This window comes from Mesoterricola sp. JemC181 (assembly GCF_055384585.1).
Genome location: NZ_AP045076.1, coordinates 2,323,074 through 2,435,137, shown reverse-complemented (window position 1 = coordinate 2,435,137; position 112,064 = coordinate 2,323,074). Strand labels below are relative to the sequence as shown.

General features: G+C 69.9%; 102 protein-coding genes and 1 pseudogene (2 of these 103 cut by a window edge). 51 read left to right on the top strand and 52 right to left on the bottom strand.

Annotated features, from left to right (window positions below):
* The 5 genes from cls to ACZ5MC_RS10680 form a co-directional block, all read right to left on the bottom strand.
* Positions 1-1,123, bottom strand: partial view of a cardiolipin synthase gene (gene cls / locus ACZ5MC_RS10700; protein WP_306600332.1) — the 5' portion only. It extends 266 nt beyond the left edge of the window; the window shows 1,123 of its 1,389 coding nt (coding positions 1-1,123); the start codon lies at positions 1,121-1,123; its stop codon lies beyond the left edge, outside the window.
* Positions 1,120-1,281 carry a hypothetical protein gene (locus ACZ5MC_RS10695; protein ID WP_306600331.1) on the bottom strand — a complete coding sequence of 54 codons (162 nt, stop codon included), beginning with the start codon at positions 1,279-1,281 and terminating at the stop codon, positions 1,120-1,122. Before ACZ5MC_RS10695 ends, cls begins: the two co-directional genes overlap by 4 nt.
* Positions 1,282-1,450: 169 nt before the next feature.
* A complete protein-coding gene (locus ACZ5MC_RS10690; RefSeq protein WP_464517707.1) occupies positions 1,451-3,097 on the bottom strand; it encodes a sigma 54-interacting transcriptional regulator in 1,647 nt (548 codons plus the stop codon).
* Between the two features lie 69 nt (positions 3,098-3,166).
* Positions 3,167-4,000, bottom strand: a complete 834-nt coding sequence (locus ACZ5MC_RS10685; protein ID WP_306600329.1) for a response regulator — start codon at positions 3,998-4,000, stop codon at positions 3,167-3,169.
* The gene (locus tag ACZ5MC_RS10680) at positions 3,997-6,111 is read right to left on the bottom strand and encodes a PAS domain-containing hybrid sensor histidine kinase/response regulator (protein ID WP_464517706.1); all 2,115 of its coding nucleotides are present in this window, start codon (positions 6,109-6,111) and stop codon (positions 3,997-3,999) included. Before ACZ5MC_RS10680 ends, ACZ5MC_RS10685 begins: the two co-directional genes overlap by 4 nt.
* A gap of 252 nt (positions 6,112-6,363) precedes the next feature.
* Between ACZ5MC_RS10680 and ACZ5MC_RS10675 the strand changes: the two genes are divergently transcribed.
* From ACZ5MC_RS10675 to ACZ5MC_RS10660, 4 genes are all read left to right on the top strand, one after another.
* Positions 6,364-6,999 (top strand): hypothetical protein, encoded by a 636-nt coding sequence (locus ACZ5MC_RS10675; RefSeq protein ID WP_306600327.1) that lies wholly within the window; start codon positions 6,364-6,366, stop codon positions 6,997-6,999.
* Positions 7,000-7,027: 28 nt separating this feature from the next.
* The gene (locus tag ACZ5MC_RS10670) at positions 7,028-7,885 is read left to right on the top strand and encodes a class I SAM-dependent methyltransferase (RefSeq protein ID WP_306600326.1); all 858 of its coding nucleotides are present in this window, start codon (positions 7,028-7,030) and stop codon (positions 7,883-7,885) included.
* An 89-nt stretch (positions 7,886-7,974) separates the two neighbouring features.
* The gene (locus ACZ5MC_RS10665) at positions 7,975-8,277 is read left to right on the top strand and encodes a hypothetical protein (RefSeq protein WP_306600325.1); all 303 of its coding nucleotides are present in this window, start codon (positions 7,975-7,977) and stop codon (positions 8,275-8,277) included.
* 97 nt (positions 8,278-8,374) lie between these two features.
* Positions 8,375-8,599: a hypothetical protein gene (locus tag ACZ5MC_RS10660; protein WP_306600324.1), complete on the top strand. Its 225-nt coding sequence runs from the start codon at positions 8,375-8,377 to the stop codon at positions 8,597-8,599.
* A gap of 5 nt (positions 8,600-8,604) precedes the next feature.
* Here the strand turns inward: ACZ5MC_RS10660 and ACZ5MC_RS10655 are convergent, their stop codons facing one another.
* The 8 genes from ACZ5MC_RS10655 to ACZ5MC_RS10620 all read right to left on the bottom strand — a co-directional run bounded on the left by ACZ5MC_RS10655 (position 8,605) and on the right by ACZ5MC_RS10620 (position 18,119).
* On the bottom strand, positions 8,605-10,908 hold the full coding sequence (locus ACZ5MC_RS10655) for a PAS domain S-box protein (protein ID WP_306600323.1): 2,304 nt from the start codon (positions 10,906-10,908) through the stop codon (positions 8,605-8,607).
* Positions 10,909-11,062: 154 nt separating this feature from the next.
* Positions 11,063-11,638, bottom strand: a complete 576-nt coding sequence (locus ACZ5MC_RS10650) for a hypothetical protein (protein WP_464517705.1) — start codon at positions 11,636-11,638, stop codon at positions 11,063-11,065.
* Between the two features lie 249 nt (positions 11,639-11,887).
* Positions 11,888-12,916: a DUF2911 domain-containing protein gene (locus ACZ5MC_RS10645; protein WP_306600321.1), complete on the bottom strand. Its 1,029-nt coding sequence runs from the start codon at positions 12,914-12,916 to the stop codon at positions 11,888-11,890.
* A gap of 341 nt (positions 12,917-13,257) precedes the next feature.
* Entirely contained in the window at positions 13,258-14,784 is a 1,527-nt protein-coding gene (locus tag ACZ5MC_RS10640; protein ID WP_306600320.1) for a diguanylate cyclase domain-containing protein, read from the bottom strand.
* A complete protein-coding gene (locus tag ACZ5MC_RS10635) occupies positions 14,781-15,209 on the bottom strand; it encodes a hypothetical protein (RefSeq protein WP_306600319.1) in 429 nt (142 codons plus the stop codon). The genes ACZ5MC_RS10640 and ACZ5MC_RS10635 overlap by 4 nt, the downstream gene beginning before the upstream one ends.
* The gene (locus ACZ5MC_RS10630; protein WP_464517704.1) at positions 15,206-16,480 is read right to left on the bottom strand and encodes a hypothetical protein; all 1,275 of its coding nucleotides are present in this window, start codon (positions 16,478-16,480) and stop codon (positions 15,206-15,208) included. The genes ACZ5MC_RS10635 and ACZ5MC_RS10630 overlap by 4 nt, the downstream gene beginning before the upstream one ends.
* Positions 16,477-16,911: a hypothetical protein gene (locus ACZ5MC_RS10625; protein WP_306600317.1), complete on the bottom strand. Its 435-nt coding sequence runs from the start codon at positions 16,909-16,911 to the stop codon at positions 16,477-16,479. Before ACZ5MC_RS10625 ends, ACZ5MC_RS10630 begins: the two co-directional genes overlap by 4 nt.
* Positions 16,908-18,119, bottom strand: a complete 1,212-nt coding sequence (locus tag ACZ5MC_RS10620; RefSeq protein WP_306600316.1) for a hypothetical protein — start codon at positions 18,117-18,119, stop codon at positions 16,908-16,910. Before ACZ5MC_RS10620 ends, ACZ5MC_RS10625 begins: the two co-directional genes overlap by 4 nt.
* A gap of 186 nt (positions 18,120-18,305) precedes the next feature.
* On the opposite strand from ACZ5MC_RS10620, the gene ACZ5MC_RS10615 reads away from it, so the two are divergent.
* The 3 genes from ACZ5MC_RS10615 to thpR are packed head-to-tail and all read left to right on the top strand — an operon-like array spanning position 18,306 to position 21,141.
* Entirely contained in the window at positions 18,306-18,944 is a 639-nt protein-coding gene (locus ACZ5MC_RS10615) for a purine nucleoside phosphorylase YfiH/LACC1 family protein (protein ID WP_306600315.1), read from the top strand.
* Positions 18,945-18,988: 44 nt separating this feature from the next.
* Positions 18,989-20,611, top strand: coding sequence for an MFS transporter (locus ACZ5MC_RS10610; protein ID WP_306600314.1), 1,623 nt, complete (start codon positions 18,989-18,991; stop codon positions 20,609-20,611).
* Entirely contained in the window at positions 20,608-21,141 is a 534-nt protein-coding gene (gene thpR / locus ACZ5MC_RS10605) for an RNA 2',3'-cyclic phosphodiesterase (protein WP_306600313.1), read from the top strand. Before ACZ5MC_RS10610 ends, thpR begins: the two co-directional genes overlap by 4 nt.
* Here thpR and ACZ5MC_RS10600 read toward each other — a convergent pair.
* Positions 21,119-21,778, bottom strand: a complete 660-nt coding sequence (locus ACZ5MC_RS10600) for a class I SAM-dependent methyltransferase (RefSeq protein ID WP_464517703.1) — start codon at positions 21,776-21,778, stop codon at positions 21,119-21,121. The two genes, thpR and ACZ5MC_RS10600, sit on opposite strands and share 23 nt — an antisense overlap.
* Positions 21,779-21,837: 59 nt before the next feature.
* Here ACZ5MC_RS10600 and ACZ5MC_RS10595 point away from each other — a divergent pair, with 59 nt between their 5' ends.
* Positions 21,838-22,725, top strand: a complete 888-nt coding sequence (locus ACZ5MC_RS10595) for a DMT family transporter (protein ID WP_306600311.1) — start codon at positions 21,838-21,840, stop codon at positions 22,723-22,725.
* Positions 22,726-22,801: 76 nt separating this feature from the next.
* Here the strand turns inward: ACZ5MC_RS10595 and ACZ5MC_RS10590 are convergent, their stop codons facing one another.
* The 10 genes from ACZ5MC_RS10590 to ACZ5MC_RS10545 form a co-directional block, all read right to left on the bottom strand.
* Positions 22,802-23,623 carry a flagellin gene (locus ACZ5MC_RS10590; RefSeq protein WP_306600310.1) on the bottom strand — a complete coding sequence of 274 codons (822 nt, stop codon included), beginning with the start codon at positions 23,621-23,623 and terminating at the stop codon, positions 22,802-22,804.
* Between the two features lie 311 nt (positions 23,624-23,934).
* On the bottom strand, positions 23,935-26,151 hold the full coding sequence (gene hypF / locus ACZ5MC_RS10585) for a carbamoyltransferase HypF (protein WP_464517702.1): 2,217 nt from the start codon (positions 26,149-26,151) through the stop codon (positions 23,935-23,937).
* Between the two features lie 3 nt (positions 26,152-26,154).
* Complete coding sequence (gene hypB / locus ACZ5MC_RS10580; RefSeq protein WP_306600308.1) at positions 26,155-26,904, bottom strand: hydrogenase nickel incorporation protein HypB; 750 nt, start codon at positions 26,902-26,904, stop codon at positions 26,155-26,157.
* 53 nt (positions 26,905-26,957) lie between these two features.
* On the bottom strand, positions 26,958-28,079 hold the full coding sequence (locus ACZ5MC_RS10575; RefSeq protein WP_464517701.1) for a sensor histidine kinase: 1,122 nt from the start codon (positions 28,077-28,079) through the stop codon (positions 26,958-26,960).
* Between the two features lie 7 nt (positions 28,080-28,086).
* A complete protein-coding gene (locus ACZ5MC_RS10570) occupies positions 28,087-30,084 on the bottom strand; it encodes a [Fe-Fe] hydrogenase large subunit C-terminal domain-containing protein (protein ID WP_306600306.1) in 1,998 nt (665 codons plus the stop codon).
* A gap of 73 nt (positions 30,085-30,157) precedes the next feature.
* Complete coding sequence (locus ACZ5MC_RS10565) at positions 30,158-30,550, bottom strand: response regulator (RefSeq protein ID WP_306600305.1); 393 nt, start codon at positions 30,548-30,550, stop codon at positions 30,158-30,160.
* A 12-nt stretch (positions 30,551-30,562) separates the two neighbouring features.
* Positions 30,563-32,284 carry an NADH-dependent [FeFe] hydrogenase, group A6 gene (locus tag ACZ5MC_RS10560; RefSeq protein WP_464517700.1) on the bottom strand — a complete coding sequence of 574 codons (1,722 nt, stop codon included), beginning with the start codon at positions 32,282-32,284 and terminating at the stop codon, positions 30,563-30,565.
* A gap of 12 nt (positions 32,285-32,296) precedes the next feature.
* Entirely contained in the window at positions 32,297-35,530 is a 3,234-nt protein-coding gene (locus ACZ5MC_RS10555; RefSeq protein WP_464517699.1) for an NADH-ubiquinone oxidoreductase-F iron-sulfur binding region domain-containing protein, read from the bottom strand.
* Positions 35,523-36,002, bottom strand: a complete 480-nt coding sequence (gene nuoE, locus ACZ5MC_RS10550; RefSeq protein ID WP_306600302.1) for an NADH-quinone oxidoreductase subunit NuoE — start codon at positions 36,000-36,002, stop codon at positions 35,523-35,525. The genes ACZ5MC_RS10555 and nuoE overlap by 8 nt, the downstream gene beginning before the upstream one ends.
* On the bottom strand, positions 35,980-36,636 hold the full coding sequence (locus ACZ5MC_RS10545) for a redox-sensing transcriptional repressor Rex (RefSeq protein WP_306600300.1): 657 nt from the start codon (positions 36,634-36,636) through the stop codon (positions 35,980-35,982). Before ACZ5MC_RS10545 ends, nuoE begins: the two co-directional genes overlap by 23 nt.
* A 324-nt stretch (positions 36,637-36,960) precedes the next feature.
* Here ACZ5MC_RS10545 and ACZ5MC_RS10540 point away from each other — a divergent pair, with 324 nt between their 5' ends.
* From ACZ5MC_RS10540 to ACZ5MC_RS10505, 8 genes are all read left to right on the top strand, one after another.
* Positions 36,961-37,230 (top strand): TM1266 family iron-only hydrogenase system putative regulator, encoded by a 270-nt coding sequence (locus tag ACZ5MC_RS10540; RefSeq protein ID WP_373432558.1) that lies wholly within the window; start codon positions 36,961-36,963, stop codon positions 37,228-37,230.
* On the top strand, positions 37,230-38,651 hold the full coding sequence (gene hydG / locus ACZ5MC_RS10535) for a [FeFe] hydrogenase H-cluster radical SAM maturase HydG (protein ID WP_464517698.1): 1,422 nt from the start codon (positions 37,230-37,232) through the stop codon (positions 38,649-38,651). Before ACZ5MC_RS10540 ends, hydG begins: the two co-directional genes overlap by 1 nt.
* 314 nt (positions 38,652-38,965) lie before the next feature.
* Complete coding sequence (locus ACZ5MC_RS10530; RefSeq protein WP_306600297.1) at positions 38,966-39,337, top strand: response regulator transcription factor; 372 nt, start codon at positions 38,966-38,968, stop codon at positions 39,335-39,337.
* A gap of 10 nt (positions 39,338-39,347) precedes the next feature.
* Positions 39,348-39,869, top strand: coding sequence for an NADH-quinone oxidoreductase subunit NuoE family protein (locus ACZ5MC_RS10525; protein ID WP_306600296.1), 522 nt, complete (start codon positions 39,348-39,350; stop codon positions 39,867-39,869).
* Positions 39,866-41,041, top strand: a complete 1,176-nt coding sequence (locus ACZ5MC_RS10520) for a complex I 51 kDa subunit family protein (RefSeq protein ID WP_306600295.1) — start codon at positions 39,866-39,868, stop codon at positions 41,039-41,041. Before ACZ5MC_RS10525 ends, ACZ5MC_RS10520 begins: the two co-directional genes overlap by 4 nt.
* 18 nt (positions 41,042-41,059) lie before the next feature.
* Positions 41,060-42,982 carry an NADH-dependent [FeFe] hydrogenase, group A6 gene (locus tag ACZ5MC_RS10515; RefSeq protein WP_306600294.1) on the top strand — a complete coding sequence of 641 codons (1,923 nt, stop codon included), beginning with the start codon at positions 41,060-41,062 and terminating at the stop codon, positions 42,980-42,982.
* A gap of 13 nt (positions 42,983-42,995) precedes the next feature.
* Positions 42,996-44,312 carry a GAF domain-containing sensor histidine kinase gene (locus ACZ5MC_RS10510; protein ID WP_464517697.1) on the top strand — a complete coding sequence of 439 codons (1,317 nt, stop codon included), beginning with the start codon at positions 42,996-42,998 and terminating at the stop codon, positions 44,310-44,312.
* Positions 44,313-44,644: 332 nt separating this feature from the next.
* Positions 44,645-45,034: a DUF2914 domain-containing protein gene (locus ACZ5MC_RS10505; protein ID WP_306600292.1), complete on the top strand. Its 390-nt coding sequence runs from the start codon at positions 44,645-44,647 to the stop codon at positions 45,032-45,034.
* Here ACZ5MC_RS10505 and ACZ5MC_RS10500 read toward each other — a convergent pair.
* A complete protein-coding gene (locus ACZ5MC_RS10500) occupies positions 45,027-45,452 on the bottom strand; it encodes a hypothetical protein (RefSeq protein WP_306600291.1) in 426 nt (141 codons plus the stop codon). The two genes, ACZ5MC_RS10505 and ACZ5MC_RS10500, sit on opposite strands and share 8 nt — an antisense overlap.
* Before the next feature lie 107 nt (positions 45,453-45,559).
* On the opposite strand from ACZ5MC_RS10500, the gene ACZ5MC_RS10495 reads away from it, so the two are divergent.
* On the top strand, positions 45,560-46,396 hold the full coding sequence (locus ACZ5MC_RS10495; protein ID WP_306600290.1) for a DMT family transporter: 837 nt from the start codon (positions 45,560-45,562) through the stop codon (positions 46,394-46,396).
* Here the strand turns inward: ACZ5MC_RS10495 and dusB are convergent, their stop codons facing one another.
* From dusB to ACZ5MC_RS10475, 4 genes are read right to left on the bottom strand one after another with little or no spacing between them, the layout of a single operon-like run.
* Complete coding sequence (gene dusB, locus ACZ5MC_RS10490) at positions 46,397-47,389, bottom strand: tRNA dihydrouridine synthase DusB (protein ID WP_306600289.1); 993 nt, start codon at positions 47,387-47,389, stop codon at positions 46,397-46,399.
* Positions 47,386-47,760: a 5-carboxymethyl-2-hydroxymuconate Delta-isomerase gene (locus tag ACZ5MC_RS10485; protein WP_306600288.1), complete on the bottom strand. Its 375-nt coding sequence runs from the start codon at positions 47,758-47,760 to the stop codon at positions 47,386-47,388. The genes dusB and ACZ5MC_RS10485 overlap by 4 nt, the downstream gene beginning before the upstream one ends.
* Before the next feature lie 3 nt (positions 47,761-47,763).
* Positions 47,764-48,702 carry a hypothetical protein gene (locus ACZ5MC_RS10480; RefSeq protein WP_306600287.1) on the bottom strand — a complete coding sequence of 313 codons (939 nt, stop codon included), beginning with the start codon at positions 48,700-48,702 and terminating at the stop codon, positions 47,764-47,766.
* A 22-nt stretch (positions 48,703-48,724) separates the two neighbouring features.
* Positions 48,725-50,635, bottom strand: coding sequence for a serine/threonine-protein kinase (locus ACZ5MC_RS10475; RefSeq protein WP_306600286.1), 1,911 nt, complete (start codon positions 50,633-50,635; stop codon positions 48,725-48,727).
* Positions 50,636-50,782: 147 nt separating this feature from the next.
* Between ACZ5MC_RS10475 and ACZ5MC_RS10470 the strand changes: the two genes are divergently transcribed.
* From ACZ5MC_RS10470 to ACZ5MC_RS10450, 5 genes are all read left to right on the top strand, one after another.
* Positions 50,783-52,312, top strand: a complete 1,530-nt coding sequence (locus ACZ5MC_RS10470) for a glycosyltransferase (protein WP_306600285.1) — start codon at positions 50,783-50,785, stop codon at positions 52,310-52,312.
* A 79-nt stretch (positions 52,313-52,391) separates the two neighbouring features.
* Entirely contained in the window at positions 52,392-52,676 is a 285-nt protein-coding gene (locus ACZ5MC_RS10465) for an EscU/YscU/HrcU family type III secretion system export apparatus switch protein (RefSeq protein WP_306600284.1), read from the top strand.
* A complete protein-coding gene (locus tag ACZ5MC_RS10460) occupies positions 52,673-53,521 on the top strand; it encodes a PHP domain-containing protein (protein ID WP_306600283.1) in 849 nt (282 codons plus the stop codon). The genes ACZ5MC_RS10465 and ACZ5MC_RS10460 overlap by 4 nt, the downstream gene beginning before the upstream one ends.
* A 19-nt stretch (positions 53,522-53,540) precedes the next feature.
* Positions 53,541-53,939 carry a response regulator gene (locus ACZ5MC_RS10455; protein ID WP_306600282.1) on the top strand — a complete coding sequence of 133 codons (399 nt, stop codon included), beginning with the start codon at positions 53,541-53,543 and terminating at the stop codon, positions 53,937-53,939.
* Positions 53,936-54,772, top strand: coding sequence for a tRNA pseudouridine synthase A (locus ACZ5MC_RS10450; RefSeq protein ID WP_306600281.1), 837 nt, complete (start codon positions 53,936-53,938; stop codon positions 54,770-54,772). The genes ACZ5MC_RS10455 and ACZ5MC_RS10450 overlap by 4 nt, the downstream gene beginning before the upstream one ends.
* 177 nt (positions 54,773-54,949) lie before the next feature.
* On the opposite strand, the gene ACZ5MC_RS10445 is transcribed toward ACZ5MC_RS10450, so the two are convergent.
* A complete protein-coding gene (locus ACZ5MC_RS10445) occupies positions 54,950-56,263 on the bottom strand; it encodes a hypothetical protein (RefSeq protein ID WP_306600280.1) in 1,314 nt (437 codons plus the stop codon).
* A gap of 199 nt (positions 56,264-56,462) precedes the next feature.
* Here ACZ5MC_RS10445 and sdaAB point away from each other — a divergent pair, with 199 nt between their 5' ends.
* Genes sdaAB through ACZ5MC_RS10425 form a run of 4 tightly spaced genes read left to right on the top strand, consistent with a single transcriptional unit; the run spans position 56,463 to position 60,079 of the window.
* Entirely contained in the window at positions 56,463-57,131 is a 669-nt protein-coding gene (gene sdaAB, locus ACZ5MC_RS10440) for an L-serine ammonia-lyase, iron-sulfur-dependent subunit beta (protein ID WP_306600279.1), read from the top strand.
* The gene (gene sdaAA / locus ACZ5MC_RS10435) at positions 57,132-58,019 is read left to right on the top strand and encodes an L-serine ammonia-lyase, iron-sulfur-dependent, subunit alpha (RefSeq protein ID WP_306600278.1); all 888 of its coding nucleotides are present in this window, start codon (positions 57,132-57,134) and stop codon (positions 58,017-58,019) included. It abuts the gene before it with no gap.
* A gap of 24 nt (positions 58,020-58,043) precedes the next feature.
* Positions 58,044-58,688 (top strand): GNAT family N-acetyltransferase, encoded by a 645-nt coding sequence (locus tag ACZ5MC_RS10430; RefSeq protein ID WP_306600277.1) that lies wholly within the window; start codon positions 58,044-58,046, stop codon positions 58,686-58,688.
* A 23-nt stretch (positions 58,689-58,711) separates the two neighbouring features.
* Complete coding sequence (locus ACZ5MC_RS10425) at positions 58,712-60,079, top strand: MATE family efflux transporter (RefSeq protein ID WP_464517696.1); 1,368 nt, start codon at positions 58,712-58,714, stop codon at positions 60,077-60,079.
* Positions 60,080-60,121: 42 nt separating this feature from the next.
* On the opposite strand, the gene ACZ5MC_RS10420 is transcribed toward ACZ5MC_RS10425, so the two are convergent.
* Positions 60,122-62,047, bottom strand: coding sequence for a transglycosylase domain-containing protein (locus tag ACZ5MC_RS10420; RefSeq protein ID WP_464517695.1), 1,926 nt, complete (start codon positions 62,045-62,047; stop codon positions 60,122-60,124).
* A gap of 107 nt (positions 62,048-62,154) precedes the next feature.
* On the opposite strand from ACZ5MC_RS10420, the gene ACZ5MC_RS10415 reads away from it, so the two are divergent.
* The gene (locus tag ACZ5MC_RS10415; RefSeq protein ID WP_464517694.1) at positions 62,155-63,093 is read left to right on the top strand and encodes an L-lactate dehydrogenase; all 939 of its coding nucleotides are present in this window, start codon (positions 62,155-62,157) and stop codon (positions 63,091-63,093) included.
* On the opposite strand, the gene ACZ5MC_RS10410 is transcribed toward ACZ5MC_RS10415, so the two are convergent.
* The 4 genes from ACZ5MC_RS10410 to ACZ5MC_RS10395 are packed head-to-tail and all read right to left on the bottom strand — an operon-like array spanning position 63,094 to position 65,968.
* A complete protein-coding gene (locus ACZ5MC_RS10410) occupies positions 63,094-63,696 on the bottom strand; it encodes a hypothetical protein (RefSeq protein ID WP_464517693.1) in 603 nt (200 codons plus the stop codon).
* A 45-nt stretch (positions 63,697-63,741) separates the two neighbouring features.
* Positions 63,742-65,043, bottom strand: a complete 1,302-nt coding sequence (locus ACZ5MC_RS10405; RefSeq protein WP_464517692.1) for a hypothetical protein — start codon at positions 65,041-65,043, stop codon at positions 63,742-63,744.
* On the bottom strand, positions 65,040-65,645 hold the full coding sequence (locus ACZ5MC_RS10400) for a hypothetical protein (protein WP_306600271.1): 606 nt from the start codon (positions 65,643-65,645) through the stop codon (positions 65,040-65,042). The genes ACZ5MC_RS10405 and ACZ5MC_RS10400 overlap by 4 nt, the downstream gene beginning before the upstream one ends.
* A complete protein-coding gene (locus ACZ5MC_RS10395) occupies positions 65,645-65,968 on the bottom strand; it encodes a hypothetical protein (protein WP_306600270.1) in 324 nt (107 codons plus the stop codon). Before ACZ5MC_RS10395 ends, ACZ5MC_RS10400 begins: the two co-directional genes overlap by 1 nt.
* A 61-nt stretch (positions 65,969-66,029) precedes the next feature.
* Between ACZ5MC_RS10395 and map the strand changes: the two genes are divergently transcribed.
* From map to ACZ5MC_RS10365, 6 genes are all read left to right on the top strand, one after another.
* Complete coding sequence (map, locus tag ACZ5MC_RS10390; RefSeq protein WP_306600269.1) at positions 66,030-66,824, top strand: type I methionyl aminopeptidase; 795 nt, start codon at positions 66,030-66,032, stop codon at positions 66,822-66,824.
* A 101-nt stretch (positions 66,825-66,925) separates the two neighbouring features.
* The gene (locus ACZ5MC_RS10385; RefSeq protein ID WP_306600268.1) at positions 66,926-67,648 is read left to right on the top strand and encodes a 4-(cytidine 5'-diphospho)-2-C-methyl-D-erythritol kinase; all 723 of its coding nucleotides are present in this window, start codon (positions 66,926-66,928) and stop codon (positions 67,646-67,648) included.
* A 10-nt stretch (positions 67,649-67,658) separates the two neighbouring features.
* Entirely contained in the window at positions 67,659-68,573 is a 915-nt protein-coding gene (locus tag ACZ5MC_RS10380) for an ABC transporter ATP-binding protein (protein WP_464517691.1), read from the top strand.
* Between the two features lie 2 nt (positions 68,574-68,575).
* Entirely contained in the window at positions 68,576-69,604 is a 1,029-nt protein-coding gene (locus ACZ5MC_RS10375; protein ID WP_306600266.1) for an ABC transporter permease, read from the top strand.
* Between the two features lie 162 nt (positions 69,605-69,766).
* Complete coding sequence (locus tag ACZ5MC_RS10370) at positions 69,767-70,153, top strand: hypothetical protein (protein ID WP_306600265.1); 387 nt, start codon at positions 69,767-69,769, stop codon at positions 70,151-70,153.
* A gap of 45 nt (positions 70,154-70,198) precedes the next feature.
* Positions 70,199-70,957 carry a C40 family peptidase gene (locus ACZ5MC_RS10365; RefSeq protein WP_306600264.1) on the top strand — a complete coding sequence of 253 codons (759 nt, stop codon included), beginning with the start codon at positions 70,199-70,201 and terminating at the stop codon, positions 70,955-70,957.
* A gap of 284 nt (positions 70,958-71,241) precedes the next feature.
* Here the strand turns inward: ACZ5MC_RS10365 and ACZ5MC_RS10360 are convergent, their stop codons facing one another.
* From ACZ5MC_RS10360 to ACZ5MC_RS10345, 4 genes are all read right to left on the bottom strand, one after another.
* Positions 71,242-71,991 carry a sulfite exporter TauE/SafE family protein gene (locus ACZ5MC_RS10360; RefSeq protein WP_464517690.1) on the bottom strand — a complete coding sequence of 250 codons (750 nt, stop codon included), beginning with the start codon at positions 71,989-71,991 and terminating at the stop codon, positions 71,242-71,244.
* A gap of 79 nt (positions 71,992-72,070) precedes the next feature.
* Positions 72,071-72,658 (bottom strand): peptidylprolyl isomerase, encoded by a 588-nt coding sequence (locus tag ACZ5MC_RS10355; RefSeq protein ID WP_306600262.1) that lies wholly within the window; start codon positions 72,656-72,658, stop codon positions 72,071-72,073.
* Positions 72,659-72,680: 22 nt separating this feature from the next.
* Positions 72,681-73,052, bottom strand: a complete 372-nt coding sequence (locus ACZ5MC_RS10350; protein ID WP_306600261.1) for a PIN domain-containing protein — start codon at positions 73,050-73,052, stop codon at positions 72,681-72,683.
* On the bottom strand, positions 73,039-73,302 hold the full coding sequence (locus tag ACZ5MC_RS10345) for an AbrB/MazE/SpoVT family DNA-binding domain-containing protein (protein WP_306600260.1): 264 nt from the start codon (positions 73,300-73,302) through the stop codon (positions 73,039-73,041). The genes ACZ5MC_RS10350 and ACZ5MC_RS10345 overlap by 14 nt, the downstream gene beginning before the upstream one ends.
* A 123-nt stretch (positions 73,303-73,425) precedes the next feature.
* Between ACZ5MC_RS10345 and ACZ5MC_RS10340 the strand changes: the two genes are divergently transcribed.
* Both ACZ5MC_RS10340 and ACZ5MC_RS10335 read left to right on the top strand, forming a co-directional pair.
* Positions 73,426-74,580 (top strand): 6-phosphofructokinase, encoded by a 1,155-nt coding sequence (locus ACZ5MC_RS10340; protein WP_306600258.1) that lies wholly within the window; start codon positions 73,426-73,428, stop codon positions 74,578-74,580.
* A 160-nt stretch (positions 74,581-74,740) separates the two neighbouring features.
* On the top strand, positions 74,741-75,370 hold the full coding sequence (locus ACZ5MC_RS10335) for an energy transducer TonB (RefSeq protein WP_464517689.1): 630 nt from the start codon (positions 74,741-74,743) through the stop codon (positions 75,368-75,370).
* Here ACZ5MC_RS10335 and ACZ5MC_RS10330 read toward each other — a convergent pair.
* Both ACZ5MC_RS10330 and ACZ5MC_RS10325 read right to left on the bottom strand, forming a co-directional pair.
* A complete protein-coding gene (locus ACZ5MC_RS10330; RefSeq protein ID WP_306600256.1) occupies positions 75,365-75,697 on the bottom strand; it encodes a hypothetical protein in 333 nt (110 codons plus the stop codon). The genes ACZ5MC_RS10335 and ACZ5MC_RS10330 overlap by 6 nt on opposite strands.
* 26 nt (positions 75,698-75,723) lie before the next feature.
* Positions 75,724-76,236, bottom strand: coding sequence for an NADPH-dependent FMN reductase (locus ACZ5MC_RS10325; RefSeq protein ID WP_464517688.1), 513 nt, complete (start codon positions 76,234-76,236; stop codon positions 75,724-75,726).
* Between the two features lie 276 nt (positions 76,237-76,512).
* On the opposite strand from ACZ5MC_RS10325, the gene ACZ5MC_RS10320 reads away from it, so the two are divergent.
* From ACZ5MC_RS10320 to ACZ5MC_RS10280, 9 genes and pseudogenes are all read left to right on the top strand, one after another.
* Positions 76,513-78,093: an acyl CoA:acetate/3-ketoacid CoA transferase gene (locus ACZ5MC_RS10320; RefSeq protein WP_464517687.1), complete on the top strand. Its 1,581-nt coding sequence runs from the start codon at positions 76,513-76,515 to the stop codon at positions 78,091-78,093.
* 18 nt (positions 78,094-78,111) lie between these two features.
* Positions 78,112-79,269 (top strand): acyl-CoA dehydrogenase family protein, encoded by a 1,158-nt coding sequence (locus ACZ5MC_RS10315; RefSeq protein ID WP_306600253.1) that lies wholly within the window; start codon positions 78,112-78,114, stop codon positions 79,267-79,269.
* Positions 79,269-80,405 (top strand): acyl-CoA dehydrogenase family protein, encoded by a 1,137-nt coding sequence (locus tag ACZ5MC_RS10310; protein WP_464517686.1) that lies wholly within the window; start codon positions 79,269-79,271, stop codon positions 80,403-80,405. The genes ACZ5MC_RS10315 and ACZ5MC_RS10310 overlap by 1 nt, the downstream gene beginning before the upstream one ends.
* Positions 80,406-80,415: 10 nt before the next feature.
* A complete protein-coding gene (locus ACZ5MC_RS10305; RefSeq protein WP_306600251.1) occupies positions 80,416-81,192 on the top strand; it encodes an electron transfer flavoprotein subunit beta/FixA family protein in 777 nt (258 codons plus the stop codon).
* A gap of 10 nt (positions 81,193-81,202) precedes the next feature.
* Complete coding sequence (locus ACZ5MC_RS10300) at positions 81,203-82,120, top strand: electron transfer flavoprotein subunit alpha/FixB family protein (RefSeq protein WP_464517685.1); 918 nt, start codon at positions 81,203-81,205, stop codon at positions 82,118-82,120.
* Between the two features lie 3 nt (positions 82,121-82,123).
* Entirely contained in the window at positions 82,124-83,398 is a 1,275-nt protein-coding gene (locus ACZ5MC_RS10295; protein ID WP_464517684.1) for an FAD-dependent oxidoreductase, read from the top strand.
* Positions 83,395-83,685 carry a ferredoxin family protein gene (locus tag ACZ5MC_RS10290; RefSeq protein WP_464517683.1) on the top strand — a complete coding sequence of 97 codons (291 nt, stop codon included), beginning with the start codon at positions 83,395-83,397 and terminating at the stop codon, positions 83,683-83,685. The genes ACZ5MC_RS10295 and ACZ5MC_RS10290 overlap by 4 nt, the downstream gene beginning before the upstream one ends.
* A 29-nt stretch (positions 83,686-83,714) precedes the next feature.
* Positions 83,715-84,158, top strand: coding sequence for a MaoC family dehydratase (locus tag ACZ5MC_RS10285; protein ID WP_306600247.1), 444 nt, complete (start codon positions 83,715-83,717; stop codon positions 84,156-84,158).
* A 4-nt stretch (positions 84,159-84,162) separates the two neighbouring features.
* Positions 84,163-85,047: pseudogene (locus tag ACZ5MC_RS10280) on the top strand (LysR substrate-binding domain-containing protein); the annotation flags it as partial.
* 28 nt (positions 85,048-85,075) lie between these two features.
* On the opposite strand, the gene ACZ5MC_RS10275 reads toward ACZ5MC_RS10280, so the two are convergent.
* Positions 85,076-85,735 carry a YkgJ family cysteine cluster protein gene (locus tag ACZ5MC_RS10275; protein WP_464517682.1) on the bottom strand — a complete coding sequence of 220 codons (660 nt, stop codon included), beginning with the start codon at positions 85,733-85,735 and terminating at the stop codon, positions 85,076-85,078.
* A gap of 66 nt (positions 85,736-85,801) precedes the next feature.
* On the opposite strand from ACZ5MC_RS10275, the gene ACZ5MC_RS10270 reads away from it, so the two are divergent.
* Positions 85,802-86,191 carry a response regulator gene (locus ACZ5MC_RS10270; RefSeq protein ID WP_306600245.1) on the top strand — a complete coding sequence of 130 codons (390 nt, stop codon included), beginning with the start codon at positions 85,802-85,804 and terminating at the stop codon, positions 86,189-86,191.
* Here the strand turns inward: ACZ5MC_RS10270 and ACZ5MC_RS10265 are convergent.
* The 3 genes from ACZ5MC_RS10265 to ACZ5MC_RS10255 all read right to left on the bottom strand — a co-directional run bounded on the left by ACZ5MC_RS10265 (position 86,136) and on the right by ACZ5MC_RS10255 (position 90,528).
* A complete protein-coding gene (locus ACZ5MC_RS10265; RefSeq protein WP_306600244.1) occupies positions 86,136-88,421 on the bottom strand; it encodes a nitric-oxide reductase large subunit in 2,286 nt (761 codons plus the stop codon). The two genes, ACZ5MC_RS10270 and ACZ5MC_RS10265, sit on opposite strands and share 56 nt — an antisense overlap.
* Positions 88,422-88,582: 161 nt before the next feature.
* Positions 88,583-88,990: a DUF4019 domain-containing protein gene (locus ACZ5MC_RS10260; protein WP_306600243.1), complete on the bottom strand. Its 408-nt coding sequence runs from the start codon at positions 88,988-88,990 to the stop codon at positions 88,583-88,585.
* A gap of 11 nt (positions 88,991-89,001) precedes the next feature.
* On the bottom strand, positions 89,002-90,528 hold the full coding sequence (locus tag ACZ5MC_RS10255; protein ID WP_306600242.1) for an RCC1 domain-containing protein: 1,527 nt from the start codon (positions 90,526-90,528) through the stop codon (positions 89,002-89,004).
* Between the two features lie 162 nt (positions 90,529-90,690).
* On the opposite strand from ACZ5MC_RS10255, the gene ACZ5MC_RS10250 reads away from it, so the two are divergent.
* The gene (locus ACZ5MC_RS10250) at positions 90,691-92,064 is read left to right on the top strand and encodes an energy transducer TonB (protein WP_464517681.1); all 1,374 of its coding nucleotides are present in this window, start codon (positions 90,691-90,693) and stop codon (positions 92,062-92,064) included.
* A gap of 34 nt (positions 92,065-92,098) precedes the next feature.
* Here ACZ5MC_RS10250 and xdhC read toward each other — a convergent pair whose 3' ends face one another.
* From xdhC to ACZ5MC_RS10225, 5 genes are all read right to left on the bottom strand, one after another.
* Positions 92,099-92,575 carry a xanthine dehydrogenase subunit XdhC gene (gene xdhC / locus ACZ5MC_RS10245; protein WP_373432557.1) on the bottom strand — a complete coding sequence of 159 codons (477 nt, stop codon included), beginning with the start codon at positions 92,573-92,575 and terminating at the stop codon, positions 92,099-92,101.
* Positions 92,576-92,588: 13 nt separating this feature from the next.
* Entirely contained in the window at positions 92,589-93,470 is an 882-nt protein-coding gene (gene xdhB / locus ACZ5MC_RS10240; protein WP_306600239.1) for a xanthine dehydrogenase FAD-binding subunit XdhB, read from the bottom strand.
* Complete coding sequence (gene xdhA / locus ACZ5MC_RS10235; protein ID WP_464517680.1) at positions 93,463-95,778, bottom strand: xanthine dehydrogenase molybdenum-binding subunit XdhA; 2,316 nt, start codon at positions 95,776-95,778, stop codon at positions 93,463-93,465. The genes xdhB and xdhA overlap by 8 nt, the downstream gene beginning before the upstream one ends.
* Positions 95,779-95,871: 93 nt before the next feature.
* Positions 95,872-99,051, bottom strand: coding sequence for a sensor histidine kinase (locus ACZ5MC_RS10230; protein ID WP_464517679.1), 3,180 nt, complete (start codon positions 99,049-99,051; stop codon positions 95,872-95,874).
* Between the two features lie 64 nt (positions 99,052-99,115).
* Entirely contained in the window at positions 99,116-100,561 is a 1,446-nt protein-coding gene (locus tag ACZ5MC_RS10225; RefSeq protein WP_306600236.1) for a helix-turn-helix domain-containing protein, read from the bottom strand.
* 143 nt (positions 100,562-100,704) lie between these two features.
* Here ACZ5MC_RS10225 and aceB point away from each other — a divergent pair, with 143 nt between their 5' ends.
* Both aceB and aceA read left to right on the top strand, forming a co-directional pair.
* Positions 100,705-102,321 carry a malate synthase A gene (gene aceB, locus ACZ5MC_RS10220; RefSeq protein WP_464517678.1) on the top strand — a complete coding sequence of 539 codons (1,617 nt, stop codon included), beginning with the start codon at positions 100,705-100,707 and terminating at the stop codon, positions 102,319-102,321.
* Positions 102,318-103,559: an isocitrate lyase gene (aceA, locus tag ACZ5MC_RS10215; RefSeq protein WP_464517677.1), complete on the top strand. Its 1,242-nt coding sequence runs from the start codon at positions 102,318-102,320 to the stop codon at positions 103,557-103,559. The genes aceB and aceA overlap by 4 nt, the downstream gene beginning before the upstream one ends.
* A 52-nt stretch (positions 103,560-103,611) precedes the next feature.
* On the opposite strand, the gene ACZ5MC_RS10210 is transcribed toward aceA, so the two are convergent.
* Positions 103,612-103,872, bottom strand: coding sequence for a hypothetical protein (locus tag ACZ5MC_RS10210; protein WP_306600233.1), 261 nt, complete (start codon positions 103,870-103,872; stop codon positions 103,612-103,614).
* A gap of 243 nt (positions 103,873-104,115) precedes the next feature.
* On the opposite strand from ACZ5MC_RS10210, the gene ACZ5MC_RS10205 reads away from it, so the two are divergent.
* The gene (locus ACZ5MC_RS10205) at positions 104,116-108,165 is read left to right on the top strand and encodes an SNF2-related protein (RefSeq protein WP_464517676.1); all 4,050 of its coding nucleotides are present in this window, start codon (positions 104,116-104,118) and stop codon (positions 108,163-108,165) included.
* Positions 108,166-108,187: 22 nt separating this feature from the next.
* Complete coding sequence (locus tag ACZ5MC_RS10200; RefSeq protein ID WP_306600231.1) at positions 108,188-109,423, top strand: DUF4032 domain-containing protein; 1,236 nt, start codon at positions 108,188-108,190, stop codon at positions 109,421-109,423.
* Here ACZ5MC_RS10200 and ACZ5MC_RS10195 read toward each other — a convergent pair.
* Entirely contained in the window at positions 109,420-110,901 is a 1,482-nt protein-coding gene (locus tag ACZ5MC_RS10195; protein WP_306600230.1) for an HAD-IG family 5'-nucleotidase, read from the bottom strand. The two genes, ACZ5MC_RS10200 and ACZ5MC_RS10195, sit on opposite strands and share 4 nt — an antisense overlap.
* A gap of 127 nt (positions 110,902-111,028) precedes the next feature.
* Between ACZ5MC_RS10195 and ACZ5MC_RS10190 the strand changes: the two genes are divergently transcribed.
* Positions 111,029-112,064, top strand: the 5' portion of a protein-coding gene (locus ACZ5MC_RS10190; protein ID WP_464517675.1) for an alkaline phosphatase family protein. The gene runs 572 nt beyond the window's last position; the window shows 1,036 of its 1,608 coding nt (coding positions 1-1,036); the start codon lies at positions 111,029-111,031; its stop codon lies beyond the right edge, outside the window.

The following is a 112,064-nucleotide window of genomic DNA, read 5'->3' as shown; positions in this document are numbered from 1 at the left end:
TCAGCTGGTAGAGGCGCACGCCGGCATCCAGGAACTCCTGGTAGTACGACTGGCTGGCGTGCTGGACGAAACCGCTGTCCGTGAGGGACGTGAGGATGATCTCCACCTCCACGCCCCGGCGGGCGGCCCGCACCAGGGCCTGGACGATCCGGGCGTCGGGCACGAAATAGGCGGCCGTGAGGTGGATGGTTCGGGCCGCCTGGTCAATGGCCAGGACGTAGGCCCGGTAGATCTCGAAATCGCCCCCGGGCTGGCTGCCCACGACGCGGACGAGGGTGTCGCCCGCCTCCCGCGGGGCCGGGAAATAATCCGGGGTGTGCAGGTCCTCCTTCATCTGGACCAGCCAGGTCTGGACGAAGAGTTCCTGGAGGGCCGCCGCGGCGGGTCCCTCGATCCGCAGGTGGGTGTCGCGCCAGCCCAGGTTCGTCCGGCCCCTGCCCTTCCTCCGGAACAGGGAGCCGTGCAGGTAGGTCCCGCTGATGTTGGCGCCCCCGGTGAAGGCCACGGCCCCGTCCACCACAAGGATCTTGCGGTGGTCCCGGTTGTTGACCTTCCACCGGCCCAGGCGCTTGAAGGGGTTGATGGGATGGTAGGGGCACAGGCGGATCCCGGCGTCGCGCATGCGGTCGAAGAAGGCCTCGGGGGTCCCGGCGGTCCCCACGCAGTCGTAGATGATGTTCACCTGCACGCCCTCCCGCTGTTTGGCGATCAGCAGGTCGGAGAAGGTCTGGCCGAGCTCGTCCGGGTCGAAGATGTACGTCTCCAGGTTGATCGACCGCTTGGCCGCGGAGATGCTCGCCAGCATGGCGCCCATGGTCTCGGGTCCGTCGAACAGGAGCTGGACCGCGTTGCCAGCCAGGAGGGGACGGCCCGTGGCCGCCTCCTCCAGGAGGGCCCGTTCCCGGGTCCCGGCCCGGGAGTCGCCCGGGTGGCGGCCGAGGAGCGCCTCCGCCCTGTCCTTCTCCACGGCGCCCCGCGCGTTCTCGATGGTCACCTTCGCGCCCGGGGCGGGGGGTTTGCGCTGGTAGTGGATCTCCGGAAGCCCCGTGCAGGACAGGGCCCCCACGAGGCCGAACCCGATGGCTGCGAGCCTGGCGGCCTGCACGGGGTGCGCGCGTCTCAAAGGGACGCTCCGCAACGGGCGCAGCGGATGGGTTCGGATCCCTCCTGGATGGCAGGGTCCAGTTCGCTCCAGCCCTCCCAGGCCTCCGGGGCCAGGGACCCGGCGCAGGTGTCGCAGACGGCTTGGCAGGGAGCCTCGGGTGTGGAATAGCAGCGCATGGTCGCCTCCTGCGGGAGGGGGACGGACCGCGTCTCCGGCCCGCCCCGCATCCCGTCGGCTCCCAGGAAGCAATTCCCGTGCTTGATGGACAGGTCCAATGCCCCAACCTAGTTGCGAAACCCCGGGAACGGCCGTACCCGGGTGGGATCGATCAAAGTGAAAGATCCGTCAGGCCGGAACGACCCCGCCGACTCCGTAGCTCTTCAACTTGCGGTACAGGGTCGCGGTCCCGATCTTGAGCTGCCGGGCGGCATGGGTCTGGTTGCCCTTGTTCAGCTCCAGGACGGAGAGGATGTAGTCCCGCTCCACGTCCTCCAGGGGCTGGACCTGGCCGGGGATGGCCACCGGCTTGCCGGGGGCCTGGCGCACTTCCTCGGGGAGGTCCTCGACCTCGACCCGCGTGCCCGGCGCGAGGGCCACCGCGCGCTCCATGGCATTCTCCAGCTCGCGCACGTTGCCGGGCCAGGCGTACCGCAGGAGCTGGTCGGCCGCGGCCGGCGAGAACCCGGAGATCTTCCGCTTCATCCACAGCGCCGAGCCCGCCAGCAGCACCCGCGCCAGGGGGAGGATGTTCTCCCGGCGGTCCCGGAGCGCGGGCACGTGCAGCTCCACGACCTTCAGCCGGTAGTAGAGATCCTGCCGGAAGGCCCCGTCGGTCACGCACTGGGCGAGGTTGCGGTTGGTGGCGGCGATGATGCGCACATCCACCTTCCGTACCTTGTTCTCGCCCACGCGCCGGATCTCCCGTTCCTGGATGGCACGGAGCAGCTTGACCTGCATGGCGGGCGTGACCTCCCCGATCTCGTCCAGAAGGAGGGTGCCCCGGTTGGCGGCCTCGAAGAGCCCGGGGCGGTCCTGGCTGGCGCCGGTGAAGGCGCCCCGCGCGTGGCCGAACAGCTCGCTCTCCAGCAGCGACTCGGTGATGGCGCCGCAGTTGACGGCGATGAAGGGGCCCGAGGCCCGCGTGGACTCCTCGTGCACCACCCGGGCGATGCGCTCCTTGCCCGAACCGCTTTCGCCCGTGATCAGCACGGTGGAGTCGACCTTGGCCACGCGCCGGGCCAGGTCCACGATCCGGCGCATGGCCTCGCTCTTGACGACGACGCCCAGCACGGGCTCGGCCAGCTCCGGCACCGCCAGGGTCAGGGCCCGGTTGTGCTCCCGCAGCTTTCGCTCGGCCGCCTTCAGCGTCTCCGTGACCCGGTGGAGGGACACGTCCAGGCAGTCCTTGAGGGTCTTGGCCTCGAAGAACCGCAGTTCCGAGGAGCGCTCGTCCCCCCATTCCTCCCGCGTGCGCCCGAACAGGTGGCAGTTCGCATGCCCGTCCCCCACGCAGCGGTCCTCCAGGACGAAGATCTCCTTGCCCGAGGTGCGGGTGAGGTAGCCGCTGATGAGGCCGCAGATGGTCCAGCACGTGGGGGCGTCGGCCCGGCCGAAATGCAGGAGGTGCTGCTCGGCCTCGTAGGAGGCCGTGAGCAGGGCGCCCTCGGTGGACAGCGCGTCCGCGCTGCCCGGCTCCAGCCGGAAGAGGCCGCCCAGGGTGTGGATGCGGGCGCCGGCCTGCCGCCACTGCTCGTCGTTGTCCCACGTGAACTCGGTCAGCATGGCTTCGGCCATGCGCCAGCCGTGGGCGAAGCCGAACTGGGTGAGAACCGTGCGGGCGGCCGTCACGCCGAAGTTCTCCACCAGGTACTTGCGCAGCAGGCCCATGGCCACGGCGTCCAGCAGGATGGCCCGCTGCCCCGCGAAGCGGATGACGCCGCCCTCCGCGTCCATTTCCAGCAGTTCCTTGTGGTCCAGATCATCGGCGCGCATGGGCGGTCCCTAGGTGGCAAGTCGGTTGTACAGGTCCATCAGGTGGTTCCAACGGAGCGGCCCTCCAGGTCAGAGTTGCGAAGCCCGGCCGCCGATGGTCAGGCCGACCTTCAGCTTGAAGGGATTCAGGGCATTGAACCGGTCCAGGGCCTCGGCGAGGTCCAGGGCCTTCTCCGTCGCGTCGATGGTGGTGCAGGCCTGGGCATTCGACAGGCCGCTGGTCACCAGATAGGCGTTGCCCACCGTCCGGTCCCGGTCGAAGGCCCGGTCCGGATCATGCCGGCCGGAGATCTCGTCCAGGACCCCGATCAGGGCCTGGGCCTCCGCCCGTTCCGACAGGGCCGTGAACTCGACGATATCCAGGAACAGCACGGCCACTTCCGCCCAGTTCTCCGAGGCGGCTCCTTCCGGGGCCACCGCGCGCGCCACCGGCAGCAGGTCGAGCAGGAGGCGCCGCGACACGCCCTTTTCCGCCACCACCCGCGCGACGAGTTCCAACGATTTCCGGTTCAGCAGCCGCACCTCGATGAGGTTGCGCACCCGCACCAGCACTTCGGCGAGCTCGAAGGGCTTGCTGATGAAATCGCGCGCGCCGGCCCGAAGGGCCCGCAGCTTGTGATCGGACTGGGCGGTGACGACGAGCACGGGGATGTAGCTCCCGGTCTCGATGGTCTTCAGGTTCTCCATGACGGCGAAGCCGTCCATGCCGGGCATGTTCAGGTCCAGGATGATCAGGTCGAAGGCGTGCTCCAGGTGCAGCTCGCAGACCCGCTCCGGTTCCATCGTCGACCGGATGGAGGTGTAGCCCGCCGCCTTCAGCATCTGCTCAAGGAGGATGACGTTGGCTTCCTGGTCGTCGACGACGAGGATCCGGGCGTTGAGGATTTCGGCGGGCTGGATCATCGGGGGGGCACCTCGTCGGCAGCCCCAGGGTTCCGGTCCGCGTGGTCCAGGGCCAGGTCCAGTGCTTCCATGAATTGTTGAACGTTGATGGGCTTGGTGAGGTAGCGGAAGAAGCCCAGGTCGAGGCCGGCCCTGACGTCGCTGACCATGGCGTTGGCGCTGATGGCCAGCACCGGGATGTGGGCGGTGGCCGGATCCTCCCGCAGGAGGGCCAGGGCCTCGACGCCGCTGATGCCGGGGAGGTTGATATCCATGAGGATCACTTCGGGAAGGTGTTCCCGCGCCAGGTCGACCCCGAGCTGGCCTTCGTCGGCCGTGAGCAAGTGGAGGTCCGGACGGCGGGCGACCAGTTCCTGGACCAGCTCCAGGTTGGCCGCGTTGTCCTCGACGTAGAGCACCGTGCGCAGGGCCGAGCCCCGTGGCGCCCGGGGCCGGGCCGCCGGGCGCGGGCGGGCCCCTTCCGCGGGCATCCGGGGCGCGGGCGTCCCCTTCAGCTCGAACCAGAAGGTGCTTCCGACCCCCTCCACGCTGTCCAGGCCGACCTCGCCGCCCATGAGCTCCACCAGCACCTTGCTCATGACCAGGCCGATGCCCGTGCCCTCCTCCGCGCCGTCCTCGTGGCCGAGCCGGTTGAAGGCCTGGAAGAGCTGCTCCACCATGGCGGGAGGGAGCCCCGCCCCGGTGTCCTGGATGCCGATCCGCACGCGTCCGGAGGGCAGGACGGAGCTGGCCACCGTGACCGTCCCGCCGGGGCGGTTGTACTTGATGGCGTTGGAAAGGAAATTCAGGACGACCTGCTTGAGCCGCACCCGGTCGGCCAGCACGAAGCGCGGCGTGTCCAGTTCCTCGAATACCAGCCGCAGGTCCCGCTTCCCGGCCTGGGGGGCGATCATGGCCTGGCACTCGGCCAGCACCTCGGTGAGGGACACCGGCTCCACCGAAATGGACAGCTTGCCGGACTCCACCACCGCCAGGTCCAGGATCTCGTTGATCAGGCGCAACAGGTACCAGCCCGCGTTCAGGATCTGCTTGAGGCTCGCCTTCTGCGAATCCGAGGGCGGCGGCTGGGCGGAATCCATCAGCTGGGCGAAGCCGAGGATGGCGTTGAGGGGCGAGCGCAGCTCGTGGCTCATGCCGGACAGGAACTCGGACTTGGCGAGGTTGGCCTTCTCCGCCACGACCTTGGCGTGCTCCAGCTCGGCGTTCTTGGCCTGGAGCACCGCCTCCATGCGCCGGGCCTCGGTGATGTCCCGGGCGGCCACGAACACGCCCTCCAGGCTGCGGTCCCGGTCATGGAAGGTGGTGGCGTTGCAGGAGACCTCCGTCTCGTGGCCGTCGAGGGCCAGGACGGTGAGCGGGCAGTTGGTGATCTTCCCCGCGGCCAGGACCTGGACGAGGGAGGCCTGGGCGCTGTCGGGGTCGGTGAAGAACTTCCGGAAGGGCGCGCCGATCAGCTCGTCCCGGTTGCATCCGGTCAGGGCCTCCATCTGCCGGTTCACATCCATGATGAAGCCGGAGGGGGCGACGGTGACCAGGGCGTCCACGTTGGATTCGAAGAGGGAGCGCGTGTAGAACTGGTTGTTCCGCAGGCGCTGGGCGAGCTTCTCCTGCTCGGCCTCGATCCGCTTGCGGGCCGAGTTGTCGGTGCCGATGAGCAGGTACCCGATGATGGCCTCCCGGGCGTCCCGCAGGGCGGTGACCGACAGCAGCGCCGGGAACCGGGAACCGTCCTTGCGGACGTAGGTCAGCTCGTAGATGTCCTCGATGCCCCGCGAGGCCTTGAACACCAGGGCCTCGAACCCGGGCGCGATGGGCGTCCCCAGTTCCAGGCTCAGGTCCCGGGCCCGCGCGAGCAGCTCCTCCGGATCCGAGATGTCGGCCGGCGTGCAGGTGTCGACCACCTCCCGGGCCTCGTAGCCCAGCATGCGCTCGGCCCCGACGTTGAAGATCTGGATCACGCCCCGCGCGTCCGTCGCGATGCTCGAGAAGTTCGCGCTGTTGAAGATGGCGTCCTGCAGCGCCCCGATCTTCATGCGCGCCCTGTGGCCGCGCGCCCCCGCCCTGGCCGCACCCGGGTCGGGTTTCGGAGGCGCTTGGGACGGGTGCTGCATGGGCCGGCCTTCCAGTGTTCGCGGGTGCGCTTGCGGATCGCGAGGCCGAGGGGCACGAAGCCCTACCTCTTTATAGGCTCAAATGCATAATTCGGCACGGATATCTTCGCCCTTCCGGAAATAAACCGCATCTCACCCGCACCGCCGTCCGGATTTTCAGACAGGGAGGCGCGCGTGCCGGCGCTGGAATCCATTGGTCCCCGCAGGCAGGTTGGTATATGGTTTAGGAACACTGATATCAAGGGGGTTGTTATGCGATTCGGGTTTCCGGGCCTCGCCGTGCTCCTGGCCGTTTCCGCCGGGCCCCTTGGGGCGGGTGACACCTCCTGGGCCTTCCAGCTGGGTGCGATGGCACCCCAGGGGTCGTTGAAATCCGACCCCCAGGCTGGAGCCCAGCAAAGCCTCGGAGGCCCGGTCCTCGGCCTGCTGTTCGAACGGAGCTTCCGGACCCCGGATGCCGTTCGGCTCCGTCTTTCCCTGGCCGGCCTCCGTCCGGGAGGGCGGAATCCGCTGGGGACCGGCGGCGCCTACACGGAATCCGACTGGTCGCTCCCGGAGGTCGGGCTGGACTGGCGGCACCAGTGGACCGGCAGCACGAGCGGCTGGTATTCCACGGTGGGCCTTGGCCTGGCCTCCCCGAGGCTGGACAGGACGGCCCACTGGCCGCTTTCGCCCGGTGGGCCGGTCGTCGGAGGCACGACCCGGTTCACCCAGCACCACAAACCGGCGGCCCGGATCGGAGGCGGGTGGCAGTTCAACCACCGTTTCAGCGCGGAGGGCGCCTACCATTTCGTGAACGTGGATTCGGCCCCGCAGGAGGGGTTCGGGGTGAGCCGGCTGGCGTGGTTCGAGCTGGCGGTGGGCATCCATTGGGGCCGCGGCAGGTAGGCCGCTATCCTCAGGGCGGGGGTATCGCATGAGCGAGGAAAAGGCAGTGGCGCCGGACAGCACCGCTGTGAGGGTCGCCCTGTGGCGGGCGCTGCACCTGGAGGTCGACGCTCCGCCCCACGTGCTTGAGGACGACCTCGGCCTGAAGCTGGCGGCGCCGGAGGCGGACTGGCGGAGCCGGCCGGACATGAGTCCCTTCACGCGGCCCTTCCGCGCCTCCATCGTGGCCCGGGCCCGCTTCATCGAGGACCTCGTCGCGGAGCATGCGGCCCGGGGCGTCGGGCAGTACGTCATCCTCGGGGCGGGTCTGGACACCTTCGCCCAGCGCCGGCGGGAGCTTGCCGGCGGCCTGGTCATTTTCGAGATCGACCGCCCCGGCCCCCAGTCCTGGAAGCGGCAGCGCCTGGTCGACCTCGGCTTCGGCGTGCCTCCGGACCTGCGCCTGGTGCCCGTGGATTTTGAGGCGGGTGACCCGTGGTGGGAGCGGCTGGCCGCGTCCGGGTTCGATCCCGGGCGGCCGGCGGTCGTGGCGTCCACGGGCGTGAGCATGTATCTCACGGAGGAGGCGGTGCTGGCCACGCTGCGCCAGGTCGCGGCGCTGGCTCCCGGCTCGACGCTCGCCATGTCGTTCCTGCTGCCGGTGGAGCTGGCGGACCCCGATGCGCGTCCCGGGATCGAGCGGGCGATCGCCGGGGCGAAGGCGAGCGGCACGCCCTTCATCAGCTTCTTCACCCCGGCGGACATGCTGGCCCTGGCCACCCGAGCCGGTTTCAGGGAGGTCCGGCACGTCCCGGCCTCCACCCTCGCCCAGCGCTACTTCGCAGGCCGGACCGACGGTCTCCGTCCGCCCGGCAACGCGGAGGAGCTGCTGGTGGCCTCCACCTGAAGGAATCGGGCCCGGCCCGCCCGCCGTCAAAGGGATTTCACATCCGATTCCGGGCGCCCCGATTTACAATTGGATCGTGGGAGCAGCGCATGACACAGGATCTCAAGGCGGAGGATCTGATCGCGACGGAGCAGGACGGCACCCGGCGCATCAACCATGATCTGCTGAGCGAGTACGGCCTGTTCAACCTGCCCCGGCCGGTGATGCGAAGCGCCCTGCTGGTGTACTACGAGAACGCCCGGCGCCAGGGCTACGCCAGCGGCCTGAAGGTCCAGACCCTGATCAACCTCACCAACGCCATCGCGCGGTTTCCGCGGGAGGTGGCCATCAATTTCACCCGGGGGCCGGCCTACCACCGGAACATGAAGCTCCTTGCCCGCTATTCCAAGTAGGGGTGCTATCCTCGCGCTGGACTCGGGGGCTTGACCGGGGAAGGGCGAAACCGGGAGATCCCGGGTTCCTTCCGGAAGTTCCGGAGCTGGAGCGCCCATGGCCGCCATCGAATCCGTCCCCCTTCCCGACCTGCGCACCCGGTTGGCGGCCCATCTGGCCAAATCGGACGGTTCCGACATCTCCTGGGCCGCGGAGGCCCTGAAGGAAGGCTACGTGGCCGTGGAGGACGAGCTGGACGCCATGGTGGAGGCCGGGGCGGCCTTCAAGGACGGGTCGTTCGATCCGCCGGTCTACCGCGTCAAGGGCGGGTCCGGGGACTGATCCGGCTACCCCCTGCCCTCCAGCACCCGGTCCAGCTCCCGCGCCAGGTCCCGGATGCGGTAGGGCTTCTGCACGAAACCCGCCAGGCCCTGGGCCAGCAGGTCCTCCGTGGCCTCCTTCTGGTCGTAGCCGCTCGTGAGGAGCACCGGCACTTCGGGGCGGATCCTGCGCATGGCCAGGAAGGCGGAGGTGCCGTCCATGCGGGGCATGCTGAGGTCCATGAGCACCAGGGCGAGTTCCGTGGACCGCTCCATGAACAGTTCCAGGGCCTGCACGCCGTCGCGGGCCTTGATCACGCGAAAGCCCAGGGACTCCAGGGCCGGGGACGTGCTCTCCAGGATCATCTCCTCGTCGTCCACCAGCAGGATCGTGCCGGCCCGGTGGCGCTCACGGCGGGCGGGGGCCTGGTCCTCCGGGGCCTCGTCCGCGCCCAGGGCGGGGAAGAACACCTGGAAGGTGGTGCCCTGGCCCACTTCGGTCTCGATGTGGATGCCGGCCTTGTGGCCCTTGAGGATGCCCAGCATGGCGGAAAGGCCGAGGCCGCGGCCGGTGGTCTTGGTGGTGAAGAAGGGATCGAAGATGCGGGAGAGGACCTGGGGTTCGATGCCGCAGCCGGTGTCGGCCACCGAGAGGACCAGATACCTGCCGGCCTCCATGGGCTGGCCGGGGAAGCCGGAGGTGAGGACCTCCCGGTCCAGGTCCGCGTTGTAGGTCGTGATCGAGATCCCGCCTTCCCGGTTGCCGATGGCCTCGGCGGCGTTGGTGATGAGGTTGAGCACCACCTGCTGGATCTGGGCGCCGTCGGCCTTGAACAGGGGCAGGTCGGGGGCGAGATGGAGGTCCAGGCGGATCAGCTTGGGCAGGGAGGCCGCCAGCAGGCCCGTCATCTCCTGGATGATCGCGTTGAGATCCCTCGGCTTGACGACGAAGTGGCCCTTGCCGGAGTAGGCCAGCATCTGCCGGCTGAGCTCGGCGGCCCGGAGGACCGTGTTCTCCACCTTCTCCAGGTAGGGGCGGGCCTGGGAATGCTCGCCCACCTTGGCCTGGGCGAGGTTCAGGTTGCCCATGATCGCGGTGAGCAGGTTGTTGAAGTCGTGGGCGATGCCCCCGGCCAGGACGCCCAGGCTCTCCAGCTTCTGGGCCTGGCGGATGGAGTCCTCCACCCGCCTGCGCTCGGTGATGTCGCGGTGGTAGTTGAGGATGATGCGCTTCCCGCCCGACTGGATCAGGCCGGCTGAAACCTCGAGGTGGATGAGGTGCCCGTTGCGGTGGCGGTGCTCCACTTCGAAGATGGGCTCCTCGCCGGCGTTGATGCGGCGCATCCGCTCGCCCACCTGCAGGTACGAATCCGGCGAGTCCAGGTCCTCCAGCTTCATCCCCAGGATCTCCTCCCGGGTGTAGCCGTGCATCCGCGCGAAGGCCTCGTTGACATCGACCAGCTCCCCCTCGGGCGTGAGGGCCATGATCCCTTCGGAGGCCATGTCGAACTGGGTCCGGTACCGTTCCTCCGACTCCCGCAGGCGCTCCTCCGCCTCCCGGCGCTTCCCCTCCATCTCCAGGTGGTCCAGGGCGAAGGACACGTCCCCCGCGGCCTCCTCCAGGAGCTTGAGTTCGTCCGGGCCGAAGAAGTTCCGGACCGAGGCGTACACCACCAGGGCCCCCACCACCCGTCCGCCCTTGCGGATGGGGAAGGAGGCCATGGCCGCAAAGCCGGCCGCCCGGGCCCGGTCGAACCAGGGCCTGAGCCGTTCCGAGGCGAAGAAGTCGTTGATCACGCAGGAGCGGCCCTCCCGGATGGTCCCGCCCACGCCGCCCCGTCCGAGCTCGCTGTCGTCGCTGCGCACCCGGAGGCCCTCCAGGGCGCCGGTGCGGTCCCCGTAGATGCTGGCGATGTGCACCTCGTGGGTTTCCGGGTCGTCCATGCCGATCCAGGCCAGGGTGAACCGGCCGTCCTCGACCATGACTTCGCAGATCTTGTCCAGGAGCCTTTCCCGGGTGGGAGACCAGACGATGGCCTGGTTCACCTGGCTCAGGGCTGCGTAGAGCGTGGTCATGCGGTCGAGGTGCCGGGCCTGGGCCAGGGAGGCGGTGACGTCCTGGAAGGACGCCAGCGCCCCGCCGCCGGGCAGGGGGATTTCGGTCCATTCGAGGCGGGGCGTGGCCTCCGGATCCCGGGACCGGAGGGCGGGAAGCCCGAGCGCGAGCAGGGACGCGCGGTCCAGCCCCAGGATGCGGGCCGCGGCGGGATTGGCCTCCAGGATCCGCCCCTCGGCGTCCGCGAGGAGGATGCCGCAGGGCAGAAGGTTCATCAGCCCCGACCAGGCGGCGGCCGGTCCCTCGGGTTGGCTCGGATCCCCCAACGGATTCATGGCAGGTGGCCCCTTCGCGACTGTCGCCTTTGTCCAGCATTCTCGACGCTTGGCGGCAAGAGTCAACGAGGAAACGCCCGGCCGGCCTCCCGGATCAGGGTTTCTCGGCCTGGTCGATGAGTTCCAGGAGGCGGCGAAGGTCCCGCTTGGCGCCCGGAACCGAGCGGTTGGCAAGGTCGTCCTGGAGCACGCCCAGGTAGTCGGTGATCCGCCGGGCCTCGGCGGAATGCCGGCCGCCCGCGCAGTGGTCGAGGAAAGGCTGGCAGGCCTCGGCCACGTTGGGGACCTGGTCCCAGGACCGCGCCTCCACCCGGCACCAGGCCAGCATGGTCGCCAGGTCAGCGGCGAGGCGGGCCCGGGTCCGCGAGGGCCGCATGCGGCCGAGGACCGTACCGGCCAGGCCCAGGGCGGACTCCGCCATGTGCCGCGGTTTCAGGATGGGCATGGTATCCAGGCCCCGGTCGATGGCCTGCGCCTCCGGGTCGGTGAGGACGGGAGGGTGGTTCCGCCTGGCGTTCTCCCAGGCCTTCCGGGACGCGACGACCAGGGCGGGAAGGTCGGCCTCCCGCCCGTTGATGTAGGCCTCCGCCACGTCCTCCAGGGCCTCCACCAGCGGTCCGAAGGACTTGGGCGCCACGACCGCGGGTTGCACGGTTGCAGGGGGGACCAAGGCCATCATCAGCATTAGGGTTTCCTTCGGACTCGGGTGCGGTCTGCCCCGCCACCGGTAGCGCCAGGGAGGATACCTAATATTCCAGTACTCTGGCTTTCCCGCGCAAGTCGTACGTCCGCCAAGGCTCCCTGGCGGCGCCGCCCGCGGCCCGAACGGCCGTTCCCTGGAATTAACAACCGGGCGGTTGCAGGGATTCGGTTTGACGGGAACCCGGGAATCTGGAGGATCTGAAGTAGAGCCTCTAGATCACTTCAGCTTCGCAAGTTCCCCCCGGATGCGCGTGCGCTGGTCCTCCGCCTTCACCATCTCCAGGGCCTTCTGGTAGTTCTGGATGGCGGCGGGCTTGTCGCCCTTGGCGGCCAGGCCCTCGGCGAGGCTGTCGTAGGCGTTCCAGGACTCCGGGTGGTCCTTCACGTTCCTGCGGAGCAGGTCCAGGGCCTCGTCCACCTTGCCCTGCCCCAGCAGGGCGTAGGCCAGGTTGTTCACGTCGGCCTCGGTGGCCACGGCCATGGCCTTGGCCCGGAAGCCCGCGGCGCCGGCGGCGTCGCCGCGCTTTTCCAGGAGGAGGGCCTTGGTGCGCAGGCCGTTGAAGGTCGCCTTCATCTCCAGGGAGCGGTCGATCCAGCCCATGGCCTCCTCCAGGTTGACGTCATGGCGGGCGCACCAGCCGGCCGCACCCGCCCAGCCCTCGGGGAAGAACCGCGGCAGACCCCGGAGCTGCTCCCGCAGGCTCGCGACCACCACCTGGTTCGTGTCCACCTCGATGCGGATGGGCAGGCGCAGCTTCTCCCAGCGGAGGGAAAGGGTCGCGGCGTTGTCGGAGACGTCGTCGAAGGTGTAGGCCAGGCGGTCCAGGTCCTCGGCGGGAACCGGGGTCACGGCAAACCGGGCGGCATCCTCCTTGGGGTCGTAGCTGAAGCTTCCCCAGGCCTGGCTCTGGGTGCTGAGGATGACCGTCCACGCCGAGGCGGCGGGCAGCATGTGGAGCCCGTAGCTTCCTGCGGGAAGCGCCACGCCGCCGGCCTTGACCGGGGTGGAGAAGGTGATGACGGTGTTCTCGTTGGCGCCCGCCCGCCACACCTGGCCGAAGGGCACCAGTTCCCCCCACACCTTGCGGCCATGGACGGAGGGGCGGGCGTAGACGACGCTGATCTCGGTGAGCCCCACGGTCTGGGCGACCTTCGCCCTGGGGCTGGCCTGGGGAAGTACGAGGGCGGGCGCCTGGGCGGCGAGGGCCGTGGCCACGAAGAGAAGGACGAGCGGGAAGGAATGCATGGGAACCTCCGGCACCAGCCTAGGCAGCCGGACGGCAAAAGCCACCGGCCAGGGGCCAACCGTGGGAATCCAGGGGCCGGGATCCGGTAAGCTGGAGGCAGGCCGCGCCCCCAGGTCCGCATCTACCCCAACGCCCGCTGCTCCAAGAGCCGCTCAGCCTGCGTCGCGAGGCACGTCACCTCGCAAGGCGCCTGAAGGACCTTGGATGCGACATCCCTGACCTGGCCAGTCTAAAGCTAGCAAAAGAAACTGGTTAGCTATTTATTTTAATGGGATGGACGGAAATGGAAGGGATGAGGTCGGGCAGGCAGACCCAGCCCCTTCGCAGGCGGTGCCTCGCCCTAGTCGAGGAGGCAGAGCCCTCCCCCGTTCCGCTGGGCCTCGGCCAGGGCCGTGCCGGCGCGTTCGAGCAGGGCCTGGCGGCTGGGCCCCTCCCCCGGCCTGCGCAGCGTCAACCCTGCGCTGGCGGTGATGCGGGCCTCGCCTCCCGCAGCCAGGGGAAAGGGGATGCCCAGCCTCTCGACCAGGGCCTGGGCCCGTTTCATCCCGGCCTCCGTATCCTCCAGGCGGTCCAGGATGACCAGGAAGGTGGCGTCGCCCAGATGCGCCAGCAGGTCCCAGCGGCGGGTGCCGGCGGCCAGACGTTGCGCGGCCTGCCTCAGGATCTCGTCCCGGCCGCCTGGGGCGCGCTCCAGGCCGTCCAGGGCCAGGAGGAGGAGACCGGGGCCCCGGGTGCCGGAGGCGAAGCGCTCCTCCAGGGCGTGCTCGGCCCCGAGGCGGTTCAGGGCCCCGGTGACCGGGTCCTTCACCTCCAGGCCTCCCCCGGCGGCGGGGGCGTCCAGGTAGGACGTGACGTCCGCCAGGAGGCCCTGGCACCACCCGGGACCGATGCGGTCCAGGGTGAGGTGCAGCCACCGGTGGCCCGGGCCCGCCGGGTCCGGCATGCGCAGGGTCGCAAGGGCGGAACCGGAGGCGCGGCACCGGTCCAGGGCCTCGCCCACGCGACCGGCCTGGGTTCCGAACAGGGTGGGCACCGGAGCGCCCGGCAGGGGCTCCTGGCCCAGAAGGCGCTGGACGCCTGGGGTCCAGGCCTCCAGGCCCCCGTCGCCGCGCACCACGATGAGGTTGGCCCCCACGTCCCCGCCCGGGGCCTGGACCAGACGTCCGTCCTGGAGCTGGCGCTGGCCCAGGGCCTGCTCCTTCCACATGGCCTCGACCATGCGCTCCAGCAGGGCGTTCACGTCGCCCACCAGCTGGCCCAGCTCATCCCGGTGGTGCCCCTTCGGGGTCGCCAGGCGCCCTCCGGCGCCGGCCTGCAGGGCGTGGAGTTCGCGGGTCAGGGCGGTGATGGGGGCGATGATCACCTGGTGCACCGTCAGGGCCAGGCCCCCGGCCAGGATGGCCAGGATGCCCAGGGACCACGTGCGGAACAGGCCCGCGGCGTGGGCGCCCTGGCGCCGGGCCTCTCCGGGGTCGGGGAAGAGCACCAGCTCGCCCAGGACGGACTCCGGGGCGAAGGGGCTCTGCAGGGACCGGGTAAGGGAGGCGGCACCGGGCGCGGGCACGGTGCGGCTGGCCTCGGCCAGCACCCGGTCCCCCGCGCGGATGCGTGCGCCCTGCACCGAGGGGGTGCCGATGAGGCCCCGCACCACCTGGTCGGCCAGGACCCCGTCGTCGGCGAAGCACGCGGCGCTGGCCGAGGGCGCCACCACGTCCAGCAGGGCCTCCAGCGCCTCCTGCTGCCGCGCCCGTTCCCAGCGCCGGGCCAGGGTGCCCCCCCCGAAGCCCAGGGACACGAAGCCGAGCACCAGCGCGATCCCCATCACCTGCAGGGTCGTTCTCACGACGAGGCTGTTCCGGAGCTTCACGGTCCCTCCTTCCCGTCCAGCACCAGCACGGGCTTCACGCGGCGGTCCACCTTGCTCTGCTCCACGAACCCCACCGCGCCGCGGTTGGCGGCCACCACCCGCAGGGTCTCCTCGGCGCTCCCGGTCTGCCGGGGGGGCTGGGCCTGGCCGGAGAAGTAGAGCCGGGCCCAATAGGCCCGCACCTGCGGCAGGGGCAGGTCGGCCAGGACCTCGTAGAACCGCTCCCGCGGCCCGCCGGGTTCGGCCTGCTCCACCGGCAGGGCCACAAGCCCCGAGGGCAGGCGCCGGGTGCGGCCCATGAAGATGTTCACGGCCTCGGTGCGGGTCAGGCGGGTTACGCCGCTTTCCGGGTTCACGATCACCACCAGGGGTTCCTGGCCCCGCAGGGCGCAGGCCAGGGCGAGGAGCAGGAGGAGGCGCGTCACCGGCCGCCTCCCAGGATGAAGTCCAGGGTGATGGAGACGACCGTCTCCCGGCCGTTCCAGGCGCTGGGCCTCATGGGGTCGGGGTTGTAGAGGAGGCCCGTGGCGTTGTGGGACCGCACCCGGTCCACCTGGAACTTCAGGTCGGCCTGGGGCGCGAAATCCCAGCGCAGGCCCGCCGTCAGGGTGCCCTGGTCCACCCCGCGGGCGCGGGTGATCGCGGTCAGGGTGTCCGCCAGGCTCCGGGCCGCGGGGCCCAGGGGGCCCGTCAGGGACGGCAGGGCCCCCAGGTAGGGGAGCGGGGCCCGCCTGGAGACGTTGCGGGCGAACATCCCGTAGGGCACCACCTTGCCCACGCGGTAGCCCAGGGAGGCGAACCCGCTCCAGGCGGGCTGGAACAGGAAGTTGTCCGAGGACGCGCGGCTGACGGCGCCCTGGGCCTGCCAGGGGCCGGCTTCCCACGCCAGGCTCACCTGGGCGGAGCGCAGGCTCCGCCCGCGGGTGCCGAAGGCGTCGGCGGAGGCGGCGAGGCCCGGGTCGCGCAGGAGGTCCGCGAAGGACCGCAGGTAGGCCTGCAGGGCCGGCACGGGCTCCGGGATGTCGTTGGGGAACCGGAAGAAATTGGCGCCGAGGCGGGCCCTGAAGCCGCCCGCGGTGAATTTCACCGCGCCGCCGTAGAGCCTTCCCCCGCGGAATTCCCATTCGCCGATGTGGTCGACGGTGACCTTGTCCACCGAGGAGCCGTGGAAGGCCTTCACCTCCAGCACCGCTCCGGAGTCCAGGAGGAAGGTCCGCTCCGCGTCGACGCCCCGCATGCGGCTGAGCGGCACCGGGCCGAAGACCTCCACCGGCGGCCGCACCCAGAGGTAGGTGTAGCCCACGTTGGCGAGGTCCCCCATGGGCAGGTTGTCGAAGCTGAGCAGGCCGGCCCGCAGCTGGAACCCGGGCGTGGGCGTCCAGGAGAGGGTGGCCCAGGTGGGGTCGGGCCGGAAGGTGTTGTCGTACCGCTGCCTGCTGACCACCTGGAGGGTCGCGAGGAGGCTCTCGCCCAGCCTGCCGCTGACCTGCACCCCGATGCGGGTGTCCAGGTCCCAGGCGGGCTTGTCGAAGATCCCCTTGTAGCCGGTGACGTCGCGGCGGTAGCCCACGAGCGCGGTGTCGGTCCGGGCCGCGCCCAGGGTGCCGAAGGCGCTGAACCGGAGGTTGCGCGCGGGTTCCTGGGCCCCGGCCGCCAGGGCCAGCGCCAGGCCCAGCGCCGGGAGCCGCGGAATCACCCCGGCCCCTTGCCGGTGAGCACCAGCACCACGCGCACCCGCCGGTCCAGCTTGTCCTTCTCCACGAAGCCCACGGCGCCGCGGTTGGCGGCCACGATGCCCAGGGTCTCCTCGGCGCTCGAGGTCTGGAGCGGAGGCTGCGCCTTGCCGGTGAAGTACAGCCGGGCCCAGTAGGCCCGCACCTGGGCCACGGGCATGCGCACCAGCCGCGCGTAGAACTGCTCCCGCGTCGCCTCCGGGACCACCTGTTCCACGGGCAGGGCCATGAGTTTGGCGTTCAGATACTTCTGGCGCCCCAGGAAGAGGTTGCGCGCCTCCTCGGGCGTGACGCTCACCACCCCGCTGTCGGTGTTGACGACCACGGCCAGGTCCCCAACCTGTCCCCACAGGCTGCAGGCCGCGAACAGGAGGAGGGCGGCGCGGCGGCTCATCGCCCGCCCCCGAACTGGAAGTCCAGGGTGACGCTGTACACCGTCAGGCGCCCGTTCCAGGGTGGCGGTTCCCCCTGGGTGGGGACATAGAGGTTGCCCGTGCCGCGGCCGGGGGCCCGCAGGCTGTCGACCTGGAACTTCAGGTCACCCCACCGGGCGAAGTCCCAGCGCAGGCCCGTGGTGAAGGTCCACTGGTTCGCGGCCCGGGCGCGGGCGATGGTGTCGACGGCATAGGCGAGGTACTCCGCCAGGGTGGCCAGGGGCCCCGTGACCGTGCGCAGCGTCCCCAGGTCCGGCACCCGGGGAGCGCTCACTTCGGCCCTGGCGGCCATGGCGTACGGCACCAGGTTCCCCAGCCGCCAGCCGAAGGAGGCGTAGCCCTGCCAGGTCGGCGGGGACGAGAAGGAATTGGTGATGGAGCGGCCCAGGTAGCCCTGGACCTCGAAGGGCCCCTCGGCCCACACCCCGCAGACGTAGGTGGTGGAGATCGTCCTGCCCCTGCCTTCCAGGGCGTCCGCGGCCTGGGCCGGCCGGGGATCGTTGAGATAGGCGCTGAAGCCCCGCAGGAGGGTCTGGATGGTCGGGACCGGCTCGGGCACGTTGGCGGAGAACTTCGCGGCCGCGGTGCCGGCGATGAGCTTCCAGCCCCCGGTGTAGAGGACCAGCCTGGCTCCGCCGGTGGGTGAGCCCGTCACGTCCCAGGGGCCCACATGGTCGACGGGATGCTTTCCCAGGAGGGTGCCGTACTCCGCCGAGGCCTCCAGGGTCGCGCCCGGCCAGGGCTGGAAGGTCTTGGCGACCCACACCCCCCGCACGGTGGTCATGCCGCCGCCCAGGACCTCCACGGGGGGCCGGGCCCAGAGGAAGGTGTGGCCCACCTCCAGGTTGTCCCCGGCGGGCGTCTCGTTGAAGTTGAAGACCCCCGCCCGCACCTGGAGCCCGGGGGCGGGGCTCCAGGTGAGGGTGGCCCAGGGCATGCCGGGTTTCCACGAGCCGTCGTAGCGCTCCCGGCTCAGCACCTGGACCGTGGCCAGGAGGTCCGGGGTCAGGCGGGAGCTGGCCTGGATCCCGATGCGGCTGTCCAGCTTGCCGGTGACCTTCGTGAAGATCCCGTCATACTGGGCCCCGTCCCTGCGGAACCCCACCAGGTCCGAGTCCGTGCGGGCCAGTCCCAGGGTGCCGAAGGTGCTGAGCTGAAGGTTGCGCACGGGTTCCTGGGCCCCGAGGGCTGCCACTGACCAAGCTGCCAGGCAATAGGCACCTGACCCGCGCATTAATCTCCCATTGAATTGAACCCGCTTGAATACGATATTGAGTCCGCCTGTCAGAATCAAACCCAAATTACCGCTTGGGTCCCGGCCCAGGTAAGTTCATAAATCGAGGTCCCCGCTCCCATGCTGCAGCCCGCCGTCGCTCCCCCCTTCCCCCTCGCCTGGGGTTTCTCCACCCGCCAGGACGATCCCTCCACCCTCCCCCCCGTGCGGCTCCGGCAGGTGCACGGCTGCGGGGTGGTGGCCGCCACCGGAGAGGTGCAGGCCGCCGACGGCATCTGGACCCGGGAGCCCGGGTGCGCCGTGGGCGTGCGGGTGGCGGACTGCGTCCCGGTGCTCCTGGCCGGCCTGACCCCCCAGGGGCCCTGGGCCGCCGCCCTCCATGCCGGCTGGCGCGGCGCCGTGGCGGGCATCCTGCGCAAGGGCGTCGCCGTCTTCCGGGACCAGGGGGGCCGCCCCGGGGACCTGGCCTGGGCCCTGGGCCCCGCCATCCTGAAGTGCCACTTCGAGGTGGGCGAGGAGGTCCTGGACGCCGCGTTCAAGGACCCCGCCTGGAACGACGCCCTGGCCGCCCCCGGCCCCCGGGGCAGGCCCCACCTGGACCTCCACGGCTTCCTGCGCGCCCAGGCCCTGGACCTGGGCCTGGACAGGGCCAAGGACGGATCGGTGGCCCGGTGCACGTACTGCGAGCCGGACCTCCTGTATTCCTATCGCCGCGGCGACCTCGAAGGCCGGCAGTGGGGCTGGGTGCGCATCGGCTAGCCGGACCGATGTGTTAACATCGCCCGATGACGGAAGCGGCGCCCGTGCGAACACGGCTCCTGGACCCCTTGGCGTCCCGGATCTTCATGATGGTCTGGATCGCCAACATGGCTTCCAACGTGGGCACCCAGATCCAAAGCGTGGGCGAGAAGTGGCAGATGGCCCACCTCACCGCCTCCCCCCTGCTCGTGGCCCTCATCGAGACGGGGACGACCCTCCCGGTGCTCCTGCTGGGGCTCACGGCGGGGGCCCTTGCGGACATCGTGGACCGCCGGCGGCTGCTCCTGGCCACGCAGGTCTTCATGCTGGGGTGCGCGGGGCTGCTCTCGGGCCTGACCTTCCTTCACCAGATCACGCCCCCGGTGCTGCTGGTCATGTCCTTCCTCATCGGCATCGGGTCGGCGCTGAGCATGCCGGCCTTCCAGGCCATCGTGCCCGAATTGCTGGACCGCAAGCACCTGGCCGGGGGCGTGGCCCTCAACAGCGCCGGCTTCAACGTGAGCCGGGCCCTGGGCCCGGCGGTGGGCGGGCTCATCGTCGGACTCCTGGGCGCGGGGTGGGCCTTCGCGCTCAACGCGGTCTCCTTCCTGGCGGTGGTGGCGGTGCTGGCCTCGTGGGAGCGGCGGCCTCCCATCTCCAGCCTCCCCGGGGAGCGCTTCCTGGGGGCCCTGAAGGTGGGCTTCCGGTACGCCCGGCACAGCCGGCCCTTCCAGATCATCCTGCTGCGCGCCCTGGGCTACTCCTGGTTCGCGGGGGTCATCTTCTCCCTGCTGCCCTCCCTGGCCATCCTGCACCTCCACCTGGGTTCGGAGGCCTTCGGCGCCCTCATGGGCTGCGTGGGCGCGGGGGCGGTGGCCGGGGTCTTCTTCCTGGGTCCGCTGCGGGACCGGTTCGACACCAGCCGCATCCTGGCCGGCTACACGCTGCTGGCCGCCGTGTGCCAGGGCGTCATGGCCTACGTGCCCCACACCCCCACGGTGGCCCTGTGCCTGTTCTTCTCGGGCATGAGCTGGCTGGGGATCCTCTCCACCATCAACACCGCCATCCAGCTTTCCGTGCCGCCCTGGGTGAAGGCACGGGCCTTCGGCACCTACCATACGGTCTGGGGCGGGGCCATGGCCCTGGGCGCGGCCTTCTGGGGCGTCGTGGCCCAGCACGCCGGGATCCGCGCGGCCATGGGCCTGTCGGCCCTGGGCATGCTCGCGGCCCTGGCGGCCCTGCACCGGCTGCGCATCACCGCCTTCGACGAGGTTCTGGACCTGGGTCCCCACCACGACGCGCCCCACGCCCCCACCTCCATCCCGCCTGAAGCCGGCCCCATCCTGGTGCAGATGGAGTACCACGTGTTCCCCGAACGCAGGACGGCGTTCCTGGGCGCCATGGAGGCCGTGCGGCGCCTGCGGCTGCGGGACGGGGCCATGCGCTGGGCCCTGTTCGAGGAGCCCGACCGGACCGGGCCGCCCCGGTTCCTGGAGACCTACCTGAGCTCCACCATGGGCGAGCACCTGCGCCAGCACCACCGCGCCACCGCCCAGGACCGCGCCGTCCTGGCCGCCGCCTACGAGCACGCCGAGGGCGGCCGGCCCGAGACCCGGCACCTGGTGGTGGTGGAGGACCACGACTCGAGCCTCCTGCAGCGGATCTGGCAAGGCTGGGCCGGGGAGTGACCGCGCTGCGCCTCTTCTTCGCCCTGCCGGCCCCCGAAGGCGTGAGGGACCTGGCCGCCGGGATCCAGCGCCAGCTCCAGGGCCGCCGCGCCGCCCTGCCCTCGCTGGACGGCCTCCACCTCACCCTGGCCTTCCTGGGCGACCAGGACCCGGCCAGGGTCCCCGACCTGCTGGGCGTCGCCCGGAGCGCCGCCGCAGGCCGGGCCCCCTTCCTCCTGGAGACCGCCGGCCTGGGCCTGTTCGCGAGGTCCAGGATCCTCCACCTGGCCTTCCGCCCCCAGCCCGCGCTGGACGCCCTGGCCTCGGACCTGCGGGCCGGCCTGAGGAGCCTGGGAATCGCCTTCGACGACAAGCCCCTGCGGCCCCACATCACCCTGGCGCGCATGAAGGAGCCCGTGGACCCGGCGGACCTGGTCCCGGGGCCGGATCTCGCGTTCGAGGCGGGGGAGGTGCTCCTCTACCGGAGCACCCCCACGGACCGGGGGTCGCGCTACGAGAGCCTGGGTTCTACCTCTTCCGGGCCAGCGTGAGGCCGTCCCCGATGGGGACCATGGACAGGTCCACCCGCTCGTCCCCGAGGAGCCTGGCGTTGAGCCGCTGGATCGCCGCGGTGTCGGCGTCGGCGGCCGGGTGGGCGACGCGGCCGTTCCAGAGGACGTTGTCGATGGCGATGAGGCCGCCCGGGCGCACCAGGGCCAGGCAGCGCTCGAAGTAGGCCTCGTAGGACGTCTTGTCGGCGTCGATGAAGGCGAAGTCGTACGTGCCGCCCTGCCCTGCCGTCAGGCAAGCGTCCAGCGTTTCCAGGGCCGGGGCCAGGACCAGCTCGATGCGCTCGGCCACCCCGGCCCGCTGCCAGTGGGGGAGCGCCACCGACGTGGTGTCCGCGTTCACGTCGCAGGCCAGGAGGTGGCCGTAGGGCGGCAGCGCCAGGGCCACCGACAGGGCGCTGTAGCCCGTGAACACCCCGATCTCCAGGGTCCGCCGGGCCCCCAGGAGCTTGACGAGGAGCTGCATGAACTGGCCCTGCTCCGGGGAGATCTGCATGTGGGCCCCGGGGAGCGCGCGGGTGGCCTTGCGCAGCGCCGTCTGCTCCGGGTGCTCCCGCAGGGAGGCGGCGAGCAGGTAGTGGTAGATGGCGTCGTCGAGGGGCAGGGTGCGATTGCTCATGGGAGCCTCGGGGAGGGAGAGGATACCAACGGCGCCCCGGCTTTTGGTAGTCTGAAGCCATGGAACGAATCATCGACCGCGTGCCGGAGCGGAGCAAGGGTCTGGCCTATCTGGTCGCGGCTTCGCTTCTCTGGAGCTCCAGCGGGATCTTCATCAAGGTCCTCACCCTCTCCGCCTTCCACATCGCCTGCTACCGGTCCCTGGTGTCGGCGCTGGCCATCGTGGCCATCCTGGCGCTGCGCGGACGGGCCTGGTCCCTGCCCCGGGACCCCCTGAGCCTCGCGGGCTCCTGCATCTACGCCCTGGTGCTGGTGCTGTTCGTGGTGGCCACCAAGCTCACCACCGCCGCCAACGCCATCTTCCTGCAGTACGCCGCGCCCATCTACCTGCTGTTCCTGGAACCCTGGATCTTCCGCAGACCCTTCGCGCGCCGGGACTTCTGGGCCGTGGCGGCCTGCCTCGGGGGCATGGCGCTGTTCTTCGCCGGCCACCTGGAGAAGGGCGGCCTCGCCGGCAACGTGCTGGCCCTGGCCTCGGGGTTCCTCCTGGCCCTCTTCTCGCTGCTGCTCAAGTGGAAGCGCGAGACCCGGCCCGGCCACGACCCCATCGGCATGGTGGTCCTGGGCAACCTGGTGGTGGCCCTCATCTGCCTTCCCAAGGTCCTGCCGGCTCCGCAGGTCACCCTGAACCAGGGCCTGATGCTGGCCTACCTGGGCATCTTCCAGCTGGGCATCGCCTACATGTTCTTCACGGCCGGCATGCGCTACCTGTCGGCCACCGCGGCGCTCATCACCTGCATGCTGGAGGCGGTGTTCAATCCGGTGTGGGTGTTCATCGGCGTGGGAGAACGGCCGTCGCCGTACGCGCTGGCGGGGGGCGTGGTCATCCTGTCGGTGATCCTCTGGTACAACCTCCGCAAGGCGCCCGTGCCGGAGCCCCTGGACTGAGGTTCGCCGGGAAAAGCGGTAGCCAGGCAAGGCCCACGCTCGCGGGCCCTGCCTGACCAGGCCTGTTCCTGTTCCTTTACTGCAGCAGCGCGAGCACCTGCTGGGCGTTCTGGTTCGACTTGCTCAGGGCGCTGGTCCCCGACTGCTGGAGGATCTGGAACTTGGTGAGGTTCACCACCTCGTCCGCGATGTTGGCGTCCTGGATCTGGCTCATGGCGGCGGTGAAGTTCTGCACCTGGATGCCCAGGATGTCCGACGTCGCGTTCAGCTGCTGCTCCGAGGCGCCGATGGAGGCGCGCATCGTGCTCACGGAGGCCAGGGCGGTGGTGAGGAGCCCGGCCACGACGGAGGCGCCGGTGATGGACGTGAGGCTGTTGGTGGTGCTGATGCCCAGGGCCGTGGTGGCGTCGGGCGAGAGCACCTGCATGTCGAGGGTGAGCACGCCGTAGTCCCCGGCGGCCACGGTGAGGGACTGGGGCACGCTGGTGAAGATGGCCTGCCCGTTGAAGTTCGTGTTGTGGCCGATGTTGATCATCGTCTTGACGATGTTCTGGAACTCGGCGTCCAGGTTGGCCCGGTTGGAGTCGCTGATGGTTCCGGTCTGGGCCTGCTGGGCGAGCTGGGCGGCCCGGGTGAGCAGCTGGGTCACCGAATCCAGGGTGCCGTCGGCAACCTGCATGTAGGAGACGCCGTCGTTGGTGTTGCGCTGGGCCTGCCCGGCGACCTTGATGTCGGCGCCGAGCTTGTTGGCGATGGCCAGGCCCGCGGCGTCGTCCGAGGCCTTGTTGATGCGCTTGCCGGTGGTGAGCCGCTCGATGACCTGTCCCAGCTGGTTGCCGGAAATCGACAACTGCCGGCTGGCTCCGATGGCGGAGAGGTTGTTCAGGATTGAGCTCATGGGGTTCTCCGTGAGATCGGGTGGATGGGATCGGGCTGTCTACGCAGAGCGGCGCGCCGGCCCTGGGGCGGCGACTCCTCTGACGGCGTGCCCGCGAACCTGATGCGGAGGCGCCGGCCTCCCGGGGGTGACTCCGGGCCCCCCGGGGGCCTCGGACCTGCTCGGGCATTCCTGGACAAAGGCGTGCCCGGGTGAGCCTGGTCGAATGCATACATGGGAGCCTCCAATCCGCAGAGGGCAAAACCTGCTGGGTCGGAGGGAGGGAATCAAGAACGATGCCAGAGCGGAGGGCCGCCTGGCGATCGGCGCCTTCAGGTGGCCGCGGCCACCGCGGCCTGGCCCAGGGAGATGGCGCCGTCATTGGGCGGGAAGGCTTCCGGGCTGAGCGGCCGGAAGCCGTCCCGGGCCAGGGTCTCCCGCACCAGGGAGGTCAGGAGGGCATTCTGGAAGCAGCCCCCGGTGAGAAGGACCTGCTCCTTCCCCGCCGCCCGGGCCATGGCCAGGGCCAGGTCGGCCAAGGCCCGGTGGAACCGCCTGGCGCAGCGCTCCGGGGCCACGCCCCGGGCCCGGTCGCCCAGGAGGGCCGCCACCAGGGGGGCCGGGTCGGCCACCAGGACCGGGCCCGTTCCCAGGCCCCAGGGGTAGGTGCCGGGGTCGTCCGACGCCAGGGCCGCGAACTCCAGCGCCGCCGCGGCCTGCCCCTCGAAGCCCCGCGCGGACCGGACGCCCGCGAGGGCCGCCACCGCGTCGAAGAGCCGCCCGACGCTGGAGGTGCGGGGGCTGTTCACGCCCCGCTCCAGCATGGACCGGACCACGGCCAGGTCGCCGAAGGCCTCCCCTCCGTCCAGGGTCCCCGTGGCCTCCCACAGGAGACCCAGGGCGCTGCGGCCCGGATCCCGCGCGGCCCGGTCGCCCCCGGGCAGGGGGAAGGGCTTGAGGTGGGCGGTGCGGGTGAAGGCGCCGCCATCCGCCAGCAGGCCCTCGCCTCCCCACAGGGCGCCGTCGGAGCCCAGGCCCGTGCCGTCCCAGGCCAGGCCGGACAGGGGCCCTTCCAGACCCAGCTCCGCCGCCAGGGCCGCCACGTGGGCATGGTGGTGCTGCACCCGCACCAGGGGCCGGCCCCAGGCACGGGCCAGGCGCTCCCCGAGCCGGGTGGAGGCGTAGTCGGGGTGGAGGTCGCAGGCCAGGACCGCGGGCTCCACCTTGAAGAAGCGCAGGAAGTCCTCCACGGTGCGCTCCAGGAGTTCGGCCCCGTCGGCGGTGTGGAGGTCCCCCAGGTGCTGGCTGACCACGGCCTGGCCCCGGTCCAGGAGGCAGAGGGTGCTCTTCTGGTGGGCCCCCAGGGCCAGCACCGGTGGCCCCCCCAGCGCCACCGGGTGGGCCAGGGGGGCGTAGCCCCGGGCCCGGCGCAGGAGGGTGGGACCGTGGGCGTCCACGCGCACCACGGAGTCGTCCACGGGGCGGAGGATGGGCCGGTCGTGGCCCAGGAAGAGGTCGGCGATGCCCCCCAGGCGCTCCAGGGCGTCGGCCTCCGTGTGGCACATGGGCTCGTCGGAGAGGTTGCCGCTGGTGCACACCAGGGGCCGCCCCACCCGCGCCAGGAGGAGCCGGTGGAGGGGCGTGTAGGGCAGGAAGGCTCCCAGCCTGGGGTTGCCCGGGGCCACCCCGGGGTCGATGGCCGCGGAGTCCCGCCGGGCCAGGAGGAGGATGGGGGCCTCCGGGGAGGCCAGGAGCGCCCGCTCCAGGGGGGACACGAGGCAGGCCGCCTCCAGGGAGGCCCCGTCCGGGAACATGACCGCGAAGGGCTTCTCCTCGCGCCGCTTGCGTTCCCGGAGGCGGGCCACGGCCGGTCCCGAGGTGGCGTCGGCCAGCAGCTGGTAGCCCCCCAGGCCCTTGAGGGCCAGGATCCGCCCGTCCAGGAGGGCCCGGGCGGCCCCCTCCAGCGGATCCCCCGCCCAGCCCGGAAGGTCGAGGCGGGGCCCGCAGGCGGGGCAGGCCACGGGCTGCGCATGGAAGCGCCTGTTCCCGGGGTCCCCGTACTCCGCCGCGCAGGCCGGGCACAGCGGAAAACCCTTCATGGCCGTGCGGGGCCGGTCGTAGGGGAGGCCTTCGATGATGGTGAAGCGGGGGCCGCAGTAGGTGCAGTTGGTGAAGGGGTAGCCGTGGCGGCGGTCGGCGGGGTCCTCCACCTCCCGGGCGCAGTCGGGGCAGAGGGCCAGGTCCGCGGGGACCGAGGGCCGCGTGTCGCCGCCCCCGTCGCTGGGGCGGATCGTGAAGGTCCCCTCCCCTTCCTCGGGCCGTTCCTCCACGGCGACGCTCCGGATCCGCGCGGGGGCCGGCGCCTCCTTCTCCAGCGCCGCCAGGAAGCCCTCCAGGGCCCCTCCGGGTCCCTCCACCTCCACCACCACCCCGTCGGGGCGGTTCAGCACCCAGCCCCCGAGCCCGCGGTCCCGGGCGATACGATAGATGAAGGGGCGGAAACCCACCCCCTGCACCACCCCCGCGACCCGCACCCGGATCCGGGGCATCCGTCAGGCCCGGGCCAGGGCGTGGCTTTCCACGATCCAGCGGGTCCAGTCCTCCAGGCCCTCCCCCGAGGTGGCCGAGACCCGGATCACCTTGAGCTTCGGGTTCACCTTCAGGGCGTTGGCGACGCACAGCTCCACGTCGAAGGCCAGGTAGGGCAGAAGGTCGATCTTGTTCACCACCAGGACGCCGGAATTGGCGAACATGTCCGGGTACTTGAGGGGCTTGTCCTCGCCTTCCGTGACCGAGAGGATGACCACCTTGTGGGCCTCGCCCAGGTCGAACTCCGCCGGGCACACCAGGTTGCCGACGTTCTCGATGAGCAGGAGGGCCCCCTCGGGCGCGCCCAGCTCGGCCGCGGCGTGGCCCACCATGTGCGCGTCCAGGTGGCAGCCCTTGCCGGTGTTGATCTGGATGGCCGGGGCCCCCGCGGCGCGGATGCGGTCGGCGTCGTTGCTCGTCTGCTGGTCCCCCTCGATGACGGCGATGGGCAGGGTGCCGTTGAGCCTCCGGATGGTCTCCACCAGGAGGGTCGTCTTGCCGGAACCCGGGCTGGACACGAGGTTCAGGGCGAAGATCCCCCGCTCCTCGAACCAGGCGCGGTTGTCGGCGGCCAGGGCGTTGTTCTTGGCCAGGAGGTCGCGCTCGACGACCACGCGCCGGCGCACCCCGGGGGCGGGATGGGCGTGGTCATGGGCGTGGGGCTTGCCGCCGATGGTGGTCCCGTCTCCGCCGCAGCCGCAGGTGGTGCACATGGTCCCTCCCTTACCTGGTTGGAAACTACCGCACCCGGGCCCGGATTGGAAGCCTACTTGCGGAGCGAAACCGTGAACGTGCTCCCGTGGTCGGGTTCGCTCTGGACCTCCACCCTGCCCCCGTAGAGGCTGGCGAGCCGCTTCAGGATGGACAGCCCCAGGCCCGAGCCCAGGATGTTCCGGGTCTTCTCGTTCTTGATCCGGCTGAACTCCCCGAACAGCCTGCCCAGATCCTCCTTGCCGATGCCGATGCCGGTGTCGTGCACCGCCACGCGCACCTCCTCGGGGCCGTCCTCGATCTCCACGGTGACCGAGCCGCCCTCGTGGTTGTATTTGATGGCGTTGGACACCAGGTTGTTGAACATCATCTCCAGCTCGCCGGGGTCGGCCTGGAGCAGCACCTTGCCGGGGGGGCAGAACAGGAGGTTCACGTGCCTCTCGGCGGCCAGGGACTGGAAGGTCTCCAGGCTCTGGGTGGCCGCTGCGCAGATGTCGGTCTCCGCGAGCGTCCGCAGTTTCTGGCCGGACTCGATGCGGGTGAGGTCCAGGAGGTCCATGATGAGCTTGCGCATGCCGTCCAGGCGAAGGATCGACCGGTCGAGGAGATGGTCGTAGCCGCCGATTTCGTCTCCCGCGGCGTGGTCCCGGAGGATCCGCAGGTTGCCCTCCACCGCGGCCAGGGGCGACTTCAGCTCGTGGGCCAGCACCGACAGGAACTCGAAGCGGATCTGCTTGCGCTCCCCGGCGAGCTTGCGGGCCTGGGCCTGGATCATGTAGTGCTTGGCGGTCTTGTGGATGGCGGCCTTCACCTCGATGGGGGTGAAGGGCTTGGCCAGGAAGTCGAAGGCCCCGATCTTGGTGGCCTGCACCGCGGTCTCCAGGCTGGCGTAGGCCGTGATCATCACGATCAGGGCCTCGGTCTTGGCCTCCATGAGCGCCTGGAGCACGTCCAGCCCGGACATGCCGGGCAGCTTGTAGTCCAGGAGGATGATCTGGGGCGGGTCCTTGGCCGCGGCCTCCAGGGCGGCCTCGCCGGAATCGGCCGTGGAGATGCGGAAGTCCACGTCCACCTCGATGTCCTCGAAGCTCGTGGCGTAGGCCTTCAGGGCGCGCTCGATGGAGAGCCGCATGCCCAGCTCGTCGTCCACCACCAGGAGGTGCAGGGTCTCGTGCATAGGTCCCTCAGTGGGCCAGCGCCCTGGCGGCGCGGGGAAGCTTGACGCGGAAGGTGGTGCCCAGGGGCCCGGCCTCGGGGTCGGGGTTGGACTCCACCGAGATGTCGCCCCGGTGGAGCTTGACGATGCCGTAGACCACCGGCAGCCCCAGCCCGGTGCCCTTGCCCATGAGCTTGGTGGTGAAGAAGGGCTCGAACATCTTGTTGAGGTTGTCCTTGGGGATGCCGATGCCGGTGTCCTTGACCTCGATGATCAGCCACTGGTCGTCGGCGCGGGTGGCGATCTGGAGCCGCCCCCCCTCGGGCATGGCGTCGAAGGCGTTGCCCACCAGGTTCACGAACACCTGGATCATCTGGTCCCGGTCCAGCTCCACCATGGGGCTGCCGTCGGTGTGGAGGGTCTCCACCGTCACGCCCGGAGGCACCGGCAGGTTGGCCAGGGAGGTCTGGATCACCTCCCGGATGTCGTTGAGGTTGTGGGCCACCTTGTTCTGCCGGGCGAAGTCCAGGAGGCCCGCGACGATGCGCTTGCAGCGGTTGGCCTGCTCCGCGATCATCTGCAGGTCGTCCCGCAGGGGGGAGGTCTTCTCGCACTCGTCCAGAAGGAGGTGGGTGTACATGAGCACCACGCCCAGCGGGTTGTTGATCTCGTGGGCCACGCCCGCGGCCAGCTGGCCCATGCTGGCCAGGCGCTCCGAGTGCATCAGGGTCTCCTGGGTGGAGGCCAGCTTCTCGTTGGCGTGGCTGAGCTTGCGGATGGTGTTGAGGTTGTCGTCGATGACGAACGGAAGGCACATCTCGCTCTCGGCGAAGCCCCTGCCGATGGCCAGGGCGTGCTCGCGGCAGGTGTGGTAGCCGCAGGCCCCGCAGTTCAGCTCGTGGGCCTCCGAGTACTTGCCCATGCGCTGCATGATGGCGTGGAGCTCGGTGGGGTTCATGGGCTCCAGGCGCTGGTCGTTGGCGGTGAACTTCCGGGTCAGGTCCAGGCTCTGGAAGCGGTCCACGTTGCGCTGCCAGAGTTCGGTGTCGAGCATGGTGGCCCGGAAGCGGCTGTAGTGGCTCACCCGGGCGCGGCGCTTGAAGAGCGTCTCCTGGGTGCTCAGGCCCGGTCCCGCGATGCAGCCGTTGCAGCTCAGCAGCTCCACGAGCCGGGCCTCCATGGTCCCGGTGGCGAACTCCTCCAGGACCGAGGTGAAGCCCTCGATGCCGTCGGTGGCCACCACCTCGTTGGCCACCAGGTCCTCGGGGATGCTGGCGGCCTGCAGGAAACCGCGGGTGACGGGGAACAGGCTGCCCAGGTTGGGGTGGGGCGGATCGAAGTCCCCGGGCACGCAGTCCTCGATCCTGAGGTCGTTGCGCTGGGCCAGCTTGCGCAGCTCCCGGAAGGTGATGGCGACGTCGGGGGCGCCCTCGATGTCCGGGTCGCAGGCCTCGGCCTTCTTGGCCACGCAGGGGCCGACGAAGACCACCTTGATGCCCGGATGCAGGACGCGAAGCACCCGGCTCATGGCCACCATGGGGCTGACGATGGGCGAGAGGTTGGGGATGAGCTCGGGGTGGTAGCGCTCCACGAACCCCACCACCGCGGGGCACGTGGTGGCGATGTACTGGGCCCTGGGGTTCAGGATCATCAGCTGGCGGTACTGCTCGGCCACCAGGTCCGCCCCGAAGGCCACCTCGGCCACCAGGGAGAACCCGAGCTTGCGGACCATCCCGACCAGCACCCTGAAGTCCATTTCCGCCTGGAACTCCACCGGGAAGGAGGGCGCCAGGATGGCGGCCACGGGCTGGCCCGACCCGAGCAGCTCCTCCACCTCCTTCACGGTCGAGACGATGCGCTTGGCCTTCTGGGTGCAGACCCGGATGCAGTTGCCGCACCCGATGCAGCGCTCGGCCACCACCTCGGCCTGGCTCTTGGTGATGCGGATGGCCTTGGCGGGGCAGGTGCGCACGCAGGTGTAGCAGATGCGGCAGCGGTTCTTGAGGGTCCTGACGAAACCGCGCACGGCGGAACCTTCGACCGGCTCTCCTGGGCGTCCAGGGTCCATCTCGGGTTCCGCCATGGCCGGTGCCTCCGCGTCAGAGTTTCATCAGTCTCCGGGCCTCGGCCCGGAGCTGCTCGGGCCTGACCGGCTTGTCCATCACCAGGTCCGCCTTGACCCAGGAGGCGGCCTCGTCGGACTGGGGGTGGAAGTCGAGGCCGGTGGCGGCCTTGACGGCGGTGAGCAGGATCACGGGAGTCTCGGGATAAAGGCGTTTCACATGGTGGCACAGCACGAACCCCGAATCCATGTTCTCCATCATCAGGTCCAGGACCGCCAGGTCGGGGATGGTGGCAAGGAGCGCCTCCTCCCCCTCCTTCTGGCCCTGGGCCTTGATGACGTGGTAGCCCTCCGATGCGAGCACGAAGGCCACCTGCTCGAGCAGGTCGATGTCGTCGTCGACTACAAGGACGTTCTTCTTCTCGGTCATGGACATCGCTCCCTATTGCAGGACTTCGCGTTTCTGGTACTTGGTGTGGAGCAGCTGGTGGCTCAGGTGGCCCAGGGGCTTGCCCAGGAACTCCGTGTAGAGCCGCTGCACCTGGCTGTTGCGGTGGCTGACCCGCAGGGTGTCGGTCTTGTCGATGGTGTAGAGCGCGGCCATGCGGGCCTTCACGGACTCCAGGTCGGCCTTGAGGGGCTGGCCGCCGCCGTTGATGCACCCGCCCGGGCAGGTCATGACCTCCACGAAGTGCAGGTCGCTGCGTCCGGTCTTGATCTCGTCCATGAGCCTTCTCGCCTGGCCCAGGCTGGAGACCACGGCGGCGCCCACTTCCAGGTCGCCCACCTTCACCCGCAGCTCCTTGCTGCCCTTCATGCCCCGCAGGTCCTGGATCCGGTACTCCTTCATCTCGTCGCCCGTGAGGAGGAAGAAGGCGCTGCGCACCGCCGCCTCCATGACGCCGCCCGAGGCCCCGAAGAGCTTGCCGGCGCTGGAGCGCTCCCCGAAGGGGGTGTCGGCGCCCTCGGGCTCCAGGGTGCCGGGATCGACGCCCTTGATGCGGAAGAGCTCGGCCAGTTCCCGGGTGGTGAGCACGTAGTCGACGTCGGGCACGTAGTCCCGGCCCATCTCGGTCCGGGCGCACTCGAACTTCTTGGCGGTGCACGGCATGATCGAGACGCTGACGATGTCCTTGGGATCCAGGTTCTCGCGCTTCGCGAAGAAGGTCTTGATCACCGCGCCCATCATCTGCTGCGGGCTCTTGCAGGTGGAGACGTTGGGCAGGAGCTCGGGGTAGAACTGCTCCACGAACTTGATCCAGCCCGGGGAGCAGCTGGTGAACATGGGCAGCGGGCCGCCCTCGGTGATGCGCTGGATGAGTTCGCTGCCCTCCTCCATGATGGTGAGGTCGGCGGTGAACGACGTGTCGAAAACGCGCTTGAAGCCCACCCGGCGCAGGGCGGCCACCATCTGGCCGTCGATGTCGGTGCCCGGCTTGAAGCCGAACTCCTCGGCGATGGACACCGAGACGGCCGGGGCGTGCTGCACCACCACGGTCTTGCCGGGGTCGGCCAGCACCCGCATGACCTCGTCCACGTAGCTGCGCTCGGTGAGCGCGGCGGTGGGGCACACCAGGATGCACTGGCCGCAGTTGATGCAGCAGCTCACGTTCATGCCTTCGTCGAAGGCGGTGCCCACGAAGGCCTTGGAGCCGCGGTTGATGAAGTCGATGGCCGAGACGCCCTGCACCTCCTCGCAGACCCGCACGCACTTGCCGCAGAGGATGCACTTCTCGGGGTCCCTCACGATGGAGGGGCTGGAGATGTCCTTCTCCTTGCGCTTGCGCAGGCCCCGGAACACCCGGTTGCGGATGCCGTGCTCCCGGGCCAGGTCGGACAGGTCGCACTTGCCGTTCCGGGCGCAGTAGAGGCAGTCGTCGGGGTGGTTCGAGAGCAGCAGCTCCACGATGGCCTTGCGGGTCTTCAGGACCGTGGGGGTGCTGGTGTGGATCCTCATCCCCTCGGCCGCGGGGAAGGAGCACGCCGGCACGAGGCCGGGGGCGCCCTCCACCTCCACGACGCACATGCGGCAGGTGCCCGAGGGCAGCAGGCCCTCCATGTGGCAGATGGTGGGGACGTGGATCCCGCCGCGCTTGAGCGCCTGCAGGATGGTGTCCCCCTTCTTGGCTTCCAGTTTCTGTCCGTTCGCTTCAATGGCTAGCATCGGTGACTCCGTCTAGACCGGTTGGGTGAATTCGATGTCGCAGCGCAGGCAGCGACGGGCTTCGCAAAGGGCGCGCTCCTCGGTGAGGCACAGGTCCACCTCCCGGAAGTTCCCGCAGCGCTCGGCCACGGGCAGGTGCTCCGGGTGGGCCCGTCCGGGTCCCTCGCCCTCCTCCTCGTCGGTGGAGAAGGGCGGCACGTAGACCGTCGGCAGCGCCACCCTGGGCAGGGCCCTGAGCTGGCGCCCCGTGAGCTGCCGGTCGATCATCACCGCGGCGTTCTTGCCCGCGGCCACGGCCTCGATGACGGTGCTGGGCCCGGTCACCACGTCGCCGCCCCCGAAGACCCGCTTCTGGGAGGTGATGTAGGACTCGGGGTTGATCACCAGCCCGCCCCAGGACTTCACCTTGAAGCCCTCCAGGGCGCCGGTCTCGGGCTCCTCGGAGATGGCCACCACCAGGGTGTCCAGCTCGGCCGTGAACTCGCTGCCCGGGATGGGCACGGGCCGGGCGCGCCCGCTCTCGTCCTTGTCGCCCAGTTCGTTGCGCAGGAACTCGATGCCCTTGAGGACGCCGTCCTCCGCCTTCACGGCCAGCGGCGTGACCAGGGTCTCCAGGCGGATGCCCTCCTCCAGCGCGGCCTCGATCTCCTCCTGGTAGGCGGGCATCTCGTTGCGGGTGCGGCGGTAGTAGACCGTCACGTCCGTCACGTCCTTCTGGCGGATGGCGACCCGGGCCGCGTCCAGGGCGCTGTTGCCGCCCCCGATGATGCCCACGCGGCCCCTGCCCAGGGACTCGCCGTGGAGGTTGAAGGCCTTGAGGAACCGGATGCCGGGGAGGATCCCCTTGGCGTCGTCGCCCGGAAGTCCCAGGCGCTTGCTCTGGTGGGCGCCCAGGGCCAGGTAGACGGCCTGGTACCCTTCCTCCTTCAGGCTCTGCACCGTGAAGTCCCTGCCCATGGCCTTGTTCAGCTCGAGGGTGACGTTCTCGTTGATGAGGCTGTCGATCTCGGCGTTGAGGACGTTGCGGGGCAGGCGGTAGCTGGGGATGCCCGCCACCAGCATGCCTCCGGGGCGGTGCTCGCGCTCGAAGACGGTGACCTTGTAGCCCTTCATGCCCAGGGCGTGGGCGGCCGTGAGGCCCGCGGGCCCCGCGCCCACCACCGCCACCCGGGGCGCGCCCGGCTTGGCGGGCCTGGCGGACATCTTGAAGACCTTGGGATCCACGCGGTCCACCACGAACCGCTTGAGGTCGCGGATGGCGATGGGATCGCCGCCGGTGGTGCCGCAGCGGCAGCCGGCCTCGCAGGGGTGGTTGCAGACGCGCGCGCACACCGAGGGGAAGGGATTGGCGCCGCGGATGGCCTGGTAGGCGTCGTCGTATTCCCCGAGGGCCACGTGGGCCACGTACTTCCACACTTCCGTGCCCACGGGGCACCCGGCCTGGCAGGGCGCGCCCACCAGCTCCCGGCAGGCCCCGGCGGGGCAGCGGCGCTCGTAGATGTGGGCCTCGTACTCGTCCCGGAACCACTTCAGGGTCGACAGCACCGGGTTGGGCGCCGTCTGGCCCAGCCCGCAGAGGCTGCTCTTCTGGATGGCCTCGCCCAGCTCCTTGAGCACCATGACCCCGCGCACCCGCAGGAGGGCGTCGAGGCCCTCCTCGGCCCGGCGGTTCTGGGTGATGGCCTGGAGGATGTCCAGCATCTGCTTGGTACCCTCCCGGCAGGGGATGCACTTGCCGCAGCTCTCGCTCTGGATGAACTCCATGAAGAACTTGGCCAGGTCCACCATGCAGGTGTTCTCGTCCATGACCACCAGGCCGCCGGAGCCCATGATGGCGCCGAAGGACTTCAGTTCCTCGTAGTCGCAGGCCACGTCCATCTGGGGCTCGGGGATGCAGCCCCCGGAGGGCCCGCCGATCTGCACGGCCTTGGCCTTCTTGCCGTTGGGGATGCCGCCGCCCACGGCGAAGACCACGTCGCGGATCTTCGTGCCCATGGGCACTTCCACCAGGCCCGTGCGCCGGACCATGCCCGACAGGGCGAAGACCTTGGTGCCCTTGCTGCCCGCCGTGCCCAGGGCCGCGAAGGCCTCGGGCCCGTTCTGCATGATGGTCGGCACGTTGGCGAAGGTCTCCACGTTGTTGATGACCGTGGGCTTGCCGAAGACGCCGGACTGGATGGGATAGGGGGGCCGGGGCCGCGGCATGCCGCGCTTGCCCTCGATGGAGTGGATGAGGGCGGTCTCCTCGCCGCACACGAAGGCGCCGGCGCCCATCTTGATGATGATGTCCAGGCTGAAGCCGCTGCCCAGGATGTTCTCGCCCAAAAGCCCGTAGGCCTTGGCCTGGGCCATGGCGATCTTCAGGTTCTCGATGGCCAGGGGGTACTCGGCCCGGATGTAGATGTAGGCCCTGGAGGCGCCGATGGCGTAGCAGCCCGTGACCATGCCCTCCAGGAGGCGGTGGGGATCGCTCTCGCACACCGCGCGGTCCATGAAGGCGCCGGGGTCGCCCTCGTCGGCGTTGCAGATCATGTACTTCTGGTCGCCCGGCGAGGCCAGGGCCATCTGCCACTTGCGGCCGGTGGGGAAGCCCGCCCCGCCCCTGCCCCGCAGCCCCGAGGCCAGCACGTCGTCCACCACCTCCTGGCGGGTCCGGGTCGTGAGGGTCTTGTGCAGGGCGGAGTAGCCGCCCCGGGCGATGTACTCGTCGATGGACCGGAAGTCGAGGAGGCCGGAGTTGGCCAGCACCCAGCGCTTCTGGAGGGCCAGGAAGGGATGCTCGGCCAGGGGCCTGACCTTGGGCCAGGACTCGAGCCCTTCGGCGGGGAAGTCGCCCAGGACCCAGTCCAAGGGCATGCGGCCCGCGAAGAACCCGTCCAGGAGCGCGTCCACCTTGTCGGCGGTGATGGAGGAGAAGCTCACCCGCGCCTTGCCCGGCACCTGGATGTCCACCAGGGGCTCCTCGGAGCACAGGCCGATGCAGCCCACTTCCTTGATGTCGGCGTCCATCCCCTTGGCCGCGCACCAGTCGCGGACCTTGGCGAGGGTCTTGCCGGCCCCGGCGCCCAGGCCGCAGGTGCCCGCGCCCACGAAGATCACGGGCCTTTCGACCCACTCCCGGCGCAGGCCGGCGATGAGGTTCTCGACGCCTTCGCCCTTGAAGGGGCCGTCCTTGAGGGCCGCGAGAAGCGCGGGGGCGGGACGGGCCGGGACGTCCCAGCAGGAGACCTTGGATCCGCTAGACATGGCTGAACTCCTCCGAGCGGCATTCTTCCAGGATGCGCTGCAGCTTCATGGGGGTGACCTTGGCGTGGAACTGGCCGTTGATGTTCACCACCGGCGCCAGGCCGCAGGCTCCCATGCAGGCCACGACCTCCAGGCTGAACAGGCCGTCCCGGCTGGTCTCGCCGGGGGCGATCTTGAGGACCTTCTCCACCATGTCCAGGACGCGCTTGCTGCCCTTGACGTGGCAGGCGGTGCCCCGGCAGACCATCACGTGGAACTTCCCGCGCGGCTGGAACCGGAACATGTTGTAGAAGGTGGCGACCCCGAAGATCTTGCTGGCGGGAAGATCCAGCGCGATGCCCACGCGGGTGATGGCGGCCTTGGACAGGTAGCCTTCCGCTGCCTGGACCTCCTGCAGGATGGGGATGAGATGGTCGCGCCCGGCGTCCGGGTGACCCTCGAGGATGGTCTCAACGCTCTTCATGTCGGCCATTCCGGCGCTCCTTTGAGGGATGAGTGGTGAAGTAGGCGAGCTTTTCCAGGTAGGTGGTGATGACGAGTTCTTCCAGCGCGACGTTCACCGGGACCCGCAGGGCCACCGGCGCGAAATTCAGGATCCCCTTCACGCCCGCGTGCACCAGCTGGTCCGCGGCCCCCTGGGCGCTTGCGGCGGGCACGCAGAGGATGGCCAGCGTGATGCCCTCCCGGGCGATGACGGCCTCCAGGGACTCCATGGGGTGGCACTTCACGCCCGCGTGGACCCGGTTGCACTTGGCGGGGTCGGTGTCGAAGGCCGCCTTGATGCACAGGGTGGAGCGGCTGGCCTCCAGGAAGGAGATGAGGGCCCGGCCCAGGTGCCCGGCGCCCACCACCGCCACCGCGTGGGTGCGGTCCAGGCACAGCGCCAGGTCCAGCTTCTCCATGAGGGCCTCGACCTCGTAGCCGTGGCGGGGGACGCCCTGGGTGCCGATGGCCATGAGGTCCCGGCGCACCTGGGAGTCCGCCGTGCGCATGGCCGCGGCGATCTCGTGCGAGAAGAGGTGGGTGCGGTGCCCCGGCGCCTGTTCCGTCAGGAACGTGCGGTAGCGCGCCAGGCGCTCGACGATCTTCCCCGAAATGAGCTTCATGAAGCCATCCGTGAAAAGTGCTACAACGTGACAGAGTGTTACGATATATTTTAGACTCATCTCAAAAGACCTGGAGATCTTCTGTGTGATCCCGGTCACAAAGAAGACCCAAAGGTCATCAAATAGGTCCCAATTCATTGACGCTTTTCCCGTGCGGGCCTATCTCTGGAGTGTCGGGCAGCGGGATCCGTTCCGTTGCCGGTCACACCCTCCACCCCACCCCCGACCGCAAGGCCAACCCCGAGCGGAAGGACACGCGGGACTCCGCACGTCCATCCCGTCGAGACGCCTGGGCCGGGCCCGCCAGAAAGGGCCGGCATGAGCATGACGAAGCGCCTCGGGGTCGTGGGAATCGTCGTCGAGGACCTCGCCTCGGCGCCGGAGGTCAACGCCATCCTCCATGATTCGGCCTCCCTCATCGTGGGGCGCATGGGGATCCCCTACCGGGAGCGCGGCGTGTCCATCGTCTCCCTCATCGTCGACGGCACGACCGACGAGCTCAGCGCCCTCACCGGGCGCCTGGGGCGCGTTCCCGGCATCGCCGTCAAGACCGCCCTGGCCCGGGAGGTCCCCGCTTCAAGCAAGGAGTCCTGATGTCCTACGATCCCCGTTCCTCCGATCCCAACGACTTCATCGACCATGGGGAGATCGAGTCCACCCTGGAAGGCGCCGTCCTGCAGGCCCGGGACCCCAAGGCCGTCCGCGCCATCCTGGACCGCGCCGCCACCTTCGGCGGCCTCACCCACCGGGAGGCCGCCGTCCTCCTGAACGTGGAGGACCCCGCCATCCTGGGCGAGGTCTTCACCCTGGCCCGGCACATCAAGGAGCACATCTACGGCCGGCGCATCGTGATGTTCGCGCCCCTCTACCTCTCCGACTTCTGCGTGAACCAGTGCAGCTACTGCGGCTACAACCACGACAACCCCATGCCGCGGCGCAGGCTGGACCAGGCGGAGCTGGCCGAGGAGATCCGGGTGCTGGAGGGCCTCGGCCACAAGCGCCTGGCCCTGGAGGTGGGCGAGGACCCGGTGAACTGCCCCCTGGACTACGTGCTGGAGTGCATCGCGACCATCTATTCCCTCAAGTTCAAGAACGGCGCCATCCGCCGGGTGAACGTGAACATCGCGGCCACCACGGAGGACGACTACCGCCGGCTCAAGGACGCGGGCATCGGCACCTACATCCTCTTCCAGGAGACCTACCACAAGCCCACCTACCTGGCCGTGCACAAGGGCCCCAAGCGGAACTACGAGTGGCACACCGGCGCCCACGACCGCGCCATGAGGGCCGGTATCGACGACGTGGGCCTCGGCGTCCTCTACGGGCTCTTCGACTGGAAGTACGAGACGGTGGGCATGCTCATGCACGCCGAGCACCTGGAGGCGGCCCTGGGCGTGGGTCCCCACACCCTCTCCGTGCCCCGCATCCGCGCGGCGTCCGGCGTGTCCGCCTGCGACTTCCCCCACCTGGTCTCGGACGAGGACTTCAAGAAGGTCGTGGCCGTGCTCCGCCTGGCCACCCCCTACGCCGGCATGATCCTCTCCACCCGCGAGCCCATGGGCTACCGGGAGGAAGTGATCGCCCTGGGCATCTCCCAGGTGAGCGCCGGGTCCTGCACCGGGGTGGGCGGCTACGCCCAGACCCCCAAGCTGGGCTTCGAGGACGCCGTCCCCCAGTTCGAGCCCGCCGACCATCGCAGCCCCACCGAGGTGCTGAAGGACCTCCTGCGCGACGGCTACGTCCCCAGCTACTGCACCGCCTGCTACCGGGAAGGCAGGACCGGGGACCGCTTCATGAAGCTGGCCAAGACCGGCCAGATCGCCAACGTCTGCCAGCCCAACGCCCTGCTGACGCTCATGGAATACATCGAGGACTACGGCGACCCGGAACTAAGGGAGCTCGGAGAGCACAGGATCAAGGAGGAGCTGGCCACGATCCCCAACCCGAAGGCCCGGGAGGCCGCCAGCAACTACCTGGAAAGGATCCGGGCCGGAGAAAGGGACCTGCGGTTCTGATATAGGTCGTTTTTTCTCAGCGGTCCTCCGCGAGCCCTCAGCGCCTCCGCGTTTGATTGTTTTCTTAAAGATTCTCAATGCTGGTGTAAATCCAAGCAAATAGAATACTTAAAGAAACAATCAAACGCGGAGGCGCTGCGGGCTCGCGGAGGATCGCGGAAAGGGGAAATGGGAATAAACTCGACTAATTTCATCTGATATTCGGTTTTTTTGTCCGGGATCCAGTTATTTCTCCCCTCATGGCTGAACCCGACCTAGACTTGGGTGCATCCGATCCCCATACAACTCAATCCGATTCCCACCGGAGAACAGCCATGGCCAAGATCCTCATCGTCGACGACGATCCAGACATCGTGGAAGCGAGCACGCTCTTCCTGGAAAGGGCCGGGCACACCCTTTCCAGCGCCTACAACCGCAGGGACGGCATGAAGGCGGTGGAGGTTTTCGGACCCGATCTCCTCATTCTCGACGTGATGATGGAGCAGCCCGACGACGGCTTCGCCATGGCGCAGGAGCTGCGGCGCCAGGGGTGGAAGCGGCCCATCCTCATGCTCACGTCCGTGGCTTCCGCCTCCGGGCTCGCCTTCGGGCGGGACGACGAGATGGTGCCGGTGGACGACTTCCAGGCCAAGCCCGTGGAACCCGCGGAGCTGGTCCGGAAGGTCGCCGCCCTTCTGGAAAGGTAGGAGGCAACCCATGCTGATGACCGAACGCGACCGTCTCGCTGAGGAGATCCGGTCCCTGGCCGCCAGGCTGGGGCAGGACCGCACCTCCCTCATTCCCATCCTCCTTGAAGTGAAGCGCAAGTACCACACCATCGACAGCTATGCGATGCAGGTCATCGCCGACCTCCTGGGCATCCACCCCGTGGAGGTCAACAGCGTGGTGTCCTTCTACGCCTTCCTGGGCGACCACCGCCAGGGCAAGTTCGTCATCCGCCTGTGCCGGACGATCTCCTGCGACATGCAGGGCAAGAGCCGGGTGAAGCGCCAGCTGGAGAACGACCTGGGCATCGGCTTCGGGGAGACCACCCCCGACGGCAAGTTCACCCTGGAATACGCCAACTGCATGGGCATGTGCGACCAGGGCCCGGCCATGCTCGTCAACGACCGGATCTACACCCGCGTCACGCCCGAAAAGGTCCACGAGATCCTGGAGGAGTGCCGCCGGGTCTTCGGCGTCCACGCCGCCGAAACGAAGGAGGTGGTGTTCAAATGAGCTCCCTGCCCACCTACACCGAACAGATCCCCGAGGCCGGCCTGAAGGCCGCCCTCGCCAAGGACCGCCCCCAGATCATCAGCGACATCAGCGCCTCCGGCCTCAAGGGCCGCGGGGGCGCGGGCTTCCCCACCGGCGTGAAGTGGAACTTCGCCGCGGCCGCCCAGTCCGACAAGAAGTTCGTCATCTGCAACGCCGACGAGGGAGAGCCCGGAACCTTCAAGGACCGCGTGATCCTGCAGGAGCACGCGGACCTGGTCTTCGAGGGCATGACCATCGCCGGCAAGGCCATCGGCGCCCACGAGGGCATCCTGTTCCTCAGGGGCGAGTACACCTACCTGAGGGGCCACCTGGAGGCGGTCCTGGCGGGCCGCCGGGACCGCAACCTCCTGGGCAAGGGCATCCTCGGGTCGAACCTCGACTTCGACATCCGCATCTTCATGGGTGCCGGAGCCTACATCTGCGGCGAGGAGACCGCCCTCATCGAGGCCCTGGAGGGCTTCCGGGGCGAGCCCCGCAACCGGCCCCCCTTCCCCGTCAACACCGGATTCCTGGGCCGGCCCTCCATCGTGAACAACGTGGAGACCCTGGCCTGGGCCGCGTGCATCCTGGGCCAGGGCCCCGAGTGGTTCCGCCGGCACGGCACGGAGAAGTCCACCGGGCGCAAGATCTTCAGCGTCTCGGGCGACTGCGAGCGGCCCGGTGTCTACGAGTTCCCCATGGGCCTCACCGTGGCCGAACTGCTGCGCGAGGTGGGCGGGGAGGACGCCAAGGCCGCCCAGATCGGCGGGGCCGCCGGGCAGTGCGTGCCCGCCAAGGACTTCGGGCGCTCCATCGCCTTCGAGGACATCCCCACCGGCGGCTCGATCATCGTCCTGGGTCCGCAGCGGGACATGCTGGACGTCCTCCACAACTTCCTGGAGTTCTTCGTGGACGAGTCGTGCGGCCAGTGCGCGCCGTGCCGCCTGGGCAACACCAAGCTCCTCGAGGGCCTGGAGATGCTCCGCAAAGGCACCTGCAGCATGGCCTATCTCAAGGAGCTGTGCTCCCTGGGGGAGACCATGCAGGTCGCCTCCAAGTGCGGCCTCGGCCAGAGCAGTCCCAACGCCTTCCTCTCCGTCGTGGCGAACTTCCGCGAGGAGCTGATGGGCCGAATCCCAACCCACGCCTGACCTGTTACGAGGTTGCCCATGTCCACCGAACTCCCAGAGACCCCCAAGCGGGCGCCCTCGAGCCAGCTGGGGCAGAACCTCGCCGTGGCCGAGAACACCTCGGCCATCGGCGGCACCGTCAGCATCTCCATCGACGGCCAGGCCCTGAAGGTGCCCCTGGGCACCACCATCCTCGACGCCGCCAAGCGCATCGGCATCAAGATCCCCACCCTCTGCAACCACCCGGACCTCTGCGTGGCGGGCGTCTGCCGCATCTGCTCCGTCGAGGTCGAAGGCCAGCGGACCCTCCAGGCCGCCTGCGCCTACCCCGTCACCTCGCCCATCAAGGTGTTCACCCACACCCGCAAGGTGCGCATGGCCCGGCGGCACATCGTCGACCTGATGCTCAGCGAGCACTACGGCCACTGCTACGCCTGCGGCCGGAACAACAACTGCGAGCTCCAGACGCTGGCCAAGGAGTACGGCGTCGACTACTTCCGCTTCGGCCACCCCGAGAAGCCGGTCCACGCCATCGACCATTCCAGCTACTCCGTGGTGCGCGACAACAACAAGTGCGTGCTGTGCCGGCGCTGCGTGCGCACCTGCATCGACGTGCAGGACGTGGGCACCATCGAGGTGCTGGGCCGGGGCCGCACCAGCCACGTCTCCACCTTCCTGGAAAAGCCCCTGGGCAGCGTGGTGTGCATCAACTGCGGCCAGTGCATCAACCGCTGCCCCACGGGCGCCCTGCGCGCCAACGATCCCACCGACGAGGTGTGGGAGGCCATCCACGACCCGAAAAAGCACGTGGTCATCCAGACGGCCCCCAGCCCCCGCGCCGCCATCGGCGAGTGCTTCGGCCAGCCCGCGGGCAAGGCGCTGACCTTCGAGCTGAACACCGCCCTGCGCATGTGCGGCTTCGACCAGGTGTTCGACACCAACTTCAGCGCCGACCTCACCATCATGGAGGAGGGCACCGAGCTCCTGCTCCGCCTCAAGAAGGCCCTGGTGGACGGCGAGCCCGCGGCCTTCCCCCAGTTCACCAGCTGCTCCCCGGGCTGGGTGAAGTACCTCGAGCACTTCTATCCGGAGTACATCCCCAACCTCAGCACCGCCAAGAGCCCCCAGCAGATGTTCGGCGCGGTCATCAAGACCTACTACGCCGAAAAGCAGGGCATCGACCCCAAGGACATCGTCACCGTGGCCCTCATGCCGTGCTCGGCCAAGAAGTTCGAATGCAACCGGCCCGAGATGGACGACTCCGGCTTCAAGGACGTGGACTACGGCCTGACCACCCGCGAGCTGGCCAAGATGATCAGCGAGACCGGCCTGGACCTGCCCCGCCTGCCCAAGTCGGACTTCGACGCGCCCTTCGGCACGGCCACGGGATCGGGGGTCATCTTCGGCGCCACGGGAGGCGTCATGGAGGCCGCGCTGCGCACCGTCATCGAGCTGGTGGTGGGCGTCAAGGTGGAGGACCTCTTCGAGCACGCGGACATCAAGCCCGTGCGCGGCTTCGAGGGCGTCAAGTACGTCGAGCTCGCCATCCCCAAGGTGGGTCCGGTGCCGGCCATGCTGGCCCCCCTCTTCCCAAGCTGGGACTTCCTCAAGGGCGCCACCCTCAAGGTGGCCGTGGCCCACGGCACCGCCAACGCCAAGGCGGTCATGGAGGACATCAAGCAAGGCGGCCAGTTCAGCCAATGCCACTTCATCGAGTTCATGGGGTGCCCCGGCGGGTGCCTCGGCGGGGGCGGCCAGCCCATCCCCACCTCCCCGGAGATCCGGAAGGCCCGGGCCCAGGCCATCTACGCCGAGGATGCCGCCTACGCGGTGCGAAAGTCCCACGAGAATCCCGATGTGCTGAAGATCTACGCCGAGTACCTCACCGAAGGCCCCTGCGGGCACAGGAGCCACAAGCTCCTCCATACCCACTACACTGAGCGTGGACGCTACATCGAGTAGTCCCAGGGGCAAAATGGCCGAGGTCCATCCCATCCTGCACTTCCTCGCCCCCACCGGGGCGGGGGCGGTGCGCGCCTTCGACGCGCAGGAGCAGGAGGTCCTGGACCACGTGAACCGCGAGATCGCCGGGGAGTCCTCCCTCGACGACATCCTGGACTTCCTCTTCCAGGGCATCCGGGAGCTGTACCCCTGCGACCGCATCGGCCTCGCCTTCATCGAGGACGAGGGCCGCCGCATCGTGGCCCACCGCAGCAGGGCGAACTACGAGCCCATCCTCCTCAAGGAGGGCTATGCCGAGGACCTGGCGGGGAGCTCCCTGCGCCGGGTGCTGGACTCCAACTGCGCCCGGGTCATCTACGACCTCCCGCGCTACCTGGCCGACCACCCCCGCAGCGGCTCCACCCGGATCCTCGTGAAGGAGGGGGTGCGCAGTTCCCTCACCTGCCCCCTCACGGTGAAGGACCGGGCCATCGGCGTCATCTTCCTGAGTTCCCGGGAGACGCGCGCCTATACGCCCTACCACGTCCAGCTGTGGATGGCCCTGGCCGAACGGCTCTCCCAGGCCGTGGAGAAGACCTGGCGCATCGAGCAGCTCACCGCCGCCAACCAGGCCTACACCGAGGTGCTCGCCTTCGTCAGCCACGAGCTGAAGAACCCCATCGCCAGCATGATCACCGACGCGCGGGTCCTGGCCGACGGCTACCTGGGGCCCCTCGAGGCGCGCCAGACCCAGAAGCTGGAGCGCCTCATCTCGAAGGGCAGCTACCTCCTCGACCTCATCGGCGAATACCTGGACCTGGCGCGCATGGAGGGCGGCAACCTGGCCCTCCACCCCATCGCCGCGGCCTTCGAGGCCGAGGTGGTGGAGCCCTCCATGGAGCTCGCCCTGGGCCAGGCCCAGGCCAAGGGCATGACCCTGGAGCGGCGCCTCCCCCCGGACCTGCCGCCCGTGCAGTGCGATCCCGGGCTCCTGCGCATCGTCCTGGCGAACCTGCTGGGCAATGCCGTGAAGTACGGCCGGGAGGGCGGCGCCGTCCGCCTCACGGTGGAGTCCGGACCGGCGGGCCTCAAGGTCGCCGTGTGGAACGAAGGCCCGGGGTTCAGGGCCGAGGACCGGCCCAAGCTCTTCCGGAAGTTCAGCCGCCTCCAGTCCCCGGAACTGAGGGCCCAGAAGGGCACCGGCGTCGGGCTCTACACGGCCTGGCGCATCGTACACCTGCATGGGGGCCGCATGGATGCGGTGAGCCAGGCCGGAGCCTGGGCGGAGTTCAGCTTCGAGGTGCCCCAGCCGCTGCCGGAGGTTGGCGATAAGGGGATGGGGAACCCCTGAGGCCTGGTGCAGCATCCGGCAAAGTCATTGGAATAGGATTCCGAGAAGGCCAGGGCGTTCGAAGTTCGGCAGCAGAAGCCGATGATCTGCTGTGAGAGCGGGTCCTGGATAGGCATGGCGTGCCTCCAAAACCCCCAGGAGTCGACACTCCGCCACCGGGTTCGAACGGGGAATTGGATGTTCGGGAAAAGGCAGGATGAAGACTGGCCACCTCCTTGTGGAACCTGGATACCGCTTTCGAACCCTGACCTGCCGGACCCTGCACCAGGACCCCGAGGTCTTCCCCAGCCTGCCGAAATGACTATAATCCAATACCGACAGGAGGAAAAAACATGCGCACAACCCTGCTCCGCACCCTTGGATGGGCGGCCTTCGCAGCCACCGCGGTCCTGGCCGCGGATCCCTCGGCCGAACTCAAGGTCGGCCTCGGAATCGACAAGATGGAGATCGCGGAAGCCTCGGACACGTTCAAGGTGGCCCCGGACACCAAGCTCTACGCCTGGACGAAGGTCACCGGCCTGGAGGGCGCGACCGTGACCCTCAGCTTCCAGAAGGACGGCAAGGCCGTGTTCCAGAAGGATCTGGAGGTGCCCCGCAGCCCCTACCGCACCCACGCCTTCCGCACCTTCCGCGCCGGCGACGGCGGGAGCTGGACCGTCAAGGCCCTGGACAAGGACGGCAAGGAGCTGGGGACCGCCGCCTTCACCGTCGAGGTCAAGTGACCGGCCGCAGCTCCAGGAGGACCCCCGGGGCCGGGGACTCGGGCTTGTAGTAGGCGAGGCGGCCCGGAACGCAGCACAGGATCGCGCCGTGCTCGCTCATGCACACCAGGTTCAGCGCGTCGCGCAACGGCATCGCCTTGCCGTCGGCCTTCAGTCCGTAGGCGATGACGTGGCAACCGTCCCCGGCGCCCAGGCCCCGCAGGAGCTTCTCCAGTTCGAGGGGAAAGTCCTGGGGCCCAGGCACCTCCCGGGCGAGTTCCGGGATCACGGGCAGGCCGTGGCCCAGCCGGTCCAGGACTTCCTGGCGCCGCCTGGGGTTGGCCAGGAACTGGATGAACCGGGCCCTCTTGGCAGGGAGGATGAAGGCCCGGGCGAAGGCTTCCTCGGGACCCACGGGGGGACGTTTGTGGCTTTCCATGACCCTGCCCTTCCGGAGTTCGCGGGGACCGCTTCAGACGAGCCTAGCACTTGGGGGCCGATCCCCGGTTTGGGATTCCCGGGCCGTGGTGGAACAATCCAGGTGAGATGCCCCCCCGCGCGCTCCCCCTCACCCTCCTGGCCATGGCCGCCTTCGCCGCGAATTCCCTGCTCTGCAGGGCCGCCCTGACGCACACCGCCACCGACCCGGCCACGTTCACCGCCCTGCGCCTTCTTTCCGGGGCCGCCGCCACCTGGGCCATCGCGCGCAGGGGCAAGGGAAAGGGCGGCAGCTGGCCTTCGGCCATCGCGCTCTTCGTCTACGCCGCCGGGTTCTCCTTCGCCTACGTGGCCCTGCAGGCGGGCCTGGGCGCCTTCCTCCTCTTCACCGCGGTCCAGGCCACGATGGTCCTGGCCGGCCTCCTGCGCGGGGAGCGGCTCGGCCCGCCCCAGTGGGCCGGGCTGGCCCTGGCCCTGGGCGGCCTCTTCGGCCTCCTCGCGCCCGGCAGGACCGCCCCGCCCCTTCCCGCGGCCCTGCTCATGCTGGCCGCGGGCGTGGCCTGGGGAGTCTACTCCCTTCGCGGCCGGGAGGCCGGCGATCCGGGCCGGGCCACCGCCGGCAACTTCCTGCGCGCCGTGCCGCTGGCCCTGGCGCTGAGCCTCATCCTGCTCCCCTGGTCAAGGGTCGACGCCGCCGGCGCAGGCTATGCCGTGGCCTCCGGCGCTCTCGGCTCCGGCCTGGGCTACGCCGTGTGGTACGCCGCCATGCGGGGCCTCCGCACCACCACCGCCTCGGCGGTGCAGCTCAGCGTGCCCGTCCTGGCGGCCCTGGCCGGGGTGGCGATCCTGGGCGAGCCGGTGACGGCGAGGCTCCTGGGCGGCAGCGCCGCCATCCTGGGCGGCCTCGCCTTGATCCTCCTGAAGGCCGGGAACCGCCGCCGTTGATCAGGCCTCCGGCGCGGCCCGGTAGTGCTTGAGCTTCTCCAGCTCCCCGATGATCGTCGTGTGGTCGTGGCACTCCTGGAGGCCCTGGCGGAAGTGGACGCCGCCGGGGAGGCCCTTGGTGAACCAGGACCCGATCTTCTTCATCTTGTGCAGGGCCTCCCGCGGCTCCAGGAGGTCCAGGAGCAGGCCGAAGAAGGAGATGCAGAGGTCGATGCGCTCGGCCTCGGTGACCTCCAGGCCGGGCTCCATCACCTGGCGGAAGATCCAGGGATTCGTGAGGGCCGCGCGGCCGATCATGACGCCGTGGCAGCCGGTCTCGGCGGCCATGCGCAGGGCGTCGGCGGGGGTGTTCACGTCGCCGTTGCCGATGATGGGGAAGCCGACGCCGGCCTCCACGGCCCGGGCGATGAGGGACCAGTCGGCGTGCCCTTCGTACTGCTGGGCCCGGGTGCGGGGATGGATGGCCAGGGCCTTCACGCCCACCGCGTCGAACATGCGGAGGAAGTCCAGGTACTCGGCCTTCTCCTTCTGGCTGTGGTCCCAGCCGGCGCGCATCTTCACGGTGACGGGCAGGTCCACGGCCTTGACCATGGCGGTCACGCAGGCCTCCGCGAGGCGGATGTCCCTGAGGAGCGCCGACCCGGCGCCGCCCTTGGTGACATTGCTGGCGGGGCAGCCCATGTTCAGGTCGATGATGTCCGCGCCGGCGTCCCGGGCCATGCGCGCCGCGTCGGCCAGATGCTCGGGGACGCTCCCGGCCAGCTGCATGGCGAAGGGATGCTCGCCCTCGGCGGCCATCATGCGCTCGGCCTTGCGGGCATGGCGGATCAGCGCCTCGCTGCTGATCATCTCGGAGACGGTGAGGCCCACGCCGCCCACGCCCCGGATCATGCGCCGGAAGGGCTGGTCCGTGATCTCGTGGAGGGGCGCCATCACCAGCGGGGGCTGGACCCGGATGGGGCCGATGCTGAAGGAGGAATCGGGGAACGTCACGGTGCCTTTACGCTCGAGGCCTTGAAGTAGCCGTCCCTGCGCATGTCCCGCACCTCGACGGTGAGATCGGCCTGCTGCGTCTCCAGGGTCCGGGCGAAGTGGACCTTGAGGAGATCGAGGGCGCCGTTGCCCACCTTGGCGAGGACGGCCGGGTCCCGGCCCTCCAGCACGAGGATGGTGAGGTGGACGAAGGCCAGGTCCCGGCCGCCGCCGGCCATGCGGAACTCCTCGCAACGGTAGGCGCGGCTCTTGATGTCCTTGAGGTTGAAGGGGCACTCCTCGGAGAGGAACTGGTGGAGCTGCTCCCAGAAGGCCTGGAAATCAGGCTGTTCGGCGATGGTTGAGGTGTATTCGAGGGTCGTGTGGGGCATGGCTCACTTTCCGGAAGCCTGGGCTTCCAGGTCCATGATGACAGCCTCGACGGCCGAGTCGTTCCTCCAGAACAGGGCCGTGAGCCTGAGGAACCACCCGATGAGCCAGGCGTTGGCCAGGACGGCCAGGGCCTGGAGGCCCAGGAGGGACACCACCCGCAGGGGCGTGCCCCCCCCCAGGCGCCAGCCCAGGAGGAGCACCAGGAACGGCAGGCCGGCCCGGACCACCACCCCGCCGGCCACCAGGGCCGTCCACTGGACGGGATGGCTCCAGAGCCGCAGGAAGCTCGCGCGGAGGTGGCGTCCCAGGGCCCGGGAGCCGCCCAGGTTCCAGCCGGGGGCGCCGGCCCGGCCCAGGCGGCAGAGCCAGGCCTGGAGGAATAACACCGAGACGAGCGAGAGCCGGAGCAGGACCCCGCCCACCCAGTTCAGCCAGCCGAGGCCCTGGATGCCCGTGCCCGCCAGGGACGAGAGGATCCAGAGAAGGGCGGTGCCCAGGACCGCCAGCGGCAGGGCCGCGAGCAGGAGGGCGTCGGCGAAGCCCCAGAGCCAGGCGCCGAGCCTCGCGGGAACGCCCGCGGCCCGGGCCTGGACCTTCCAGCCCGCCCAGAGGAACCACACCATGGCCCCCAGGGCCGCCAGCGGGGCCCAGGGCCCGGTCCAGTGGTCCTTGAGGCCGCCGTTGGCCCCCAGGTCCCAGAGATCCCGCACGGTGACCAGCTCGCCCCAGTAGGAAGGCAGGGCGCTCCACCCGGCGAGGGCCTTGAGGTGGACGGCCCAGAGGGTGCTGGTGAGCCCATGGAAGCAGAGCCAGCCCCCCAGGAGCTGGAGTCCCCAGCGGCCGCCGCCCCCGGCCAGGGCGGCGCGGAGGAAGGACCACGGACCCCGGGGGGCTGGAGTTTCCTGTTCGGGCGCTGTCAGGTGGGAGGCTTCGTCAAGCATGGGCATCCAAAGACGCTATCACTCAGAAGCGCATATTCAACTTGAAATCTCCGGCGAGGTCCACGGGCTGGGCGGCACCCGCGCGCCCGTGCACGTTCACGGCGTGGCGGCCCTTGACCATCTGGATGGGCGTGTTGCCGTCGCTCTCCACCTGGGTGGCGATCCCGTCCACCACCACCGTCCCGGAATTGGGGAAGGTGTTGACGGTGAGGCTGCAGAGGCCCGGCAGCGGCACCGCCGCCGCCTGGCCCGGGGCCACGGTCACCGTCAGGGTCTCCCGCAGGAAGACCCTGGGATTGGCCACCTCGAGCCGGTGGCTGCCGGGGGGGGCGCTCAGCGTGCCGCCCTCCCGCACTTCGCCGGCGTCCCTGCCGTCCAGCTTCACGCGGACGGAATAGGGCGCGGTGAACTTCAGGGTGCCGGGGGCGTGGACGTCCACGGCCCTGGGTTCGGCGCCCGCCCGGGTCTGGGAGGCGGTGACGAGGGTGAACACCTGGGTCCCGGGGGTCTCCCCCTCGTTGAACCGGGTGGCCACCAGCAGGTCTCCCCGGGTGCAGGTCAGGTCGTGCTTCACGGACTGGTCCCAGTCCTTGACCTCCAGGGGGGTGACGCCGTCGAGCTTGACGGAATCCAGCACCACCGTGGCCCCGTCGGGGAAGGTGCGGATGGTCTCCAGGGACTTCACGGCCTCCAGCGTCAGCCTGGGGGGCGCGGACCCGCCCTGGAAGCGGAAGTCCAGGGGCTTGAAGCCCTTCTTCTCGAACCGGAGCACCTCCCCGGCCTTCAGGGCCAGGGGCAGCGGGGTGGTGCCCACCTCCTGGCCGCCCTTGAGGGCCCGGGCCCCGGGGGGCACGGTGTCCAGCAGCACCGGGGCGGACCCGCCGCGGAAGAGGAGGACCCCGCCGGCGCCGGCGGCGATCACCAGCGCCGCCACGGTGCCGTACAGCGCGCCCCGGCCTCCCCCGCCCCGCGCGGGGCCGGACATGGACCGGATCTCCGGGGCGGGTTCCTCCACGTGGTGGCCGTGATGGGTGCCCCCCACGTGCTCGGACCTCAGGTTGCCCAGGAGCTGCATGCGATCCGTGCGGCCCAGGTCCTTGGCGCCGTCCAGGAGGTCCTTCACGAAGGCCGAGCACGTGGGGTGGCGGTCCGCGGGGTCCTTGGCGAGGGCCTTGGCGAAGATCCGCTGCCAGGCGTCGGGCAGGAGCCCCTCCACGGGGGGCTTGATCTCGACGGGGGGCTCGTTGACGATCCGGTACAGGATGGTGTTGATGGAAGTACCTGGGAAGGGGAGGCTTCCACTGAGAAGTTCAAAGGTGAGCACGGCAAGGCTGAACAGGTCGGAGGCGGCCAGGGCGATGCCCTCGCGGATCTGCTCCGGGCTGGCGTAGCTGGGCGTGCCCAGGAAGGTGCCGGTCTGGGTGAGGGAGGCGTCCTCGCGCTTGGCGATGCCGAAATCCATCAGCTTGGGCCTGCGGTCCTGCGTGATCATGACGTTGCCGGGCTTGACGTCCCGGTGGACGATCCCCTTGTCGTGGGCGTGGTCCAGCGCGGTGGCGATGCCGGCGGCTATGACCAGCTTCTCCTTGAGGGTGAGGTTGCCGCCCTCCTTGATCAGGTCGTCCAGGGGCCTGCCCGGGACGAACTCCATGGCCAGGTAGGGACCGATCTCGCTGTCGCCCACGTCGTAGATGGTGACGATGCCCGGGTCGTTCAGGACGCCGGAGACCTCGGCCTCGCGCTGGAACCGCGCCAGGAACTCCTTGCGCTCCTGCTCGCTGTTGATGGCGTTGAGCCGGACCACCTTCACCGCCAGCTTGCGCTTGATGCGGGGATCCTCGGCGAGATAGACGGACCCCATGGCTCCGGCCCCGAGGAGCCCCTTTATCTCGTATCGACCGATGTTCTTGGGGAAATTCCCGGCTTCTTCCATGCGGATATGCCCAGCCTTCTCGTTTAATGTTGCATGGTTGTGACGAAAAAAGGGTGAAAAACATGTGGAAAAACGAAGGATTCCTGACAAGCTTGGAGGATATAGTAACGCTCGCCTGAAGGGCAAGCACGCTTGGAGAGCAGAACGATGGACGTCCTCAAGACGGTGGTGCTCGTCACCTACTTCACGATCCTCAGCATCCTGAGCATCTATGGTGCTCATCGGCTCTGGATGCTCCTTCTGTACTTCCGGCACAAGAGCAATCCCCCGCAGCCCAAGGGCGGCCGGGACTTCGAGCCCATGGTCACCGTGCAGCTGGCCATCTTCAATGAAATCAATGTGGTAGAGCGCCTCATGGACCATGTCGTGAGAATGGACTGGCCCAAGGAGAAGCTCGAGATCCAGATGCTGGACGACTCCACGGACGACACCGTCAAGGTGGCCCAGGCCGTGTGCGAGAAGTACCGCAACCTCGGCTGGGACATCTCCTACATCCACCGCACCGACCGCACCGGGTACAAGGCCGGCGCCCTGGACAACGGCCTCAAGACCGCCAAGGGCGAGTTCGTGGCCATGTTCGACGCCGACTTCCTGCCCACCGTGGACTTCCTCCGCCAGGGCGTGCCCCACTTCGCCGACGACAACATCGCCTTCGTGCAGGGCTGCTGGGACCACCTGAACCGCGACTTCTCGCTGCTCACCCAGGTCCAGGCCATCCTGCTCGACGGGCATTTCGTCTTCGAGCACACCGCCCGCCACCGTTCCAAGGCCTTCTTCAACTTCTCCGGCACCGCCGGCATGTGGCGCGTGAGCGCCATCGCCGATGCCGGGGGCTGGGAGCACGACACCATCACCGAGGACGCCGACCTGTCCTACCGGGCCCAGCTCAAGGGCTGGCGCGGCGTCTACCTCAAGGACATGGTCGTCCCCGCCGAGCTGCCCGTGGAAGTGAACGCCTTCAAGAGCCAGCAGCACCGCTGGGCCAAGGGCAACGCCCAGGTCATCCGCAAGCTCATGAAGACCATCCTGTTCAGCAAGGAGAGCCTGCACACCAAGGCCGAGTGCTGGTTCCACCTCACCGCCAACTGCAACTACATGCTCATGGTCATCCTGGCCGTGATCATGGTGCCCAGCATGTATTTCCGCGCCGGCACGCCCCCCCTGACCCTGCTGCTCACCGACGGCCCCTTCTTCCTCCTCAACGCCGTGAGCGTGGGCCTCTACTTCGGCCTGTCCCAGCGGGAGGTCTACAACAACAGGAACTGGACCAGCCGCCTCAAATACGTCCCCGGCCTCATGAGCCTGGGCATCGGGCTCTGCCTCAACCAGTCCAAGGCCGTCCTGGAAGGCTTCTTCACCGACGACATCGAATTCAAGCGCACGCCCAAGCTCGGCGTGGACGAGAAGGGCAACGGCGCCACCGCCTCCACCGCCAGGGCCTACAAGGTGCCCAAGAGCCTCGTCACGTTCCTGGAGCTGGCCTTCGCCTTCTACTACTTCGGCGCTGTCGTCGTGGCCGTCTACATCCGGAAGTGGGCCTCGGTGCCCTTCCTCTGGCTCTTCTTCAGCGGGTTCGCCTACATCAGCTTCATGTCCCTGGCCGACGTCAAGATCTTCCGCCGGCTGGCCATGGAGGAACTCGAGGACGACGAGACGGAATCCAGCCTCATCCAGTAGGCCGCAAGATTCCACCCGGACCGGAACCTGGGCCTCCCAGGTTCCGGTCCTGTTTAGGGCCGGGATGTTAGGCTGGAACATGGCACGAACCCCGCCCCGCTCCAGCGCCGTCGCCCTGCGCTACGCCCCCGAGGCCCCCTTCAAGGACCTGGCCCCGCGCCTGGTGGCCAAGGGCGAGGGTCTCCTGGCCGACCGCATCGTGGCCCTGGCCCGGCAGCACGGCATCCCCGTGGAGCGGGACCCGGACCTGCTGGCCGCCCTCGAGCCCCTGCAGATGGACCAGGTCGTCCCCCCGGAGCTCTTCCAGGCGGTGGCCATCATGCTGGCCGCCATCTACCGCGCCAACGCAGGAGCCGCTCCGTGATCGACCTCCACAGCCATTCCATCTTCTCGGACGGCACGGACACCCCCGAGGTCCTGGCGGCCCTCGCGGACTGCGCGGGCCTGAAGGCCCTGGCGCTCACCGACCACGACACCCTGGAGGGCCTGGGGCGGTTCCTGGCCTGCCAGGACCGCACCGACGCCGAGCTGGTGCCGGGCATCGAGCTGAGCTGCCGGTACCTGGGGCGCGTGCTGCACGTGCTGGGCCTGTTCGTCGACCCCGGCAATGACCGGTTCCGGGCGCGCATCGAGGACATGCGGGAGCGGCGGGTGGACCGCAACCGGCGCATGGTGGCGCGGCTCCAGGACATGGGCGTGGCCATCACCTGGGAGGAGGTGGCGGCCCTGGCCCCCACCGACGCGATCTCCCGCACCCACTTCGCCCGGGCCCTGGTCAAGCATGGCGCCGCGGGCAGCCCCCAGGACGCCTTCCGCCGCTTCATCGGCGATGACGGCCCGGCCTTCGTGCCCCTGCGGGAGCTCACCCCGGAGGACGCCGCCACCTGGATCCGCCAGGCCGGAGGGGTGTCCGTGGTGGCCCACCCCGGCCGGTTCAGCCACCGGAGCTTCCGCTGGGAGGCGGCCATGGCGGAGCTGAAGGCCCAGGGCATCCAGGGCCTCGAGGCCCACTATCCCGACTACGGCCCCGCGGAGCACCAGTACTTCCTCGAGCTGGCGCGGCTCCTGGAAATGGTGCCCAGCGGCGGCAGCGACTACCACGGCGGCCACAAGCCGGGGCAGTACCTGGGCGTGGGCACCGGCTCCCTGAACGTGCCCGACGGCGTCCTGGATCTCCTCAAGGGACTCCGCCCCGCGGAAACGGTATAAACTGGCCCCTGAGGTTCCAATGAGCAAGAAGATCCTGATCGTCGAGGACGACCCCATCAACGTGAAGTTCATGAAGGTCGTGCTGGTCCGCAAGGGCGGCTTCGACGTGGTGGTCTCCGAGGACGTGGACGAGATCCTGGCCATCGTCGCCGCCGGGGACGTGTCGGCCGTCATCATGGACATCAGCCTCTCCCGCTCCATCCACCTGGGCCAGAAGGTCGACGGCATCTACATCACCCGCCTGCTGAAGGCCGACCCGGCCACCAAGGGGGTCCCCGTCATCCTGGCCACCGCCCACGCCATGACCGGCGACCGGGAGCGGTTCCTGGCGGAGACGGGCGCCGAGCACTACCTCTCCAAGCCCCTCCACGACCCCGACCACTTTCTGCGGGAAGTGAACAAGGTCTTCCCGGCATGAGGCCGCCCAAGGGCCTGGCGCCGAGGACGGGCGGCTACCGGCTGCTGGTGGAATACGACGGCTCCCGCTTCCAGGGCTGGCAGAAGCAGGGCCCCAAGCAGACCGCGCAGGGCGTGCGCACCGTGGCCGGAACCCTGGAGCGCGTGCTGCAGGAGGCCGGGCTCACCGTATCCAGCCTGGGCGGCTCGGGCCGCACCGACGCGGGCGTGCACGCCCTGGGGCAGGTGGCGCACCTGCACCTTTCGGGGACGAACCCCAAGTTCTGGGAACTCCAGCGCATCCTGGACGAGGGCCTGCCCGGGGACGTGGCCGTGCGCGCCGTGAACCCCTGCCCCGCCGGATTCCATGCCCGCCACGAAGCCACCGCCCGCACCTACCTGTACCAACTCAGCCTGCGCCGCACCGCCTTCGCCAAGCCCTACGTCTGGTGGGTGAAGGCCCCCCTGGACCCCCAGAGGCTCCAGGAGGCCTGGCTGGCCTTCCAGGGCAACCAGGACATGAGCGCCTTCGCCGACCTGGTGAAGGGCGAGGATCCCCGCTGCCAGATCCACGCGATGGACTTCGCCCAGGACGGCGCCCTGGTGCTGCTGCGGGTGACCGCGGGCCATTTCCTGCACAAGCAGGTGCGGCGCATGGTGGGGGCCTCGGTCCTCTGCGCCCTGGGCAAGGAGCGGGTGGAGCGCATCGTCCGCGACCTGGCGGCCCCGACCCCCGAGGCGAACCTGTTCTGGGGCGCCGCCGCGGCGCCTTCCGCCGGGCTCTTCCTGGAACACGTGCACTATCCCGGCGGCGCGGAACTGCCGCCGCTGCGGGCCGAGACGCGGGTGCTCTAGAGGCAGTTTGATTTTCAAGGGGATCCTCCTGGCGTCCGGGCCCCTTCCGGTCCCGTCACGACAGGATCTGTGGTTCGGAAGCGAAGGAGGTTCCCCCTCCCTGACCGGACGCCTCCGCCTCGACCCGGGCCGGGCGAGGCAGGGGGTGGCACGTGTCCGCGTTCGTCCGCCCCTTCCCTATTCGGGCGGCAGCGCGATCCCTTCCGCCACGTCCTCCGGGTCGGAGTTCGGGTAGGCGGCGGCCAGGATCGCCGCATAGCGGGGCGAGGCCAGGAAACCGGGGCGCCAGGTCTCCAGGAAGGCCGGCACCTCGGCCCTGCCGGTCGCGGGCGCGGCCAGGTAGCGGACCACGAATTCGCCCAGGGCCTGATGCATCCAGTGGTAGATCAACAGCTGAAACTCACCGGTGAGCTTGTCGCGCTTCATGGCGGCGGCGAGGGCCTCGTCCTTCCGGCCCTTGTCCATCCGGACCATGGCCGTGGCGAGCTTCTCCGTGACGATCTTCTGGCGCAGGTAGGCCGTTCCCAGGAAGACGAAGGCCCGGTTGCGCATGAGGGCCACCTGGGCGCTTTCGACGGCGTCCTTCCAGGCGATGAATTCCCGGAAGTCCCCTCCCGGTTTCGGGGGGGTCACCACCTTCACGCCGCCGGGCGTGCAGAGGCTCGCCACCCAGCCCTCCACCACCTTGTCGAAGTAGGGCCGCGCAAGGGCCGGACACTGGTCGTAGTTGACGCCGGGGTCGTATCCGGTGAAGGCCCGGAGATTGTAGACGAAGAGGGTATTGAAGAAGTAGTCCGCAAGCATTTCCGTGGGCATGAGGTTGCCCTTCAGGTGGAGGGCCCCGAAGGCCTCATGGCTGCTCGTGTGGTAGACCAGGTCCTTGCGGATCCGGGGAACCCGGTAGAAGTGGAAGGGGTTGGACACCCCGGCCTGCACGTCCTTTTCCGCGAGGGGCGCGAGGTCCCCGGCGGTCCCGGACGGGGCCTTCTCCTCCTTGGCCTCTTCCGCCAGGGGGCCCCCATCCAGGATGGAGATGGCATGCGGGGCCATGATCACCAGGTCGGCCCGGGGGGACCGGCTGAAGTCCTCCCGGAAGCCCCCGCTGAACCGGGCGAGCCGGGGAAGGCGGGCCACCTCCAGGTTGAAGATGACGCGCTCCCTGGATTTGGCGCCGTGCTCGAGGCTGAACGTCCCGCTCACGTCCCCGTGGCCGATCCGGGCGGAATCCACGTAGAGCCGCATCACCGAATGGGGCAGGAGCCGGATCTCCCCCCTGCCTTCGGCGACCGCGCCCTCGGCATGGTCCTGCGTGACGGCGGCCCCGAAGGGCGCCCCGGGCCCTGTGGGGGTGAACCGGACGATCCATTCGGACCCGGACCGGTTGGCGATCTCCTGGCCCAGGGGCTCCCAGGCCGCGTGGGCATACGATCCGGCCGCCAGGGCGAGGCCGGCCACCAGCCCAAGGTGTTGAAGTTTCATGGGGAAATGCATGGCGGGTCTCCTTGGGCCGCGTTCCGGGCGATTCGCGGCCTGGAAAGCGGACCATTAAATATTTATTACCGATGCGCCCGTGTCAAGGACCGTGGGTCCGGGCTGGCCCGGAGGGTCGCAACCCATTGCGATGCAGTCGCAGCGCCCATTCCCGGCGACGTACGGTACATTCGTAGGTTCACGCCTGGAGACCGGAACCTTGGGCATCTTCGACATCATCGGCCCCGTCATGGTGGGTCCCAGCAGTTCCCACACGGCAGGCGCCGTGCGCATCGGGGCCTTCGCCCGCAAGCTCCTGGGGGAGGAGCCGGCCTCGGCCGTCCTCGGGCTCCACGGCTCCTTCGCCGCCACCGGGGAGGGCCACGGCACGCCCCTGGCGCTGCTCGCGGGCCTCCTGGGCATGGATCCCGACGACGAGGGGATTCCCGCCGCCCGGGAGATCGCCCTGGAGCGGGGCCTGGACTTCAGGTTCGAGGACGTGGACCTGGGCGACGTGCACCCCAACTCGGTGCGCCTCCAGCTGGCCTCGGGCGGCACGGAACTGACCGTGTCGGCCAGCTCCGTGGGGGGCGGGCGCATCCGCGTGTTCGACATCGACGGGTTCCAGGTCGACCTGGACGGGGTGTACCCCACCGTCCTCCTGGCCTACCCGGACCGGGCCGGCGCCGTGGCGATGGTCACCACGATCCTCTCCAATGCCGGCATGAACATCGCGACCCTCAAGGCCCACCGGACCTCCCGCGGGGGCCAGGCGCTCATGGCGGTGGAACTGGACCACACCCCCACCGCCGGCGTCCTCAACGCGCTGCGGCACCTTCCCCACATGGACCAGGTGCGGTTCGTCCCCCGCCTTGGGTTCGGAGGCTGAATGACCCACGCCCAAGGCACCCTGGCATCCTACCGGGCCGAGGCCGAGGAACGGGGCGTCGCGCTGTCCCGGGTCTTCCTGGACGGGGAGGCCCGCCAGAGCGGGAAGCGCCCCGAGGTCCTGGAGGCCCTCATGCTGGACCGCATGAACGTCATGCGCCAGGCCGTGGCCCGGGGCCTGGCGAAGCCCCAGCATTCCCGGAGCGGACTCATCCGCGGCGATGCGGCCCGCATGGACCGGTGGATCGAGGGCGGGGGGTCCCTTCTGGGCCCGGCCTTCTCCCGCCTCGTGGCGGCCGCCCTCTCCGTGGCCGAGGTGAACGCCTGCATGGGCCGGATCGTGGCCTCCCCCACGGCGGGGGCCTGCGGCGTGCTCCCGGCGGCGCTGTTCCGGGTGGCGGAGGAGAAGGGCTGCGGGGACGAGGCGCTGGTCAGGGCCTTCTTCACGGCCGGCGGGATCGGCCTGGTCATCGAGAAGCTGGCCTCCCTGAGCGGGGCCGAGGGGGGCTGCCAGGCCGAGGTGGGCTCGGCCTCGGCCATGGCCGCCGGCGCCCTGGTGGAGCTGATGGGGGGCACCCCGGTCCAGGTGGACCACGCGGTGGCCTTCGCCCTGGCCAACGTCATGGGCCTCATCTGCGACCCCGTGAAGGGCCTGGTGGAGGTGCCCTGCGTCAAGCGCAACGCCATGGGGGCGGTGAACGCCGCCGCCTGCGCGGAGATGGCCCTGGCCGGCATGGAGAGCGTGTTCGCCGCCGACGCCGTCATCGAGACCATGGGCAAGGTGGGACGCCGGATTCCCGAGGAATACCGGGAAACCGCCCGGGGGGGTCTGGCGGTGCTGCCGCTTTCCGGATGCGAATCTTGTGGACAAGGGAACTTCTGCTCTTAATATGACATATTCAATTCATACATCATGGGAGAAGCCGGATATGGGCAACGAACAGCTAAGCATCGGCTGGGGGGCCTGACCGTGGGCCCCGAGTCCTTTCCCCAGAACGTCGCCCTGCGGGACGGCGCGGTCGTAGAAGTCCAACCCTTGAAACCAGGTGATATGGACGATCTCCACATCTTCTACCGGGGCCTCCCGGCCGAGGACCGCCTGGTGCTCAAGGATGACGTCACCACCCTGGAGTGGTCCCGGCGCTTCCGCCACCGCCTGGAGACCGGGGAGGTGATCTCCCTCGTCGCCCGGAGCGGCGCGGCCATCGTCGGCGAGGGGACCCTCTACCGCACCTTCCACGGCTGGACCCGCCACGTGGGGGAGATCCGCATCGCCTGCCACGCCGACTACCGGCGCAAGGGGCTGGGCACCACCCTGGTCTCCACCCTGGTCAAGCTCGCCACCGACCTGGGCATCGAGAAGATCATCGTGCAGGTGGTCGCGGACCAGCTGGGCGCCCGCAGGACCTTCGAGAAGCTGGGCTTCCACAAGGACGCGGTCCTGCCCCACCACGTCATGGACCTCGGCGGCGCCAAGCACGACCTGATCCTGATGGCCAACGACATCCCGCTCATCTGGGCTGCAATGGAGAGCATGAACCTGGAGATGCCGGTCTAGGACCGGACCCAGGGACCTCGCCATTGACGACCACCCCTGAACCTGGCCTGGAGCCCGCCCAGGCCCACGTCGATCTCGGCCAGGGCCCCGTCCTCGCCCTGCTGGTGCGGTACGCCGTCCCGGCCATCGTCGCCACCGCGGCGGCCTCGCTGTACACCATCATCGACCGCGTCTTCATCGGCCACGGCGTGGGCCCCATGGCCATCTCCGGCCTGGCCCTCACGTTCCCCCTCATGAACCTGGCGGCGGCCTTCGGCGCCATGGTGGGCGTGGGCGCGGCGGCGCTGGTGTCCATCCGCCTGGGCGAAGGACGCCGCCTCGAAGCGGACGCCGTCCTGGGCAACGCCATCTTCCTGAACCTGCTGCTTGGACTCTGCTTCACCGTGCTCGGCCTGGTCTTCCTGGACCGCGTCCTGGCCACCATGGGCGCCAGCCCGGAGACCCTGCCCTTCGCCCGGCAATTCATGCGGATCATCCTCCTGGGCAACGTGTTCCAGCACCTCTACCTGGGGCTGAACGGCATCATGCGGGCCTCCGGGCACCCCCGCCGGGCCATGGCCACCACGCTGCTGACCGTGGGCGTGAACCTGGTCCTGGCGCCCCTGTTCATCTTCGGATTCGGCTGGGGGATCCGGGGCGCCGCCCTGGCCACGGTGGCCGCGCAGATCGCCGGCACAGGGGTCTCCTTCAGCCACTTCACCTCCGGCCCGAGCCCCCTGCGCTTCGCCCTGGCCCGCCTCCGGCCCCGGCCGGCGGTCATCCGCGACATCTTCGCCATCGGCATGTCCAGTTTCGTGATGCTCTTCTGCTCGAGCATCGTCATCCTCCTGGTCAACATCCGGCTGGAGCGCTACGGCGGCGACTACGCCATCGGGGCCTTCGGCATCATCAACGCCATGACGAGCCTCTTCGTCATGATCGTCATCGGCGTGAACATGGGCATGCAGCCCATCGCGGGATTCAATTTCGGAGCCCGCCGCTTCGGTCGGGTGCGCGAGGTTTTCCGTTGGGCCGTGGTCCTGGCCACCGGGGTCACGACCCTGGGCTTCCTGCTGTGCGAGCTCGCGCCCCAGGCCGTGGCCGGCACCTTCACCCGGGATCCCCGCCTGACCGCGATGGCCGTCCGTGGCCTGCGCCTGACCTTCATCGTCTTCCCCTTCGTGGGCTTCCAGATGGTGACCTCCAGCTTCTTCCAGTCCATCGGCCGGGCCCGCATCTCCCTGTTCCTCGCCTTCTCCCGGCAGGTGATCTTCCTGATCCCGTTCCTCATGATCCTCCCGGCGCATTTCGGCCTGGACGGGGTCTGGATCGCCGAGCCGGTGGCGGACCTCATCGCCTTCCTCATCGCCGTGGCGCTCATGCGCACCCAGGGCGTTCGCCTGGAAGCCTGAGAGGCCCAGGAAACCGAAGGATTGTTTACTCTCGCCAAGGATTCAAGGTTGTTCAGGGACCTGGCTCGGGCTTTCCGGAGCAGGCGCATGGAGGGGACAGGGCCGGTCGGGCTCCGTGCCCGGGAGGTAGACCTCGTCCACCTTCTTCGGGCAGGCCTCCGTCGCCAGGTACCCGGTGGCGGGGTCGACGGTGGCGGTGACGATGTCGTCGGGCCTCGGGAAGTCCACGACGGGCCTGGGCTCCAGGGCCCTGGCCATGAACTTCGCCCAGATGGGGGCCGCGACGGCCCCGCCCGTGAACCCGCGGCCCAGGGTTCGCGGCCGGTCGTAGCCCACCCAGACGCCGGTGATCACGCCGGGGGTGTAGCCCACGAACCACGCGTCCTGGTAGTTGTCGGTGGTGCCGGTCTTGCCCGCGGACGGGTGCTCCCGGCTGAAGGCCGCGAGCGACTTGGCGGTGCCGTAGGTCAGCACGTCGCGCAGCATGCTGGTGGTGACGAAGGCGGCCTCGGGGGAGAGCACCGGGGTCAGCGCCGGGGGGAACTCGGTCCAGGCGTCGCGCCTGCGGTCATGGATGCGGGTGATCACGCGGGCCTCGGCCCGGACCCCGGCCGCCGCCAGGGGCGTGTAGGCCTGCACCAGGTCCTTGAGGGTCACCTCGTCCGTGCCCAGGGCCAGGCTCAGCCCGTTCTGGGCCCTGAGGGGCAGCCCCATGCGCCCGGCGAAGTCCACGAAATCGGGGACCCCAACCTGCTCGAGCACCTTCACCGTGACGACGTTGCTGGAGTGGGCCAGGGCCTCGCGCAGGGAGATGTCCCCCAGGCGCTCCCGGCCGTAGTTCAGGGGCTTCCACGTGGCGCCCCCGCCCCGGTCGTAGGCCACGGGCTCGTCGCTCCAGATGCTGGACGCCGTGAGACCCTCCTCCAGGGCCGCGGCGTAGATCAGGGGCTTGATGGCCGACCCGGGCTGGCGCATGGAATTGAAGGCGCGGTTGAGGGAGTTCTGGCCGCCGTCCAGGCCCCCCACGGCCGCGAGCACGTCGCCCGTGGCCGGATCCAGGCACACCAGGGCCCCCTGCAGGTCCGGCGACACGCGCCGGACCCCTGCCTTCAGCGCGTCCTCCGCGGCCTTCTGGAGGTCCAGGTCCAGTGGCGCCGTGATGTCCAGCCCGCCCAGCTCCACCGCGTCCGCCCCGTACAGCCGCACCAGCGCGGCGCGGATCTGGGCCAGGTAGTGGGGGGCCTTGCCGGGCCCCTGCACCGCGCCCCACTGGGAGCGCAGGGCCGCCCTCTGCTGGGCCGAGATCACCTTCAGCTCCTCCATGCGCTTGAGGACCACCTCCCGCCGCATCGCGATGTCCTCGACCTTGCCGAGGGGGTTGTACTTGCCGGGGTTCTTGGGCACGCCGGCGAGGGTGACGCACTCGCCCTCGCTGAGCTCCTCGGGGCTCTTGCCGAAGTAGAGGCGGGAGGCCTGGGCGAGGCCCTGGGCGCCGTTGCCGTAGTAGATCTCGTTGAAGTACATCTCCAGGATCTGGTTCTTGGTGTACTTCGTCTCGAAGTCCATGGCCATGCGGGCCTCCTTGACCTTGCGGTCCAGGGTCGGCTCGGCGGTGAGGAACTTGTTCTTGATGAGCTGCTGGGTGATGGTGGAACCCCCTTCGGCGGCCCTCCCCTTGGCCACGTCCTTCACGAAGGCCCGCGCGATGCTGCGCACGTCGATGCCGCCGTGCTCGTAGAACCGCGCGTCCTCCACCGCCAGCAGCGCCTTCTGCAGGAACCAGGGGATCCGGTCGAGGGTGACCCAGTAGCGCTTCTGGGGCAGGATCCGGCCCACGTAGCGGCCCTGGCTGTCCACGACGCTGATGGGGCCGACGCCCCGGGGGAGCGGGGGGAAGGCGGCGAAGGGCTCCTGGGCGGCCGCCGTGGTCAGGCACGCCGAAAGGGCAAGGAGATGGAAGCATTTCAATTCGGCCATTCCCAAGGGTAGCAGTCCGCCGCGCGGAGGGTGCCGGCGCCGTCGCGCCACGTTTGAAAGCGCGGGGCCCCGCTGCCATGATGGACCTGGGGGTCACCATGAAAATTGCGATCATCGGCGCAGGGAACGTCGGCGCCACCATCGCCTACACCCTGGCCACCCAGGGCATCGCCTCCGATGTGAGCCTCATTGACCTGAACACCGACAAGGCGTACGGCGAGGTTCTCGACATCGCCCACGGGGGCGCCGTCTCCGAGCAGGTGAACCTGCGGGCCGAGGGCTACGAGGGCCTCGCGGACGCGGACCTCATCGTCCACGCGGCGGGCCGGGGCCGCAAGCCCGGGGAATCCCGGCTGGACCTGGCCAAGGGCAACATCCGGATCACCGAGGCCATCATCGGCGGGGTGATGAAGCACTACAACGGCCGGTCCCTGCTGCTGGTCGTGACGAACCCGATGGATATCCTCACGTACGTCTGCTACAAGCGCATGGGCATCGACCGGGCGCGGATCTTCGGGTCGGGGACCGTGCTGGATTCCTCGCGGTTCAAGTTCCTGCTGAGCAGCCACTTCAAGGTCAGTCCCCGGAACCTGCACGCCATGGTCATCGGGGAGCACGGGGACTCGGCCGTGCCGTTCTGGAGCGCGGCCAGCATCGGGCCCCTTCCCCTCTCCGCCTATCCCTCCCCCGAGCACCCGCGGCTTTCGGCGGAGGACCGCGCGCGCATCAGCGCGGACGTGGTGCAGGCCGGGCAGGAGGTCATCAAGCGCAAGGGCGCCACCTTCTACGCCATCTCCATGAGCGTGGCCCGGATCATCCGGGCCGTGGCCGACGACGAGAACCGCCTGCTGTGCGTGTCCTCCTTCATCGAGGACATGCACGGCGTGGAGGACGTCTGCCTCAGCCTGCCGGCCATCGTCGGCCGGGACGGCATCCGGGAGATCCTGCCCCTGCCCCTCGAGCCGGAGGAGAAGGCCGGGCTTCAGGCGTCCGCGGCGGCGCTCAAGGCCATGCTGCGGGACGTGGGGTACCAGTGATCAGTCCACCCAGTCCACCCCCGCGCGGGGCCGCACGGGCATCCTCGCCAGCGCGGCGGCGTTGTGGGGATCGATGTCCCTGCGGGCCTTGAACCGGACGAGGATGCCCCGGTTGTTGATGAGATACAGGTAGCGGAAGCTGCCGTCGGGACGCCGGTACCGGGATGCCGTGGCCACGTCCACCCGGGAGGGTCCCTCGCTGCCGCCCAGCCCGGTGGGATGGGTGTGGATGAAGGTGTAGACCCGCACGCTGCCGTTTTCCGCATAGGGCCGCCCGACCCGGTGGCGCATGCTGCCGGCCTCGGTCTTCTCGTACATGGCCTGCCACCACTGGGAGTGGAAAAAGAGCCGCCGGCCGCCCCCCGGAGGCTGGAAGGTGTAGACGTACGAGAAGAACTCGTCCCGGGAAGGATCGATCCGCCGCTGGCGCACGGCGGCGTGGAACTCGGCCACCGCGTGCCCCACGGCCCGGGACACCTTCGGGAAGCCCCGTTTCCCCAGGAGGTAGGGGTCCCGGCCCGCGGCCTCCCAGATGGGGCCCGGATCCGCGGGTTCCGGCTCGAATCCCAGGAGGAGGGCCAGGGCCAGGATGGGCATGGTCATGAAGACTCCGGGCCGGACCTGCCGTCCGGTCCCGGATAATATTAATTAATTATTAATCAAGTCAAGGGCCTTGTCCGCGAGGCGTCCCAGATCCGTGCTTCCCTGGCCGTTCGCCAAGGATTTGGCCAGGGCCGTCAGCATGGCCCACCGCACCCGGCCGGGCAGATGGCCGGCAAGGTCCGCCGCGGCGGCCACGGCCAGCACCTGGTGGCTGTGGTTGAACGCGGGGTCGTTGGTGGAGGCCGCCTCGGCCAGGATGCCCAGCACGGCGCCCTCGTTCCCCTGGGCCAGCAGCTCGGCCGCGTGGTACATGGCCTGCTGGGGCTCGGCGTCCAGGATGGCCTCCAGGAGGCCCGAGGCGGGGTCCGGGGCCGGGACGCGGGGCGGGACGGCCCGGGGGCGGTCCTCCTCCTCGTCGGTGGGGAACAGGTTGACGAGGGCCGCGCCCTGCACCCAGGTCTCGGGGGCCAGGGGACCGGCGCCGAGGCTGCGCTTGGCCAGATGGGCGAGGTACACGAAGTTCCAGGAGGTCTTGCCCTCCAGGTCCCGCCGGGCGTCCAGCTGCTTTTCCGAGGCGGCCAGCACCAGGGGGGCCAGGAGGTCCCCGCTGCCGGCCCCGGCCCGCACCCGCAGGGAGAAGGAATCCAGCAGATCCACCAGGCCCGAATCGCAGATCTCCCGGGCGGCGGCGGTGTGGGCGGCCGGTTCGGCCTCCGGCGCCCGGTGGGGCACGGGCGGAACCCCTTCCAGGCGCCGGGCGGCGCGCTGGTGCCAGAAGGTGTCGAACGGCTCGGACGCGCAAAGGAAGGCCGCCAGGGCCAGCAGCACGCGTCCCCCGGCCCGGGGCGACTCCAGGGCCAGGAAGAGCTCCCCCAGGTCCCGGGCCATGACCGCCTTGTGGCCCACGTTGGCCATGTCCCGCTCCACCCGGCTCTCCAGGCGCTGGAAGTCCGCGGGGCCCACCTCCTCGATGCCCATGGCCTCGCCCCAGGCGATGGAGGGCCGGTGGGTGGAAATGGCCATGTCCAGGTTCGCCCAGGAACCCGACCCCAGGGCCTCCAGGCCCCTGCCCCGGGCCTCCACCGCGAAGGCGTGGAGCTGGGTGGAGAGGATCCGCAGGAAGCTCGCCTCGGCCAGCAGCGGCTTCAGGCGGAAGGCCGCCCCCAGCCCCAGCAGGCCGTGGGGGATGTGGGGGAGGTAGGCCGCCCAGTCCACGAGCGGCGTGAGGTTCTGGACGGCGTCCCGGGTGGCGTTGCGGGGGCCCTGGGCCCCCGCGGCGCGCTGGGCGAAGGCCTCGAAGAAGGCCGTGGTGGGTTTCTCAAGTTCCCGAAGCCAGTCGGCGCTCACTCCATCCCCCAGGCGTCGCATACCGCGCGGCCCCAATGATGATCCCAGGCGCGCTTCCACACCAGGGTCCCCTCCTGCAGTTTCGACTCCGCCAAGCGGGCCATGAGCGCTTCCTTGAGCGGTTCCGCCCGGCCCCCCAGGGCCGCCTCGGCCAGGGCCAGCAGCTCCTTGTGGAGCCTGCGGGCCTGGTCGTAGTGGTCCAGGAACCCGGGGGAATCCGGGGGCGGGGCCGCGGCCTGGAACCGCTTCCAGGCCTCGAAGGCGGCCCGGGCCCGGGGATCCGACCGCAGGGGCTCCTTGACGGCCTCCCAGCCGGTCAGGTCCTCGGCCTCCACCTTGCCCAGGGCGGCCCGCAGCTTGACGGCCCGGGCCACGTCCTTGGCCAGGTGGGACAGGGCCACCCAGGTGCGGGGCTTGGCCCGCCGGGCCCGGCGCTCGAAGTACGCCTCCATGGCCCCCACCACGGCGTCGGCGGCGATGCCCTCCCCATCCCACGCCTGCAGCTGAAGGAAATCCTCCCGGCTCATGAACGCCTGCCGCCCGTGGAGATGAAAGGCCCATTCGGCTTCCATCCAGTCCAGCTCCTCGCGGGTGTACGGCATCAGGGCTTCTTGGGTTCCAGGACGCCGCCGTCCGTGAGGTGCACGGCCCGGCCGTCCCAGCCGGCGAAGTCCTCCTGGTGGAAGGCCGGCCGCGCGGCGCCGCGCCGGATGACGAAGAGGCCCTGGGCCAGCACGGCACCCGTCTGCGGGTCGTGGATCTTCACCTGCCAGCCCTCGTGGTCCGGCACGCCGATGGCCACGAAGGCCCCGCCCTTGTCGTCCCCGGCCCAGAAGGCCTCCGCCGGGACGCCCGCGGGCTTCTTGGGGATGTTCGGTCCGCAGGCCGTGAGGACCAGTGCGCAAACAATGATTGGTATTCTCATATCCAGCTCCCTGTTCCATGGATTCTAGCGCCTTCGGATAGACTGTGGACTGGAGGCGAAGGTGCCCATCCGCGAGCAGATTCGATACAAAAGCAAAAAAGAGATGGAAAAGCTAAGGGAGGCCGGGCGATTGGCGGCCAATGCCCTGCGCGTGGCCGCCCGGGCCGCCAAGCCCGGCGTGTCCCTCCTGGAACTGGACAAGCTGGCCGAGACCTACATCCGCAAGAACGGCGGGGTCCCCAACTTCAAGGGCTACCACGGCTTCCCCGCCACCCTGTGCACGTCCGTGAACGACCGGGTGGTCCACGGGATCCCCACCAGCTACGTCCTGAGGGACGGGGACATCATCGCCATCGACTGCGGCGCCAAGCTGGACGGGTTCCACGGCGACACGTGCCTGTCGGTGGGGGTGGGCGGGATCAGCGAGCAGGCCCGGCTTCTGCTCCAGTCCAACCAGCTGGCCATGTTCAAGGGCATCGAGTTCTGCCGCGCCGGGTACCGCCTGGGCGACATGGCCACCGCCGTGCAGACCTTCGGCGAAGGCCTGGGCTACAGCATCGTGCGCGAGTACATCGGCCACGGCATCGGCCGGGACCTGCATGAGGACCCCCAGGTGGTGTACGCCGACGTGCGCCCCGGGACGGGCTTCCGCATGGAGCCCGGCATGACCATCACCATCGAGCCCATCTTCAACATCGGCAGCCACCGCTGCCTCGTCGAGCCCGACGGCTGGACGGTGCGCACCGCCGACGGCAGCCTCTCCGCGCAGTTCGAGCACGCCGTGGCCATCACCAAGGACGGGCCCTGGATCCTCAGCATGCCCGACCCCGAATTCGAACTGGAGGACGGCTTCTGATCATCCCGGCCCCCGCCAAGCTCAACCGCTTCCTGGCCGTCCTGGGGCGGTTCCCGGACGGCTTCCACGAGCTGGAGCTGGTCACCACCGTCCTGGAGGGGGTGGAGGGCCTCACCGACACGCTGGAGGGGGAACCCGCCGGCGCCTTCTCCCTGGAGCTCGAGGGGCCCACGGCCGCGGGCCTCAGGGCCGACGAAGGCAACCTCGTGGTGCGTGCGTGGAGGCTGCTTGAGCGGGAGGCGCGCCGGGAGCTCCCCGCGCGGCTCAGGCTCTTCAAGCGCATCCCCGCCGGAGCGGGCCTGGGGGGCGGCTCCAGCGACGCCGCCGCCGCGCTGCGCCTGGGCGACGCCCTTTTCGGCCTGCGCCTTCCCGGCGCCCTCCTGCTGCGCCTGGGCGCGGAACTGGGCAGCGACGTGCCCCTCTTCCTCCTGGGCGGCACCGTGCTGGGCCTGGGGCGCGGGGAGCGGGTCTTTCCCGTGCGGCCCGTGCCCCTGGAGCCCATCCTCATCGCGCACCCCGGCCTCCACGTGGCCACGCCCAGCGTCTACAAGTCCCTGCCCCAGGTGGGCTACCCCTTCCCGCAGGCCTGTCCGAGCCTGGGCGGGGGCGAGGCGCCGCCCTGGCGCAACGACCTCACGGGCGCGGCCATCTATGCCTGCCCCGCACTCAGCGACGTGCGCTCGGCCCTGCTGGACACCGGCGGCGAGCCGCTCCTGTGCGGCTCCGGAAGCTGCTGGGCGGCGCGGTATCCATGCATCCCGGAACGGGACGCCGCCTTGCGCAAACTGGCGGACCAGCCCGGCTGGACCGTGTGGGCCGTGTGAGGAGGCAGGCATGAGCGACATGGCGCTGCGCGTGCGCGGCATCCGGAAGCAGTATCCCAAGGTCCTGGCCGTGGACGGCCTCGACCTGGAGGTGGCCCGGGGCGAGGTCTTCGGCCTCCTGGGGCCCAACGGCGCCGGCAAGACCACCACCCTTGAGATGATCGAGGGCCTCACCCCGGCCGACTCCGGCGACATCGAGATCCTCGGCCTGGACTGGAGGCGCGACGGCCGCGCCATCCGCAGCCGCATCGGCGTGCAGCTCCAGAGCACCAGCCTCTTCAACAAGATCACCCCCAGGGAGGCCCTCGACCTCTACGGCAGCTACTACCCCCGCAGCCGGAGCGCCGCCGATCTCCTGGAGCTGGTGCAGCTCACCGACAAGGCCGACGCCTACCACGTGACCCTCTCGGGCGGCCAGATGCAGCGCCTGGCCCTGGCGCTGGCCCTGGTGAACGACCCGGAGCTGGTCTTCCTGGACGAGCCCACCACCGGCCTCGACCCCCAGGCCCGGCGCTCCCTGTGGGACGTGGTGCGGCGCATCAAGGCCGAGGGCCGCACCGTCATCCTCACCACCCACTACATGGACGAGGCCGAGGCGCTCTGCGACCGGCTGGCCATCATGGACCACGGCCGCGTGCTCACCGCGGGCACCCCCATGGGCCTCATCCAGCAGCTTGAGATCCCCAGCGTGGTCGAGCTCACCTTCCAGGGCGGGGCCCCCGACCCTTCCGCCTTCGCCGCGGCGCTGGGCCAGCCCGTCACCGGCCGCGCCGACCTCTGGGAGATCCCCACCCAGGATCCCAAGGCCCTGCTGCCGTCCCTGCTCGAGGCCGCCGAGGGCGTCCCCTACCAGCAGATCCACGTGCGCAGGGCGACCCTCGAAGACGTCTTCCTGCATCTCACCGGCCGCAGCCTGAGGGACTGACCATGCTGCTCATCCGACAATTCCTCATGGAATGGAAGCTCTACGGCCGCGACCGCGTGGCCCTGTTCTGGACCTTCGCCTTCCCGATCCTCATGCTGGTGGGCTTCGGCACCATCTTCCGCTCCGGTTCGGGGCCCAGCCTGACCCTCGTGGTGGCCGGTCCCGCCTCCCCGGACCTGATGCAGGCCCTGGCGAGGACGCCCGTCAAGCCCCTGCAGCTCACCGCGGCCGAGGCCCAGGCCCGCTGGAAGAAGGGCGACACCGCCGCCCAGCTGGAGGAGGGCCGGCTGCGGGTGAACACCTACCTCGCCGCCCAGGGCCAGATGACGGCCCAGATCGTCCAGCAGGCCAACCTCTCCGTGCAGATCGGCCAGGCCGGCCTCGCCCCCCGGTTCCTCCCGGTCGCCATGGAGAGCCCCGGCAGCGGCCACGCCTCCAACTACGCGGCCTTCCTGCTGCCCGGGCTCCTGGGCATGAACCTTCTGAGCATGGGCCTGTTCAGCGTGGGCATGGTGAACGTGTCGTACCGGGAGAAGGGCAAGTTCCGCAGGCTCGCCGTGACGCCCCTTCCCAAGTGGGTCTTCCTGGCCGGCCAGATCCTGCACCGCCTGACGGTCACGTTCCTGCAGGCCGGGGCCATGCTCCTGGTGGGCCATTTCGGTTTCGGCATCACGAACCAGGGCAGCTACCTCCTGCTGGCCCTGATCATGGCCCTGGGCGCCGCGTGCTTCATGGCCATGGGCTTCGCCCTCTCCGGCTTCGCGAAGACCTCGGAGGGCTACGCCGCCATCTCCAACGTCTTCTTCTTCCCCATGATGTTCCTGTCCGGCGTCTACTTCACTCTCGACAGCGCGCCGCGCTGGATGCAGCAGTCCGTCGTCGCCCTGCCCCTCTCACCCTACCTCAAGGCCCTGCGCGCCGTTTTCAACGACGGCGCCGGCCTCGACGGCCACGGCGCGGGCCTGGCCATCGTGGCGGCCTGGACCGCGGGGTGCTTCCTCGTCGCCGTGAAGAAGTTCAACTGGGCCTGATCCGCCTCGCGAAGGGACTGGGCCTGGCCACAGCGCCCACCCGCAGGTGCCCGGGAACGCGGCATGCCGGCCGACGGCTCCTGGAGGAATCGGTTTGCAATTTCGCTGAAATCGCTACAATTGTGACCGACCAATCATCCGTTTTTCTTCTGAGGAGCACCCATGCTGAAGTCCTTCCGGCTTCCCATCCTTGCCATGTGCGTTTTCGCGGCCCCCCTGGCGGCCCAGGACGCGGAGGCCGCCCTCGCAGCCAAGCTCGTCGGCTCCTGGGAAGGCCGCTGGACCTACGCCGATGCCGGCGGCAAGGCTACCCTGAAGATCACAGCGGCCACCGGGGCCGCCCTCAAGGGCGTGACCAAGTGGTTCGACACCGCAGTGGGCGACTTCGAGGACACCATCAAGAAGACGAAGTTCAAGGGCGCCAAGCTGCAGGTGACCGAGTCGACCATGGACTTCGAGGTCCAGGTCGCGGAGGACGGGAAGACCCTCACCGGCACCTGGGCCTCGCCGGTGGCCTCGGGCCCCTTGACCCTGAAGAAGGTGGACTGAAGGTCCCCCGGGGCAGTCTAGAATCGTTCCATCCCCGGGGAGCGCATGAGTCGCGTCTACGCCATTCTGCTGGCCGGCCTGCTCCTGGCCGGCTGTGCCGCGCCGCGCCCCGTGCCGCCGCGCCCCGCGCCGCCACGACCCGCGCCCGTCAAGCCGGCCCGCCTTGCCCGGGTCGGCTTCACCATCCAGGCCGGAGCCTTCGCGCAGGTGGAGAACGCCTCGCGGCTGGCGGAATCCCTCCAGGCCAAGGGACTGGACGCGGTGTACTACGCGGCGGAGAAGGGACTCTACCGGGTGCGCTTCGGCGACTTCCCCACCCGGGAGGCCGCGCGGCTGCGGGCCGAGGCCCTCAAGGCCGCCGGCGTGATCCAGGCCTTCTACCTCGTGGCGCCGGAGGAGCCCTCCCTGCCGCGGCCCGCGCCCCGGGGAGAGCCGGGCCTGCGCACGAACCTCGTGGACACGGCGGAAACCTACCTGGGCGTGCCCTACCTTTGGGGCGGCACCACGGGCAGAGGCTTCGACTGCAGCGGTCTGGCCATGGCCGTGTACCGCCTCAACGGCCTTCAGCTGCCCCGGAACTCCAGGGACCAGTTCGAGGCCGGGGCCAAGGTGGACAAGCCGTCCCGCGGCGACCTGGTGTTCTTCGCCACGGGCGGCGGAAGCGAGGTGTCCCACGTGGGGATCTACGTGGGCGACGGCGTCTTCATCCACGCCCCCGGCCGCGGGCGGCGCATCGCCCGGGAGCGGCTGGGGGATCCGTACTTCAGGGACAGGTACCTTGGAGCCCGGACTTACCTGGACTGAAGGCTGCCGGCAAACCCCGGGCTTCCTGGACCCAGGATGAAGGGGGCGTTCAAGGCAAGAAGATCCCCATCCATCCCATAAATCCGATTCATCCCGGTTCAGCAGGGCGAGTGCAGGAATGGGTCGGCGAAAGCAGGTACCTTGCGCGCCATCTCATGACTGGCTAGCCCTGCTGAAACCGGGATGAACAGGATTGAGAGGAAAGGGCAGGATAAGGCTTGGCCGGTCCTTTCCTTGGGTTTGCCGCCAGGGCCCGGAATGTGTCAGCAGGAGGGCAGGCCCTCTCAGCGGTACGCCCGGAAAAAGAACGCCGCCGTGATGCCCGCCGTCACCAGGAGCGTGACGGCCCGGATGATGCCCGCCGGCGTCCGGCGGCCCAGCTGCGCGCCCCCGTAGCCTCCCGCGGCCGCGCCGGCGAGCACCACCAGGGCCTCGGGCCAGCGCACCGCATGGGCGAAGGCGAAGATCGCCACGGCCATGAGGTTGGCCGTGCTCACCAGCAGGGTGCGGGGGGCGTTCAGGCTCTTGAAGTCCCGGCCGTCCAGAAGGCCCCAGACGGCCATCATCATGATCCCCACGGCCCCTCCGAAATACCCGCCGTAGATCCCCAGCGCGAACTGGACGGGCAGCACCAGGGCGGGCCGGATCCGCCAACGCCGGCGCAGCCGCTCACCCAGGGAGCGCCCGAAGGCCAGGGCCAGGAAGGCCACCAGGAGAAGCCACGGCAGGACCCGGTCGAAGGTCACGGCAGGCGTCACGAGGAGCAGGCCCGCGCCGGCCATGCCCCCCAGGAGCGTCACCACCATCAGGGGGCGCAGGGAAACCGGTCCCACCGGGCCCAGTCCGTCCCGGTAGGCCCAGGCGCTCGTCAGCCCCCCCGGGAACAGGGCCACGGTGCTGGTGACGTTCGCCTGGACGGAAGGCACGCCCGCCGCGATCAGGGCGGGCAGGCTCACGAAGGAGCCGCCTCCCGCCAGGGCGTTCATCGCCCCGGCCGCCAGTCCCGCACCTGCCAGCCCGAGGAATCCGTCCATGCCGCCATGTTACCAAGCGGAGGCGCTCCCTGGGCCGGAAGTCCGTCCCAGGGACCCTCGTTCGCCCGCCTCCGGCCGGCTACTTCTTTTTCGAAGCCTTCTTCTTCACGGGGGCCGGGGCGCCTTCCAGCACCGCGCCCGTGATGACCACGGGGGTCTGGGGACGGTCGCCGGGGAGGGTCTTCACCTCCCGGATCCTGTCCACGGTCTCCATCCCCTCCACCACCTTGCCGAACACGCAGTAGCCCCAGCCGTCCTGGCCGGGGTAGTCCAGGAAGGCGTTGTCCACCGTGTTCACGAAGAACTGCGAGGTGGCGCTGTGGGGGGCGCCGGTGCGGGCCATGGCCACGGTGCCGCGCACGTTGCGCCAGCCCTTCTCCTGGGCCAGCTTGGCCTCGTTCTGGATGGGGGCCTTGGTGGGCTTCTCGGCGCCTTCGGCGGTCATGCCGCCGCCCTGGATCATGAACTTGGCGATGACGCGATGGAAGGTGGTGCCCTTGTAGTGGCCGCTCTTCACGTAGCCCAGGAAGTTGTCCACGGTCTTCGGGGCGGCCTCGGGATCCAGCTCCAGGGTGAAGCTGCCGAGGGTCGTGGTGAACTTGACCTTGGGGTTTGCTGCCAGGGCCGCGACGGCGGCGAGGGCGAAGGCTAGGGTGCGGATGCGCATGGGGGATCTCCGATGGGGCTCATTATGCACCAGGGAATACCGTCCCCGGAATACCGCGCAGTTCCTCCCGCAGCGTGCCCAGGGGCAGATGCCCGGCCTTGCGCGCGGTCTCCAGGGCCATGGCGTCCTCGAAGTCCAGGCCGCCCCGGTAGCCTTCCAGGGCCGCGCGCGGCACGGCGGGATCCTCCATCACCAGGTCCTTGTTGTCCAGGATCATCTCCAGGGCCTCGACCATCCGGGGCCGGGGACGGCCGTGGACGCCCTCCAGGGCGCGCACCGTCTCGGCCAGCACCAGGTGGGAGACCCACACCGGCCCCTCCTCCCGGATGAAGGCCTGGGCGGCCCCGCTCCCGGCGAGGCTGCCCACCAGCAGCGAAGCGTCAGCGGACCGCATGGCGCCTCCTCATGCGTTCCTTGACGCCCTCGAGGAGCTCGGGCCCCGTCTTGTGCAGCACGCCCTCCTGGAGGTCCAGGGCCGTGGCCACGTCGCCCAGCGTGTACTTGCCCACCCGGCGCACCTGGAGGTTCCCGTCCTTGAGCTCCCAGTCGATGTAGTCGCCCGGACCGATGCCGAACTTCTTCATGACGGCCGCAGGGACGGACACCTGGCCCTGGGCCGTGATCCTGGATCGTGCGAGACTCATGCGAACCTCCGAGCGGGTCCAGTGTATCCATTACCGGATTAATGGCCGCCTTTTTGTTCGCATCGGAGACCGTTGGGGTACCATTCAGAAAAACACGGCGCGTCACCTTTCCTGGAGGCACACATGCGAATCGGCGTCCTTACCGGCGGAGGCGACGTTCCTGGCCTCAACCCCTGCATCAAGATGCTGGTGGCCCGGGCCATCGAGGAGGGCTTCGAGGTGGTGGGCATCCGCCGGGGCTGGGCGGGCCTGCTGGAGTACAACCTCGACGACCCCGAGACCCATTCCAGGTGCATCCTGCCCCTGGACAAGTTCAACACGCGCACCGTGGACCGCACCGGCGGCACCTTCCTCCACACCAGCCGCACCAACCCCGGCAAGGTGAGCCTGGGCCGCGTCCCGGACTTCCTCAGGCCCACGCTGACCCCCGACCAGGAGGGCCCCTTCGACTTCACCCCCCACGTGCTCAAGGTCATCGAGAAGCTGGGAATCGACATCCTCATCCCCATCGGCGGGGACGACACGCTGAGCTACGGCGAGCGCATGCACCAGGAGGGCGTGCCCTGCGTGGCCATCCCCAAGACCATGGACAACGACATCTACGGGACCGACTACTGCATCGGCTTCTCCACCGCCGTCACGCGGAGCGTGGAGTTCATCCACCAGCTGCGCACCTCCGCGGGGTCCCACGAGCGCATCGCCATCGTCGAGCTCTTCGGGCGGAATTCGGGCGAGACCTCGCTCCTGGCCTCCTACCTGGCCGGCGTGGACCGCGCCCTCATCAGCGAAGTGCCCTTCGACCCCGTCCGGGTGGCCGAGAAGATCATGTCCGACAAGCGGAGCAACCCAAGCAACTACGCCATGATCACCGTGAGCGAGGGGGCCCACATGATCGGCGGCATCCCGGTGGAGTTCGGCGAGGCCGACGCCTACGGCCACAAGAAGCTCGGCGGCATCGGCAACATCCTGGGCGACGCCCTCAAGAAGCTCACCGGCGAGGACGTGCTGAACCAGCAGGTCTCCTACCTCATGCGCAGCGGCGCCCCGGACAGCCTCGACCTCATGGTGGCCGTGAACTTCGCCAACGTCGCCATCAACATCATCAGGAGCGGGGAGCGCAACCGCCTGGTGGCCCTGCGCAACGGCACCTACACCAGCGTGCCCATGTCCACCCTGACCCAGGGCCTCAAGCGCGTGGACGTGGCGGAACTGTACGACAAGGACAACTACCGTCCCAAGGTGCGCCACGTGGAAGGCAAGCCGATGTTCCTTTATTGAAGGCGCCGCCGGGTTTGTCATCGCAAGGTTAATTTCCGCCCCGCGGCCTTGCCAGCGGCCCCGGGCGGGCTATCGTTCGTCGTGTCTCAAACCCCAGGGAACCGGGGCCGGCATTCCCAAGGTGGATGCGCACCTGTTCCCTCCATTCCTGGAGGTCGCCATGACGAACCTTCCCAGCGAGACCCCCGACCGATCCAAGGCAGGCAACCCTTCCCCGACGCCGGATTCCAGGCAGCCCCATGCCTGGAGCCTCACGACCGCCGTGTTCTGCGGCTTCCTCGGAGGCATCGGCGTGGGCATCCTGGGGATGCTGCCGGTGAGGCAGGCCATCCCCCATGACGATCGCCCGGACGCCGTGGCTCCCACCGGGACGCCTGCGGCCATGGAACCCGTTCCCACCTTCAGGGCGGTGCCCCCCGGGCCGCGGGCCGGCGCCGGCCCCATGCGGATCGAAGGGGTCGCCACCCCGCCGCCCGAACCCGCAGCCAAGGCGGTCCCGAAGGCCACGCCCCTCCAGGCCCTGCTGCTGCCCAAGCCCGACTACCCGGCCCTCGCCAGGAAGGCCGGACTGCAGGGCCCCGTGGACGTGACGCTGACGGTGGGCCCGGAAGGCGTCCCCACCGTGCTTACCACGTCCGGGGCCAACCGGATCCTGGAGAAGGCCGCCCTCGAGGCCGCCTCGGAATGCCGCTTCGCCCCCGCCACCCGCGCGGGCAGGCCCGTGCCGGCCACGTTCCTCGTCCATTACGAATTCAGGCTCCATCCGGAACCGGAATCCCGGACCCTATGACCGGACGGTTCCCGCCTTGCACAGGCCCATGCGGTTGAACTGGAGGGTGCGCCGGAGGCCCGTATCCCAGAGGGAGACCTCCCGCACCATCAGCAGCTCCTTCACCAGGTGCGCGGCCTGCGCCCGGGGCACCTCGGCATAGTCGCGCCCGCCGAAGACCAGGTACAGCTTCTCGTCCGTGAAGAACCCGTCCACCTGGCGCTGCACCGCGGCCTCCTCGAATTCGAGGGAAAGGCCCACGAAGGACCACTCCTGGCCGTCCCTGCGGATCCAGTCGACCGATTTCGCAAGTTTCCGCGTGGCGTTCTGGATCGACAGGGTGCCCATGGGTGGCCTCGGGTTGGAGAAGGAGTCTACCGCAGCGCCTCAGCCAGGGAGGACAGGATTCGGCGCAGCGCCGCCGCAAGCTCGGGGTCCGCGGCGATGCCCTCGGCGTCCAGGTTCCGGCCCGTCAGGGGAACCGCGGCCTGGATCACGTTGGCGCCCATGATCCGCAGGGTCTCCGCCAGGGCGGCGTGGGCCAGGGTGGCCTCGGGGCGGGCGTTCACCGCGGCCACGGGCTTGCCGGTCAGTTCGATCCCGCCCACGAGCCAGTCCAGGGCGTTCTTCATCATCCCCGAGACGCCGTGGGCATATTCGGGGCTGCAGATGACGACCGCGTCGCATGCGCCGACACGGTCGCGCCAGGCCTGGACGGCGGGGGGGAGGCCGGCCTCCTCCACGTCCGGGTTGAAGTAGGGGAGCCCGTCCAGGGGCGGGCAAAAGGCCAGCGATACGCCCGGCGGCGCCAGGAGGGCCAGGGCCCGCAGCAGGCGCGTGTTGCTCGATTGGTCCCGGAGACTTCCGGAAACGGCCAGCAGGTTCATGGAAGGATTCTGCCCGATCTTTCCCTGGTCGGGGTGGTTCTCCCGGCACTGAAATAAGACGTTGCACGTCTTAGACGTTTTGTGTCTGGTTTCATGGAAACAAAGTATTTGAGGACCTATTGGTCAGGATATAACTTCAACATGCAGTCCGTGAGAACCGATTCACTTCTCCGCTTCTCACCGCCCCACCCTTCAGGGCCTACGGCGACCGGGATTCCCGGCGGTGAAGGGCCCGCCGGGGGCCTGTCCCGAAACCCGACCCGAGGAACCCATCCCATGACCAAGGTCATCCAGGCAGATCAAGTGGCGGCGCTCATCCGCGATGGCGCGACCCTGGGCGCCAGCGCGATCACCCTGTCGGGGTGGCCCGAAGCGGTGGCCCTGGGCATCGAGGCGAGCTTCCTGGCCTCCGGCCACCCCGCGGACCTCACCCTGGTCCACTCGACGGGCATCGGGAACTGGAAGGACAAGGGCACGAACCACTTCGCCCACAAGGGCCTCATCGGGCGCTGGATCGGGGGCCACACGGGCCTCTCCCCGGACATGGCCCGCATGATCATCGACGGCGAGATGGAGGGCCACTGCCTGCCCCAGGGCGTGCTCTGCCAGCTGTGGCGGGAGGTCGCCGCCCACCACCCGGGGGTCGTGTCGAAGATCGGCCTGGGCACGTTCGTGGATCCCCGCCTGGAGGGCGGGAAGATGAACAAGGCCACCACCCGGGACCGGGTGAAGGTCATCCGGTTCGAGGGGGAGGAGTGGCTGCTCTACCCCTCCATCCCCGTGGACGTGGCGATCATCCGCGCGTCCACCGCCGACGAGGACGGCAACCTCACCATGGAGGACGAGGGCGTCCTCATGGAGGCCCTGCCCCTGGCCCAGGCCGCCCGCAACAGCGGCGGCATCGTGATCGCCCAGGTGGAGCGGGTGGTGCCCCGGGGCACCCTGCACCCCAAGAGCGTGCGCGTGCCGGGGGTGCTGGTGGACCACCTCGTGGTGGCCCAACCCGAGCACCACTGGCAGTCCGCGGGCACCTACAGGAACCCCGCCTTCTCCGGCGACCAGCGGATCCCCCTGGACGCCATCCCCGAGCTGCCCCCGGACGAGCGGCTCGTCATCGCCCGCCGCGCGGCCATGGAGCTGACTCCCGGCTCCGTCGTGAACCTGGGCATCGGCGTTCCCGACGGCGTGGCCATCGTCGCCGCCCAGGAGGGCGCCTCCGACCTGCTCACCCTCACCACGGAGCTCGGCGCCATCGGCGGGGTTCCCGCCGGCGGCCGGAACTTCGCCATGTCCTTCAACGCCGACGTCTTCATCGAGCACCAGGCGATGTTCGACTGGTACGACGGCGGCGGCCTGGACCAGGCCTTCCTGGGCGCAGGCGAAGTGGACCGCCACGGCAACGTGAACGTCAGCAAGTTCAGCGGGCGCTGCGTGGGCTGCGGCGGGTTCATCAACATCTCCCAGGCGACCCGGAAGGTGGTCTTCTGCAGCAGCTTCACCGCCGGGGGCCTGGAGGTGGGCGTCGACGCGGGCCGCCTCGTGATCCACCGGGAGGGCCGCAGCCGGAAGTTCGTGCGCGACGTGGAGCAGGTGACGTTCAGCGGCGCCTACGCGGCCGCGACCGGCCAGTCCGTGCTCTACGTCTCCGAGCGCGCCGTCTTCGAACTGGTGGGCGGTGTGCTCACCCTCACGGAGATCGCCCCGGGCGCGGACCTGGAGCGGGACATCCTCGGCCAGATGGACTTCACTCCCGACGTATCACCCAATCTCAAGCTGATGCCAGCCGAGCTCTTCCACGCAACGTGGGGCGGACTGCGCGCGCACCTCGAAACCCGGCCGGAACCGGCCTTCGCATAAAGGAAAGGTGGATCCAGAATGAGCATCCTCACCCCTGAGAAACGCCAGATCCTCGAGGAGACGAAAGCCTTCGTCGCCAGGGAGATCATCCCCAACGCCGCCAGGTACGACAAGACCGGCGAGTTCCACCCGTACCTCCTGGAGTCGGCCCGCGACAGCAAGATCTTCGCAATGGCCGTGCCGAAGGCGTTCGGCGGCCTGGACTACGACGCCCATACCCAGGCCCTGATCCTGGAAGCCTGGGGCTACGGCTGCGCTGGCATGGGCACCACGCTCGCCGCCAGCGTCCTGGCCATGGACTCGGTCCTGGTGGCCGGCAACGAGGAGCAGAAGAAGCGGTTCTTCGACCCCATGGTGCGCGGCGAGATCGGCTCCTTCGGCCTCACCGAGCCCAATGCCGGCTCCGACGCCGGCAACGGCAAGACCACCGCCATCAAGGACGGCGACAGCTACGTCCTCAACGGCAGCAAGTGCTGGATCACCAACGGCGGCTACGCCACCGTGTTCGTGATCTACGCCCTCACCGACCCCGCCAAGGGCATGAAGGGCCTCTCCGCCTTCATCGTGGAGAAGGGCCTGCCGGGCTTCACCATCGGCACCGTGGACCACAAGCTGGGCATCCGCTCCTCCAACACGGTCGAGCTCCTCTTCAAGGACGTGCGCATCCCCGCCGCCAACCTCCTGGGCGCGGAAGGCGAAGGCATGAAGGTGGCCATGAAGACCCTGGACCTGGCCCGTCCCGCCATCGCCGCCCTGGCCCTGGGCATCGCCCAGCGCACCCTGGACGAGTGCGTCAAGCACCTGCAGGCGAAGTTCCCCGACCCCAAGGTCCAGCCCGGCCAGACCCTGCAGTTCAAGCTGGCCGACATGCGCATCGAGATCGAGGAGGCCCGCGAGCTGCTTCACCACACCATGAACCTGCGCGACGCCGGCCTTCCCTTCTCCGTGGAGTCCGCCATGACCAAGACCTCCTGCGCGGACAAGGCCATGCGCATCTCGGCCCAGGCCGTGCAGCTCATGGGCGCCTACGGCTACACCTCCGGGATCGCCAAGCTCATGCGCGACGCCAAGATCATGCAGATCTACGAAGGGACGAACCAGATCCAGCGCCTCGTGATCTCCCGCGCCGTCCTGACGCCCCCCAAACCCGCCGCGGCCCAGAAAGGTGGCAACTGATGAGCATCCAACTGACCGAAGAACAGCAGCTGATCGGGCAGAGCGCCCGCGAGTTCGCCAAGGAGTACCTCGAGCCCATCGTCGTCGACATGGACCACACCGGCGCCTTCCCCGCGGACGCGGTGAAGCAGCTGGCCGCCCATGACTTCCTGGGCCTCTTCCTCCCGGGGGAGCACGGCGGCGCCGAAGCCGGCTTCGTGAGCTTCGTGGAGGTGGTGGAGACCCTGTCGCGCACCAGCGCGGCCACGGCCTCCATCCTCGTGAACCACGCGGTGGCCGCCTACGCCATCAACCGCTGGGGCGACGCCGCGCAGAAGCGCGCCTACCTCCCCGCCCTGGCCTCGGGCGAGACCCTGGGCGCCTTCGCCGTCTACGAGCACGGCCCCACCCCCGGCGTGGGCCCCGACGCCCTCATGGCCACGCGCCAGCCCGAGGGATGGGTGCTCAAGGGCACCAAGGCCTTCGTGCGCAACGCGGGCGTGGCCAAGGTCCACGTGGTCGTGGCCTGCGTCGATCCCGCCGCGGGAGCCAAGGGCCTGGCCGCGTTCATCGTCCCCGCCGGCGTCTCCGGCCTGGCCGTGGGCGTCCCGGCCGAGACCATGGGCCTGAAGGGCTGCCCCGTGGCCGACCTGATCTTCGACAACGTCATCCTCCAGGACGCCGACCTGCTGGGCAAGCTCAGCGACGGCAAGGTCCTGGTCGAAGAGACGCTGGCCGTGGCCTCCGTGGCCGAGGCCGCCCAGACCGTGGGCATCGGCCAGGCCGCCGTCGAGCACGCCGCCGCCTACGCCAAGACCCGCGTCCAGTTCGGCCGGCCCATCGCGGCCCTCCAGGCCATCCAGACCCTCCTGGCCGAGACCGCCACCGATTGCCACCTGGCCCGCCTGGGCCTGCGGGTCGCCGCCGGGCTCATCGAGTCCGGCGAGCCCTTCCTGGTCGAGGCCGCCATGGTCAAGGCCTTCCTGGCGCGCTTCGGCAACAGGTTCCTGATCGACACCGTCCAGGTGGAAGGCGGCTTCGGGTACTCCGAGTTCATGCCCCTGCCCCGCCTCTTCCGCGACATCGCCGGCACCACCCTGCTGGAAGCCCCCGCCCAGTTCCCCGACGGGACCATCGCCGCAGCCCTGCTGGCCTGAGGACAACGCCATGCCGAACATTCTCGTCTGCTACAAGTGGGTCCTCGACGAGCAGGACATCAAGGTCCGGCCCGACGACCTCAGCCTCGACACCTCCCGCGCCAAGGGCAAGATCAGCGACTTCGACCGCAACGCCATCGAGGCCGCCAGCCTCCTGGTGGAGGCCCAGGGGGGCAACGTGGACGCCCTGTCCTACGGCACCCAGGCCCTCAAGCTGTCCGTGAAGGACGTCCTCTCCCGCGGGCCCAACAAGCTCAACTGGATCGGGGACGCCTCGGCCGAAGGCGCCGACGCCTTCGTGGTCGCCAACGTCCTGGCCGCCGCCATCCGCAGGACCGGGCCCTACGACCTGATCCTCTGCGGCGAGGGCAGCTCCGACATGTTCTTCCAGCAGACCCCGGCCCGCCTCGCGGCCCTGCTCGGCCTGCCCTGCGTCACCTTCGTCCAGAAGATGACCTGGGCGGACGGGGTGCTCACGGCCACCCGCAAGCTCCCCGACTGCACCGAGGAGGTCCGGGTCGCCGGCCCCGCGGTGGTGAGCGTGCTGGGCGAGATGAACAAGCCGCGCATCCCCTCCCTCAAACAGGTGCTGGGAGCCTCGAAGAAGCCCAGCGAGGAGCTGCCCATGTCCAGCCTCGGCCTCGCCCCCGAGGACCTGGCGCCCCGGGCCGTGCGCAGGACCCCCAAGGGCTTCCTGATGAACCGCCGGAACATCGTCTACAAAGAGAGCGACGCGGCGGCCAACGTCGCCCAGCTCGTCGCCAGCCTCAAAGCCGAAGGCCTGTAAGGAGCCCCCCATGGCAGGAATTTTCGTTTTCTCGGAAGATCCCGCGCTGGCGCGGCAGCTGCTGACGCCCGGCCTGGAGCTGAAGGCGGCCCTGGGGCAGCCCCTCGTGGCCCTCACCCAGTCCCCGGCCGAGGCGCAGGCGCTCGCCGGGCTCGGCGCCGACCGCGTCATCGTCCTCAAGGGCGCCGGCACCCCCGAGGCCCTGGCTCCGGCCGTGGCCTCCCTGGTGGCCCAGGCCGGCGTCGTCCTGGTGGGCGGCACCCTGCGCGGCAAGCACCTCGCCGCGCACGTGGCCGCGGCCCTCAAGGCCGGCCTCACCACCGACGCCAAGACGCTGCGCGCCGAAGGCGGCCGGCTGGAGACCACCCGCATCCTCTACGGGGGCCTGGCGGTGTGCGAGGAATCCCTGGCGCTTCCCGCCGTCGCCACCGTCCCCCAGCGCACCTTCCTGCCCCCGGCGCCAGCCGGGGCCGCGGCCGCGGTGGAGACGATCGACGTCGCCGCCGATGCCCGGGTCGAAGTGCTCTCCTCGACCCCCGTGGCCGGCGAGGGCGTGGACATCGGCGCCGCCACGCGCCTGGTGGCGGTGGGCCGGGGCTTCGGCGCCCGGGCCGACCTGGACCTGGCCGTGGACCTGGCCGCGGCGCTCAAGGCCGAGCTGGCCTGCACCCGCGGCATCGCCGAGGACGAGCACTGGCTCCCCGTGGAGCGCTACATCGGCATCAGCGGCCAGACCGTGAAGCCCGAGCTCTACGTGGCCGCCGGCCTCTCGGGGCAGGTGCAGCACATGGTCGGCTGCCGGGAGTCCAAGGTCATCGTCGCCATCAACAAGGATGAGCGGGCGCCCATCTTCGAGGCCGCGGACTACGGCATCGTGGGCGACCTCTACACCGTGCTGCCGCTGCTGACAGCGGCCCTCAAGGCCTGAGCCATGTCCGACGACTCCTTTGACGTGATCGTGGCGGGCGCCGGCCCCGCGGGTTCGGCCTGCGCCTACGCCCTGGCCCGGGAGGGGAAGAACGTCCTCCTCCTCGAGCGGGGCGACTCCGCAGGCGCCAAGAACGTGAGCGGAGGGCGGCTCTACACCTACGCCCTGGAGCTCCTGGAGCCCGGCATGTACCTGCGGGCGCCCCTGCAGCGCCGGATCGTGCGCGAGCAGGTGATGCTGGTGGAGGGCCGGCGCGCCACCACCCTCGACGCCGCCGACCCCGCCTGGGGCGAGGGCGTGCCCCAGTCCCATTCCGTGGTGCGCGCGTCCCTGGACGAGTGGTTCGCCTCCGAGGCCGAAGGCGCCGGCGCCGTGTTCGCCAGCGGCATGCGCGTGGACGGCCTCATCGAGGAGAACGGCCGCATCGTGGGCATCCGCGTCGGCGAGGACGAGATGCGCGCGGGCGTGGTGGTCGCCGCCGACGGCGTCAATTCCCTCCTGGCCCAGCAGGCCGGGCTCTTCCCGGACGTGGAGGCCCGCGCCGTGGGCGTGGGCGTCAAGGAGACCATCGAGCTCCCCGACTCCGTCATCAACGCCCGGTTCGGCGTCTCGGACGGGGAAGGGGTGGCCCGGGTGGCCATCGGCTGCACCGAGGGCATCTCCGGAGGCGGGTTCCTCTACACCAACAAGGGCAGCCTCTCGCTGGGCATCGTCTTCAACCCGGAGCAGGCCGCCGCCAACGGCCGCCAGATCCAGGAGATCTTCCAGGACTTCAAGGAACAGCCCGGAATCGCCGCTCTCATCGACGGCGGCGCCAGCGTCGAGTACGGCGCGCACCTGGTGCCGGAGATCGGCTACCACGGCATCCCCAAGCGGCTCCACCGCGAGGGGATGCTGGTCATCGGCGACGCGGCCCAGTTCGGCATCAACACGGGCCTCGTGATCCGGGGCATGGACCTGGCCATCGTCAGCGGCCTCGCCGCGGCCCGGGCCATCCTCAAGGAAGGGACCCCCACGGGCCCGGCCTACATGGCGGAACTGGAGGAGCTCGCGCTCCTGCCCACCATGCGGGCCTACGCGGAATTCCACGGCATCTTCGGCATCTCCCGGATCTTCAGGGAGTATCCCGCCCTGGCCAACCAGGCCCTGGGCTTCATGTTCAACGTGGACGGCAAGGTGCCGCCGCCGATGCTGAAGAAGCTCCTTTCCGTGGTTAAGGAGAACGTCACGTTCAGGCAGCTGGCGGCCGACGCCTGGAAGGGGTATCGCAGCGTATGAGCATCAAGCGACTCAGTCCCGAAGAGCTTCTCGGCCTCGACCGCTTCAACGTGGACGAGGGCAATCCCCACATCATCGTGGACAAGGCCCGGTGCGCCGTGTGCGCACCGCGGCCCTGCGTCACCGTCTGTCCCGCGCGCTGCTACCGGCTCAAGGACGGGCAGGTGGCCTTCGACTACGCGGGCTGCCTGGAATGCGGCACCTGTCGCGTAGTATGCAAGGACAAGGGCGTCACCAGCTGGACCTACCCGCGGGCATCGTTCGGAATCACCTTCCGCTGCAGTTGAACCCCCCGCACTTCCCAAGGAGAGACATCATGGAAACCACCACCGCCGCCCCCGTGTTCGAAGTGGGCCAGGCCTGCACCTACTCCCAGGTCATCGACGACAGGCTCGTGCGCGCCTTCGCCGACCTCAGCGGCGACCACAACGCCATCCACGTGGACGACGCCGTCGCCGCCACCAGCCGCTTCGGCCAGCGCATCGCCCACGGCGCGATCCTCTTCGGGATCGTCTCCAAGGTCCTGGGCATGGACATGCCCGGCGTGGGCACGGTGTACCTCAACCAGACCTGCAACTTCAAGCTGCCCGTCTTCATCGGCGACACCGTCACCCTGAACGCCTCCATCATCGAGATCCTCCCCAAGAGCATCGCCCGCATCTCGACCGTCATCACCAAGCAGACCGGTGAGGTGGTCATGGACGGCGTGGCCGAAGTGAAGCTCCCGGGCTGGCTCTTCAAGGCGCCCCGGATCTCATAATTGGATGTCCGGCACGCTGGTTGAGGTAGAATTGCCCGGTTACCTTCCGAAAACGCACCACCCGGAACAGACCATGGAATTCCGCCTTCTCCGCTACTTCGTCGCCGTCGCAGAGGAGCTGAACGTGACCCGGGCCGCCGAGCGGTTGCACACGTCGCAGCCCTCGCTCAGCCAGCAGATCCGTCAGCTCGAAGGGATCGTCGGAGCCCCGCTTTTCCTGCGCGAGAAGCACCGGCTCACCCTGACGGCTACGGGACGCACCTTCCTTCCGGCGGCCCGGGACATCCTGGCCGCCGTGGAGGAGGCCCTGGCCGAGGCCCGCGCCTCCGCCCGGGACGAGGTGGGCACCCTGGCCCTGGGCATGATCATGGGGCCCGAGGGGCTCGTGCTCTCGAACCTCCTGCCCCGGCTCATGCGCAAGGCCCCGGAAGTCCACCTCAAGCTGCGCACCATGACCGCCCCGGAGCAGGTCCTGGCGCTCCAGAGGCGCGAGATCATGGCGGGCTTCACCCGCGGGCCCATCGAGGGCGACGACATCGTCGCCGAAATCTACATCCAGGAGCGGGTGGTCGTGGTGATCCCCGAGACCTGTGAGCTGGCCAGGCTGGAGCGGGTGCCCCTGGAGGCGCTGACCCGCATGCCCCTGGTGTCCATCTCGGACAAGATCGCCCCCGCGGTGGCCGCGCTCACGGGGCGGCTGGAGCGGCTGGGCGGCGTCACCTTCGCCAAGGGCCTGGTCACCGAGAGCCTGATGACCTCCATGAACGCCGTGGCCTCGGGGATGGGGTTCTGCTTCTTCTCGGAGTACGTGGGCGAAGTGGCGCCCAAGGGCGTGGTCACGCGGCCCATCGACCTGGACCCCTCGCCAACGCTGGACCTGCTCTTCGCCTACCGCAGGGACGCCCAGTCCGAGGCCCTCAGGAGCCTGGTGGCGGTGGTGCAGGAGAGCTCCCCCTACCGCGTTCAAGGGCGTGGGCCAGATGCCGGCCCGCCGGCGGCGGCGGGTCTCCCTCCGCGTCCAGGGTCAGCGCCGCCGACACCACCACCTCCGCGTAGGGGTTGATCACCGCCGTGATGCGGGTGGCGAGGTCGCCGCCGCGGCAGAACTCCGGATCGCTGGCCACGAGGACGGCCCGGCAGATGGCGGGCCGGTCCGGGTAGACGCCGCAGGCGCCGTCCGGCCCCAGGAAGACGCAGGAGGCCTCCTCCCGAGGCCTTCCGATGAAGTCCGACGGGGAGGTCCAGTGCCGCTGGGCTTCCAGCCGGAAGGGATCGGGCCCGGCGCCGGTGGCGGCCAGAAGCTCCGCCTCGTCCCGGGTGACGCCCACCCACAGCCGGCAGCAGTGGGCGCAGCCCCGGCCGCAGCGCACCTGGGCGACGACCTCCGGCTTCAGGGCCGCGAAGCGGGCCTGGGCCGCGTCCACGCGCCGGTGGACCTCCCGGGCCCGCCCGGCGCCCGGGGGCAGACTCCGCAGGTCCTCGACCTCCCTGGCCAGGGCGCGCAGGGCTTCGGCCCGCGCCTCCTGCCCGAGGCCGGACAGGAAATGGTCGAAGGCTTTGGTCGTGCGGTAGTCCATGGTCCCCTGATGCTCCCAGGCCTTTGCGGAATCGTCCATTGGATGAAAGTAATATAGAATTCGCTCATGACCAAAGTGCTGCTGATCGACGACAGCTCCTTCTTCCGGAAGGTGGTGCGCGGCTTCCTCGAGGAGGACGGCTTCGAGGTCGAGGACTTCCTGCCCCTCTCGGCGCTGGAGGTCCTGGAGAAGGCCAGGGCCTTCCTCCCCGACCTGGTGGTCACGGACTACAACATGCCCCATGTGGACGGCATGGAGGTGCTCCGCATGATCCGCCGCCACGCGGCCTCCCTTCCCGTGGTCGTGCTCACCGCAAGCCGGGATCCGGAGCGGGAGGCCCGGCTCAAGGCGCTCGACCCGGTCTGGGTGCTGCACAAGCCCATGAAGGGCGAGGATATCGTCATGGCCGTGAAGGCGATCGCGGCGAGGCCGGCTCCCGGTCCAGGACCAGCCTGAGCGTGGCCCAGGCCAGGGGCAGCGCGCCCGCCAGCAGGAAGGTCATGTCCGCGACGATGCGGACCCATTCCAGGGTGTGGAAGGTGCCGGACATGAGGTAGGTGAGCCTGCGCGCGTGCCAGTAGCCGTTGGCCAGGGAGTCCCACAGCTGCAGCACGCCTGCGGGGAACAGGTCCAGGAGGATCATGAGGGCCAGGCCCACGTTCAGCCCCCAGAAGCCCACCCGGATCAGCCCCTCGACGCGGGCCCAGGCGCGGTCCGAGCGCAGGGAGCGCAGGCAGAAGAACACCACCGCCAGGGCCAGCATGCCGAAGACCCCGAACATGGCCGCGTGGCCGTGGTTGGGCGTGAGGGTGGTGCCCACCTCGAAGTAGGAGACGATGGGAAGGTTGATGAGGAACCCGAAGACTCCGGCCCCCACGAAGTTCCAAACGCCCACGGCGATGAGGAAGCGGATGGGCCACACGTGCTTCGAGCCCAGGGGCAGGTCGCAGTCGTCGCAGACCGTGTCCTGGAGCCGGATGAAGTCCCAGGCGTCCAGGGTGAGCAGGGTGAGGGGCACCACCTCCAGGGCGGAAAAGCATGCCGCGAGGCCCATGTTCAGGGTGCCCTGGCCGGTGAAGTACCAGTGGTGCCCGGTGCCCACGATGCCCCCGACCAGGTACAGGATGCCGTCGAGGTACACCAGCCGCGTGGCGGCCAGCTCCTTGATGAGGCCCATCTGGACGAACATCACCGCGACCATGACGGTGGCGAACAGTTCGAAGAAGCCCTCCACCCAGAGATGGATGATCCAGAAGCGCCAGTTGTCGATCACGGCGAAGTTGGTGTGGGGCCCGTAGAAGAGCGCCGGCACGTAGAAGAGGGGGATGGCCACCGCCGCCACCAGGAAGAGGCTGGGCAGCTCCCCCTTCCCCCGGCCCATGGCGGGCCGCAGGGCCCGGAACATGAGCCACAGCCAGAAGATGAGTCCCGCCGCCAGCAGCACCTGCCAGAAGCGCCCCAGGTCCAGGTACTCGCTGCCCTGGTGGCCGAACCAGAACCAGAGGCTTCCCAGCCGGTCGTTGATGCCCAGGTACTCCCCGCCCAGGCTGCCGAAGACCACCAGGGCCAGGGCCGCCAGCAGGACCAGGACGCCCGTCTTCTGCCCGCGGGGCTCCGCGCCGCCCACCAGGGGCGCCAGGAAGAGGCCTCCGGCCACCCACGAGGTGGCGATCCAGAAGATGGCCAGCTGCAGGTGCCAGGTGCGCGCCAGGGTGTAGGGCAGGTACTTGGCCAGGTCGAAGCCGTAGAAGGCGCCGGGCTCCACCCGGTAGTGGGCGATGGCGCCGCCCAGGGCGGCCTGCCCCAGGAAGAGCAGCATCACCACCAGGAAGTAGAGCCCCAGGGCCCTCTGGCTGGACGTGGGGACCCAGCCCTGGAGCGCCCCGGCCGACCCGCGGTGGCTGCCCGCGCCGCCGCCCCAGCCCAGGTAGTCGAACTTCCCGAAGACGAAGAGGATGAGCCCGAGCCCGCCCAGGAGCGTCACGAGGCTCATGGCGCTCCACAGGTAGGCCGAGCTGGTGGGGAGGTTGCCCACCAGGGGTTCGTAGGGCCAGTTGTTGGTGTAGGAGTAGTCCGTGCCGGGCCGGGTGGCCACGGTGGCCCAGGCGGCCCAGGCGAAGAAGTCGTTGAGCCGGCGCAGCTCCGCGTCGTTCCGGATGTAGCCCGCTGGCAGGCCCGGGGCGGGGTCCAGGCCCGAGAAGTAGTCGCGCCATTCCCCGGCCTGGACCTCGTGGGCCCGCGCCTCCGGAGCCGTGAAGACGAGGGTTCCCCCGTCGTAGCGGTTCTGGCGCAGCATGAGCTTCAGGCGCTCCCCCAGGCCGGGGGCGGCGTCCGGCGGCACCTCGGCGAAGTTCTTCCCGAAACGCTCCTGGGCCAGGGTGTCCCGGCCGATCTCGGCAAGGCGGTGGAGGTACTCCGCCGAGTAGTCCGGCCCCAGGTAGGCCCCGTGGCCCCACAGCGTCCCGTGCTCCATGAGGCCGTACTTGAAGAACACCCCCTGCCCCGCCCGGATGTCGTCGCCCGTGAAGAGCACGCGTCCCGTGGCGTCCACCACCCGGTCCGGAATGGGCGGAGCCCCCGCGTAGGTCTTGACGGTGACGAGGCTCAGCAGGCTGAAGCCCGCGATCATCACCAGCAGGACGGCGATCCTCCACCACGGGGAGAGGGTCTTGGCTTCCTGGGACACAGGCACCTCCGGAGGCTGGGCAGATTCCCTTGGGATCCCAGGCGATCGACGATACCCCTTCTGCGATTGAGACACAACCGCCAATATTCAATGAATTACGAATTACGTGCAAGGCGGAGGTGCCGTCACGGCCACCGGCCGGGAGGGGCCGTTCCGGAGCGCTACCTTATGAAGTAGCCGGACACCCTCCAGGCGCCGTCCTTCTCCTTCATGGGGGTGATGGTCTCCACGGCGGCCGCCTTGTTCTCGAAGCTGGTCTCGAACTGGATCACCACGTAGTCGCCGTCGGGGGCGCCGGGCAGGGTCTTCGTGGCGGTGGCGGATTTCAGCTTGCGCGAGAGGGTCCGGCCCAGGGGGGCCCGCACCGGGCGGAGGGCGGCTTCCCAGGAGGCCCTGGGGATGGCGAGGCGCAAGGAGGCCGCGCCCTCGTCCCAGCTCTCGGCGTACCGGCCGCCGTCGGTGAGGGCGAGCCAGGCCCTGGCCGCGTCCTGCGCCGGGACCGTGGCCGTGTCCTGGGGGCCGCATGCCGCGGGGAGTGCGAGAGCCAGAGCCAGGATGCCGAATTTCATGGGGTCCTCCTTCAATCGATGTTCAGTCCAGTATCCACCAGTCCGGCCTGCCTCAGCTCGCCTCTGCCCTGGAGGGCGACGCCGCCGCTGTTCCGGCCGCAGCCCCACAGCGACCCGTCCGCCTTGAGCACGTAGGTCTCCCCGCTGGTGACGGCCACGTCCACGGCGCCCTCGGCGAGCTTGCGGGGGCGGGTCACGGCCCCCTCAGCCTTCGGGAAGCCGGTCTGGGAGGACAGGTTCCAGCCCCAGGTCCAGACGCTTCCGTCCTTGCGCAGGAGCGCGGCGTGGTGGCCGTCCATGGCCAGGCGCTCCACGTCCGGGGCGATGCGCTGGGGCCGGGCGGCCTGGCCCTTGGTGCCGTGGCCGCACTGGCCCATGTTGTTGGCGCCCCAGGTCCAGAGGCTGCCGTCGGCCTTGACGACGGCCACCGGACCGATGTCGGCGGTGAAGACGGCGCGCACCCCGTCCATGATGAAGTAGGGGACCTTGCGCCGGCGCAGCACCCCGCCGTCGAGGAAGCCGTCCTCGCAGGCCTCGCCCCATCCCCACAGGCTCCCGTCGGTCTTCACGGCGTAGGCCGCGTCCCGGGCCAGGGCCACGGACACCACGTTCTCCATCACCTTCACCGGGGACCGCGCGAACGTGTCCGGGTGGCCGGGAACCTGGCCCGACAGGTTGGAGCCCCACACGTACAGCTCGTTCCGGTCCGTGATGGCCGCGGTGTTGGCGCGCTCGGCGACCACGTGCCGGACGTTGCGCAGGATGGGCGCCGGGTCGAACCAGCGGAAGGTGGCGTCGCCGATCCCCTGGCCCAGGCGGCCGCCGCTGTCGGCGCCGAAGCTGGAGAGGATGCCGGCCGCGTCGATGACGAAGAAGGCCCCCAGGGGCGCGCCCGGGGCCGCAACCGCGAAGCGCGCGCCGTCCCGGAGGTGCACGGGCCCCTTGGGGGGCGTGTCGTTGTCGCAGTATCGCTTGCCGTTGGCGTCAAGGGCGGGCCGGGGGTGGACCAGGGCCAGGCCGAGGCCCTGGAGGGTGCCGTCCCGGCGCCTCATGACCAGCGCGCCCGGGTAGTGGTCGCCCGGGAAGAGCGCGCCGGAAAGGCGCCAGCGGGAGGTGTCCGGGGGCCGCGCGTCGATGGGCGCCGAGGTCCCGCGCGCCGCGGCCTCCCGCTCGTGGAAGGCCGTGAAGGTTTTGCCCTCCGGCTCCACGACGACGTTGACGGTCCGGGAGTCCCCGATGACCGAGACGATGCACTGGTAGCCGCCCAGCTGCCCCGAGCAGAGGGGGACGCCCGAGGCCCCCAGGTCCACCAGGACCTTCCCCTTCTCGCGGAAGAAGCCCCGGTAGAGGTCCAGGACGGCGGGCGTGGCCAGCGACGTGGTGAACTGGAGGAGGATGGACTGGCTCCCGGCCCGGGCCCGGGAATGGTCCTGGGCCAGGACCACGCGCGCGTCGGCGGGGAGCGGGATCTCCCGGGGGAAGAGGTCCGGCACGGAAGCCGGGGCCAGGAGGAGGCAGCCAGCGATGAGGGGGAGCATCCCTGCAGGATACTCCCGGCGATGCCGGGGTGGGTGGCGACAATCCCCGACATGGTGGAGACTGGGGTCATTCCCCAGCTGGTCGTCCCGGAGTTCACCCCCATGCTGTTTCTGCCGCCTGTCCTGGAACAACCTGCCCCTTTGGCCTCCACCGGGCCTTGGGTGGAACGAAGCCAGGCGACCGAGGCCTCCCTTCGTGATCGCAAGCCCCTCCTGGCCTTCTTCGCCAAGGACGCCGCCCAACGGGAAGCGGTGGTTGCCTTCCTGGACACCGGCGAAGGGGCCAAGGTCCGCGCGTCCCTGACGATCTGGCTTCCCATGCCGGAGGACCCTGCGGCTGCCGAAATGCTTGACCGCCTGCAGATCAGGTCCCGGCCAGGGCTGGTGGTGCTGGATGAGCGGGGAGCCAGGCCCCTGTGGGTGAGGCGTGGGGAGGAATGCGAACCCCTTGCTTCCGCATTCCAGGCTGCCCAGCCCCCGTTTGCGCGCCTCCTCCCGGGGGAGGCGGTGCAGGCCTGGATCGGACCTGGGCAGAAGCCGGACCCCTTCCTGGCCTTCGCCAAGGCCAGGTCCGGGAACCTGGGCGCCGGAGCCCTGGAACCTCACCGGACCTTCCTCGCGGGCCTCCTCTCCAATGGCCCCGAGCCGCTCAAGGGCTGGGCGGCAACGAGGCTGGTGGAGGCCGACGCGCCCATGAAGGCCTTCGAACCCGCGCCCTTCCCTCTTTTCCTCGAACTGGCCGCCGAGGACTACACCCTTCAGATGATTCCGCTCTACCGGAAGAATCAACGACCGGCCCCTCCCCCCTCCCCCTCCCTGGGAGAGACGGGGAACCTGCCGGCCCTTGCGCCCGTCCTGCCCGTCATCCGGCAACAGCTCCGCTCCGCCGACAAACCCGTGCTGGGCCGGGGAATGTTCGCAATCTTGGCCAAGAACCTGCGCCAGGAGGACCGGGACTGGATCCTCCGCCAGTGGACCCTGTTCGTGCCCCAGATGCGTGAACGCCCGGCTTCGGAATCCGTCGTCTATCAGATGGCCGCGAATTGGCTCCTGTCCTACGGCATGGCGCCGGACTGGGACGCCTTCCTGGCGCCCGCCCATTCCGCATGGCAGGCGACGCTCAAGGAGTTGAGGAAAGCGGTACAGGCGGTTCCCGAAACGGGAAAGGCTCCCCTGGGCGTTCTCGAGGATCCCCCCGCCTTCCAGGCCGCGTTCGGGATCCCGAGGCAGGATGTGGTGGAGCTCGAGCCCGACTGGTCAGGCTCCCCCGCCCACCTGGCCCAGAAGGCCGCGGACGTGCCGTACCCGCGGGAGGCAGCCGCACGACTGATCACGGGATACGTCGCCGTGGAGTTCCTCGTCGGCACGCGGGGCGAGGTGCTGTGGGTGCGCCCCCTGCCCGGCTATCCTCTGGCCTTCCTGGGACCCACGGCCCTGGCCCACGGTGCCGGCCTGAAATTCAAGCCGGTCACCGTCGCGGGGAAGCCGGCGCCTTTCCATTTCGTGGCCCACCTCTGGTTCCGCATTCGCCGCTAGAGCAGGCAAACCCAGGCGGTTGGGATGTAAATGGTCAGGCCTCCGCCTCCCGCAAGGCCCTTTCCGCGGCGTCGATGATCTTCTGGTAGCCGGTGCACCGGCACAGGTGGCCGGAGAGTTCGCGGCGCACCTCGTCGTGGGTGAAGCGCCTGCCGCTCTCCACCATGGCGGTGGTGGAAAGGACCAGGCCGGGAGTGCAGAACCCGCACTGGATGGCGCCCTCCTCCACGAAGGCCTCCTGCACCGGGGACAGGTGGCCGTCCAGGGCGATGCCCTCGATGGTGGTGATGGCCTTGCCGTGGGCCCAGGCGGCGAGGTAGATGCAGGAGTTGACGGGGGTGCCGTCGATGAGCACGGTGCAGGCGCCGCACTCCCCCACGGAGCAGCCCTGCTTGACGCCGGTGAACTGGAGGCGGTCCCGCAGGACGTCCAGGAGGGACTCCCGGATGTCGATCTCGATCTGATGGGGCCGGCCGTTGACGGTCAGGGAGATCCTCTTCTGCACGGCCACTCCCGCGGAATTCTTAGTCAGCACAGCAACCTCCCCCACGCTTCACGGCTTCGGCGACGGCCCGCTGGGCCAGCACTTCGATGAGATGCTCCCGGTAGTCCTTGGAGGCCCGCCAGGAGGTTCGCGCCTTGGCGGGCTTCACCGCGAGGCGGGCGATCTCCTGCACGACCTCCAGGGTGATCTCCTTCCCCTTGGCGTAGGCCTCGGCCTCGAAGCACCGGATGGGCACCGGCGCGGCCACGCCCAGGCCGATGCGCAGGTCCACGAAGCGGTTCTCCCGCACCTTGCAGACCGCCGCCACGCCCAGGGTGGCGATGTCCATGGCCTTGCGCATGGCGTACTTGATGTAGTGTCCGCCCATGCCCTCGTAGCCTTCACGGGGGATCAGGACGGCGGTGAGCAGTTCTCCGGGGCGCAGGTTCACCTTGCCGGGACCGGCGTAGAAGTCGCCCATGGGGATGATGCGCTCGCCCGTGGCGGTCTCCAGCTTGAGCAGGGCGTCCAGGGCGAACAGCGTCGAGGCGCTGTCGGCGGACACCGCGCCGTTGCAGATGTTGCCTCCGATGGTGGCCACGTTGCGCACCTGGGGGCCGCCCATGGACACCGAGGCCTCGCCCAGCACGGGGACGTGCTTGCGGATCAGCTCGGACTGGAAGATCTTCGTGAAGGGCGCCATGGCCCCCACCGAGATCGTCCCGTCGCCCAGCATGACGATCTCCTCCAGGGCGTGGAGGTTCTTGAGACTGAGCAGCCCGGCGCCCGCGAGGCTGCCGTGCTGGAGGCGGATGAGGACGTCGGTGCCGCCGGCGATGACCTTGAGGCCGGGGTTCTCCGCGAAGACGGCCTTGGCCTCCTCCAGGGTCACGGGTTCGTGAAGTTCGCAGATGTCAAACATGTTCGGCGCTCCTCTGGGCCAGCAGTCCCGCTTCCCGGAATTTCTCGAAAACCACCTGGGGATAGAGGGGGATCTTGTGGAAGGCCACGCCCGTGGCGTCGAGCACCGCGTTGCGCACGGCCGGGGCGGGGGAGATGACGGGGCACTCGCCCAGGGACTTGGAGCCGAAGGAGCCCGCGGCGTCGAAGGTCTCCACGAAGGCGGCGTTGATCCTGGGCGTGTCCAGGATGGTGGGCAGCTTGTAGTCCAGGAGGTTGTTGTTGAGGGCCTTGCCGGTCTGGGGATCGAAGAGCATCTGCTCCAGGAGCGCTGCGCCCAGGGCCATGCTCACGCCGCCGTGCACCTGGCCCTCGGCGAGCCTGGGGTTGATGATCGTGCCGGAGTCGTGGATGTTCCAGATCTCGGCGACCTCCACCTTGCCGGTCTCCATGTCCACCTCCACCTCAACGAAGGTGGCGCCGTAGGACATGGCGTTGATGCGGACGTTGGCGGAGGTGTCGCTGGTGATGGGGGCGGCCAGGAGGCGGTCGTAGTAGGCGTCCATGGCCACCTCCTCCAGGGAGCAGACCACGCGGCCCAGGGCCGTCTCCACGATCCGGCAGTCCCGGATGTCCATCTCGGCGGGGGCCAGGCCCGTGCGGCGCGCGGCCACCTCCAGCACCTTGTCCCGCACTTCCAGGGCGGCCTTGCGCACGGCGATGCCGGTGACGAAGGTCTGCCGGGAGGCGTAGGCTCCGGAATCGAAGGGCGTGATGTCCGTGTCCTGGGTGGTCACCACGTGGACCATGTCCATGGGCAGCCCCAGCACCTCGGCGGTGATCTGCGCGAAGACGGTGTCGCTGCCCTGGCCGATCTCGGTGGCCCCCACCTGCAGGGCGACGGAACCGTCCTGGTTCATGACGATGCGGGCGCCGGCCAGCTCCAGGGCCACGGGGTGCGTGCCCGAGGCGTAGGCGAACAGCGCCATGCCCATGCCGCGGCGCTTCGGGCCCTTCTGGTCCAGGTGGGCCTTCTTCTTCTCGTCCCACCGGATGAGCTCCATCCCCTTCTCGATGCACTGGGGGATGCCGAAGGAGCGCACCACGTTCTTCGTGAGGGGATCCTGGTGGCCCAGCTTGATGAGGTTCTTCCGGCGCAGCTCGATGGGGTCCATGCCCAGTTGGCGGGCGATGTCGTCCATGTGGCTTTCCAGGGCGAAGAAGATCTGGGGCGTGCCGTAGCCGCGCATGGCGCCGGCCACGGGGAGGTTGGTGTAGACCGTCTTCGGCTCGAATTTCACGGCGGGGAAATCATAGAGGGGCCTGAACTTCCCGCCCGCCGACATGGCGATGGAGTGGCCGTGGCTGGCGTAGGCGCCGGTGTTGCTCAGGAGCTGCACGTGGATGCCCTTGAGGGTGCCGTCCGAGTTGACGGCGGTCTTCATATGCAGCTTCATGGCGTGGCGGGTGCGGGTGTCGATGAAGACCTCCTCGCGCGTCATGCAGTAGCGCACGGGACGCCCGCCCGCGGCCAGGCTCATGGCCGCCGTCAGGGGCTCCACCACGACGTCCTGCTTGTTGCCGAAGCCGCCTCCGATGAAGGGCTTGATGACCTGGACCCGTCCCCACTTCAGGCCCAGGGCCTGGGCCACGATGCGCCGGACGATGTGGGGGATCTGGGTGGAGGAGTTGACCACCACCCGGCCGTCGGTGTCCACGAAGGCGAAGGCGCTCATGGACTCGATGTGGCAGTGCTGGACGATGCTGGTCTCGTAGTCGCCCTCGATGACGTGGTCGGCCTCCCGGAACCCGGCCTCCACGTCCCCGAACTGGACGCCGAAGGAGCTGACGATGTTGCCGGGGCGGTTGTCGTGGAGGAGGGGCGCGCCCTCCTTCATGGCGTCCTCGGCGGTGAGGACGTGGGGCAGGACCTCGTATTCGATGTCGATGAGATGGAGGGCCTTCTCGGCGGTGAGCAGGTCCTCGGCCACCACCGCGACCACGGCGTCGCCCACGAAGCGGGCCTTGTCCGTGAGGATCAGGCGGTCCTCCACGTCCCGGTGGCCGGGGTCCAGGGACCAGGGGTGCCCGGCGGTGGCGAACTTGATCTTCGGCAGGTCCCGGGCGGTGAACACGGCCACCACGCCCGGCAGGGCCCGGGCCCTGGCCAGGTCCACGGACTTGACCACGGCGTGGGCGTGGGGGCTGCGCAGCACCTTGCCCACCAGCATGTCGCGCTCGAAGAAGTCGTCGGTGTACTTGGCCTTCCCTGTCACCTTGGCCACGGCGTCCAGCCTCTTGACGCTCTTGCCCACGATGTTGTGGTCCATTCGACACCTCGGAAGGGAGCGGAAACCCCCGTGTTGCTGGCAATTCCAAGTATGGAAGGAGCCGCGTCCTGATTCAATTTTTATTCAGGGCGGTCAATTTTTTTCAGCGAGAATGAGACCGTCTCCCGCCGGCAGGGCCGAGGGCACTTCCACGCAGAAGGCGCAGCCGCCCCCGGGCTGGTTCTCCACCCAGATCCGTCCGTGGTTGGCGTCCACCAGGTGCTTGACGATGCTGAGGCCCAGGCCGGACGAACTCTCCCCGCCGGTGGGGCGCGCCGAGAGCTTGGAGAACCGCCTGAAGAGATTGCCGCGCTCCGATTCCAGGACGCCGGGGCCCTGGTCGATGACGTCCAGCCGGGTCGTGGCGGGGCCCGGGACCACCCGGATCCGCAGCACCGCCCCGTGCGGCGAGAACTTGGAGGCGTTGGACAGGAGGTTGTCCAGGATCTGCCGCAGGTGGTTGGGGTCGGCCAGGATCCGGCCCGGGCCTCCGGCCCCCTCCATCACCAGCGTCTGGCCCTTGGCCTCCAGGCGCAGCCTGTAGAGGCTGGCCATGGGATCGAGGATCTCCTCGACGCCCAGGATGCGCACGCTGGGTTTCGACCTGCCGCTCTCGATGGCGTTGACGTCCAGGAACTCGTCGATGAGGGCGGTCATGTGGTGGGCCGAGGTGGCGATCTTGCGGACCCAGGGCTGGATTTCCGGCGGGCAGTCCTCCAGGTCCCCGGTGACGAGCCCGTCCGACACCAGGATGATCGTGTTGAGGGGGTTGCGCAGGTCGTGGGCGGCGATGCCCATGAACTGGGTCTTCTCCAGGTTCAGCAGGACCAGTTCCCGGTTCAGCTTCTCCTGTTCCTCCCGGCGCAGCTCGATCTCCCGGGTGGCTTCCCCGATGCGCTCCACGAGCTCCCGGTTGCGGTCGGCCAGGACCCGGGTGCGAAGGCGCAGGAGGGCCAGGACACCGCCTCCCAGAAGGACCGCGTAGGCGGCCCAGGCCAGGGGGCTGAACCAGGGCGGCGGCAGGATGCGGAAGGCGAAGCCCAGCGGCCCCGTCTGGTTCCCGGCGTAGTCCCGGGCCCACACCAGCATGGTGTAGCGGCCCGCGGGCAGGCTGGGGTACTGGGTGTAGGAGAGGGCGGACCAGTCCCCGGGGGCGTCCTGGAGGCCCTGGAGCTGGGTGCGGTAGACCGTGTCCTGCTCCCGGTGCCCGGTCAGGAGGCGGTACTCGAACCGGATGCCCTGGTCCTTGTGGGAAAGCTGGGCGTCCTGCGCCACGGATCGCCCCCGCACCACCGCCGAATCCCACACCAGGGGCTTGGGGACGAGATCCTGGGCGGCGGTCCCGGGCTCGAGCCAGGCCGGCCCGTCCTCGGTCCCCACCCAGATGCGCCCGGAGCTGTCCCGGAAGAGCGACCCCTTGATGCACTCCATCCCCGGCAGGCCGTCCTCGGTGCTGAAGTTGTCCCAGGACCAGCCCCGGGCGGGGTCCACGCGGGCCACGCCCCGGGGACTGGACACGTAGACCCGGCCGGCGGCGTCCTGCACGAGGTCGTACACGAGATCCTGCCGCAGGGCCGGGGTGTTGCGGGTGGTGAAGGAACGGTGTCCGGCGGAGCCGCGGGGGTTCTCGAACTGGAGCACGCCCGATCCGAAGGTGCCCACCATCATTCCCGACGGCAGGCGGAGCATGGCGTGGACCCCCACCGGCGGGAAGGAGGCCTGGGCGCCGGGCGTCAGCCACGCATCCCCCTCCAGGCAGGCCAGGCCCTTGTCGGTGCCCACCCAGAGCCGCGGGCCGTCCACCTCCAGGCTGCGCACCGAGGGCCTGGGGTCTCCGGGCGGCGGCGGCACGTCCAGGAAGGTCCGGCCGTCCCACCGCACCAGCCCGCGGCTGGTGCCGATCCAGAGGATCCGCGTCCCCTTGGCGTCCCGCGTCCCGGCCAGCACCCGCACCGTGCCCTGGGGGAATCCGTCCTTTTCCGTCCAGAACCGGAACCGGCCCCCGGAGAACCGCCCGAGGCTGCCGCCGAAGCCGAACCAGAGGTCCTGGTCTCCCGGGAACGCGAAGAGGCTGCGCATGGTCTCGCCCGCCGCATCCAGGTTGGGGCGGAAGATGGTGTAGACGCCCTTCTCCAGTCTGGCCAGATAGGTGTTGCCCATCCAGAGCACCGGCTGGCCCGTGGCGGGATTCCGGGTCTCGGCGAAACCCTGGACCCGCGGGTCCGCGTGGGGCCAGGGCACCGTCACGCGCCGCCACCCGCCCGAGTGGATGCGGAAGATGCCCTTGCCGTCCGACCCCGCCCAGAGGGCGGAGCCGTCGGGGCCCCCCGGCGTGAACGCCAGGCAGCGGATGAAGTCGGACTGGAGGCCGCTGTGCGTGCCGCGCACGAGCCACTGGTCGCCGTGGATCTGGGCCATGCCGCCGCCGGAGGTGCCCACCCACATGGACCCGTCGGCTCCTGCCAGCAGGGCCCGGACGCTGGTGTTGCCCATATGCTCCTTCATGGGGAGCGCCTCGAGCCGGCCGCGGCGCCACCGGTACAGGCCGCCCTTCTCGGTGCCGATCCAGAGGCAGCGGGAGCCGTCGGGCTCCGTGGTCTCGGCCAGGGTGCGCACCAGCGGGTCCGCGAGGGACCCGTTGGCCTCGAAGGGGCGCCAGCGGCCCTGCTCCATGATCCAGACCCCGCGGGCCGAGCCGACCCAGAGGGCGCCCTCCCGCTCCAGGAGGCAGAAGGTCCTCTCTTCCGCCAGTTCTCCCCCGACGCGCTGCCAGGCGCCGTCCTGGTAGGCGACGATGCCCTTGCCGTGGGTGGCGCCGTAGAGGATCCGGCGGCCGGAGTGGTCCTGGCGGGAACTCTCGAGGATGCCGTTGACGTTGTTGATGGGCAGCCCGGACCGGTCGTCATGCGCCTTCCACGCGCCGTGGCGGTATTCCAGGTAGCCCTGGAACCGGGTCCCGATCCACATGCTGCCGTCGGAGGCGCACATCATGGAATTGGCGTTCACCAGGAGGGCGTAGCGGCTGGGGGGGCCCTCCACGCTCTTCCAGGTCTGGCCGTCGAACCGGGCCACGCCGGCCAGGGTGCCCGCCCAGAGGCGGCCCTCCCGGTCCGGGGCCAGGGCGTAGATGGCCATCTGGGGCACCCCGTCGGCCGCGTTGAACACGCGCACCGGACCGGCCCCCGGGGGCGCCCCCGCGATGGCTCCGGTGGCCAGGAGCAGCGCCAGGGCCATGCGCAAGGCGGCTGCAACGTGGGAACGGAATCCGGCCATGGGCACCCAGGGAAGATGTGTGGGAAAGCACCTGATTATCACGGCACTTTCCCCGGGTGCCTAGTCAGGATCCATCCCCCAGGTGGGCGAAGAAGCTGCTGCGCCTCACCCGCTCCTCCACCTGGATCCCCTGGTGCAGGGGCGGGAAGGCCCGCTGCTCGCAGTCGGCGCGGTCGCAGAGGCGGCAGGTGACCCCGATCGGCACGGGCGGCTGCTCGAGCATCAGCCCGTCCGAATACACCAGCTCGCGGGCGTGGGCGATCTCGCAGCCCAGGCCCAGGGCCTGCATGGCGTGCTGGCCGCGGTAGGTGCCGGTGTCCTTCTGGAGGGTGCGGGCGATGCAGAAGTACTTCACGCCGTCGGGCATCTCGCTGATCTGGGTGCGGATGAGGCCCGGGGTGAGGAACGACGCGTGGATGTTCCACCGGGGGCAGCACCCGGAGTACCGGGCGAAGCGGATGCCGGAGGCCGAGAAGCTCTTGGAGATGTTGCCGGCGATGTCGATGCGCAGGAAGTGGAAGGGAACGCCCTCCTCCCCGGGCCTGCGAAGGGTGGTGAGGCGGTGGCACACCTGCTCGAAGCTGGCCTCGAAGCGCCGGGAGAGCAGCTCGATGTCGTACCGCCCCGCGCGCACCGCCCGGAAGAAGGTCCCGTACGGCATGAGCACGGCCCCCGCGAAGTAGTTGGCCAGCGCCACCCGGGCCATGGCCCGCGTGGTCTCGTCCGTGACCAGGGGATCGTGGATGAGCTCGTCCAGGACCTCCCGGAGGGCCAGCAGGGCCCACTGGTGGGCCATCTGGAAGGCCCGGCTGCGCGGCGGCAGGAGCTCCGAGAGGCTGAGCACCCGGGTCTCCGGGTCGTAGCGGCGGAGGATGCCCGGGGCGTCCCCGGCGCGGTGGACCCGCACCTTCACGCCGTAGCCCTTGAAGACCTCGATCAGCCCGGTGTAGAGCAGGTCCTGGTCCAGGGAAGCCCGGCTCCAGAGGTCCTCCGCCGCCGCCTCCAGGGCCGGGAAGTAGTTCATGGACCGCTGGATGAAGTCGCCCGCCGCCTCCGAGGGCGGCAGGGTGGCGGGGGGCGCGTACCCCTGGCCGTCGCTCAGCTGGTCCGAGAGGGTGTCCATCTGCCGGCGCCCCTCCCGGTACGACTGGTAGAGGTAGAAGACGGCCCGGGCCAGGCCGGGGCAGCCCTGGGCCAGCTCGCGCACCTCCGAGGCCGGCAGGTCCAGGGTGTCGAACATGGGGTCCCCGAAGGCCTCCATGAGGTCCTCGGCCAGGCGCTGGTCCTCCTGGGGGGCGAAGCTCTTCAGGTCCACCTTGAAGGCGTGGGCCAGGTGGATGAGCAGGTTGGCCGTGAGGGGGCGCTTGTTGGCCTCGATGAGGTTCAGGTAGCTGGGGCTGATGGAGAGGCGCTCGGCCATCTGGACCTGGCTGAGGCCCTCCTGGCGGCGGAGGGCGCGCACCTTGGCCCCGAGCTTGGGGGCGGGCCTCTGGGCGGAGGTTTCGGGCATCGGGGTGGCCTTTACAAGATTTACAAATTCACGGACGGTCGCTTTGCCTTTTGTGACAAATCAACGGGTTGAATTTCAAAGAGATCTTGCGGTTCACCCAGATTAAGTCAATTTGTGACTGAGATCAATTCTCTGAGGTTCAAATGTCGACGAAGCTCCTTCCCGGAATGGCCTGGTCCACCTTCCCCTACCACGCGGACCCCACGATCCTCACCGACGGCGCCCTTGCCTTCCTCGAGGACCTCACCCGCTCCTTCCGCCCCGGCCTGGAGGTCCTGCTCCATAACCGCGAGGTCCGCCAGGCCCGCTTCGACGCCGGCGAGCTCCCCGGGTTCCTCCCGGAGACCCGGGAGATCCGGCAGTCCGATTGGTTGGTTGCTCCCCTGCCCCCCCTCCTCCTGGACCGCCGCGTGGAGATCACCGGCCCCCCCGACCGGAAGATGCTCATCAACGCCCTCAACAGCGGAGCGCGGGTCTACATGGCCGACTTCGAGGACAGCCTCGCGCCCACCCTGGAGAACCTGGTCGAGGGCCAGCGCAACCTCGGCGAGGCGGTGCGCGGCACGCTCCGCTACCTGGATCCGCCCACCGGCAGGGTCTACGCCCTGGAGGAGCACGTGGCCACCCTCATGGTGCGCCCCCGCGGCCTCCACCTCCCCGAGCGCCACCTGGAGGTGGACGGGGAACCCATCCCCGCGTGCCTCTTCGACGCCGGCCTCTTCCTCTACCACAACGCCGGCGAGATCCTCGCCCGGGGCGGCACCCCCTGCCTCTACCTTCCCAAGCTCGAGCACCACCTGGAAGCCCGCTGGTGGAACCAGGTACTAGGCGCCGTCGAGGCGGAGCTGGGCCTGCCCCGGGGTTCCGTGCGCACCACCCTGCTCATCGAGACCCTCCCGGCGGCCTTCCAGATGGAGGAGATCCTCTTCGAGCACCGGGGGCGCGCGGCGGGCCTGAACCTGGGCCGCTGGGACTACATCTTCTCCTTCATCAAGACCCGGCGCATGAGCCCGGCCGCCATCCTCCCGGACCGGGGCCTCGTGCACATGGAGCAGCCGTTCCTGCGCGCCTACGCCCGGCTCCTGGTGCGCACCTGCCACCGCCGGGGCTGCCTGGCCCTGGGCGGCATGAGCGCCTTCGTGCCCTGCCGGGGCGACGAGGAAGGCACGGCCCTGGCCTTCGCCCAGGTGCGCGCCGACAAGCTGCGGGAGGTCCGGGACGGCTGCGACGGCACCTGGGTGGCCCACCCCGCCCTGGTGCCTGTCGCCCAAGCCCCCTTCGACGAGCACCTGGCCGGCCCCAACCAGCTGGACCGCATCCCCGGTCCCGTGGAGGCGGCCGAACTCCTGGCCGTGCCCGAGGGCGCGCGCACCGAGAAGGCCCTCCGCCACAACCTGAAGGTCGGCATCCGCTACCTGGAGTCCTGGCTCCGGGGCCAGGGCTGCGTGGCCCTCTACGGCCTCATGGAGGACGCCGCGACGGCCGAGATCTGCCGCATGCAGGTGTGGCAGTGGATCCGCCACGGCGCCGAAGTCGAGCACCTGGGGCAGCTGGATCGCCCCCTCTTCCACGCCTTCGTGGAGGACGCCCTGTTCCAGATCCGGGCGGAGGTCGGCGAAGCGGACTTCGCCGAGGGCCGGTTCATGGAGGCCTCGGACCTCTTCGAGACCCTCATCCTCGCCCGCGTCCCGCCCCCCTTCCTCACCCTTCCCGCCTACGACCTGCTCCTGGAGCCGGTCCCCTCCGAGGTGTCCCGATGATCACGCCCTTCGAATCCCGCTGGACCGGAATCCTCCGCCCCTACGAACTCAGCCAGGTGGAGCGCCTCCGGGGCACCGTCAAGGTGGCCCACACCCTCGCCCACCGCGGCGCCACGCGGTTCTGGGAGCTCATGAAGCTCGAGCCGTTCGTCCCGGCCCTGGGCGCCCTCAGCGGCGGCCAGGCCGTGCAGATGGCCAAGGCCGGCCTCAAGGCCATCTACTGTTCCGGCTGGCAGGTGGCGGCGGACGCCAACCTCTCGGGCCAGACCTACCCCGACCAGAGCCTCTACCCCGCCAACTCCGTGCCCGCGCTGGTCAAGCGCATCAACGGCGCCCTCCAGCGGGCCGACCAGATCGAGCACGCCGAGGGCGGCACCACCCGGGACTGGATGCTGCCCATCGTGGCGGACGCGGAAGCCGGGTTCGGCGGCCCCCTCAACGCCTTCGAGCTCATGAAGTCCATGATCGAGGCCGGCGCCGCAGCGGTGCACTTCGAGGACCAGCTGAGCAGCGAGAAGAAGTGCGGCCACCTCGGGGGCAAGGTGCTTGTGCCCACGGGCCAGTTCATCCGCACCCTGGTCTCGGCCCGCCTCGCCGCGGACGTCCTGGACGTGCCCACGGTCCTCGTGGCGCGCACCGACGCGGACTCCGCGATGCTCATCACCACCGACATCGACGAGCGGGACCGCCCCTTCCTCACCGGCGAACGCACCCCCGAGGGCTTCTTCCGCCTCAAGGGCGGCCTGGAGTGCGCCATCGCCCGGGGCCTGGCCTACGCCCCCTACGCCGACATGCTCTGGATGGAGACCTCCAGGCCCGACCTCGCCCAGGCCGAAGCCTTCGCCAAGGCCATCCACGCCGCCCATCCCGGCAAGGTCCTGGCCTACAACTGCTCCCCGTCCTTCAACTGGAAGAAGAACCTCACGGACGCCCAGATATCGGACTTCCAGCAGGAGCTGGGCAGGCTGGGCTACCGCTTCCAGTTCATCACCCTGGCGGGCTTCCACGCCCTCAACCACACGATGTTCGAGCTGGCCGACGCCTACCGGGACGAGGGCATGACCGCCTACGCCCGGCTCCAGACCGCGGAATTCGCGTCCGAACCCCGGGGCTACACCGCCACCCGCCACCAGCGGGAGGTGGGCACGGGATACTTCGACGCGGTCTCCGAGACCCTCAGCTCCGGCCTGGCCTCGACCCTCGCCCTCACCGGCAGCACGGAGGCGCACCAGTTCTGACCGTCCCCGGCCCGCCACGGACCCGGCGCACCGCGCCGGGTCCGCCGCGTACCTACCTCCTCAGCACCGAGGCCAGCCAGAGCGCCATGGCCACGAAGGCCCCCGACAGGACCAGGATCCCGCCCCAGGTCAGCCTCCGCTCCGGACTGCGGGAAGGCTGGTGCGCCACGGCTCCGAACAGGAATCCCGACAGGAAATCCACCCCCACGGAGGCGGGGGGCCGGGCATCGTGGTCCTGGAGCTGGATCAGGACGAGCTCCTCGTGCGGGTCGCCGGGCTGCCTCAGGCGGTAGGGGCTCGCGGACTTCTTCATGGCTCATCCTACTCCCGAACGGCTCCAGGATGCTGACGGCCGGGGCTGCGGAGATCCGGGAATTCCGGCGGGGTCCCGATAAGATGGTGCTGGTGGAGGGATCGTGAAACCAGGGCTGTCCAGGGATCGGAACGGGACGGGGTCCCTGGAACGAACGGCCGATCGCGCCTGGGGCAGGGATCCGGGCCCCGGCTCCAGGGCCGCCTGCGCCCGGATCCGGTCCGGAAAATGACGGACGGCCCCATGAACCTCGCCGGCCTCCGCCAGCTTCCGGAGGAGGAGCAGGCGGTCCTCATGGGCCTGGCGGGCCTGGGCCTGCCTGCCACCAACAGCCACCTGGCCCAGGCCCTGGCCCGCGCGGGCGTGCATCCCCAGGCGCCGGCGTGGGCGGACAATCCCCGGAAGGTGCAGGACCTCCTGGAGCGCCTGAAGGCCAAGGGCCTGGTCGTGGACCGCCGGAACTTCTGGCACTGCGCGGAGCGCTGCCTGGAATCGGCGGCGCGCCTCGCCCAGGCCCGGGGCCTGCTGCGGCGCATCCTCCAGGCCGGGCTTCCCGCCGGGGGCGGCGGGGGCATGGTGCCCGACGGGGCCATGCGGAGCCGGGCGGAGCTGCGCCTGGAGTTCATGGAGGGCCGCACGGACCGCTGGCTGCCGCTGCGGGACCGCTTCGCCGAGCAGTTCGTCACCGCCACCGGCCACCGCGACCCCCTGGCCCTGGTGTGCGGCGGACCCTTCGAGGCGGAGTGGTTCGACGCCCTGGACCCCGCGGCCCAGGCCCACGGCTGCAACGCCCTCCTCCAGGACCACCTCCTCCACAACCTCCCCGACCCGGGCTTCCTGGCGTGGATGGAGGCCCGCACCCGCAAGCCCGCGCCCAGCTCCGCGGCCTTCCCCCTGATCCTCTACCTCATCCTCATGGGCCGCGCCGGGGACGCCCGGGCCTGGATGGACGCCCAGCCCGCCAAGGCGCGGGAGCACTTCTCCTGGACCAACCTGGAAGGCCTGGCCGCGCTGGCCGCGGGCAACCCCGCCCTGGCCGCCAGGCACTACGGGGCCTCCCTGGAGACCCTGCGCAAGGCAACCCGGAAGAAGGCCGCGGCCCTTCCCGGCCTCCACGAGCCCTTCCACATCCTGGCCCTGCTGGGCACCCGCGAGCCCGCGGCCCTGCGCAGGGTGGAGGAGCGCCTGGCCCTCCTGAACCGGGGCGAACTGGGCAGCCCCCTGCGGGACCTCCCGGTCATCCTCGCCCACCTGTACCGCCTCCTTTCCGGCGCCCGCCCCCAGCACGGCCTGGCCCAGCGCCTGCCCCGGGACCTCACCCCCCTGGGCCTGGTGCTCTCGGCCGTGGCGGCCCACCTGGGCGGCGAGACCCCGCCTCCCGACCTGCCCGAGCGGGCCCTGCGGGCCTGCGCCCCCCTGCCCTTCGGATGGTTCACGCGCGAGCTGCTCGAGCTGCAGCGGCGCCTGCGCGGCGAGGACGCCCGGCCCAGCCCCCTCCTGGACCTGGTGCCCCGGGAGGCCGCCTGGGAGCGGGCCCTGGACAGCCTGGAGCGCATGGGGGCCCCGGCCCCCGGGGCGCCCAGGACCGCGCGCCTGGCCTGGTTCGTGGCTCCCCACGAATTCGAGGAGGGCACCTTCGAAGTGCAGGCCCGGGAGCAGAAGCTGGACGCCAAGGGCGAGTGGAACCGGGGCCGCCCCGTGAGCCTGCGCAAGCTGCGGGAGAACCCCCGGGCCTACGACTACCTCACCGCCCAGGACCACCGGGCCATCTCATCCATCAAGGCCGACCGACACTTCGGCGCGGACTTCACCTACCACGTGGAAGGCAGCGAGGCCGTGGCCGCGCTGGTCGGCCACCCCAGCGTCTACTGGGACGGCCGGCCCATGGACCTGGTGGAGGGCAAGCCCGAGCTGCGGGTGCGCCGGAAGGGCGAGACCCTGGAGCTGCGCCTGGAGCCCGAGCCCGGCCCCGGCGGGGTCCTGGCCCGGGAGGAGGGACCGCGGCGCACCCGCATCTTCGTGTTCCAGGACCAGCACAAACGGCTGCGGGAGCTCCTGGGCGAGCGGCTCGTGGTGCCCGCCTCGGCCCGGGAGCGGCTCCTGAAGTCCCTGGCGGCGGTGGCGCCGCTGGTGGACATCCACTCCGACGTGGGCATGGGCGAGGAGGCCTCGGCCCGGGCCGGCCTCACGCGCCTCGAGGGCGGCACCCTCCCCACCCTGGTCCTGGTGCCCGCGGGCGACGGCCTTCGCGCCCAGGTGCGCGTCCATCCCGTGCCCGGAGGCCCCGGCCTTCCTCCGGGCGAAGGCGGCGCCAGCCTCGTGGTGGAACAGGGGGGACGCCGGCTCCTGGTGCACCGGGACCTGGAGGCCGAGGGGCGCGAGGCCGCGGGGCTGGTGGCGGCCCTGCCCACCCTGGGCGGCTCCGAGGACTGGAACTGGAGCCTTTCGGACCCGGAGGCCTGCCTGGAACTCCTCCTGGAGGCCGAGGCGGCCAAGGCCCGCTACCCGGTGGTGTGGCCCGAAGGCCGGCACCTCAAGCCCCCGCGCACCGTGGGCCTCGAGTCCATGCGCCTCAAGGCGGAGGCCGGGGGCGGCTGGCTCGACGTGCGGGGCGAGCTGCGCCTCGACGGCGCGAAGGTCCTGGACCTCAAGGCCGTCCTGGACCACCTGGAGACGAGCTCCAGCCGCTTCCTGCCCATGGCCGACGGCACGTTCCTGGCCCTTTCCCGCACCTTTCGCAGGCGGCTCCTCGACCTCAACGCCCTGGGCGAGCTCCACGGCCAGGTGCTCCGCCTCCACGCCGGGGCCGCGGCCCTGCTGGGGGACCTGGGGGAGGGCCTGGATTCGTTCGAGGGCGACCGCGCCTGGAAGGTCCGCATGGCCCGGGTGCGCGGAGCCATGGCCCTGGAACCGGCCCTGCCCGCCACCCTCGAGGCCGGCCTGCGCGGCTACCAGGAGGAGGGCTACCGCTGGCTGATGCGCCTGGCCCACGCGGGCCTGGGGGCCTGCCTCGCCGACGACATGGGCCTGGGCAAGACCCTCCAGGCCCTCGCCCTGCTCCTGGCCCGGGGAGGAGGCGGCCCCGCCCTGGTGGTGGCGCCCACCAGCGTCTGCGCCAACTGGGAGCACGAGGCCGCCCGGTTCGCCCCGGCCCTGCGGGTCCGCAACCTCGCCGACGGGGACCGGGAGGCCCTCCTGGCCCAGGCCGGGCCCATGGACCTGATCGTGGCCAGCTACGGGCTCCTGCACCTGGAATCCGAGCGCCTGGCCAAGGTCGCCTGGTCCACCGTGGTCCTGGACGAGGCCCAGGCCATCAAGAACGCCTTCACCAAGCGCAGCCAGGCCGCCATGGCGCTGCAGGCCGGGTTCCGCCTCGTCCTCAGCGGCACGCCCGTGGAGAACCACCTGGGCGAGCTGTGGAACATCCTGCGCTTCCTCAACCCCGGCCTCCTGGGCTCCTTCGAGGTCTTCCAGCGCCGCTTCCAGCTCCCCATCGAACGCCAGGGCGACCCCGAGGCCCTCCAGCGCCTCAAGCGGCTCGTGGGCCCCTTCCTCCTGCGGCGCACCAAGGCCCAGGTGCTGGAGGAACTCCCCCCGCGCACCGAGATCACCCTCGAGGTCGAGCCCAGCGCCGGGGAGGAGGCCCTCCTGGAGGCCATCCGCCAGCGGAGCCTGGAGGAGCTCAGCGAGGGCGGCCAGCCCATCCAGGTGCTGGCGGCCATCATGCGCCTGCGCCGGGCCTGCTGCCATCCCGACCTGGTCCAGCCCGGCCTGGGCCTGGCCTCCTCCAAGCTGGAGGCCTTCCTGGAGCTCGTGGCCCACCTGCGGGAGAACCGGCACCGGGCCCTGGTCTTCAGCCAGTTCACCGATCACCTGGACCTCCTGGCCAGGGCCCTGGACGCGCAGGGCGTCCCCCACCTCCACCTGGACGGGAGCACCCCGCCCCGCGCCCGCGCCAAGGCCGTGGCCGCCTTCCAGCGGGGCGAAGGCGACGTGTTCCTCATCAGCCTCAAGGCCGGCGGCACCGGCCTGAACCTCACGGGCGCCGACTACGTCATCCACATGGACCCCTGGTGGAACCCCGCCGTGGAGGACCAGGCCTCGGACCGCGCCCACCGCATCGGCCAGACCCGGCCCGTGACCATCTACCGCCTCGTCCTGCGCGGCAGCATCGAGCAGCGCATCGTGGACCTCCACGCCCGCAAGCGCCAGCTGGCCGACGACCTTCTGGAAGGCGCGTCCACCCCGGCGAGGCTGGACGCGGCGGCCCTGATGGAGCTCCTGAGGGGCTAGACTGGAACCCAAAGGACCTCCCGTGACCGAAGCCCCCGGCCTCCTATCCATCCTCGTGCGCCCCGGGCACCCGGATTTCCTGGACCTGCCCTGGGAGGTGGAACTGGCGGCCTGGCCCGGCGCCACGGAACGCTCCATCGAGCTGCAGCGGGGACTCTCCCGCCACGAAGTGCAGTTCGTGAGCTACGGCGGCACGCGGGTCTACGCCATCAAGGAGCTGCCCGAGAGGCTCGCGGAGAGGGAATACGGCGCCCTCCTGGAGATGCAGGCGCGGAGCCTGCCGTCGGTGGAGCCCGTGGGGCACGCGCTGTCGGTCCGGCCCGACGGGGTGCGGGTGAGCCTGCTGCTCACGCGGTACCTCGACGCCAGCCACCCCTACCGCGTTCTCTTCCTGAACCCGGGCCTGGAGCGGTACCGCGAGCGGCTGCTGGATGCCATGGCGGGGCTCCTGGTGCGCCTCCACCTCGCCGGGGCCTACTGGGGGGACTGCTCCCTCTCCAACGTCCTCTTCCGGCGGGACGCGGGCGAGCTGGGCGCCTACCTGGTGGACGCCGAGACCTCGGAGCTCCACGAGACCCTCTCGGACGGCCAGCGCCGCCAGGACCTCATGATCATGGAGGACAACGTCGGCGGCGACCTCCTGGACATCTCCATGGTCACCAGCCTCCCCGACGCCCTGCGCCCCGAGGACTTCGGCGCCAACATCAGGCGGCGCTACGACAGCCTCTGGACCGAGGTCAACCGCGAGGTGATCGTGGGCGTGGGCGAGCGCTGGCGCATCCAGGAGCGGGTGCGGGCGCTGAACGCCCTGGGCTTCTCCATCCAGGAGATCAAGCTCATCGCCACCGGGGACCGGGACAAGCTCGTCATGCGCACCGTCGTCACCGACCGGGACTACCACCGCCACCGCCTGCACGACCTCACGGGACTGGTGGCCCAGGAGGCCCAGGCCGAGCTCATGCTCAACGAGATCGAGGAACTCAAGGCCCGGCTTTCGCTGGCAGGCAGGAAGGACCTCCCCACCTCCGTGGCCGCGTTCCGGTGGCTCACGGACTCCTGGGAACCCGCCCTGCGGCGCCTGGGCCCCCTGGTCAGGACGGAGGCCGACGCCTCCGAGCTCTACTGCCAGGTACTCGAGCACAAGTGGTTCCTGTCCGAGGCGGCCAGGGCCGACGTGGGCCTCGACGCGGCCCTGGACGACTACCTGGCCCGGTTCCATCCCCCGAAGAGCAGGAAGGCTAAAACCAAGGCAAGCTAATCCCCGCTCCCCTCCGAAGGCGGCAGGGTCGAGGTGCCGCCCGGGCTGGTCGGATCGTGGGGCAGGCTGCCCCGGGGGGAGCGCAGGTACACGAACGGCGTCGCGTACAGGAAATTGGAGACCCGGCTCGTGTACACGTCGGCGTACCGCTCCACCTGCCGCGCCAGGTGGCTCTTGTCGTTGCCGGCGCGGGTGAGGAGGCCCCAGCGGCTGTTGGTGAGCTCCGTGGCGGCCCGCGCCAGGGGGGCGATCTCCAGGTCCAGGGGCATGAGGCGGGTGCGGAGCTCCTGCAGGCGGGCCTCCAGCTCGGCCTGGGTGGCGGCGTTCCGGGGGCCGTAGCCGGCCTTGAGGCGCTGGAGCTCCAGGCGGGCCTGGGAGAACTGGCCCTCCAGGCGCTCCTTCTCCTCCATCTTGGCGGCGATGGTGCGCTCGGCTCCGGCGAAGGACTCCAGGGCCTCCACCTCGGCCTCCAGCTCGCGCAGGATCAGGGCGGTGCGCCAGCGGAACTCGCTCTTGCTCATGTGCACGTCCCCGAACATGTGGTCGCCCACGTAGAGGATCTCGTCGCCGCTCATGCCCAGGTCCCTCTCCACCTGGGCGGCCGATCCCCCCATGTACGCCACGCCGGGCTGAAGGGGCCCCATCATGGGCCGCAGCATGCCGTCCTCGGTGACCACCTGGAAGAAGGGGGCCCGGGAGGTGAAGAACTCCGGCTTGCGGGCCCCCACGATCACCAGGTCGAAGAGGTCGCGCCAGGTCATGTCCCCGGGCAGGAACCGGTCGAAGGAGAAGGACATCATGGCCGAGGAGAAGTTCCAGTCCGAGTTGGTGATGAGCAGGAGCTTCTTGCCGGCGTTGCGCTGGTCCAGGAGGGTCAGGGCGGTCTCCGGATCCAGGACCACGCAGGCCTCGGGCGCCGCGATGATCTCGGCCTTGAGGCGGCCCTCCATGTGCTGGGCGTCCACGACGTCGCGCACCCGCACGTAGAGCTCCCGGTAGCCCATCACCTCGGGCAGCTTGCGCTCGTCGAGGAGGTCCACCATCTGGGCGTAGAGGCACCCTTCGGACAGCGAGAAGAGGGTGTTGAGAAATACCCAGCGCGGCTCGGACAGGTCCACCTGGGTGCCCGCGTAGGCCTCGCGCTGCTCGCCGAAGGTCAGGGGCCGGGTGCCGTGCTGGGCCCGGCGCACCAGGCCGAAGCGGTTGGCCTTGACGATGTTGCCCAGCTGGGTGTCGATGACCAGCCCCCGGGCCACCATGCCCTGGTCGAAGACCAGTGACCGCACCGGCCAGCCCTGCTCCAGGAACCGCTCGCGGGCGAACTCGAACACCTGGCGCTCGAAGATGTCCACCCGGTAGTTCACCAGGGTGTAGTCCATGTCGTAGCCGATGGCGTGCAGGGAACGGAAGTTCAAGGTACGGTTGCAGAAGACGCCCCGGCTGCGGGGGGGAGTCACGTGGGGATCGGCATCGCTCATGCCCCAGGATAGCGTCCCCGGGGCCTTTGCGCCGTGTCACAGGGAATTCACTCGCCTTGGGATGTTCAATTCCCCCATCATCGGTCCATACCCTTTGCTTCAAGCAGCGGATTGAGCCGGAGATTGCATGCGCTTTGCCCCCATCCTCGTCCCCTTCCTGGCGGCGGCCCTTTACGGCGCCCCCCGCCCGGGACTGGTGGTCGTCATTTCCGTCGACCAGTTCTCCGCCGAACTCATGGCCCGCTGGGGCAGGGACCTCCCCGGCGGCCTGGGCAGGCTCCACCGCGAGGGCGCCGCCTTCCTGGAGGCCTACCAGGACCACGGCTACACCGAGACCGGCCCGGGCCATTCCGTCATCCTCACCGGGCGCCACCCCATGCACACCGGGATCACGGAGAACTATTGGCGCGACCCGGCCCTGGGCCGCCTCACCTACTGCGTCGAGGACCTCGCGAGCCCCCTGGTGGACGCCGCGGGCACCCCGGTGGGGCCCGCCAAGCTCATGGGCGGTACCCTCGGCGAGTGGCTCACCGCCCAGGTGCCGGGAAGCCGCTCCTTCGCGGTCACCGGCAAGGACCGGTCCGCCATCCTCATGGCCGGCCACCGCGCCCAGGGCGTGTACTGGTTCAACGGGGCCGGGGGCTTCACCACCTCGAAAGCCTACGCCGCCACCCTCCCGGGCTGGCTGAAGGCCTACAACACCCGGTTCCTGACCCACCTGGCCGACGACAGCCTCTTCTGGGCGCCCCTGGACGGGCGGGGCCTGCCGGCTGCGGCCGCCTACACCGTCCGGGGCCAGACCGTCACCATGGGCCTGCCGCGCGCCGTGCATGCCGTGGGCATGCCCCTGGACGCGGACTTCTGGGGCCGGTTCCGGGCCACGCCCTTCTTCGACGAGGCCATCCTCGGCGCCGCCGAGGCCCTGGATGAGGCCGAGCACCTGGGCCGGGGCCCCGGCACCGACCTGCTGGCCCTGGGGCTTTCGGCCACCGACTACGTCGGCCACCAGTTCGGCAACGGCGGCCCCGAGATGCTGGACAACCTGCGGCGCCTGGACAGGAACCTGGGGGCCTACCTGGACCGCCTGGCGGCGAAGAATCCGGGCCTTTGGGTCGTCCTCACCGCCGACCACGGGGCGGCGGACTTCCCGGAGCGGCTCCAGG

Coding starts and splice junctions, on each gene's coding strand:
- ACZ5MC_RS10695 (WP_306600331.1), bottom strand. CDS start 1,281: ATGCGCTGCTATTCCACACCCGAGGCTCCCTGCCAAGCCGTCTGCGAC.
- ACZ5MC_RS10690 (WP_464517707.1), bottom strand. CDS start 3,097: ATGCGCGCCGATGATCTGGACCACAAGGAACTGCTGGAAATGGACGCG.
- ACZ5MC_RS10685 (WP_306600329.1), bottom strand. CDS start 4,000: ATGATCCAGCCCGCCGAAATCCTCAACGCCCGGATCCTCGTCGTCGAC.
- ACZ5MC_RS10680 (WP_464517706.1), bottom strand. CDS start 6,111: ATGCAGCACCCGTCCCAAGCGCCTCCGAAACCCGACCCGGGTGCGGCC.
- ACZ5MC_RS10675 (WP_306600327.1), top strand. CDS start 6,364: ATGCGATTCGGGTTTCCGGGCCTCGCCGTGCTCCTGGCCGTTTCCGCC.
- ACZ5MC_RS10670 (WP_306600326.1), top strand. CDS start 7,028: ATGAGCGAGGAAAAGGCAGTGGCGCCGGACAGCACCGCTGTGAGGGTC.
- ACZ5MC_RS10665 (WP_306600325.1), top strand. CDS start 7,975: ATGACACAGGATCTCAAGGCGGAGGATCTGATCGCGACGGAGCAGGAC.
- ACZ5MC_RS10660 (WP_306600324.1), top strand. CDS start 8,375: ATGGCCGCCATCGAATCCGTCCCCCTTCCCGACCTGCGCACCCGGTTG.
- ACZ5MC_RS10655 (WP_306600323.1), bottom strand. CDS start 10,908: ATGAACCTTCTGCCCTGCGGCATCCTCCTCGCGGACGCCGAGGGGCGG.
- ACZ5MC_RS10645 (WP_306600321.1), bottom strand. CDS start 12,916: ATGCATTCCTTCCCGCTCGTCCTTCTCTTCGTGGCCACGGCCCTCGCC.
- ACZ5MC_RS10625 (WP_306600317.1), bottom strand. CDS start 16,911: ATGAGCCGCCGCGCCGCCCTCCTCCTGTTCGCGGCCTGCAGCCTGTGG.
- ACZ5MC_RS10615 (WP_306600315.1), top strand. CDS start 18,306: ATGCTGCAGCCCGCCGTCGCTCCCCCCTTCCCCCTCGCCTGGGGTTTC.
- ACZ5MC_RS10600 (WP_464517703.1), bottom strand. CDS start 21,778: ATGAGCAATCGCACCCTGCCCCTCGACGACGCCATCTACCACTACCTG.
- ACZ5MC_RS10595 (WP_306600311.1), top strand. CDS start 21,838: ATGGAACGAATCATCGACCGCGTGCCGGAGCGGAGCAAGGGTCTGGCC.
- ACZ5MC_RS10590 (WP_306600310.1), bottom strand. CDS start 23,623: ATGAGCTCAATCCTGAACAACCTCTCCGCCATCGGAGCCAGCCGGCAG.
- hypF (WP_464517702.1), bottom strand. CDS start 26,151: ATGCCCCGGATCCGGGTGCGGGTCGCGGGGGTGGTGCAGGGGGTGGGT.
- hypB (WP_306600308.1), bottom strand. CDS start 26,904: ATGTGCACCACCTGCGGCTGCGGCGGAGACGGGACCACCATCGGCGGC.
- ACZ5MC_RS10575 (WP_464517701.1), bottom strand. CDS start 28,079: ATGCACGAGACCCTGCACCTCCTGGTGGTGGACGACGAGCTGGGCATG.
- ACZ5MC_RS10565 (WP_306600305.1), bottom strand. CDS start 30,550: ATGACCGAGAAGAAGAACGTCCTTGTAGTCGACGACGACATCGACCTG.
- ACZ5MC_RS10560 (WP_464517700.1), bottom strand. CDS start 32,284: ATGCTAGCCATTGAAGCGAACGGACAGAAACTGGAAGCCAAGAAGGGG.
- ACZ5MC_RS10555 (WP_464517699.1), bottom strand. CDS start 35,530: ATGTCTAGCGGATCCAAGGTCTCCTGCTGGGACGTCCCGGCCCGTCCC.
- nuoE (WP_306600302.1), bottom strand. CDS start 36,002: ATGGCCGACATGAAGAGCGTTGAGACCATCCTCGAGGGTCACCCGGAC.
- ACZ5MC_RS10545 (WP_306600300.1), bottom strand. CDS start 36,636: ATGAAGCTCATTTCGGGGAAGATCGTCGAGCGCCTGGCGCGCTACCGC.
- ACZ5MC_RS10540 (WP_373432558.1), top strand. CDS start 36,961: ATGACGAAGCGCCTCGGGGTCGTGGGAATCGTCGTCGAGGACCTCGCC.
- hydG (WP_464517698.1), top strand. CDS start 37,230: ATGTCCTACGATCCCCGTTCCTCCGATCCCAACGACTTCATCGACCAT.
- ACZ5MC_RS10530 (WP_306600297.1), top strand. CDS start 38,966: ATGGCCAAGATCCTCATCGTCGACGACGATCCAGACATCGTGGAAGCG.
- ACZ5MC_RS10525 (WP_306600296.1), top strand. CDS start 39,348: ATGCTGATGACCGAACGCGACCGTCTCGCTGAGGAGATCCGGTCCCTG.
- ACZ5MC_RS10520 (WP_306600295.1), top strand. CDS start 39,866: ATGAGCTCCCTGCCCACCTACACCGAACAGATCCCCGAGGCCGGCCTG.
- ACZ5MC_RS10515 (WP_306600294.1), top strand. CDS start 41,060: ATGTCCACCGAACTCCCAGAGACCCCCAAGCGGGCGCCCTCGAGCCAG.
- ACZ5MC_RS10510 (WP_464517697.1), top strand. CDS start 42,996: ATGGCCGAGGTCCATCCCATCCTGCACTTCCTCGCCCCCACCGGGGCG.
- ACZ5MC_RS10505 (WP_306600292.1), top strand. CDS start 44,645: ATGCGCACAACCCTGCTCCGCACCCTTGGATGGGCGGCCTTCGCAGCC.
- ACZ5MC_RS10500 (WP_306600291.1), bottom strand. CDS start 45,452: ATGGAAAGCCACAAACGTCCCCCCGTGGGTCCCGAGGAAGCCTTCGCC.
- ACZ5MC_RS10495 (WP_306600290.1), top strand. CDS start 45,560: ATGCCCCCCCGCGCGCTCCCCCTCACCCTCCTGGCCATGGCCGCCTTC.
- ACZ5MC_RS10485 (WP_306600288.1), bottom strand. CDS start 47,760: ATGCCCCACACGACCCTCGAATACACCTCAACCATCGCCGAACAGCCT.
- ACZ5MC_RS10480 (WP_306600287.1), bottom strand. CDS start 48,702: ATGCTTGACGAAGCCTCCCACCTGACAGCGCCCGAACAGGAAACTCCA.
- ACZ5MC_RS10475 (WP_306600286.1), bottom strand. CDS start 50,635: ATGGAAGAAGCCGGGAATTTCCCCAAGAACATCGGTCGATACGAGATA.
- ACZ5MC_RS10470 (WP_306600285.1), top strand. CDS start 50,783: ATGGACGTCCTCAAGACGGTGGTGCTCGTCACCTACTTCACGATCCTC.
- ACZ5MC_RS10465 (WP_306600284.1), top strand. CDS start 52,392: ATGGCACGAACCCCGCCCCGCTCCAGCGCCGTCGCCCTGCGCTACGCC.
- ACZ5MC_RS10455 (WP_306600282.1), top strand. CDS start 53,541: ATGAGCAAGAAGATCCTGATCGTCGAGGACGACCCCATCAACGTGAAG.
- ACZ5MC_RS10450 (WP_306600281.1), top strand. CDS start 53,936: ATGAGGCCGCCCAAGGGCCTGGCGCCGAGGACGGGCGGCTACCGGCTG.
- ACZ5MC_RS10445 (WP_306600280.1), bottom strand. CDS start 56,263: ATGCATTTCCCCATGAAACTTCAACACCTTGGGCTGGTGGCCGGCCTC.
- sdaAA (WP_306600278.1), top strand. CDS start 57,132: ATGACCCACGCCCAAGGCACCCTGGCATCCTACCGGGCCGAGGCCGAG.
- ACZ5MC_RS10430 (WP_306600277.1), top strand. CDS start 58,044: ATGGGAGAAGCCGGATATGGGCAACGAACAGCTAAGCATCGGCTGGGG.
- ACZ5MC_RS10415 (WP_464517694.1), top strand. CDS start 62,155: ATGAAAATTGCGATCATCGGCGCAGGGAACGTCGGCGCCACCATCGCC.
- ACZ5MC_RS10410 (WP_464517693.1), bottom strand. CDS start 63,696: ATGACCATGCCCATCCTGGCCCTGGCCCTCCTCCTGGGATTCGAGCCG.
- ACZ5MC_RS10400 (WP_306600271.1), bottom strand. CDS start 65,645: ATGCCGTACACCCGCGAGGAGCTGGACTGGATGGAAGCCGAATGGGCC.
- ACZ5MC_RS10395 (WP_306600270.1), bottom strand. CDS start 65,968: ATGAGAATACCAATCATTGTTTGCGCACTGGTCCTCACGGCCTGCGGA.
- ACZ5MC_RS10380 (WP_464517691.1), top strand. CDS start 67,659: ATGAGCGACATGGCGCTGCGCGTGCGCGGCATCCGGAAGCAGTATCCC.
- ACZ5MC_RS10375 (WP_306600266.1), top strand. CDS start 68,576: ATGCTGCTCATCCGACAATTCCTCATGGAATGGAAGCTCTACGGCCGC.
- ACZ5MC_RS10370 (WP_306600265.1), top strand. CDS start 69,767: ATGCTGAAGTCCTTCCGGCTTCCCATCCTTGCCATGTGCGTTTTCGCG.
- ACZ5MC_RS10365 (WP_306600264.1), top strand. CDS start 70,199: ATGAGTCGCGTCTACGCCATTCTGCTGGCCGGCCTGCTCCTGGCCGGC.
- ACZ5MC_RS10360 (WP_464517690.1), bottom strand. CDS start 71,991: ATGGACGGATTCCTCGGGCTGGCAGGTGCGGGACTGGCGGCCGGGGCG.
- ACZ5MC_RS10355 (WP_306600262.1), bottom strand. CDS start 72,658: ATGCGCATCCGCACCCTAGCCTTCGCCCTCGCCGCCGTCGCGGCCCTG.
- ACZ5MC_RS10350 (WP_306600261.1), bottom strand. CDS start 73,052: ATGCGGTCCGCTGACGCTTCGCTGCTGGTGGGCAGCCTCGCCGGGAGC.
- ACZ5MC_RS10345 (WP_306600260.1), bottom strand. CDS start 73,302: ATGAGTCTCGCACGATCCAGGATCACGGCCCAGGGCCAGGTGTCCGTC.
- ACZ5MC_RS10340 (WP_306600258.1), top strand. CDS start 73,426: ATGCGAATCGGCGTCCTTACCGGCGGAGGCGACGTTCCTGGCCTCAAC.
- ACZ5MC_RS10335 (WP_464517689.1), top strand. CDS start 74,741: ATGACGAACCTTCCCAGCGAGACCCCCGACCGATCCAAGGCAGGCAAC.
- ACZ5MC_RS10330 (WP_306600256.1), bottom strand. CDS start 75,697: ATGGGCACCCTGTCGATCCAGAACGCCACGCGGAAACTTGCGAAATCG.
- ACZ5MC_RS10325 (WP_464517688.1), bottom strand. CDS start 76,236: ATGAACCTGCTGGCCGTTTCCGGAAGTCTCCGGGACCAATCGAGCAAC.
- ACZ5MC_RS10320 (WP_464517687.1), top strand. CDS start 76,513: ATGACCAAGGTCATCCAGGCAGATCAAGTGGCGGCGCTCATCCGCGAT.
- ACZ5MC_RS10315 (WP_306600253.1), top strand. CDS start 78,112: ATGAGCATCCTCACCCCTGAGAAACGCCAGATCCTCGAGGAGACGAAA.
- ACZ5MC_RS10310 (WP_464517686.1), top strand. CDS start 79,269: ATGAGCATCCAACTGACCGAAGAACAGCAGCTGATCGGGCAGAGCGCC.
- ACZ5MC_RS10305 (WP_306600251.1), top strand. CDS start 80,416: ATGCCGAACATTCTCGTCTGCTACAAGTGGGTCCTCGACGAGCAGGAC.
- ACZ5MC_RS10300 (WP_464517685.1), top strand. CDS start 81,203: ATGGCAGGAATTTTCGTTTTCTCGGAAGATCCCGCGCTGGCGCGGCAG.
- ACZ5MC_RS10295 (WP_464517684.1), top strand. CDS start 82,124: ATGTCCGACGACTCCTTTGACGTGATCGTGGCGGGCGCCGGCCCCGCG.
- ACZ5MC_RS10290 (WP_464517683.1), top strand. CDS start 83,395: ATGAGCATCAAGCGACTCAGTCCCGAAGAGCTTCTCGGCCTCGACCGC.
- ACZ5MC_RS10285 (WP_306600247.1), top strand. CDS start 83,715: ATGGAAACCACCACCGCCGCCCCCGTGTTCGAAGTGGGCCAGGCCTGC.
- ACZ5MC_RS10275 (WP_464517682.1), bottom strand. CDS start 85,735: ATGGACTACCGCACGACCAAAGCCTTCGACCATTTCCTGTCCGGCCTC.
- ACZ5MC_RS10270 (WP_306600245.1), top strand. CDS start 85,802: ATGACCAAAGTGCTGCTGATCGACGACAGCTCCTTCTTCCGGAAGGTG.
- ACZ5MC_RS10260 (WP_306600243.1), bottom strand. CDS start 88,990: ATGAAATTCGGCATCCTGGCTCTGGCTCTCGCACTCCCCGCGGCATGC.
- ACZ5MC_RS10255 (WP_306600242.1), bottom strand. CDS start 90,528: ATGCTCCCCCTCATCGCTGGCTGCCTCCTCCTGGCCCCGGCTTCCGTG.
- xdhB (WP_306600239.1), bottom strand. CDS start 93,470: ATGTTTGACATCTGCGAACTTCACGAACCCGTGACCCTGGAGGAGGCC.
- xdhA (WP_464517680.1), bottom strand. CDS start 95,778: ATGGACCACAACATCGTGGGCAAGAGCGTCAAGAGGCTGGACGCCGTG.
- ACZ5MC_RS10230 (WP_464517679.1), bottom strand. CDS start 99,051: ATGGCCGGATTCCGTTCCCACGTTGCAGCCGCCTTGCGCATGGCCCTG.
- ACZ5MC_RS10225 (WP_306600236.1), bottom strand. CDS start 100,561: ATGCCCGAAACCTCCGCCCAGAGGCCCGCCCCCAAGCTCGGGGCCAAG.
- aceB (WP_464517678.1), top strand. CDS start 100,705: ATGTCGACGAAGCTCCTTCCCGGAATGGCCTGGTCCACCTTCCCCTAC.
- aceA (WP_464517677.1), top strand. CDS start 102,318: ATGATCACGCCCTTCGAATCCCGCTGGACCGGAATCCTCCGCCCCTAC.
- ACZ5MC_RS10210 (WP_306600233.1), bottom strand. CDS start 103,872: ATGAAGAAGTCCGCGAGCCCCTACCGCCTGAGGCAGCCCGGCGACCCG.
- ACZ5MC_RS10205 (WP_464517676.1), top strand. CDS start 104,116: ATGAACCTCGCCGGCCTCCGCCAGCTTCCGGAGGAGGAGCAGGCGGTC.
- ACZ5MC_RS10195 (WP_306600230.1), bottom strand. CDS start 110,901: ATGAGCGATGCCGATCCCCACGTGACTCCCCCCCGCAGCCGGGGCGTC.